Source organism: Lactococcus sp. EKM203L (assembly GCF_011800585.1).
Taxonomy (GTDB): Bacteria; Bacillota; Bacilli; order Lactobacillales; family Streptococcaceae; genus Lactococcus; species Lactococcus lactis.
Genome location: NZ_JAALEQ010000003.1, coordinates 56979 through 172321 on the forward strand (window position 1 = coordinate 56979; position 115343 = coordinate 172321).

A 115343-nucleotide genomic window follows, 5' to 3' on the forward strand; every position below is an offset into this window, starting at 1 on the left:
GTTGCAATCAACATGTTACGAATTGGCTTATTAAAAATTAAGACTAACCCTACTATAAATAGAAGAACAATAAACGTATTTAACAGCCAGTTATATTTTCTTCTTTTAGTTTTTTTACGCTCTGCCATTTTACCCACCTTGTCTTTTTGTGTACTCTTTTTATTCATTGTATCATGCTTTAAGTTCTGAGTCAAAAGTTTTAATTGTTTTACAAAAAAATCTTGCGTATAGCAAGATTTAAACAATTATTTTAAGTTTGTAATATTACCAACTTCAAATGTTTTTTTATCTGAAAGCTGGAATTTGTCTTTCAGTCCAGGTGTGATATAAACCTTATTATCTTTATCAACAAATACAGCCTCAACGTTTTTCAACTTTTCAACGTATTCGTAACCTTTTTTAGTTCCCATAGCGTATATCATTGTTGACAAACCATCACCATTGGTCTTATCTTTTCCTGAAATTAACAAGGTGATACTGGCAATATCATTCTCAAAAGGATAGCCTGTCTTAGGATTTAAAATATGACTGTATTTATGCCCATCAACTTCTAAATATCTCTCGTAAATTCCTGAAGTATTGACGTGCTCATTAGAAGCTTTAATAATCCCCATTTGAGTCCCAGTTGGATCATTTGGATTCTTAATTCCGATTGTCCACGGACTGTCAGCACCTCTCGGTGAATGACCAATCACATAAATCGAACTAGAACCCAAGTTGACAATCCCTGTGGTAACACCATCTTTTTTGAGTGAATCAACCATTTTCATGGCAACAAACCCTTTGACAATGGAACCCAAGTCCAAACGAGCGCCTTTTTGTGTCAGATAAATTGTTTCATTTTTATCATTAAATTTTATGTCATGATAATTAATTAAAGGCAAAACTTGATCAATTTCTGATTGAGCAGGCTTTCTAGCGTTATCCATTCCAATGTTCCAAAGACTTGTCAGTGAACCAATTGTAATATCATAACCTAAATCTTTAGCTGAATAGTTATAACCAGCTTTAACCAATTCATATACATTTGAATTCACCTTGATAGGTTTAATTCCTGCATTTTGGTTAATCTCATCAATTTGTGAACCTGATTGATTAACGGTTGTTAAATTATTGTATTCAACAGGAAGTTTTAGAGCCTTTTCTACTGCAGCTTCTTTTCCTTTGTCATAAACAGTGACTTTAATGTAAGTTCCCATTGTCGTCACGTCTTTATTAATTGGTGACGTTAATAAATTACGATTATCTTTTTGACTAGATTTTCCATTAGCGCAAGCACTTAAGCTGATTAAACTAAGTGTTGCTAGAACCCAAATTATTATTTTTTTCATTTAATTTTTACTGACAGAGCTGTCAGCACCATCTTATTCAGTCAGAAAGTCTGTCAGTAACTGGCAGACTTTCTTTTCAATTATTCTTCGTTATTGTCAGTAGAAATTGTTTCATCAGTAAGTTCTGGCGCATCAACTTCTTCATCTTCAATGACTGGATCTACAAGTGCAAAAGTTACAATTTGTGCTTCATCATCAAGTCGCATTACTTTAACCCCTTGGGCAGCTCGACCAGTTTGAGAAATGTTAGCCACATTTGTACGGATAATAACCCCTGTATCTGTAATAACCATCAAATCTTCGTCACCATTGACAGCAGTTAAACCAGCTAATTTACCAGTTCTTTCTGTGACATTCATGACTTTCATCCCTTTACCACCACGGCCTTTTGTTGGATATTCCGAAGCCTGAGTTCGTTTACCAAGACCATTTTCTGAGATAACAAGGACTTCTTGACTGTCATCAATTCGTGAAGTTCCGACAACATAGTCGCCTTCTCTGAGGTTAACCCCTTTAACACCGGCTGCTGCACGTCCCATATCACGAACAACTGCACCTTTAAAGCGAACTGAGTATCCCAAATGAGTTCCGATAATCACCTCATCTTCACCCGAAGTTCTAAGCACATTAATCAGTTCATCACCATCTCGGAGTTTCAAAGCCTTCAAACCATTTGTCCGAATATTGCTAAATTGACTGGTTGAAGTTCGTTTAACAATTCCGTTACGTGTTGTGAAGAAGAGATATTTCGCCGCTTGGTCACGGTCAACATTGATGATTGTTGCAATTTTTTCACCGTCATCAAGCTTGAGGAGATTGACAATTGGCAATCCTTTTGCTGTCCGACCGTATTCAGGAATTTCATATCCTTTCATTCGGTAAACACGCCCAAGATTTGTAAAGAAGAGTAAATGATCATGTGTTGATGTAGATACCAAATGTTGAACAAAGTCATCACCAGACATTCCCATTCCTTGAACACCACGTCCACCACGATTTTGGGCACGGAATTCGTCATTAGCTAGACGTTTGATATATCCTTTATTTGATAAAGTAATCAATACATCTTCTTCCTCAATCAAATCTTCATCTTCAAGAGTAAGAACTTCACCAACTAACAATTCTGTTCGACGTTTGTCAGCAAATTTACGTTTAACTTCTTCTAATTCTTCACGAATAATTTTCTTAACTCGTTCAGGTTTTGCCAAAATATCGGCTAAGTCAGCAATCAAAGCGACCAAATCTTGATATTCTGCCTCAATTTTATCACGTTCCAATCCGGTCAAACGACGCAAACGCATATCAAGAATAGCTTGCGATTGTTTTTCAGAGAGGAGGAATTCATCCATCATTGTTTTTTGTGCAATGGCATCCGTTTGTGATTCACGGATAATTGTAATGATACGGTCAATATTATCAAGAGCGATACGTAAACCTTCCAAGATATGTGCGCGTGCTTCTGCACGTGCTTTATCAAAGGCTGTACGACGTTCAACAACTTCTATTTGATGTTCAATATAATCAACTAAGATTTCTTTCAAAGAAAGAATTTTAGGAATTCCTTTTTCGATAGCCAACATATTGAAACCAAATGAAGTTTGCAAACTTGTTAGTTTGAACAGATTATTTAAGATAACGTGTGCTGATAAGTCACGACGAACTTCGATAACCACGCGAATTCCTTCACGGTTGGATTCATCACGAACCGCAGTCAATCCTTCAATTCGTTTTTCATGGTTTAAACGAACAATATGTTCAACCAAACGCGCTTTATTGACCATATATGGTAGTTCAGTCACAACAATACGTTCTTTCCCACCAGCCATTTCTTCAATGTGGGTTTTTGCACGTAATGTAATTGAACCTTTACCAGTTTCATAAGCACGGCGAATACCAGATTTACCCATAACCAAAGCCCCTGTTGGGAAGTCAGGTCCAGGAATCACAGACATTAAATCAGTAACTGATGCTTCTGGATTTTCCATGAGCATATCTACTGCATCAATTGTTTCACCCAGATTATGTGGTGGAATGTTTGTTGCCATCCCAACGGCAATCCCTGTGGTTCCATTAACTAAAAGGTTTGGAAAACGAGCAGGTAAAACGAGCGGTTCACGTTCAGTACCATCGAAATTGTCCATGAAATCAACGGTATTTTTGTTGATATCACGCAACATTTCCATGGCAATTTTACTTAAACGAGCTTCGGTATAACGCATCGCTGCGGCACCGTCACCGTCCATTGAACCAAAGTTACCGTGTCCGTCAGCAAGCATATGACGATAAGACCACCATTGAGCCATACGTACCATTGCTTCATAGATTGAACTGTCTCCGTGTGGGTGATATTTACCCATAACTTCACCGACAATACGTGCCGATTTTTTATGTGGTTTATCTGGAGTATTTCCAAGTTCATTCATTCCGTAGAGAATACGACGGTGAACGGGTTTTAAACCATCACGTACATCAGGAAGTGCCCGTGCAACGATAACTGACATTGCATAGTCACGAAATGACGTCTTCATCTCCTCAACTAAATTGACATTGATAACATTTTTGTCTTGCATGTTTGCCTTGTAAAATCTCATTAAAATGAAATTTTACTTTCCTTTCTTGCTTTCGGAAGAGTTTGCCCCAATTGACAAACAGATTAACTATATTATACCAAATTTCACACGAAAAGTCAGCTTTTCTCATAGATATAGACTAGTTTTTACAATTAATCCTTAGATATTTTTAAGAATACTTATCCTTTTGTTTTATTCTAAAAAAAAACATCAAAAAACCCTGAAAAAATCAGGGATAATCTGGCTTTATTCCACATTGAGCGAATTTAAATCAAGACCATTTGTTTTGCGTTGTTCACGACGGGCAATGAAAGGTAAAAGCATACCAAGTAAAATTAAAACAATTGGTGTCAAAATATTCGATGCAAGTTGGAACCACCATGCAGATGGATTAGCAGCATAGTCCAATTTTGGAACCATCCCTAACACGCAGGCGATGAGTGTAAAGAGGAAACACCAAGCACCAGCAATCATGGCTAGACGTTTTTGTTTGATAAATTTATATTCAGATTGAAAATGTTTTACTGCCCGATTTAACATAATGAAGGCAAAGAAGACCCAAAGATAACGCATTGGCATTACAACTGAATTTAAATTAGTCAACCATTTGACCAATTCGTTCATATCTCCGATTCCAAGTAACGGTAAAAGAATAATGATACTAACAAGAATCCCTGTTAATGTATAACCATTTTTAAGCGTTCCTTTGTTCGTTTTTTTACGCAACCATGCTGGAACGAATTCTGGGTCAGCATCAGCAAGTAAAATGCGTAACGGCGCATCAATAGAGAAAGCTAAGGCAGCAATTTGTCCTACACCGTTAGTTAAAGCATAAACAATCATTAAAAAGTTTCCGACACCAAAGTGTTGACCTAAAATTTGGAATGCTGCATATGCACCATTAGCCATCAAGTCATTTGGTAAATTACCGCTTGAGAAGATCATTCCCATGGCAATCGAACCTAAGACGGCACAGATACCAACCATTCCAGCAAGTAAAAACATCCCTCTTGGAAATTCTTTTGCTGGGTTTTTCGTTTGATTAACATAAGGAGAAATTTTTTCAGCACCACCGACAGCAAAAACCAGCATTGAGATAGTTGTGAAATAACTGAAGTCAAATTTAGGGATATAAGTTTTAATATTTCCCATGTCAGGCGTTGCAATGTGGAAATCTTTTGCGATAAAAGGTGCTCCAATCGCCATGACAATGAAAAGTAAACTCATAACAAACATTGCTGTTCCCGCAAGTCCTCCAATCACTTTCAGAGTGTTTAACCCTTTTGTTGACAACCATAAGAAAGCTAAAAAAATTGCTAAGGAAGCCAGAGCAACAGCGGTCATTGACATCTGATTAACCAGATTTCCGTTTCCTTGACCCACCCAACCAAAAGCAATCAAAATCGCTTGTGGTTTTTGAGCCAAATAAGGAATGTGAACTACCCAATAAGTCCATGCGGCATAATAAGCCAAGCGTTTTGTACTGGTATTTTCAACCCATGAACTGACCCCACCTTTACTATCTTTAAAAGTTGAACCCAGTTGACCAACAATAAGTGCATAGGGAATAAAGTACAAAGCCAAAATTAACAGCCATGAGGTAACAACAGTAATTCCTTGTTGGGCAAAGTTATTAACAACATTCCCCATCCCCCAAACCATGTTAAAGGCAATGAATGCGACGGTAAACCATCTAATTTTTTTTGTGTCCATAAAACTCCTTAAATTTTTTTGAATAAATCGCGGACATTGACAATTTATTGTTTAGCGCTTTCTTTTAAGCGTCATTAAAATTATAAAATATTACAGACTCTCCTGTCAATTTTTTACTGTAATCAAAAAAGATACTTAAATTTTTAAGTATCTTTTAAATGTTAAGAAAAGTTTAAAGACTTTCAAGAGCTTCTTTAATCGCCGTTTTTCCATTGTGCATTGAAATGACTTTTCCAATTGAATGATCGGTCATCACTAATTCTTTGATAGTATCTGCCACATCTCCTATCGTGTTACTTGCAGAAACCTCATCATTAATATCAATCAATCCTGTTGCCTCTTCCTCTGTTAATGCTCCAGGTTGAATGATTGTATAATCTAAATTTGTTTCTTTAGTAAGATATAAATCAGCAAAATGTTTAGCAATATAATAATCTTTTAATGCATCAAAGCCGGTACCAATCCATTTTTCTGGTTGAAGAGAAAAAATCGTACTTAGTAAGATAAATCGTTTAACTTCTGCTTTCTCAGCTGCCTGCATGAGTTTGACAGCCCCATATAAGTCAACTTTCAATAAACTTTTTCCACCTGAGCCTGAAACATTAATAATAGCATCCATTCCATGTAATTGTTTGGCCATTTCCTCTGGTGTCCAATCAACATCAAAATGAACCGCTTTTACATTATTATATTGAGGAACTTGCTCAACTTTTCTTGCTCCAGCATAGATTTGATGGTCCGTTGTTGAGAGAGATTTAAGCAAACTTTTACCTACACGTCCGGTACTTCCAACGATAAATATTTTCATTTTCTACCTCTTTTCTACTTCTTTTATTGTAACAAAAAACCACCTTGATGGTGATTTTAAGATATTTTATTCTTCATCCATTGAGAGCACAGATAAGAAAGCCTCTTGAGGGACTTCTACTGAACCAATGGCTTTCATCCGCTTTTTACCGGCTTTCTGTTTTTCAAGGAGTTTTCGTTTACGGGAAATATCTCCACCATAACATTTGGCCAATACATTTTTACGAAGAGCTTTAATATCTGAACGGGCAACAATTTTATTTCCGATAGTCGCTTGAATTGGCACTTCAAATTGTTGACGTGGAATGAGTTTTTTAAGTTTTTCAACAATGACTTTTCCGCGTTCAAAGGCAAAGTCTTTGTGGACAATGAAACTTAAGGCATCGACTTTTTCGGCATTTAAGAGAATGTCCATTTTCACAAGATTTGATGGACGATAATCAGAAATCTCATAATCAAAGCTGGCATAACCTTTAGTTGATGATTTAAGTTTATCAAAGAAATCAAAGACAATTTCACTCAATGGAATATTATATATGATATTGACCCGATTTGCGTCTAAATAATCCATTGTTAGGAAAATTCCACGTTTCCGTTGAGCTAATTCCATAACCGGACCAACGAAATCATTTGGTACCATGATTTGAGCTTTAACAAATGGTTCTTCGATGTTTTCAATGCGCGTAGGATCTGGGAATTCTGATGGATTGGCTACTTCAAGGGTTTCACCGTCCGTTGTATTGATATGATAAACAACGGATGGCGCGGTCATAATCAAATCAATACCAAATTCACGTTCTAAACGCTCTTGAATGACATCCATATGCAAGAGACCGAGGAAACCACAACGGAATCCGAAACCAAGCGCTTGCGATGTTTCAGGTTCAAAACGAAGACTAGCATCGTTTAATTGAAGTTTTTCTAGGGCTTCGCGCAAGTCATTGAATTTATTTGATTCAATTGGATAAATCCCCGCAAATACCATTGGATTCATTTCTTTATAACCCTTTAGGGCCTCAGTTGCTGGATTTGATGCGAGGGTCACGGTATCTCCGACACGTGTGTCCGCAACGGTTTTAATAGATGCTGCTACATAACCAACATCTCCAGCCATCAAGAAATCACGAGAAACAGCTTTTGGCGTGAAAATACCAACTTCTGTGACATCAAATTCTTTACCGTTACTCATCAATTGAATACGGTCCCCAACTTTAAGCGAGCCGTCAATGACCCGAATTTGAAGGATAACGCCTCGATAAGCATCATAAACTGAGTCAAAAATCAAAGCCTTGAGCGGAGCGTCAACTTCACCTTGAGGGGCAGGAACTTTCTCAACAATTTGTTCAAGAATTTCTTCAATACCAATCCCAGCTTTGGCTGAAGCAAGAATGGCTTCAGAGGCATCTAAACCAATCACATCTTCAATTTCTTGACGGACCATTTCTGGGTCAGCAGCTGGTAGGTCAATCTTATTGATGACTGGTAAAATTTCAAGGTCATTATCCAAAGCAAGATAAACATTTGCAAGGGTTTGGGCTTCGATTCCTTGTGCGGCATCAACAACTAATATTGCTCCCTCACAGGCAGCAAGGCTTCGTGAAACTTCATAAGTAAAATCGACGTGACCTGGTGTGTCAATGAGGTGGAAAATATAAGTTTCACCATCTTTGGCTTTATAATTTAACTCGATAGCATTTAATTTAATGGTAATTCCGCGTTCACGTTCAAGGTCCATTGAGTCAAGAAGTTGGGCTTGCATTTCTCGTTTTGAAACAGTTTCAGTTTGCTCGAGAATACGGTCAGCAAGTGTTGATTTTCCGTGGTCAATATGGGCGATAATCGAAAAATTACGAATTTTTTCCTTACGCGCGTTCATTTCTTGTAGATTCATTTTGATTCCTTTATAAGAGTTCTTGTGGACCTAAACTGGTTTGAAATTTACTTTTCATCCACTGAACTTTCTTTTTGCTTTTTTATAACTAAAAATCAGTTAGAATAATTATAGCATATTTTGCAATAAAAAACCGCTCTTATTATGTAGAGAGCGGTTTTGTGAGAGCTATAATTACTTTTATTTTATAGCAAAATATTCTATAAATTACATTTTAATCAAATTACTGGGTTCTCAATTGAATAGTAATGAAATTCGAGAACTCCGTCTTCTATATCAGACAAAATTATTGAAATAAGTGCTGGTCAAAGTTTTCATCATCGTCAGGAAATTCTTGGTCAATTTTGGTTATTTTACCAATTTCAATCTCAAGGTTTTCTGTAATGAAATTTTGGACATGTGCGGTAAAAGTTTTATCATCACTGACAAAATGTAAGTGAAAACCAAGACCAAAAAGGTCAGTCAAATGTTTTGGCGCCCAAACTCCAACCATAGTTCCAGAAATATTTTCTTTTGTAAAATAAGGTTGGTCAGCCATAATTTCGTCATAAGGACGAGTGTTATTGGCTGGTTTGCTACTGACTGTCACTTCTTTGAATTGACCAGTCATAACAATAGTATAAGCGGTATTTGCTGTTGGAAATCGCTTGGTCAGTGCTGACAGAAAATCTTCTGAATTACTGACAGAGCTGTCAGTAAACTTTGCGATTGGCCGATGTTCGACCATTGCCACATAAGGCATTGTCTCATCTTCTTCAACTAATCGGACATGATTTTCTGAGTCCCCGTGATAAGCGATTCCATTGATAATGGTCACTTCTCCATTTGCAGTATCAAGTGTGCCGATACCGACTGATCCGTGTTCTAGTGCTTCTTTGAGGGTAATCGTTCCCTTGTAAAAACCACTAGAAAGTGTCGTAAAAGTATTGTGTTGGAATATTCTGCTATTCATAATGATATTATTTTATCACTTTTTTTTGTTAGTAGTATCAAATATGTTTTATAAATTTTTTTTCAAATTTTATAGAGCAAAAAATCCCTGTATTTGGTATAATATTGCTTATGACAATAAAAACTTCATTTGCAAAGTTTGCTGGTAATTCATCGCGCTTTGTCTTGGAAAAATTTTTCAAGCGCGGTTCAACTTTACCAGGAAAAATTGCTTTAAAATTTGATCCTGAAATTCTTAAATCACTGACAAAAAATTATGAAATCATTGTTGTGACTGGGACAAATGGAAAAACATTGACCACAGCACTGACCGTGGGAATTCTAGAAAAGGCTTTTGGACCGGTTGTGACAAATCCAACTGGGGCTAATATGATAACGGGGATTGTATCCACATTTTTGAAAGCTCCCAAAGCGAAAACTGGCGAAAAGAAATTTGCTGTTCTTGAGATTGATGAAGCGAGTTTGCCAAAAATCACTGAATATATCAAACCTTCGTTATTTGTGTTTACTAATATTTTCCGTGACCAAATGGACCGCTATGGCGAGATTTATACAACTTATGACTTTATTGTCAAGGGTGCGGCAAATAGTCCTAAAGGTACGGTTTTGTTAAATGGCGATAGTCCACTTTTCAACTCAAAAAAATTAGTTAATCCTGTAAAATACTATGGTTTCAACCATGAAAGCCATGAACCTACTCATGCTCATTACAATACTGAGGGGATTGTTTGTCCCGTTTGTCATCATATTTTGGCTTACAAGATGAATACCTATGCTAACTTAGGAAATTATATCTGTGAAAATTGTGGCTTTAGTCGTCCAGAATTAGATTATCAACTGACAGAATTATCAGAGATTACAAATACTTCTTCTAAATTTGTCATTGATGGGACAGATTATAAAATTAATGTTGGCGGACTTTATAATATTTATAATGCTCTTGCTGCTGTATCTGTCGCTGAATATTTCAATGTGCCAAAAGAAACAATTGCGGCTGGTTTTGAACTTTCCAAAGCAGTTTTTGGTCGTCAAGAAACGCTTGAAATTGATGGGAAAAAAGTAACCATTGTCTTGATTAAAAATCCAGTAGGTGCTAATCAAGCCCTTGAAATGATGAAATTAGCCAATTATCCTTTCACTTTAGTTAGCCTTTTAAATGCCAATTATGCTGACGGAATTGACACAAGTTGGATTTGGGATGCTAATTTTGAATTAATTAATGATATGGAAATTGACCAAATTATCACAGGTGGTGTTCGTTCATCTGAAATGGCTAGAAGAATGCGTGTGACAGGTTTTAATGCCGAAAATATTTCTGAACGCAAGGAACTTTCAGAAGTTTTAGAGGCAATTAAAGAGAGTCCAAAAGAGCATGTTTATATTTTGGCAACTTACACTGCCATGTTACAAATGCGTGAATTATTGGCTGAGGGCCATTATCTTGGAAAGGAAATGCGTTAAATGGCTTATATCTCTTTAAAATCAAATCTTGAAAATCCAAAGTATTCCCTCAATGTGGCTCATCTTTATGGTGATTTAATGAATACTTATGGTGATAATGGAAATATTCTCATGCTCAAGTATGTCGGAGAAAAATTAGGGGCAGAAATGACCTTCAATATCGTTTCTTTAGGTGATACTTTTGCAAAAGAAGATTATGACCTTGTTTTCTGGGGTGGTGGTCAAGATTATGAGCAAGAAATTATTGCTGACCAATCATTGCTTGACTTGTCAGCACCTTTAAAAGATTACATTGAATCTGAAAAACCACTTCTTGCAATTTGCGGTGGTTATCAAATGCTCGGTCAGTACTATGTTAATTCCGAAGGGACAAAAATTCAAGGAACGGGAATTCTTGGACATTATACTGAAAATTTACGAACTGACCGTTTTATTGGTGATATTGAAACTCACAATGAAGAATTTGGTGAAACTTATTATGGTTTTGAAAACCATTCAGGAATTACCTATCTGTCTGATGACGAAAAGCCACTAGGAACCGTCGTTTACGGTGGTGGAAATAATCCAGATGACCAAACCGAAGGTTTAATTTACAAAAATACTTTTGGAACTTATTTCCATGGGCCAATTCTTTCAAGAAATGCACGACTAGCTTATCGTTTGGTGACTACTGCTCTTTACCAAAAATATGGAGAAGAAATTCTACTCCCTGCTTTTGAAGAGATTTTAGCTGACGAAGATAAAGGCCAACAAATTGGTGACCTCAAACGTAAAGTTGAAAAATAATAAAAAAATTACTGATGAAATTTCTGTCAGTAATTTTTTTATTTCTTAAAAAGCTGCCAGTAAAATTTTTAATGATTAATCTACTGATTTCAAAGCCCCAAGCATATCCACAGCTTTTAATTTGAAATGAACAACAATAGCTAGCAAAAGAGTAGTCGCAAAAGTAATTGCTGCCGATAATAAAAGATTTGTCCAAAGTAATCCCGGTGCAAACATAATTTGGTCAGCTGACAATTGGTTCATAATAACCTGATGGAAATAATCCCCCAAACCAAAACCAACCAGAATTCCTAAAAAGCTTAATAAAATCGTTTCTCGATAAATATAAAGTGTGACTTCACGGTCATAGAATCCTAAAACTTTGATTGTGGCTAATTCGCGAATTCTCTCGGAAACATTGATATTTGTTAAATTATAGATGACAACAATCGCAAGTAAAATGGCACAAGTAATCAAAACAATCATGACACTATTAATGCCATACATAAAGGATTCAATCACCTTTTTGAGATCACTATTTTGTGAAACTGCTTGAATTCCGTCTTCTTGCATAAATTGAGCTGACATTTTTTGAATATTATTTGTAGACGCATTTTTCAACTTAATCAATTGGGCATTTGCCACAAAATCTTTTTTAAAAACCTTTTGGTAAACCGATTGATTCATGAAAATATAATGGCCCATATACATTTCAGTAATTGCTGCTACTTTTATCTTATGAGGCTGATTTTCACTATCTTTTAGTGTCAGAGAATCACCAACTTTAAGGTCTAAAAGTTCAGCAAATTTTTCTGAAAGGACTGCTCCAGAGTTATTTAATTCAATTTTTTGACTATTTTTACGAGATTTTAAGCTAATGTATTTTGATAAATCATCAGAACGATTTGTCGCAATTAAGTTAACCTCTTGTTTTTCTAATTTGCCACTGGCTTCTTTTGTCAAATTTTCAAAGGCAATCGGCAAATAATTCTCAATTTCTGATGAGGCTAATTCTTTATCTATCTCTTCTTTTTCTTTGTCATTTACTTTATTTTTTTCAATAGTAATCATGTCATAGTGCAAAATTTGACCAAATTGTTTATTTGATAAACCAGAAATGGAATCACGAATTCCAAATCCCATGACAAGTAAAGCGGTACAGCCAGCGACACCAAAGATAGTCATTAACATTCTCTTTTTATAGCGAAATAGATTTCGAGCCGTCACTTTATAAGTAAAACTCATTCTTTTCCAAATAAAATTAATTTTCTCTAAAAGAATCCGTGAGCCTGCTTTTGGTACTTTTGCTAAAAAGAGACTGGCTGGTACTTCTTTTAGTTCCATTCGGACAACCCAATATGCTGGAAAAAGACTACAAGCAATAGCTATCGCAAAAGCAACTATTGTCCATAAAGGAGAGAATGTTAACCGTAAATTGCTAAAGGTAGATGAAGCTGTGTAAGCATTAAATACCGCTATCGGCAAAAAGGTATGTCCAATAATTGTTCCTACTAAAGCTCCTAAACCGCTAGAAACTAATCCATAGACCATAAATTTCTTACGAATATCACGGTTAGAATATCCCAAAGCCTTCAGTAACCCAAGATTTCCTCGCTCTTCTTCCACAAAACGAGTCATTGTTGTCAAACTCACTAATAAAGCAATCGCAAAAAGGACTACTGGAAAAATATTTGAAAGACTGTCAATTCTTGTTGAATCATCTAAAAATGTCTTGTAACCCGGATTTCCTTCTTTACGATTATTAATTTGATAAGTCGGTTTTTCAAGCTGGTTTAGGGCTGTTTCCTGCTTTGCAAGCTCTGCTTTAGCTTTAGCAATCTTTTCTTTTCCATCATTAATTTGATTTTGGCCTGCATTGATTTGCTCAATCGCTTGAGCGGATGCATTTTCCCCAATTTGATTCTTTTGAGCAATTAATTGATTTTCTTGCTGAGTGAGTTGATTTTCTTCCTCAACTATTTGACTTTTCGCTTCATTAATCTGTTTTTCTGGGCCAGTTTTCAGTGCTGCCAAGCGTTTTTCTGGTTGATTCTTAAAAGTATTTTCTAAGGTTTTTTGTTCGGTTTTTAAACGGCTATCATATTTACTATCAAAAATGGAGATATTTTGTAAGTTTTTATAGGATAGGCGAGCAATCATATAAACATCAGAATCAAAGGCCTCCTTGGTAACAAGCGCATACCCATTAAGTTTACCCGTTCCGACTGTCGTTGAGCCAAAATCACTTTTATCGACATATTCACTTGATTTCACAAATCCAACAATTTTAAAGGAATGATTTTTTATCAAATCAGAATCCTTAGATTTGGGAGGGGTAAAATCAATGGTTTGTCCTATTTTATATTGTCCATCATATAAATAATCTAAAGCAATTTCTGAATCTTTTTGAGGCAACTTGCCTGACATTAACTCATAAGTTGACAATTCATCTGGTTTAGAAAATAAACGCAGACTATTTTCTTTTCCTTTGATTACCAAATCTTGAAAATAGCCAAATTCTGCTTTTTTTACACCCTTGGTTTCGTTAATTAATTGCTGGTCAGAATGGTCCAATCCCAAAGTTGAAGTTAGCGTCAAATCTGCTAAATGATGTTGAGCATAAAAATCTTCCGCTGTCCTTCTCATATCGGGTCCAGAAACTTTTAGTCCGACAAAAGCGAAAGTCCCTAACAACATCAAGGAAAAAATAGAAATAAAGCGACCTAATGAACCCGTAATTGACCTGCGAATTTCTTTATTTAAAGTTTTTTTTCGCATAGCTCACCACTCAATTCTATCGATATCTTCTGGTTGGCTATTATTATCAATTTGTTTAATTTTTCCATCATGCATTTGAATGACACGGTTGGCAATTGGAGCAATTGCAGCATTATGGGTGACAATAATAACTGTTTTTCCTTCTTTTCTGGCCATATCTTGAAGAATTTTCAAGATTTGTTTTCCTGTATGATAATCCAAGGCACCGGTTGGTTCATCACAAAGCAAGATTTTTGGATTTTTGGCTATGGCACGCGCAATCGCTACTCTTTGCTGCTCGCCACCAGAAAGTTGCGAAGGAAAATTATGAAGCCGATGTTCCAGACCGACACTCTTCAGCACTTCTTTAGCATCAAGAGCATTTTCGACAATTTCAGAAGCTAATTCAACATTTTCTAGTGCTGTCAAATTATTGACAAGATTATAAAATTGAAAAACGAAACCAACGGCATAACGTCGGTAGGTAATCAATTCTTTGTTTGAAAAATTAGAGATTTTTTCCTCATCAATAATAACCTCTCCCTCATCATTTGTATCCATTCCTCCTAAAATATTTAGGACTGTTGATTTACCTGCCCCAGAGGAACCTAAAATGACAGCCAATTCTCCTTTTTCAATTTCAAAATTTACTTGGTCATTGGCATAAATCTTCTCTTGTCCTGATTGATAGATTTTAGACTCATTAATCACTTCAATAAATGTCATCTTATCCCTCCTTTTTGTTGTAAACGTTTTAATTAATTATATCATAATTACATTTTACTTCTTATTCAAGTCCTCATCATTTTTAATAAAAAAATTACTGACAGAAATCCTGTCAGTAACTTTTTGTTTTTATTTCCAAAAATCATCAAAAACACTAATTGGTAAGTGACGTTTATGTTGTGTTTTATTCCACCATGCTTCGATTTTAGCCTTAGCATCCTCAGAAATCACTTTACCTTCTGTGTAGTCATCAATATCATTGTAAGTCACACCTAATGCAATCTCGTCAGCAAGTCCTGGTTTTCCTTCTTCAAGGTCTGCAGTCGGAACTTTTTCGTAAATGGCTGGGTCAGCGCCAAGTTCAGCCAAGAGTGCTTTTCCTTGGCGTTTATTCAAGCGGAAAAGTGGGAGCAAGTCTGCTCCACCATCACCAAATTTTGTGAAAAATCCAGTAATATTTTCTGCTGCATGGTCTGTTCCAAGAACCGCTCCTTGATATTGACCAGCCACAGCATATTGCGTAATCATACGTTGACGTGCCTTAATATTTCCCTTGTTGAAATCTGATACTTCAATTCCAGCTTCATTGAGGGCTGCCACTTGTCCTTCAACAGCAGCTTTAATATTTACTGTCAAACTGACATCGGGTTGAATGAAAGCAAGCGCACGTTGGGCATCTTCTTCATCAGCTTGAACACCATATGGCAGGCGAATTGCTACAAATTTATAAGTCTCATCAGCAGTTTCTTGACGCATTTCTTCGATAGCAATTTGAGCCAGACGACCTGCTAAACTAGAATCTTGACCACCAGAAATCCCTAATACAAAAGACTTAATGAAAGGATATTTTTTTAGATAATCTTTCAAAAAATCAACTGACACCCTAATTTCTGCTTTAGGATCAATGACTGGTTTCACACCAAGTTCTTTAATAATTTCATCTTGTAATGTCATTTTATCTTCCTTTTACTGACAGTTTCTATATTTTACTGACAGCTCTGTCATTAACTATTTTTAATCTAAAATTTTACTCATATAGAATTCATCAATGTATTTTCCATCAACACACATTGACTCACGGCGAACGCCTTCTATTGTGAATCCATGTTTTTGAAAAAGGGCAATCGCAGCATAGTTATTAATCATTACCGTTAATTCTAAGCGTTTTACTGCTTTTTCTTTTGCCCATCTTTCTAATTCCTCAAAAAGTTGAGAACCAATTCCTTGGTGTTGAAATTCTTCAATAATTCCTACAACAACATAGGCCGTATTTCTAATTCGATTAGCGTTTCCTCTTTTGGCTGACAGAAATCCAACAAATTTTCCATCAACATCAGCACCAACTAAAAAATCAAAACGTGAAATTCGACCAATTGTTCGGCTAAAATCAAATCTTCGCTCCTCTGGTTCAAGCATCATGAACTTACTTTCTGTATCCAATTGCTTTTGGACATCCCAGAAAAGTCTTGCATCACAGAGGTCTATTCGTCTTATTCTCATCATTCATCATCCAATCTCGTCATTGATACTGTTGTACGCACCTGTGAAATTAGGCGCATTTTATGATTCCATAATTCTTGTGACAAATCTACTGGATAAGGTTGAGGATTCAAATCACGTTTATATTCATCCCAAAGTTCCTCAAGGTTTTCACGAGCAAATTCTTTAATTTCTTGCAAGCTTGGCAATTCATAAATCAATTCGCCGTCCACAAAAATATCTTTCAAAAGTGGATTGGCATTGAAGTCTCGCACATTTTTATTGATGTAGGTATAAAGCGGGTGGAACATGTAAATTTCTTCTGCTACATCTGGGCGTTCATCAGAAAATGTAATATAATCCCCCTCTGATTTGCCATCTGCTTTTTTGGTGATTCGCCAAACTTGTTTTTTACCTGGTGTAGAAACTTTTTCAGCATTACTTGAAAGTTTAATGGTATCCTGCATTTGACCACTTTCATCTTCCATAGATACTAATTTATAAACTGCACCAAGCGCTGGCTGATCATAAGCCGTAATTAATTTAGTTCCAACTCCCCAAACATCAATTTTTGCTTTTTGCATTTTTAAACTTAAAATTGTGTTTTCATCTAAATCATTTGAAGCGTAGATTTTTGCATCAGTAAATCCTGCTTCATCAAGTTGCTGACGAACTTTTTTCGAGATATAGGCCATATCTCCAGAATCAATTCGTACACCTTGGAAATTAATTTTATCGCCAAATTCACGCGCCACTTTAATCGCTGAAGGAACTCCAACTCTTAAAGTATCATAAGTATCCACAAGGAAGACACAATCTTTATGTGTCTGTGCGTATGCTTTAAAAGCCTCATAATCATTTCCATAAGATTGAACCAAAGCATGAGCATGTGTTCCACTAGCCTTCAAACCAAAGATTTTAGCTGCACGAACGTTTGATGTCGCATCAGCACCACCAATAATTGCTGCTCGTGTTCCCCAAATGGCTGCATCCATTTCTTGAGCGCGTCTTGTCCCAAATTCCAACAAAGGGTCATCCCCAATTACAGATTTGATACGAGCAGCTTTAGTAGCAATCAAAGTTTGGAAATTTATAATATTAAGAATAGCTGTTTCGACCAACTGACATTCCGCAAGCGAACCTTCAACTTGCACTAAAGGTTCGTTAGCAAAAGCAAGTTGTCCTTCTTGCATCGCTCTAACTGTTCCTGTAAAACGCAATTCTTTTAAATAATTTAGAAAATCTTCTGGATAATCTAATTCGCGCAAATAGGCAATATCTGTTTCCGAGAATTTAAGATTCTTTAAATAATCAACCATTCTTTCTAAACCAGCAAAAACAGCATAACCATTTTTAAAGGGCATCTCACGGAAAAAAACCTCAAAGACCGCCTGACGCTGATGTCGTCCAAGCTCAAAGTAAGTTTGCATCATATTAATTTGATATAAGTCCGTATGTAATGTAAGACTGTCGTCTTGATATAGATGTGGCATAATTTTTTCTCCCATATTCACTTCCGCTAATCATACCGATTTTAACGCAATTCTAATCTTTATTTTATCAAATTTTGCCCTAAATTTGTACTGGGAACCCTTTATAATTATACAATAAATTATAATTTAAATTTCGCCATGTATTTTATATAAAACTAGTCAATTTTTTGCTCCACTTATGTTTTTTGTACTACAATAGAAGTAATGGAGAAAGGAGAGGATTATGATTAGTTATCTAAAGAAACTACTTAAACAAAATGATAGTGTAAAAATCCACTTAATAGACGGAAGTGTCGTCTCTGCCTTACATTTCAAGAAAGGTTACAGCAACGGAAATTGCCTTGTAATTGATGAGGATAACACCGAGCATTATATTAACAGTAGATACATTGTCCAAATCGAATCTTAAATTAAAGAACTCCCTTGAGGAGTTTTTCTTTAGTCTTATAGATTGCGATGAGCTATGGTACAATATAAATTGACTGATTCAAAATATTGGTAGATTAAATAATTTCAAAAATTAAGGAGAAAGCCCCCTTATGGATAAAGGGAACAGAAAAAAAGTAGGTCTATTAGGAGGAAATTTTAATCCAATTCATCATGCTCATTTAATGATGGCTGACCAAGTTGCCCAACAAATGAATTTGGATAAGGTATTACTAATGCCTGAAAATATTCCACCTCATGTCGATGAAAAAGAAACCATTTCTGCAAAACATCGAGTTAAAATGCTTGAGTTAGCAATCAAAGAAAATCCTAGACTCGGTCTTGAGTTGATTGAAATTGAACGTGGTGGAAAATCTTACAGTTATGACACGCTCAAACTCCTGACTGAAGCTAATCCCGATACCGATTATTATTTCATTATTGGTAGCGACATGGTGGAATATCTTCCCAAATGGTACAAAATTGATGAACTCCTAAAACTTGTGACATTCATTGCCTTAAGAAGAACGGATACAATCTCCAAAAGTCCTTATCCTGTTACTTGGCTTGATGCTCCCTTGTTACCAATTTCTAGTACAATGCTAAGGGAAATGTTTGCCAAAAATATTGAACCCACTTACTTCTTACCTCAAAGCGTTATTGATTACATTAAAACTGAAAAATTATATAAAAAAAGATGACCCAGATAGGTCATCTTTTTATTTAAACTTCCAAATTTAGAACTTCTTGCGCATAGATGGATGAATTTCCATTCAAAACGTAGGCAATTGTCATAATTGGTAGGATATATTGAACCGAACCAAAGCCAAAGACCTCCGCAGCAATAAAAATTGGCCCAAAATAAGAGTTTGTTGCGGCTGAAAAAATTGAAACATAACCCGCAGCAGCCACAAATTCGACAGGTAAACCAAAGAGCATAGCCAAAGCTGCACCCAATGTTGAACCAATAGCAAAGAGTGGTGTGACTTCCCCACCTTGGAATCCAGCAGAAATTGATAAAACCGTAAAGATTAATTTTAATATCCAATCATATCCATTGATATGTCCACTATTAAAACTTAAAGAAATCAAATTTGTCCCAAGACCAGCATAACGGTCCAAATGAATAACAAGTAAACCAATTGAGATGACAATTCCCATCAAAATAATTCTATAATAAGGATTAACAATTCTTTTAGCGACGGTTGCTTTCATAAAAGCTAAAGATTCCGCAAAAAATCTTCCTACAAGTCCAAAACAAACGGCAATGACAGCCAATTTTAAAAGAACCAAAGGGTCAATATGAATGTTAGTATTGATTGCGAAAGAAAATTTTTCTAATCCCAAACTGCTTGAAGTCCAACTTGCAACATATGAACCAACCAAAGCTGGGATTAAAGCTCTATACTCAATTTTACCCAACATTAAAATTTCAATAGCAAAGAAACTTGCCGCGATTGGCGTTTGAAAGAGCCCTGCAAAACCAGCAGCCATACCAGTAATCAAAAGTATTTTTTTAGCTTCTTTTGCTGAGAGTTTTTTACCAATCGCATGTCCAATCACACCACCAATTTGAACTGCAACTCCTTCACGACCAACACTGGCACCAAACAAATGAGAAAGCCAAGTCGAGAAAACAATCAGCGGAACAAGACGTTTTGGAATATCTTCTCGCCCATGATTCCCCGCTTCAAAAATTAGGCCCATTCCTTTTTGGCTGTCTTTACCAAAATTCTTATAAATATAAACGATTAAGAGACCGGCTAAGGTTAAAAATGGAATTAAATATAGGGCATGACTGTCTCTAAATTCAGTAATATAGATAAGCCCTCGACCAAATATAGCATCAACAATACCAATTAAGCTCCCAATAATTACAGCTAAGAAGACATATAAAATTGCGCTTCTTGAAATTCCTACTTTAAAAAAATTCATTTTTGAAACTCCTTGTTTGTGAGTTTAACTCACTTTATAATATTTTACAAAACAAAAGGCGCTACAAACAAGACTACTTGGAGATAGCCTTTTGTTTGTAGGCGCCATTAGTTTTAAGATTTTATTCTTAAAGCGGTTTCGGGTGTGCACCATACCCATCATTTATTAATATTTATTTTAACATTTTATGAAATATTTGCAAGAAAAAGCTCAGTCGCGCATCCCATTCTTACGTTGAATTTCTTTAAGTTTATCCGGAGTAACATCTTCTCCTGTTTTTTCATCAATAACTTTGATGGTTTCAACTTGTGAGCGGAAATTTGCTTTAACACTATCGAGATAAGCACGACGTAAAAGGGCTTGTTCTTCAAGCTCAGCTTCTGATAATCCTTCTGCTTTCTTCTTACGCGCTAATTCATTAATACGTTCTACTTGTTCATTTGTAATTGCCATTTCTTAGTTCCTTTCTTCATGAATATTGTTAAAATTACTGACAGAACTCAAATTTTACTGACAGCTTTTTAGAGTCATAAATAAACTTTCTGTCAGTAAATCTATCAATTTTATTTTGTATTAATCAAAGAAAAATCAGCCATAACACTTGTTAATGCAACAACTTCTGACAACAACGCAATACGATTATCACGAACTGATAAATCTTCAGCCATTACCATTACACTTTCAAAGAAAGTTTCAATTGCAGGTGCAAGTGAATGAACAATTGCTCTGAATTTTTCTTCACCAGGCATATAAGTCCATTGATTTTGAAGAGAAATAACAACGTTATAAAGAGCTTCTTCTGCATCTTCTTCAAAAAGTGTTGGATTTATTTCTTTAATATCTTTTGCTTTTTTAACCAAATTAATTGAACGCGAAACATTTTCAATTGCTGGTTTAAAAGGTTCGTGAAGTTTGTGCCCATCAATGACAAAAGCCGATTCCATCATGTTTGTAATATCAAAGCTTGAACTATTAATTGCCGCTTCAACAATATCATGACGATCGAGTTTTTCAAGCAAGAGTTTTTGAATACGTGCTTTGACGAAATCCAAAATTTCAAGATGATTTTCACCTTCAAATTGGTCGATAAATAAAGATAAATCGAAATGCCAATTCATTTTTTCAATAATACGAATCAAGCCTTGTACTGCTCGACGTAGAGCATAAGGGTCATTTGAACCAGAAGGAATTAAACCAACATTAAAGAAAGAGAGGACTGAATCAATTTTGTCAGCTGCTGCAAGCACAGAACCAACTTTTGTTTCAGGCAATTCTCCCTCGGCTGAAGTTGGCATATAATGTTCACGAATTGCTGCAGAAACATTTGCATTTTCACCAGCTAAAAGCGCATATTTTTCACCCATTACCCCTTGTAATTCATCAAATTCTCCAACCATTCCTGTCAAAAGGTCAAATTTATAAATTTCAGCACTACGAGCAACGTCTCTTTTTTCTTCATCTGTCAAACCAGCAATATCAGCTAACTTAGCGGCTATTTCTTTTGTTCGCGCCATGTGTTCAGTAATTGAACCAATTTTAGCATGGAAAGTTACTTTAGCAAGTTTAGCGACCAAATCTTCAATTTTAAGTTTTTGATCTTCTTTCCAGAAAAACTCTGCATCTTCAAGACGAGCAACCAAAACTTTTTCATTTCCAAGCACTACATTTTCAATATTTTCAGCGTTCCCATTACGGACAGAGATAAAGTTTGGTGCGAGTTGACCTTCTTGGTTATAAACTTCAAAATAACGTTGATTATCACGCATTGATGTCACTAAAACTTCTGCTGGAACAGAAAGATATTTAGGATCAAATGAACCAACAAAGGCAGTTGGATATTCAACAATATTATTTACTTCTTCTAATAAATCTTTATGCAAAGTAACTTGCCATTTATTTTCAGACGCAAGAGCCAAAATTTGAGCTGAAATTTCTGCTTTACGATGTTCAGCATCAACTAAAACAAAGTTTTCTGGCATTTTGCTAGCATAATCATTTGCATTTTTGAGTTCAACCTCAACATTTGCCAAGAAACGATGGCCTCGTGAAAAACGATTTGCTGTTACGTCCAATAAATCAAAAGCAACAACTTTATCTTCTAGAAGTGAAACAATCCATTGAATTGGACGAACAAAGAGAAAATCATTATTTCCCCATTTCATATAAGTTGAGAATGTCATTTTTGCGATGACTTCATCGCCAACTTTAGACAGAATTTCTTCTGCTTTTACTCCGTCAATATGTTTTTTAGCATAATAATAATCACCCTTAAGTATTAAATCATCTGGAGTAGCTCCTTGTCCTCTTGAGAAACCTTGAATCGCTTTTGACCAATTCCCTTGCGCATCTTTAGCAATTTTAGCAGATGGGCCTTTAACTTCTTCATCAATCGCTTCTGACGCTTCTGCCAAACCTTCAACAATAATTGCTAAACGACGTGGAGTTGAAAATTTAATAATTTTATCAAATTCTAAACGATTTTCTTTAAGAAAAGTTTCCATTCTTTCGACTAATTGATTGATTGAAGGAGTCACCAAATGTGCTGGAATTTCTTCCAAACCAATTTCAAGTAAGTAATTTGTCATTATTTTTCTTCTCCTTCTACAATCTTAGTATATTTTCCTTTTTTACCAAGGTATTTTTCACGCAAAGCTTCATCTTTTAAGAGCGGGAAACCAAGTTTTGCACGTTCTTCAATAAAAGTTTTTGCTACCTTACGTGCCATTGTACGAACTCTATGCATATAGCCTGCACGCTCAGTTACAGAAACTGCTCCACGTGCATCAAGTAAATTGAAGGTATGCGAAGATTTCAAAATATAATCATAAGCTGGGTGAACCAAGCCTTTATCTAATAAATCAAGCGCTTCTTGTTCATATTCTCCAAAAAGTTTAAGTAAAAGCTCTTGGTTTGATTCTTCAAAGGCAAATTTAGAATGTTCGTATTCAGGTTCTTTGAAAATATCACCGTAAGCTACGCCATTCCCCCATTCAAGGTCATAAACAGAATCAACCTCTTGAATAACTGTCGCAATACGTTCCAAACCATAAGTGATTTCTGAAGTTACGGAATCAACTTCAATTCCTCCGACTTGTTGGAAATAAGTAAATTGAGTACATTCTTGCCCATCAATCCAAACTTCCCATCCAATACCGGCACATCCCATTGAAGGATTTTCCCAGTTATCTTCAACAAAGCGGATATCATGCTCTAAAGCATCAATTCCAAGTTCAGCTAAACTTTGAAGATAAAGTTCTTGGATATTTTTTGGAGATGGTTTTAATACAACTTGGAATTGGTGGTGTTGGAACAACCGATTTGGGTTTTCACCATAACGACCGTCAGCAGGACGACGTGAAGGTTGCACATAGGCGGCTCCCCAAGGTTCAGGTCCGTTTGAACGCAAGAAAGTGTAAGGGCTCATTGTTCCTGCTCCTACTTCATTATCATAAGCTTGCATCAAGTTTGCCCCTTGTTTAGACCAAAAGCCTTGTAGGGTCAAGATAATATCTTGAAATGCTAGTTTTTTATTTGCCATTATTTTCCTCCGAAATTCAAAAAACCGCAATTCACACACTCATCAATCCTCGAAAAAATCCGAAAAGAGACAAAGGGTGCAAATGCACGGTTCCACCTTTATTTTTTACTTTATTTGTGTTCATTACAGTTTTAAGTTAAGCCATTATTGTTCTCGAACTTTCACTATCTTCGAGTCGCTACCTATAAATTCTAGCTCTATTTTCCCATTTTGTCAAGGCAAAATAAACTGATGACCTTACTTCTGTCTTATTTGGTATCAATTTTCTGGTTTATCTATCATATTCAAACATAATTATTTTCTTGAATAAAAAGTAAATTGCCTTCGTCATCAATATTGATTTCAGATTCTATAAGAGAATAGTTATCAGTTTCAGATTGAATAATGAGTGTATTTCCGCATTTTTCAACTTTTTTTCCTGATGTCCCTACGGGTTTATCGATAATAATATCAATTTCTAAAAATTGTTGAGCTAACATTTGGTTCATTTCTTCTCCAAGTTGACTTAATAAAATAATAACATCAACTCCAAGGTTCTTTAATCTTTTAACTATAAAATCTGCCTTATCAAAAGGGTTAGAAAAGATAGTCTCCGCACTCGGATGTGAGCGATAAACAATATCCATTGTTGTCAAACCAAATATTCCTATTTTCTTACCTGATGTTGTATTTTTAAGGAGATAAGGAATAAATTTTCCTTCTTTTACTAAAGGATTTAAAAGTTTATCATCTTCAAAATTAACATTAGCGGCTAAGATTGGAAAATTTATTTTATTTAGATTTTCCACTATTCCTTTTGAACCCTCATCAAATTGATGACTTCCCAATGTCGTCGCATCAAAAGGAAAGGTATTCAGGAGGTCTTGCTCATCATTTTTGTGCTCAATGTTATTAAAAATGCTATTTCCATCTCCTAAAACTAAAGTTTCTATGACTCTTTTTTTATTTTCTTCTTTGATTTTATTAATTAAAGAAAAAACCTTATCAAGGGTGAGATGAGTATTATTTATATGTAAAATGCTAAGTTTCATTATCACAACCAAACCTATATATAGTATTTAATATCTATATTTTATCATAAAAAACACAATATATTGTGTTTTAAACTTTTTTTCTAAAAATAAAAAGATGACTTCCGTCATCTTTTTAATGATTTCGATTATAAATCACACTCGAAATAAAGGAAAGAATAATAAATACAGCTCCTAGAAGTCCTGTAACAACCTCACCAATCTCCCATTTGATACTTGCTAAAATTAAAAATGCAAGCGTGAGAATGGCCCAATGTGCTCCGTGTTCAAGATATACAAGGTCATTCAATGTTCCTTTTTGAACAAGATAAAGCGTAAGACTTCTTACAAACATCGCTCCAATCACACCTAATCCTAAAAGAATAATAATCGGGTCTGCTGTAATTGCAAAGGCACCTATTACCCCATCAAAACTAAATGAAGCATCTATTACTTCCAAATATAAGAATAGAGCAAGTCCAGCCTTACCAGTCGCAACCACACTACTTGTTGTGTTTGCAGCTTTGCTATGACTCATCGTTTCTCCAAAACCGTCAACAAGCATGAAAATTAGGATTCCTAAAATTCCAGCAAATAAAACAGTGTGAGCATCTTTAGCAATAAATTCCGATGTGATTAAAAGCAAAATAATGGAAATAATTGCATTTGCTGCCGGAAAATTTCCAATTTTTTGAAGGATTTTCTCTGGTATTTTAAGCCAAGTATGTGCCCGTTCATCAAAGAAAAATCCTAAGGCTAGCATCAATAGAAACATTCCACCGAAAGCTGCGATTTGTGGATGAGCATGGTGCAAAATATAACCATAGGTTCCTACTGTATTGGGATTTCCCTTTTCTAAAGCTAATTTTAAAGCACTGATAGGGTCAATTTGGGCTGACACTCCAACAATCAAGAGTGGAAAAATCAAACGCATTCCAAGAACGGCAATCAAAACTCCTAAGGTTAAGAAAACTTTTTGCCATGCAGAACTCATTCGTTCGAGAATACGTGCATTCACAATAGCGTTATCCATAGATAAGGAAATTTCTAGAACAGCAAGAATAAGCGTAATAAAAAGTCCATTCCACCCGGCATAAACAAATGCGATAATTAGGGCAATTAAACTAACAATAAATGAGCCTCTGAATATTTTCATAGGTCTCCTCTTCTAAAATAATCTTCTCATCTATTCTAACATACTTTTTACACTCTCACTGTGCCTAGAACTATGCTTTGCCTGATAAAGATTATCGTAAAAATGAGCAAAATCGTAAAAGAAATTGTCAAAATAAGGTCGACTTTTGCTTTTGAAAAGACTTTTATGAGTAAATAATAGAAACTTATTCCAAGTAAGGCTCCAAGTGAGTTAGTGATGAGGTCGGTAATATCCGTTGCACCAATGGCAAGAAGATATTGTAGACTTTCAAATGAAAAACTTAATAAAATGGAAATTGCCAATTTATTTAAAAAGGAGATTTTTGGTGCATTCATAGTCAATAAAATACCAAAAGGAATAAAAGCTAGAATATTAAATAAAACCTCGCGACGACCGCCGGACATGGCTAAAGGTGTCAGATTAAGACTTCTTGTATTCGTCATTTCAAGAAAAGCAAGTGGATGAAAAGAAAGTTTAAATAATACCAGCCAAATCAGTCCTAATATATAAATGAAAAATAAAAGCTGTGCTAATTTTTTTGTCATTTTTCTCCTTTCTTAAGAAAATAGGTTTTCGATTGTTGTTCTTTTAGTATTTTAACTGATTTAACTTAAACAGAAACCTTTATCAGTTATGATATAAATAAAAAGGGAATTCTCCCTTTTTAAAATCAATATTTTATGACAGGAATTCAACTTCTACTTGTTGACTGTCCCCTTTTTTCATGATTATTTTTCCATTAAAAGTTTCTGTCAGTAAATTCATGACTTCGTCAACCTTTTCTTCGTCAATAAAACATTTTACTTTGATATCCGACAAAAACTCACTATCCGAAATTTTGATTTTTTGGTCAATTAAAAAGCGCTGTAAGCTGTCATAGAGGCTGTAATCAAGATTTAAAATAAGCTCACGTTGATTGATAAATTCAACTAAACCAACAGCTTCGATGGCATGATTTACACTGCCCGCATAAGCACGAATTAAACCACCAGCACCTAATTTTATTCCACCAAAATACCGAGTAACAACGGCACAAACATTGATTATTTCTTTTTTCTTTAAAATTTCAAGCATCGGAACACCAGCAGTCCCTGACGGCTCTCCATCATCACTTGTTCGTTGAATTTCTTGACGGTCACCTAATGTATAGGCCGAGCAGTTATGATTGGCTTTCCAGTGTTCTTTTTTGATTTTCGCAATAAAATCACGCGCTTCTTCTTCAGATGAAATTCTTTTCAAATGGCAAATAAATCGTGATTTTTTGATTTCCTCTTCATTGATAAAATCAGTTTTTATAGTGATAGTCATGCTACTGATTTTAACAAATTTTGTTACATTTTAACAGCATTTTCGTATAGAATAGTATGAGCACTAATCAAGAAAAGTTATTTGGCCGTTTATTATTAAAAAATGATATTTTACAACTTATAAAAAGTACTGACAAGATTTCTGTCAGTAAAATTTTTAGTAATTTTTTGTTAGAAGCGAAGGTGAATCCAATTTTGGGAATGACTTCAATTTCTTCCAATAAAATAAAATGTAACCGTTGTGGGACTGTTCATATAAAAAATTCTGTCAAACTTCCAATTGGTGTATTTTACTGTCCAAGTTGTATTCAATTAGGTCGAGTCCGCTCCGATGAATTCTTGTACTTTCTGCCACAAAAGAATTTCCCAAAGAAATCATATATAAACTGGTCGGGAAAACTGACAGAGAATCAAAAATCAATTTCAAATGCCCTCTGTCAGGAAATTAATTCTCATCAGCAAATAATTGTCCAAGCTGTGACTGGAGCTGGAAAAACTGAAATGATTTATCAAGTCATTGAGCAAATTTTAGAAAGCGGTGGAGTGGTTGGTCTAGCTAGTCCAAGAATTGATGTTTGTCTTGAACTTCATCAGCGATTATCACGTGATTTTTCCTGTAAGATTCCACTCTTATATCATGATGGCGACAGCTATTTCCGAGCTCCATTAATAATAATGACCAGTCATCAGCTTTTACGTTTCAAGGAAGCTTTTGATTTGCTGATTATTGATGAAGTTGATGCCTTTCCCTTTAGAGATAATAAAATGCTTTATTTTGCGGCAGAAAAAGCAAGAAAAATAGAAGGAAATTTAATATATTTGACCGCAACTTCTACTGACAAACTTGAAAAAGATATAAAAAAGCAAAAACTCTATCCTTTGTTTCTCCCGCGTCGTTTTCACAATTTTCCTTTAGTCGTGCCTAAATTTTTTTGGAAAAATAAATTTGATAAGAAATTAATTGAGCAAAGAAATAGTGGCTTTCCTCTTCTTATTTTTGCTGCTGAAATTGAATTTGGACAAGAATTTGCAAAACAACTACAATTGAAATTTCCTAAAGAAAAAATTGCTTCCGTTGCTTCAACAACAAAAGATAGATTGGAAATTGTTAAAGCTTTTAGAAATAAAGAAATTACTATTTTAATAGCGACTTCAATTCTTGAACGGGGAGTCACTTTTCCAAATGTTGATGTTTTTGTCATCAACAGTGAGCACCCAAACTTCACTAAATCCGCACTGATACAAATGGCTGGACGTGTGGGTCGTAGTCCTGAACGTCCAACAGGCTTAGTTAGTTTTTTTCATTACGGAAAATCCAAAGCAATGTGTCAGGCAGTTAGAGAAATCAAAAAAATGAACCAACTGGGAGGTTTTTCATGATAAAGTGTTTGCTTTGTTCAAGAAATATTGCTCAAAACTTTCTATTTAGTGAACTTTTCCTACTCAAAAGTCCTCAAAATCTTTTATGTTCTAAATGTCAAAAAAATTTTGAAAAGATCCCTGAAGCTCACTGTCCTCGCTGCTGTAAGCCAAATGTCCATGAGATCTGTACTGATTGTCAAAATTGGGAAAAAAGAGGATACAAAATCAGACATCAGGCAATTTTTCACTACAATCAAGCAATGAAAGATTATTTTAGCCAGTATAAATTTGTTGGAGATTATCGATTATACCAAATTTTTGAGCCCTATTTTAAAAGTATTTCCCCAAAATCTCCTTTGGTTCCAATTCCTATTTCACCAAAAAGATTAGAGGAACGTGGTTTCAATCAAGTGACTGCTTTTCTTCAACAAGATAATTTTATTGAACTTCTTGAAAAAGAGAATTCGGTCAAACAATCTAGCCTTAATCGAAAAGAACGATTGGAAAGTCCAAATCCTTTTCGATTAAAAAAAGGGCTAAAAGTCCCTACAAAAGTTATATTAATTGACGATATTTATACAACAGGTACCACCTTATATCACGCATCACAAATTCTAAAAGAAGCTGGTGTTCATGAAATAAGGAGCTTTTCTCTCTGCCGTTAATCATTAAATCAAATAAAAAAGCCTTTCAGCTTTTTATAAATTCTTTATTTCATCTGACCATTCAATAATCTTTAAATTACTAAATCTTTCTTGCCACCTAGCAACCTTATTTTCATAAAGTATTCGATTATTATCGACATGATAAATTGGCCGAATTGTTTTAGTAAAAATATCTTCTAAGCCGTAGGGAGCAAAAATTTCAATATTGCTTGAATTACCACTTATGCCTACAGCATGAACCGTAGCAATCCAACGCTCAATCGCATTTTCTGTGTTTTTATACGGTACTTTATTTCCATTATGCCAAAGATGCATGTATGCTTCATTATGAATATCAAATTGATAGGGAAATTTTTCAGATAAAACTTTTTCTAACTTTTTATCATTTTTAGCAGAGCTGTCAGCAGAAATCTCTTTATCAAAGTACACAATATCAATATCGTGAATTCCTGTCATTAAATTATTTCCGTCAGAATAATTCCAAACCGTTTGAAAGACACTTCCTGCGGCTAGATAATAATTAGGCAAATTTAAAACAGAAACTTCATCCAAAATGAACATCAATTCGGAGTTCTTTTTCAATATTTTTAGAAAATCATTTTTTCTATCCATTTCCGCTTATCCTCTAAAAGAAAAGATGCCAAATTTTAGGTAAAAATACAATCAGACCAACAATCAATGCAAATCCCGAAATAACTAAAACTGCCCCAGCTGCCATATCTTTGGCTCGTTTTGCACGCATATAAAATTGGTAATCTGATGCTAAATCCACCACATTTTCGATAGCAGAATTAAAAAGTTCTGCCATAAAAACTAGAAAAATTGACAACAACAAAAAGAGCCATTCAAATTCTGAAATTTGAAAAACGAGACCAAAAACAATGGCTAAAAAGGCTGCCAAAGCATGTTTACGCATGTTACGTTCTTCTTTAAAAGCTGTCCAAATTCCAGACAGTGCAAAGTCTAAACTCGAAAGCAAATTAGGATTTTTCCAACGGGCCCTATCCTCTTGAACAGGTCTTTTACCATTATTAAAATCCTTTTTCTTAAAGAGTTTTACATCTTTATCTTGTGAGTCCATAGGCAGTTAAAATCTCCTCTTGCAAACCAAACATTTCTGACTCTTCTTCTGGTGTGTAGTGGTCATAACCATTGATATGCAAAAAGCCATGAACAGCTAACCAACCATATTCACGTTCAATCGAGTGACCATAATCAGCAGCCTGTTCAGCAGCCTTGTCTATTGAAATAAACAATTCACCAATAAATGGATCCATTTCTTCCAACAATTCCTCTGGTAATTCCATATCTTCATCAAAGAAAAATTCTGATTCATCAGGTTTATATTCTAATGAGATAACATCGGTTGGTCGGTCAGTTTCGCGATATTGCAAATTCAACTCATGTGAACGAGCATTATCAACAAAAGTTACTGACATTTCTGTTGATTCTTTCAAGTTCAGTTTTTTAGCAGCAAAAGCTAAAACTTCTTTGGTTTGTTCAATAATCTCACTTGGCACTTGGCCTGTTTCATCAACTAATTCTACGTACATTTTTTTCCTTATTTAATTACTGACAATAATTCATAAAATAGCCCTAAGTAGCTCAATATTCTAGCTATTTCTATTATTCTGTCAGTAAATTTTAATGACAGACAGAACTGTCAGAGAATTTCTCATTCAATCTGTCACTTACAATCAACAATTACTTTCTGTCAGCCTTTTTTGCAACATTTCCTTACAAAAGGACAAAATGGGACCTCTTGTGGCAATTAATATATCTTCTGGCAGATTATCAAAGGCAAACCATTGACAGTCAAGAACCTCTGATTCTTCTAAAAGAATCTCTCCAGAAAAATCATTACAAGTAAAAACAGTATCAACAATATGAACTTCATCCCCATTTGGATAGAAAAAGTGTTGTTCTGTCCCAGAAGCTACAGTATACAATTTTATTTTTCCAGCTTTTAAGCCAACTTCTTCATAGAGTTCACGTTTCGCTGCTTCTTCAACCTTTTCATTCGGTTCAACTGACCCACCATGATAACACCATTTCCCATTATCTGCCCGTTTTTGAAGTAAAATTCCTCGATTTTCATCATAAATAATCAAGCTTGCACATGCAATTACCATTGGGACATGCCCAATTTTTTTGCGCAAATCCATGACATAACCTTCGGCCATTATTGTTTCCTTCTTATCTAGAAATTTGATCAATCTGACATTAACAAAAGTCCCAAACTATTCATCACCATAGGCTTTGATAATTTCAGCAACAACTGGATGTCGAACGACATCTTTTGCCATGAAATAAACAAAATCAATTGATTTCACATGGCTTAATTTATCTTTGGCATCAATCAAACCTGATTTTACTTTATTAGGTAAGTCAATTTGTGAAATATCTCCATTAACAATCATTTTAGAATTAAAACCAAGCCGAGTCAAAAACATTTTCATCTGCATCGTTGTTGTATTCTGTGCTTCATCCAAAATGACGAAGGCATCATCAAGCGTACGACCACGCATGTAAGCAAGCGGAGCAATTTCAATAATTCCTCGTTCCATCATTCGCTCAGTTGCCGTCTTTCCTAAAATTTGGAAAAGGGCATCATAAACTGGTCGTAAATAAGGATCAACCTTTTCTTGCAAATCACCTGGTAAGAACCCAAGACTTTCACCAGCTTCTACAGCTGGTCTTGTCAAAATAATTCGTTTCACCTGACCATTACGTAATGCTTGAACAGCCATCACAACAGCTAAAAACGTTTTCCCTGTTCCAGCTGGTCCAATTCCGAAAACAATATCATGATGTTTGACAGAATCAACATAAGTTTTTTGAATCAGATTTTTTAGTCGAATTGACTTGCCAGCTGCATCTTTCGTCAGTTCAACTTCATAAAGTGCAGTGAAATTTTCAATATCATCATTTAAAACCATTTTTATTGCAATAATGACATCTGACGCATGAACTGGAACTCCTCGCCCTACTAGTACCTGCAGAGCTTGGAGGGCTTTACGAGCTCGCTCTCTTGTCAATTCATCCTCAGAAACGATTTGAACCGTTTCGCCACGATAATTAATCTCAACCCCTAGTTGAGATTCAACTAACTTCAAATATTTATCTTGTACCCCAAAAAGCAGACTTGCATCTTCTGGATTTTCTAGTTTAAATTCAATTGAATTTTTAGTCAAATACACAATCTCCATCAATCATTTTCTTACATTATAGCACATTTCATATTTTAATTTAAATCACACCTTACTGAATATAAAGAAAAACTCTATTTTAAAATAGAGTTAAATCAATTTTAGTAAGCCATCATTTTTTTATTTCCTCGATAAAGTTCTACGATTGTCCAAATTAATAAAAAGAGAACTCCCAAAATAAGAAAAACAGAAATAAGATGAGATAGTCCAAGATTATGAGGTATAAAGTTGGCAATTTGATCTGGCAAACCAATCAAATTAAGATAGGTCAAAGCAATAACTGAAAACCAACCCAAACATTTAATAATCAAATTATTTTTAAAATCACCCATCTCCTTTTTACTATTAGTCAACATCAACAAAGGAATGATTGAAAAAGGTAGAGCAAAGGCTAGAAAAACTTGAGAATTATTCATCAAATTATTAATTGCTTCATGCTGTGCTTTCAAAGTTTGTCCTTTTGTCATAGAAACACATATCAAAACCGGAACAACTGAGAGTAAACGTGTTACTAATCTTCTGGCCCACATTGGCATTCTCATATGGATAAAACCTTCCATAATAACTTGACCAGTTAAAGTCCCTGTAATAGTAGAATTCTGTCCTGAAGCAAGAAGAGCTACGGCAAACAAAGTGGATAAAGCTCCTGTTTTTGCTGCATCGGCAAGCAGTCCATTGCTTAAAACAGTTGGATTAGAGAGGGCATCATATAAACCAAAGAATGATGGATCATCAATCACGCCCGTTTTGAATACGGCAACTCCCATGATTAACAAGAGGGAATTCACAACAAAAGCCACTGTCAATTGAATATTAGAATCCCATGTTGAAAATCTCACCGCTCTAGCAACATCTGCTTTATCCTGATGATTGATTTTTCGGCTTTGTGAAATAGAAGAATGGAGATACAAATTATGAGGCATAACTGTAGCACCAATAATCCCTAAGGCCCCTGTTAAAGGAGACATCCCTGCCACTGTTGGTGAAGAGGCAAACGTCCGGCTATTGGGGATAAATCCCTCAATAATTCCTTTCCAATCTGGATTTGATAAAGCGACTTGATAAGCAAAAATGACCAAAATGACTAAAATCAAACAGATAACAAGGGCTTCAATTTTTCTAAAACCTACTCTCGTCAATAACAAAAGCAAAAAGACATCAAGAACGGTAATAAAAACCGCTAAGATTAATGGGATATTAAATAAAAGATAAAGAGCGATAGCAGCACCAATTACTTCTGCAATATCCGTTGCCATTATGGCAAGCTCAGTTAATATCCATAAAACAATTCCTAGAGATTTACTTGTTCTTGCTCTTATAGCTTGAGCCAAATCCATTTGACTGACAATACCCAATTTTGCCGACATATATTGAAGAAGCATTGCAATTAAACTTGACATCAGAATGACTGAAATCAGTAAGTATTGAAAGTTTTGTCCGCCAGTTATTGAGGTTGACCAATTTCCTGGGTCCATATAACCAACTGCAACTAAGGCACCCGGTCCTGAGTAAGTTAGCAACATTTTGAAAAAGCCAACATTTTTAGGTACTTCTACTGTCCCATTTATTTCCTCTAAGGATTTTCCATTCGTATGATAAATCAATCGATGACGTTGATGTTCTTTATCATTCATTATTTCTCCTAGCTCTAAGTTGAATAAAATTCAACAACCATTATGTTAAGTATATTTTTATAGTAATTAAAATAAATCAATTATCGATTTAAGAAATTATCAAACTTTTTAATCTATAACTGATAATAAAAATATTATAGCACCACCTTATCTTTTTTTCAAATATCTTAGCATATCTTTATAAATATATTTAAAAAGATAAAAAAAAGCCCTCAAGAGGACTTTATTCATTAATATATAATAAAAAAAACCTGTCAAAGACAGGTTTCAAAATTCTTATTTAGCCACTACTGGATAAACTGATACGTGTTTTTTACCACGTTTCATTTCGAATTTAACAGTTCCTTCGATTTTAGCGAAGAGAGTATCGTCGCCACCACGGCCAACGTTAGTACCTGGATGGATATGTGTACCACGTTGACGGAAAAGGATTGAACCGCCGCTTACAAGTTCACCGTCAGATGCTTTAGCACCGAGACGTTTAGCTTGTGAGTCACGTCCATTGGAAGTAGAACCCCCACCTTTTTTGTGGGCGAAGAGTTGCAGATTAAGTTCAAGCATGTTATTGCCCTCCATTTTCAAATTTAAGTGTAATGTACTGACCATAGCTTTTCTCAACTGCTTTCATCGAATTTGCAAAAGCTTCGAGCAAAGTTTGAGCCAATACGCCTTGTTTTTCAGGTATGCTCAAAGGAATTTCAACATACAAGTAACCATCTTCCATCTGAGTCACAGGTTTAATGCGAGCCATCTCGTAGATATTATTTGCAGTTGTAATTGATAGAACGCTGACCGCCGCACAAACCACATCGTGTCCATACTCGCCAGATTCAGCATGTCCTGAGATTTCATAAGAAACAATTTTGTCTCTTTTTGTCCTGATACAAGCTTCAATCATAATTAAGCGTTAACTGATTTGATAACAACTTTAGTGTATGGTTGACGGTGACCTTGTTTACGGTGTGAGTGTTTTTTAGGTTTGTATTGGAAAGTAACAACTTTCTTTTGCTTACCATGTTTTTCGACTTCACCAACAACAGTTGCGCCTTCAACGAGTGGTGCACCAACTTTAGTTGTTTCGCCTCCGACAAAGATAACTTCGTCGAAAGTAACGGTTTGACCAGCTTCAACATTGAGTTTTTCAACGTAGATTACTGAACCTTCTTCAACTTTAACTTGTTTACCACCAGTTTTGATGATTGCATAGTTTGACATTGTGATTCCTCCTTGTTAGATTTCATCGCTTTTAAGTCAAGCGACTGTTAGACTCGCCTTTGTTCGTGGGCGTATGCCACTTAATACGAAACTTCGTGCGGTTGCACTTTATGAGACTTCACAAAGACAACTATATTATTATACTACTTCTTTTTCTACTTTTCAAGTCTTATTTTTCACTTTTTTCTTCTATAGAATTAAGCGAGACTTTATAAATCTTTTTCGTATTCCAAAGCATATTAATCAAAGTATTTACCAGTAAGAGTAACCAAGCAAAAGACAAGCTAAAAGAAAGAATTTCAAAAGCCGTTAATGTCAAATAATGAATAGGATGCCATAAAACATAAGAGATTAAGATAAGACCCACAATAAAATAAGACATACGATATAAATTTGGATCAGCATTTGGTAAAAACCAACGAATTCCTAGTATCGAAATAGCCATAAATAAGACTATTAATTGAGCAACAATGTCATGAGCAATATGCATCCAGCCTGGATCATTGGGAATTAATCCAACTAAAGCAATTGAAATAGCACAAAGTGTCAATAAAACTTGCAAGATATTTTGTCGATAATGACTGCCCGCTTTTTGCCTTAATGAAACAAAAATATAATCAATTAATGCTGCAAATAAGGCTGCCGAAACAATTAACGTCAGATTAAATTGCCAGCTTGAACGTGAAGCCTGAGTTCCAAGCAAACTAAAATTCCTTTGCCACCAGTACTGATTTCCATTGGTGGCCATACTTGAGACGAAACCACCAATAGAAACCACTAAAAGCATTGTTACCATCATATTAATCGAAAAAGTATCTACAACAAAAATCATGACATAATTAATGATTCCAGAAAAAATAGTAAAGATTAGGGTGGAAGTAAAGAGTCCAAAACTTACACCATAAAAAATTTGACCTAAAAACCAAAAAAGGCCCATCGATGCTAAAATGACGATAAGTAAAACAGATAAAGTGACTGTGGCAAATGTCCGCCAGTAACTTCTTTTGGTCATCTGTTTATAAAATTCTTTTCTGCGAGAGAAATAAGCAGAAATAAAAGTCAGCATCCCTATTGCATTAGCAATTGTAATAACCGCCGTTGCCAAAGATTCATTTCCAGAAAGCGCGATAACATGAGGATGCTTTAGGACAAAGGCAAAAATAATAAAGATAAATGCAGAAATAATCGTTGGAATAATAAACCACTTGGGCGCCTTATCTGATTTTCTGGCATTGATTTTTCGAATGGTAAAACTATCAGCCGCTAAATCGACGATTTCAATTTCTTCGTTTTCTTTAAGGTCTAATCGTTCATATATTTCTTTAGGTAGATGAATTTTATCCATTTGTTTCTCCTTCCACACTTTGCTCTCTCCAGTCAATTCTCAAATGATAATCGGCTATTTTTTGGGCACCTTGCGAAAGTTGGTAATTAATTTTAATTGTCCTGCTCTCATGATCAATGCTTAAAGCACTTGTCAGAATTGATAATTCTCCTAAACCTTCATATTCAGTTAAACCTGGAATTTCTGGATGAAAATGCATTTTGATAGGTCGCTTTGCAAAGCGGGTCATTATCACTTCTTTTTCATCAAATTTAAGTAAAACTTTTTCATTTGCAGCATTTTGATACTTGAGTAAGGTCTGATGTTCTCCTTTTTTCAACTCTCCCTGATATATTTCTTTGACCAACTCTTCTTGCTGGTCAATTCTAATTCTATTCCTAATTATAATTTCCATAATCATATTTTACTATAATTCCTTGAATATTAAAAACATAGTCTGTGCTAAAAACATTAAGGTGATGAGGGTCTGCATTTTAGGAGAAAATAGGGTATAATTAGTATAAAATAAGGGAAAATCTGATTTATTTTTAATAGAGAATAGACCTTAAATTCTAGAGGGGGTTTTATTTTGGAAAAAGTCTTTCGTGACCCAGTTCATGACTATATCACAGTGAATCATCCTGTAATTTCAGAATTGATTGATACTGCTGAATTCCAACGTTTAAGACGAATTAAACAACTTGGAACATCAAGCTTTACCTTCCATGGAGCTGAGCATACCCGTTTTTCTCATTGTTTGGGTGTTTACCACATTGCCAAAAGGATTACTGATTATTTTAGTCGGAATTTCCCTTTGGAATGGAATCCTGATGAGAATCTTTTAACTCAGTGTGCAGCCTTATTACACGATGTTGGACATGGTGCTTATTCACACACTTTTGAAGGTTTATTTAATACAGACCACGAGGCGGTCACTCGAGAAATAATTACTTCTCCTGATACAGAAATTAATGGAATTTTACGCAAAGTCTCTCCTGATTTTCCTGAAAAGGTAGCTTCTGTTATTTCTCATGAATATTCTAATCCTCAAGTTGTTCAATTGATTTCAAGTCAAATTGATGCTGACCGCATGGATTATCTCCTTAGAGATGCTTATTTTACTGGTGCTGTCTATGGACAATTTGATTTAACTTGGATTTTAAGAGTGATTGTTCCTACGGAAAATGGAATTGCTTTTAAGTACTCAGGAATGCATGCAGTTGAAGACTATATTGTCAGTCGATACCAAATGTATATGCAGGTTTATTTTCACGCTTCTTCACGCTCAATGGAAGTTTTACTGCAAAAGTTACTCGCACGTGCTAAGTTTTTATATGCCAGTCAGCCAGACTATTTTGCGATATCAAGTCCTTGTCTCGTTCCCTTTTTCGAGCAAAATCATAATTTACAAGATTATTTAAGACTTGATGATGGCGTTATGAACACTTATTTTCAAGTTTGGATGAGTCATGATGATGAAATTCTCGCTGATTTAGCTTCTGCTTATGTCAATCGTCATTTACTCAAATCAATTACTTTTGACCCCAAGACTGTAGAATTAGAAGATTTAGAAATTTTATCTTCTTTGGTTGAAGAAGCAGGCTTTAATCCTGACTATTACACTGGTATTCATAGTAATTATGATTTGCCTTATGATTTCTATCGACCAAGTTCTGAAAAACCGCGGACTGAAATTAATATTTTACAAAAAAATGGTTCGCTTACAGAGCTGTCAGTACTTTCTCCACTTATTAAAAGTTTGACAGGTACAATTCATGGAAATAGCCGATTCTATTTTCCAAAAATTATGCTAGAAAATCCTGAATTTACAAAGTATATTGTTAATGACAGCTTGGTGATTAATCAAAATTTTACTGACAGAAATTCTACTGCCTCTGAAAATACTGACGACTCTGTCAGTAAACAATTATCACTTGATGACAACCTATAATTGCTAAATATTTAATAAATTGAAAGAAATAGAAAGAGAAATTCTTATGATTAAACTTGTTGCTATTGACCTTGACGGAACTTTACTTGACCCTAATCGCCAAATTACTGCCGAAGTAAAAACGGCTGTTAAAAAAGCTAAAGCGGCTGGCGTTAAAATGGTCATTACAACTGGCCGACCTTTACCTGGTGTTGTTGATATTCTAAAAGCACTTGAATTAACTGACCAAAGTGATTATGTTATTACTTATAATGGTGGGTTGGTTCAGCGAGCAACTGGTGAAGAATTTATCAAAGAAACTTTGAGTTCTGAAGATTGGCTTGACTTAGATGCTGCTGCTCGTAAAATCGGACTGCCGATTCACGCAATCACTCGCGAGGGAATCTATACTCCAAATCACGATGTCGGAAGATATACTGTCCAAGAAGCCCAAATGGTTAAAATGCCACTTTATATTCGCCAACCCGAAGATATTGCTGCTTTAGAAATTGCTAAAGTAATGATGGTTGATGAACCGGCGGCTCTTGATGACGGAATTGCATACCTTCCCTTTGAATTCTTTGAACGATATAATGTAGTGAAATCAACACCGTTTTATTTAGAATTCATGAATAAAAAAGCAAGTAAAGGGTCAGCAGTTCAACATTTGGCTGAGAAACTTTCTTTTGACTTGGATGAAGTAATGGCTATTGGAGATGAAGAAAATGACCGTTCAATGCTTGAAGTTGCAGGTTGTCCTGTTGTGATGGAAAACGGAAAATCGGAATTGAAAAAAATTGCTAAATATGTAACTAAATCAAATGCTAAATCAGGCGTTGCTTATGCGATTAATGAATGGGTTTTAAAAGATTACCAAGATTAATTAAAAATTTATGAGCATTATTGTTCCCTACTGAACTTTTTAGCGTTATAATATAAGTGTAAAAAGATAACAAATAGATGAATTTACAAGTCATCACTTGATATATAGTGGAGGTAATAAGATGAAAATTACATTTGATGAAAAAACAGCTGATAAAATTAAAGCATTTGGTGATGTTGATTTAGTTTTTGATTTTGACCATACTTTAAGTGAAGTCAATACTGAAGTTGACGCTTGTGCTGGTGGAATTTCTCGCTATCGTATTGTTGCCGTAGAAAAAGGAAATGTTCCTGAAGTCTTTGATGCAAGTATTGATTCTGAATTTGGACCAATTTATTATAAAGGTTATGGTTCTTACTTCTTCCAAGATGAAATGTCTACCAAAATCAATCCTTCATATAATTTGATTGAATTGCGTAGTACAGCTGAATTGCTCAGCCCTAACCTTTTAATCGTTGACTTCCGTGGTAAACAAAAAGCTAGCTAATTAGTTCCAACCAAAAAGACCCTCCAAGAGGGTCTTTTTTATATGTCATAAAATGGATTTGTCTTTTCTTGGCTTTCATAAATCTTGACACCCATATCAAAAGAACGAAGCTTGTCAGCAACTAATCCAATAAAAGCATGCTCAATATAATGACCAGGGTCTATTCCTAATAAACCAGCTGAAAGCATATCATGACCAACATGATAATAAATATCTCCTGTTATGTAAATATCTGCCTTTTTTTCCAAAGCTTTAGGCCATAATTTTCCACCTGAACCGCCACAAATTGCAAGTCTTCGAATTTTTTGAGTCAAATTATGGTCATAAGTGATAAGACGTAATCTATCTAAGCCAAATGCTGATTTCACTTTTTCTGTCAGCACTGATAATTCTGTCAGTTCAATGTTTCCAACACGGCCCAATCCTTCTTCGCCATCTAGCACTTCAATATCAGTCATTCCAAGTAACTGACTGAAATAATCATTTAAACCACCAGTAACCACATCAATATTTGTATGGCTGGTATAAACAGCAATTCCAGCTCGCGCCAAGTCCAAAACTAATTTTTCCTGATCATTCATTGAAGTCAATGCAGAAAGGGGGCGGAAAATCAAAGGATGTTTAGCAATAATCAGATCCACACCCAGCGCTTTTGCTTCTGCCACTGTTTGCTCACGAATATCCAAGGTTACCAAAACTTTTGTTAGTTCATCGTTTGGGTTCCCAACTTGTAAACCTACAGGATCACCTTCAACAGCTAATTCTTTGGGGCAAAATTTTTCGTATTCAAGCATAAAATCAGAAATTTTCATCGAAGCACTTCCTCAATTCTCGCAATTTGATTTAAAACCTCTTGACGTTTTTCAGCTTGTTCTTCAGGCAAACGAGCAATAATTTTATTCAAAGTATTTAATTCCTTTTGCCATTTTTGTTGAAAAACAGTTGATTTTTCTTTAGATAAAAAAGGGCCAAATGTTAAATCATTTACTGACAACTTTTCTGTCATTAATTTTGAGAGTGGTTCGGCAACAATAATCTCGTAAAACTTACCAGCCTCCAATAAAATCTCTTCTTTTTTAATGACAAATTGATGATTCACTAACCACTGACGGAGGCTTTCCTCATGATTATTAGGCTGCAAAATCAAACGTTTAACATGGCCTAACTTTTCTTTACCTGCCTCTAAAATTTCGGAAATTAATATTCCTCCCATACCAGCAATCACGATTGTATCAATCTTGTCAGTATTTTCAATAGCACCTAAGCCATTGGCCAATCGAACCTCAATCCGATCACTTAAATCAGCTTCTGATACATGATTTTTAGCAATTTCAAAAGGCCCTTTAACTACTTCTCCCGCTACCGCAAAATCAATCACCAATTTTTGCATCAAATAAGTTGGTAAATAAGCATGGTCTGAGCCGATATCAGCAAGTCTTGCTCCATTATCAACATAGTCAGCTACTGCTTTTAAACGTTTTGAAAGTTTAATTTCATTCATTTTTTAAATATTTCTTTCCAAATTTACAATAATCTAAAACAGGACAGTCTGCACATTTCGGCTTTTTGGCTGTACAATGATAACGCCCAAAGAAAATGAGATGGTGATGTGCTTGTACCCATTTTTCTTGCGGAATCAGCTTCATCAACTTTTCTTCAACTTCTAAAACTGTTGCTTTTTGGGGAACGATATCCAAACGTTTAGAAACTCGTTCAACATGTGTATCAACCGCAATCCCCGGAATTCCGTAGGCTTCTGCTAAAACAACGTTTGCTGTTTTTCGACCCACCCCCGGTAAAGTTTGTAAAACCTTTTTATCCTTTGGCAAATCAGGCAAAAGGTCCCCAAAGTCGGTCACTAACATCTGTGATGTCCGTAAAATATTTTTAGCTTTAGTCTTGTAAAGACCAATTGTCCGAATCAGCTTCTCAATTTCTTCCACTTTTGCCTGTGACATTGTTTGTGCATCTGGAAAAGCGGCAAAAAGAGCCGGCGTTGCCTTATTAACTCCTTTGTCAGTTGCTTGGGCAGATAAAATCGTCGCAATCAATAGTTGAAAAGGAGTTTCCCACTCTAATTCTCCGTGAGCTTGCGGGAACATGTCTTCAATAATTTCTAAAGCTTCAAGATATCTTTTTTTACTTAACATCGTGCACGTCCATTATCTCTATTAACTATTCCATGGTCCATCCAAAGGAATATAAAAATCTTCTTGTGGTTTCTTTCTCTTAGCTTCTTCGCGTTCCATTTGTCGACTCTCAATCGCTTGAAGAGAATTCACCCCATCATTTTTCCAATTTCGTAAAATAGCTTTAATGTAATTTAAAGATACCTTACGATTGAGGACTGCTTCACGCAAAGCTTGTTTAATCAACGAAAAGTCATAACCATCTTCAAACAGCCAAGCTCTCAATTCTTCCATTTGTACAGGAGAAATCATGCCCATTTCTGCTTCAAACATGCTAACTAATTCTTTAAGCTGCCCCTCTTCTTGAACTTTTTCATTCTCTGGAGTTGAACTCGCAACAGCACCACCCAAAATTTCATCTAAGTGCTTAAAGGCCGGGCTAATATCAAAGAAAGTTTCCATTTCTCCATCAATTTCAATTAAAGTCACCTTCATTGCTCCAAATTTGGACAGATTATCAATGGCCTGATTGACCTCCGATAATTTTTTACCTGTTTTATCAGCAATTTCACTAGGTGCAATATCTTGATTTTCAAAAAAGTATAGCCAAATCAAAAAATCAAAAGCAGAAGGGAAAAGCTTACTAAAATGTGCTAAAATCACATTTGGTAAGACAAGATGCCCTTTGCTATATTCATCGTAATAATTCATAGAACTATTATAGCATATCGCGTCATTATGGTTCAATGAACTTCACATAAAAACTACTTAAATCAGTTAAACTTTAGAAAATTTTTAATCAATTATTTTATACTATTTAATTTCAGAGCTTAATTTCCTAAAGTAATTATTTTCTTCAATTACATTTTTGTAAGAATTTAGCAAGCAAATCCTTGATATACTATACTTATAAACAAAAGGACATTTGAAAGGAAATAAACAATGAAAACACAAACAGAAAAAATTACTCAAAAAGTAGAAAATGAAAAATCAATCAAAGATAATTTAGAAATTATCCACTCACTTAATGACTTACTCTACAACGGTTCTTTATACTGATGTAAAGTAACACAAAAAAAGGACCTATGAAAATTAATTTCTTATGGTCCTTTTTTTTATTATTTCGCTTGATAGACTATTTTTCCATCACATATTGTATATTTGACTTGCCCTTGAACTTTCTGTTTAATAAATGGAGAATTGGTCGCTTTGGAGTCAAATGTTTCACCGACCTGATAGTCATTTTCAGCGTCAAAAACGACGAGGTCAGCTGGTCCATTTTCTGCGAGGTAACCTGCATCAAAATTATAAAGTTTAGCTGGATTAACGGTCATTTTTGTCAGTAATTCACTGAGTGTCAAATGGCCTTTTGCGACTAAGTTTGTCAAGCCAAGTTGCAATGAAGTTTCTAATCCAATCATTCCTGAAGGCGCCTTATCAAGGCTGACATTTTTCTCTTCATGAGTATGAGGGGCATGGTCTGTGGCGATGACATCAATCGTTCCATCTTTCAATCCCTCAACTATTTTATCGATATCAGCAGTTCTACGCAATGGTGGGTTGAGTTTAGCATTTGTCCCCTGCTCAAAAATCATTTGTTCTGTAATCGAAAAATGTTGTGGAGTCACTTCTGCTGTGATTTTTGCTCCTAAATTTTTGGCAAATCGCACCACTTCAACAGATTCTCCAGCTGATAAATGTTGAATGTGCAAGCGAGCGCCTGTTTCGTAAGCAATCATGGCATCACGCGCCATCATGCTGTATTCTGAAACAGTCGGTGCCCCTGTGAAGCCACATTTATGAGCCACTTCGCCATCATTCACTCCTAAAGTTCCAATCAAATTTGGATCTTCTTCATGAATTGAAATCAGGCTGTCAGTTAATTTCGCTTTTTGCAGAGCTTTACGTAAAACGCCAGCATCTGTCAGTGGAATACCATCATCAGAAAAGCCGATTGCTCCTGCTTTAATGAGTTCATCAAAATCTGTTAAATGCTCTCCATCAAAATCTTGCGTAATTGACCCAACTGCATCAATCTTAATATCTTCTTTGTCAGCAATTTCTAAAGTTTCTGTCAGTACTTTTGGCGTAGATAAAATAGGTTTTGTATTTGCCATCATAACTACTCTTGTAAAACCACCAGCCGCAGCTGATTTTGCACCGCTATGAATCGTTTCTTTATGTGTTTGTCCTGGTTCACGAAAATGAACATGAACATCAATTAAACCAGGGGCAACGACTAATCCCCTTGCATCAACAATTTCTGCATTTTCTACTGACAAATTTAAGCCGATTTTTACTATCTTGTCATTTTCAATCAGAATATCTAACACTTCATCTCGATTTGATTTGGGGTCAACAAGTCGTCCATTTTTAATTAATAAAGTCATTTTCTTCCTTTCATAAATTACTGACAGAACAATCAGCTTTGCTGACTTGTTCATTTATCCTCCGATTCAATGTCTCCTTTTGGTCGCATTGAACTGACAGCTGTTCCAGAACCTAATTATTTACTGACAGGCTCTTTGAATTTCTGTCAGTAAATTAATTTTGCCAAGTTTCTTGATTTTCTTTGAACTTTTTAAGTAATTCTAATTCTTTTTTTGTCACATAACCCGTTTCTTTAGCAATTTCAATCAACTCAGAATAAGTTGTCAATGTGGCTAATTTAACACCAGCATCAGCAAATTTACTGTTCGCTTTTTCTAATTCATAAGTGAAAATTGCAACCACACCAAGAACATCAGCACCTTCACGTTCTGCGGCTGCAACAGCTTCTAAAACAGAACCACCAGTCGAAATCAAATCTTCAACCACAACCATTTTTTGGCCTTTTGCCACACGTCCCTCAACCTGATTTCCTGCTCCATGGTCTTTTGGTTTGCTACGAATATAAGCAAATGGTAATTTAAGATAGTCAGCAATAATTGCACCATGAGGAATTCCTGCTGTAGCAGTTCCTGCAATGACTTCAACTTCTGGAAATTCCGCTTTAATCAATTCTGCAAAAGCACCTTCGATTTGGCTTCTAACTTCCGGATAAGCTAAGGTCACCCGATTATCAGTATATATTGGCGACTTAATTCCTGAAGCCCAAGTAAAAGGTTGACTTGGTGAAAGACTGACCGCTTTAATTTCTAATAAATCTGCAGCAATGGCTTTTGATATTGACATAATTTCTCCTTCTAGTTTACTGACAGAACCATCAGCAAAGCTGACAGTTCATTTTTCTACCGATTCAATAATTCCCTTTGGTCATGAACTACGGTAGCGAGTATAGATAACGTGCAACCCAATCCTGGTAGTTGTCAGCAATAAAAAACACTTGCCAAGAATCCTAGCAAGTGTAAAAAGTATCAAAACAAATTCATTTTTACTGACAGAAAATTCTGTCAGTAAAAATAGAATCAATTTTTCCTGATTTCAACCTTGCTAGCCTCTCTGGACTAGTTTAAAAGTTATATTGTTTATTAGTTTAACAAACTTGAGCCAGATTTGCAAGTCTTATTTTTTCGACTTATGATAATTGGAATCAAAAAACATTGTAATAATATTGAATGCAACCATAGATAAACCAACCCATTTCATTTTATTATCAGCCGAATAGTTTGTATAAAAATACCAAGCCAAAACCATAAAAATAAATCTTAAGATAACATCTGCTAAAAATATAAATTTTTTCATTAAATTCCCTCAATGATTGAAAGCAAATTCTACGTCCATAAGCTCTTTTCTCTTTTCTTTTATTTAGATTTCCTATAAGCTTTAACTGCTTCTGGTATGATAATAAGAAGCAGAACAGCAATATAAAATATTTGTACTAAAATATTTTGATGAAAGAAAAATATACTTATGCTTGCACTTATCACAAGCACTCCTTTAAAAATTGGTAAGATTCTTTTCATAGCTAAACCTCCAAATGCTTATTGGAATCGAACCATTTCTATCACCCCTCAGCCCTAACCCCTATCATTTATTTCTATGAAAAGTTTGCATGATAAGACTTAAAATGCTAAGAATTACTGCAATACTTGCAAAAATATATTTAAGTATGCTATGGCCATTTGGAAAAATAAAAATTAAAACACCGAGTATTACGGCAAATATACTACTCAGATATTGTACGATTCTTATACTCTTTTTAGTAATCATTGCCATTCAAACCCCCAGACTCCTCCACTGAAATCTTAGTTATTTTCTCAAACTCTTATCAAAGAAAGTTGAAACTAAAACAAACAGTGCAATTACAAACCCTAAAATATAACCAATGCTCCATTTCTCGGAATTGTTAATTAGAATAGCACCACCTAAAAATAAAATTGTACGAACGAGAGCTATAGCAACAAATCTTTTCTTGTTATTATTTTTCATCATAAACCTCCTTCATTGCCATCCCCACTTAGTTGGAATAAGTCCCCAGTCAATCCAGATTCCTCCATTAACACTTGACATCCAACCACAAGCTGCAGCGGCTGATGCTGCCAATTTAACCACCCAAGTTGTTGGCATCCAAATCGTCGCAATTGAAACAGATGTAGGACCATACTTCAAAATTTTATTTACATCATTTTTACTTAAAAACAAACGCACACCATACCAGTGAAATTCAACTTTTGTTACTCCTACATGTTTAGTAGCCATAGAAGTAGCAGAATTCTTCAAAGTCGTTGGGTTTTCAGCTAAAATAATGGAATTTCCTTTTTGAACAACCTTAACATCAATATCAGATTTTTCGATTTTTTGAGCTCCAACGATAAGTTGTTGATTTGCAATTTTAACTGATTCATTTAATTTATTTATTTCTTCACCACTTGTATTTTGAGGTAACACATTATGATTTACAACATATTTCCCATTTAAAAGAGATATAGCATTATCAAAACGATTGATAAAGTATTGATTAATTTGACCATTATTCGTCGTTGGCGTAGTTGGTTGGCTTACTGTCAACAAGTCAATATCACCAGAATAGTTTGAAACTTGATTTACATTTTTAGCTTCGAGTTTTTGTGATGAAACCTTATTGTGTGTAGATTGGGCAAGCCCAAGACTTCCACCCGTTACGAGTAAAATTGTTAGACTTGAAAATACTAGATTATTTTTTAAATGTGACATATTTTTTCTCCTTTTTGAGATGCGGTGCAAATCAATAGAGATTTTGCATCACTGCTACGGTGACATTTCTTCTTTCAAGATTTTTAATCTCCTTTTACCATTCTGAGTGAGCGACACTCAAGATTCATGAATCATTTTCTAAAATGATTATATCAAATCAAAATGCCCCAAAAGGCCTTTTCCGAAATCTCGGAAAAATTTTTTATAAAAAATAAAAAGGGAACTCAAATCCCTTTTATATCTCACTAGTTTTTTACAGATTCATCAAATATTTTTTGATAATAAGCCTTCATCTCTGGCAAACCCAATTCATCAAAAAGACGGATAGAACTCTCCATTTTAGCTTTCCCATCGACAGTTTTGCCTGATTGATGAAGCAATAAGCCAAGAGTAAAGCGAGACATATTACGGCAAAATAAATCCTTTTTATAAGGTATTAAAGCAATATTAACATCTTCCAAGAGTTTTTGAGCAATGGAATATTTATTCTCACTAATATACTTTACAGCTGCTCGGCAAACAATTTGGACAATTTTTTCCCGATATTTTTTAACTTTGAGATAATGCAAATTTTCTTTCCAAAAGTCTTTCATCAAAGAGAGAGTCAAACGGGTATTCAAGTGTTCTACAACAAACGAAAGAATACTTAACTCAAAATATGACCAAACTTCGATATTAAACATTAAATCAGTAACTTCAACTTCTTCTCGCTCTGTCAATCCATAAAGCAAATTTTGAGTCGCTAGAAATATCATTCGATTTCCTTGTTCATTATCATATTTTCCAGCTTCACTATTAATCGCTTTTAATTTTACAGTATCTTGCATATAATTCGCATCTTCAATTTCATCACAAATCTCAACAAAATAATCAGAATGGTAATTGTTAAAAAAATATTCAAACTCAGAAACCTCAATATGCATTAATTCTAAAGCTGCATCTAATTTATCAAATCTAAGAATAGACTTTCCACTTTCAAAATCTGACAGTGATGATTTTGACAAACCTACTTTTTCAAAGTCAGTTAATCTAAAGTTTCGTTGTGTTCGTAAATCATAGAAAATTTCTCCCATCAAAGAGATTGTTCTATTGCTTTTTACCATTCCACATTCCAGCATTTCAATTTATTTTGATTAAATTGTACTACTTTTTAACAAAAAAGCAATGATTGTTTCGCTTTATTTAAATATAGGATTTTTAGATTACAAAATAAAAAACGCAAAGCTTTCAAGCTTCGCGTTTTAGCATATTTACACTAAATTCTCTTCACAATACTTACAAATTTTCTAATTCTTCCATCGCTTCTAAAAGAGTCATTTCTATCTCATCTTTTTCATCACTAAAGAGGTCAATTTCAGCTTGTAATTCTCCTAATTTAACAAAATCAGCGGTATTTTCTTGCATTTCCAATAATAGAGCTGCAATTTTTGCTTCCAAATTGGATAAAAACAAAATTGTCACAAAACGGAGTTGCCCTGTCGAAAAGTAATAGATGTCTTAAAAAGAAAATTCACACTCGAAATTTTATCAGAAATCCTTGATGGAAATTTTCTCTCCGGTTCAATTGATGAGCAATTCTTCTAGTGAAATTTTTTGTGAATACCACAAATATATCTTTTCACGGTCAAATATTGTAAGATGAGTATAGGGATTATTCATCATTTCTGCAGTTTTCAATAGTCTAACAAAACTTATTATACTGGATTTTATAAATTATCTTTTTTTGTTGCAGTTAAATTATAAATTCAAGTTATAAAAATCCCTTTCTTATTAATTAGAAAAGGGTATTCTGGATTCAATATTCTTGCCTAAGTGTGCCAACTAACTTCTTTTTGTTTACGCAAGATGTTGTGTAGCTTATTGCGTAAATTCTTGTGTCTCAAAATTCAGGACAGATAAAAAAGCCTGCACATCACAAAGTGCAGGCTTTCTGAGGGTGTTTCATTAAAATATAGATTTGCATTTTTTCTGTTCTTTATTGATTCTTATCGTCTTGAATCATTTGTCTCACCCAAACTACGACTAGCACAATACCCACAAGAACAAGCAGACCCCAAACGAGTACATTGAGATTGAAGACCACTTTTTGTTGCCAGAGGATGAGTAGCGGAAGCCCAAAGATAATAAGACTAATGAAAGTCGTCAAAATGCGTTCTTGTTTTCTGATTGCTCCTGTTAGCAGGCCAAGCACTAAGACGCCGAAAAAGGTGTAGCTCAGGTTAGATGCGGTAATTTCAATCGTATGGCTTCCAGATAAAACTTTTGGAAGTGCAGCCAATCTGGGGACGAAAATCGCCCCAGCAATCCCAAATAGAGATGTAATAAGGTGTTTTTTTCCATATCATTCTGTTTTCCATTCTGTATATGTGATATTTTGAGCGACTAACCCGTTTTTGAAGGAAGTATCCTTTTTTCAACGTTGATACAGGCCAATCCAACCATTATGATTTTTATCTAAGTAGTTTGCAATTCTATCCCCAAAACCTGCCGTATTCAAAGCGAGTCCCGCAATAAAACCGTTGGCTACTTTAGCACTAACTCTAAAAATAGTCGCAAGCTTGCTGACTACGGCTTGAGGGCCTACCCAATCCAGGGTAAAAGCTAATGCACTCTTCCCAATCGCAATATTCGTGTATTTCCATGAGCCATAGGTTACTTTCACTGTTTGGATGTTTGAGTTTCCAACTCCTAAAGGGACTTCCGCAACTTTGGTGTCATACTTTTTGCTTACCGTGTTATAAACGGTCTTGGTTAAAATCAATTTATTGCCTTCATTAACTAAGGTGTTGCTTTCATTAGTATTTGTGTTGGTTGTTTCAACTGCAACAACTACCCCATTATTCTTTTCCGAAACTGTCGTCACTTTTTCGTTGCTTGATTTTTGAACCTGGGTGTCTGTGTCCCTTCGTCCAGCTGCTTAGTCAAAAGCTGATGTAGCTTGCTTTTTGTCAACATTCGCAAGAACTTGAATGTTTTGGTTATCCGACCGATTTAATTCTGAGTAATTTGAAATTGTCAAATTTATTGTCGGTTTACTAGAAACTTGTGGTGTTTTTTCAAATAATCTTCCCGTGCTCCAGCCAATACCGATCAACAGCAGCAAACTGCTCGAAATCAATACCTTTGATTTTAAATTTAACATAAGAATTCTCCTTTCTTGATTTGAGTGAGCGACACTCATTATTCATGAATCATTTTCTAAACTGATTATATCAAATCAAAATGTCCGAAAAGACTTTTTCCGAAATCTCGGAATTTTTTTGATAAAAAAACGCAAAGCTTTCAAGCTTCGCGTTTTAGCTATTTACACTAAATTCTCTTCACAACACTTACAAATTTTCCAATTCTTCCATCGCTTCTAAAAGAGTCATTTCTATCTCATCTTTTTCATCATTAAAGAGGTCAATTTCAGCTTGTAATTCTCCTAATTTAACAAAATCAGCGGTATTTTCTTGCATTTCCAATAATAGAGCTGCAATTTTTGCTTCCAAATCGGCTAGTTTCTCTTCACAAGCCTTGATTTCGCGCTCTACTTTACGTCGATTCTTTTGAGCTTCTTTCTGAGCTGTAAAATCTTGTTGAGCTAAACTTTCTATCGGCTCCCCATTTTCTGAAGAATTACTCTCAGCTTGTACTTCTTCTTTTTTCTCGACATAATAATCATAATCTCCCAAAAATTCTGTACTTCCTTCGGGAGCAATTTCTAAAACTTTGGTAGCTACTCTATTGATGAAATAGCGGTCATGAGAAACAAACAAGATTGTTCCTGGAAAATCAATCAAAGCATTCTCCAAGACCTCACGTGAATCAATATCCAAGTGATTGGTTGGTTCATCTAAAACTAAAAAGTTATCGTGATCCATTGCTAATTTAGCAAGTAAAAGACGGGCTTTTTCACCACCCGAAAGCATCCCAACCGTTTTCTTTACATCATCTCCACTAAAAAGAAAGGCTCCAAGCATATTGCGAATTTCAACTTCATTAAGTAAGCGATGCTCATTCCATAATTCGTCTAAGACAGTATTGGAAGCTGTCAATCTTCCTTGTTCTTGGTCATAATATCCCAAAGTAACATTGGCACCCAATTTTGCTTGACCTGCTAAAAATGGAATCTGTCCAACAATTGACTTAATCAATGTTGTCTTACCTACTCCATTTGGTCCAACAATAGCAAGGGACTCACCTTTACGCTCGTCAATGTTAATCGGACCAGAGAGACGGTTATCTTCATAACCTACCGTTGCTTCTGAAACGGTTAAAACAACATTTCCAGACGTTTTTTCAGGAGTAAAAGTAACATTGGCCGATTTATCATCACTTGTTGGTGCGTCTAAACGCTCCATTTTCTCCAACTTTTTACGACGCGATTGCGCCATTTTAGTCGTCGAAGCCCGAACTAAATTTCTGGCAACATAGTCCTCTAATTTAGCAATTTCTTTTTGTTGTTTTTCAAAATTTTTGAGTTCTAACAAGAGTTTTTGCTCTCTTTGTTCAACATAGCGAGAATAATTTCCAGAAAAACGAGTCAATTCTCCTCTAGATAATTCTAAGACTTCATTAACCACTTTATCCAAAAAGTAGCGGTCATGACTGACAATTAATAAACTACCTTCGTAATTTTTAAGGTAATTTTCAAGCCAAGCTAAAGTTTCAATATCCAAGTGGTTAGTTGGTTCATCCAAAATCAAAAGTTGTGGTCTTTCAAGCAACATCTTAGCAAGAGCCAAACGTGTTTTTTGTCCCCCCGATAAACTTGAAATTTCTCTTTCCCACATTGTTTCATCAAAGCGAAAACCATTTAAGACAGACTTGATTTCCGATTCATAAGTAAATCCATTTTTCATCCGAAATTCTTCTGATAAAGCATCGTAACGTTTCATCAAAGCTGTCAATTCATCCCCAGCAAGTTCTCCCATTTGCAATTCCATCTGGCGCAATTGTTTTTCCATTTGGCGAAGCGAATCAAAAACAGAGAGCATTTCGGCAAATATTGTCCTTGAGGAATTCAGCCCAGTATCTTGCGCTAAATAATTCATTGTCAAATCTTTGGTCTTGGATACAGTTCCGCGACTCGCTTCTTCAACTCCAGCAATAATTTTAAGCAAGGTTGACTTACCAGCTCCATTTCGGCCAACTAGGGCAATTCTTGAATGGTCTTGTAAACTAAAATTGATATTTTCAAATAAAACATCGCCACCAAAAGTGCGTGCAATTCCATTCCCTTGCAGTAAAATCATGATATTTATCCTCTTCGTTAAATCTCAAAGCATATTTTTAATACTTCGTTTTTCCTTTTCATATGATAGAAAAGCAGTCCTTCTATTATAGCATTTAAGGCAAGCTTTTTGTAGTTCTTCCAAATTTTTGAAATTAAAAAGCTTACCAAATCTGATAAGCTAAAATAAAATTAATATTAGACTAAAATTAATCTTTCACGCAATTCAATTCTCCTAACTTCTGGTGGAATAAACGCTCTGATTCCATCCTCGTTAAAACCAATCAATAGACAGTCCTCGTCAAAAATTAATGGTCGTTTTAGAAGACGTGGATTTTCCTGAATTAATTTAAATGCTTTTTCTAGTCCTAATTCATCGAAATTATAATTTAAAGATGCATATGTTTTCCCTCGGGTCGCAATTATATCCTCAAATCCGTTTTCAGTCAAGGATAAAATTTTGATTAAATCATCTTTTTCCATAACATCTTTTGATAAATTAATTTCTTCAAATTCAATGTGATGTTTACGTAACCATTTTTTAGCTTTTCTACAAGATGAACATGAACCACTAAGATAAATTTTAATCATATTTTCTCCCTATCTATTTTTTCATATTTCTATTCTAACATGAAAGCGCCTTAATTCAAAGGGTAAAATAAATATTTTTTTAGAATTATAATCAATTTCTCATTTTGCGTGAATATTCCATTCCTTTTGTTTGATAATTTCACAAATTTTTGATAAAATTATCACAAAGAAACTAAATATTAATTAGTTTTAATAAAATCGAATTAAATTTTTGAGGTATAACAATGACTGATCATAAACCAAGCAAAAGCTTGCCTAAAGCAACTGCTAAACGACTGCCACAGTACTATCGACTGTTCAAAAGTCTTGTCGAAGAAAATGTGACACGCACAAACTCACAACTTATTTCAGAAAAAATTGGAGTAGATGCTGCCACAATTCGCCGAGATTTCTCTTTATTTGGCGAATTAGGCCGACGTGGATACGGCTATGAAACGAAAGTGCTCCGTGATTTCTTTGGAGAACTTCTTGGCCAAGACCAAGAAACGCATATCGCTCTGATTGGTGTCGGAAATCTCGGTCGTGCATTACTTCATTATCAATTCCAAGATAGAAACAAAATGAGAATCACGCAAGCCTATGATATTTCTGGCAATCCCTTAGTTGGAACACAAACGGATGATGGAATTCCAATTTATAATATTTCTGATTTAGAAAAAAATGTTAAAAAATCGGATATCAAAACAGCAATTCTCTCTGTTCGCAAAGAAAATGCCCAAGAAGTTGTTGACACTCTAGTCAAAGCTGGTATCAAAGGTTTCCTAAACTTTGCCCCAATTCGTTTGAAAGTCCCTTCAGATGTGGTTGTTCAATCAATTGACTTAACTAAGGAGCTGCAAACACTACTATTTTTCATGGGAGCTCAAGAAAACTAAATTAGTACAAAATAAAAGAACAGTTTTTATTGACTGTTCTTTTTCTTTTCTTTATAGTTGAGAAGTGATTGTTTGTTATATAATCCTTCATTTTCTGATCTCTTCTTCCCGAAAACTAAAATAATTACCAGCCCCTACAATAATATGGTCAATAAAATTGATCCCCACATCCTCGCAAGATTTTTTTATTTTGGTAGTAAATATTTTATCAGCTTGACTTGGTTTTAAATTTCCTGAGGGATGATTATGTGCAACTAACAGTCCTACTGAGAGATTTTTTATTGCATGATAAAGAATTTCTCTAGGGCTTGCAGTTGCATGATTAACCGCCCCTATAAAAATTGTCTTTTTTTCAATAATTTTATTTTGGCCATCTAAATAAGTCGCCACAAGATGCTCTTGCTCAAAATTTTGCATTTCAAAAGCAAGACTCAAGCCATATTCTTTGGAACTCAAAACTTGACCGTAACGTTTTCTATTAGTGGTCTGTATCCTTTTTCCAAATTCAATCATTGCTCGAATTTCAATGGATTTCGCCAGTCCAATGCCTGAAATTTCTCTGAGTTCATTAATCGAAGCTTTGCGCAAATTATCCAAAGTTTCAAAATGTTGAAGAATTTCCAAGGCCAAATTTAATGATGAGTATTTTTTTGTCCCTGTTCGCAATAATATCGCTAACAGCTCAACATCAGACAAGCACTCTTCTCCTAAAAATTCTAAGCGTTCCCTAGGTTGCATCGGATACGGATTTTCTCTTAGTTCATACATACTATTATATACGGAAAAATCTGGTCTTTGTAACTGACAAAAGATTAATTAACCAAAAAAGTTCTGATGAATCTCAGAACTTTTTATTTTTAGTTATCATTTTACTGACAGAAATTTCTGTCAGTAACTTTTATTCAACTGTTACTGCTTTAGCTAAATTACGTGGTTTATCAACATCAAGTCCACGTTGCATTGACGCATAATAAGCAATTAACTGTGTTGGAATAACCATTGAAATTGCTGACAAATAAGGATGAACTTGGTTGACAACAATTGTATCATCTTCACGAGCCACTCCTTCTTCAACAATTGTGATAGCTGAGGCTCCACGAGCCACTGTTTCCATTACATTTCCACGAGTATGAGCTGCTACTTCTTCATTATTAGAAATTAAAGCAAGTACTGGAGTTCCTTTTTCAATCAATGAAATCGTTCCATGTTTTAATTCTCCAGCAGCAAATCCTTCACATTGAATATAAGAAATTTCTTTTAATTTGAGAGAAGCTTCCATTGCTACATAATAATCTTGTTTTCGACCAATATAGAAGGCATTGCGAGTAGTTGGCAATAAGTCAGCTACAATTGCTGCAATTTCATCCTTTTCAGATAAAGTGGCTTCAATTGATTGAGCAACTAAAGACAATTCTTTACCTAAATCAAATTCTTTTGCTTTAACTTCCCCTTCAGCCTCACCAACTGCCTTTGCAAGAAAAGCCAAAGTTGCAATTTGTCCTGTATATGCTTTGGTTGAAGCAACTGCAATTTCTGGTCCAGCACCGATTAACATTGTATAAGTTGCTTCGCGTGACAAAGTAGAACCGGGAACATTTGTAACTGTTAAGCTTGGAAGTCCTAATTCATTTACTTTTACTAAAACCTGACGGCTGTCAGCCGTTTCACCAGACTGTGAAAGGAAAATAAAGAATGGTTTTTGGCTCAGCAAAGGCATATCATAGCCCCATTCTGAAGCAAGACCAAGTTCAACCGGTGTATTTGTCAAAGACTCAAGCATCATTTTTGCCCCAAAACCTGCATGATAAGACGTTCCGGCGGCAATAATATAAATACGATCAGCCTCTTGAATTCCTTTGATAATGTCTTGATCAACTTTCATTGTTCCATCTTCATTTGCATAAGTCGCAATGAGTTTACGCATAACTGCGGGTTGCTCATCAATTTCTTTGAGCATGTAGAAAGGATAAGTTCCTTTTCCAATGTCAGATAAATCAAGTTCAGCTGTGTATGACTCACGTGAAAGTACATTACCTTCGTAATCCATAACTGTAACATTATCTTTTGTTAACACAACAAGCTCTTTATCGTGAATTTCCATAAATTCAGACGTTTCACGAATCATCGCCATAGCATCTGAGCAGACCATGTTGTAGCCTTCGCCAAGGCCGATTAATAATGGTGATTTATTTTTGGCAACATAAATCACTTCTGCATCTTCGCTATCCATAAGAGCAAAGGCATAAGAACCTTTAATTAAGCTTAGAGCTTTTTTGAATGCTTCAAGTGTTGATAGTCCTTCTTCTTCAGCAAATTTAGCAATTAAATGAACCGCAATTTCAGTATCGGTTTGTCCTTTAAAAGTATCATTCATCAAAAATTCGTTTTTAAGTTCAACAAAATTTTCAATCACACCATTATGTACTAAAATAAAGCGACCTGATGTCGAAGTATGTGGATGAGCATTTTCTTCCGTTGGTTTACCATGAGTAGCCCAACGTGTGTGACCAATGCCGGCTGTTCCTGAAACATCAATCCCTAACTTTCCTCTTAAGTCTGCAATACGTCCGACAGATTTAACTAATTTTGCTGCTGTTTCTTGACCATTTACAAAAATACCTGCTGAATCATAACCACGATATTCAAGTTTTTCTAGTCCTTGCATCAAAATATCAGTTGCATTTTTACTACCTACAACACCAACAATCCCACACATAATAAAGCTCCATTTAACTCACCTTTAAAATTGGTATAGTTAATTATTTTTCTAATATTTATTTATAAATAGCATTATATTACACTTATTTGTCGTTGTCAAGTATAAAACTTCTAATAAAACTCAAAAAGACGATAATTGGTATAATTTATTTTCAACATTAATAAAAACCAATTGATATCAATTGGTTTTTTTAGATTTTTCTTGATACTTAATATATGTGGGGTAAGTAAGTAATAGAATACTAATTCCTTCGAGAAATCCGCCGATTGTATCACTTGGATAATGTACCCCTACAAAAATTCTTGAAAACATTACTAATGCAATTAATATAATACATAAAATGCCTAATAAAATTTTAGAAGAACGATTTTTAAGTTTTCCTAGACAGATAAAGAAAATACTTCCAAAAATAATTGTTGCAAAAATGGAATGTCCGCTTGGAAAACTTTTCCCAGCTTCATTGGCAAAAGCCGCTAACCGATGAATATCAGGACGTTCTCGACCAATAATTACTTTAATAACAGTATTTAAAGCAAGGCTTAAAACAACTGTTGTCGCAAACCAGATTGTCGCTTCTTTCTGTTTAAAGAGAAGATATAAAACCAAAGCAAGTAGAGCTGCGACAATTATTCCACCTTTATCTCCAAAAATATTTGTCATATGAGAGAAAAAGTAAGTGAGTCCTGAAGAGCTTTGTAAATGAAAAGCCCAAGTTTGAATTGGTCGATCAAAAGGAAATGGACCATGAGTAAAATCAATTTTAACAAAGAGCGCTAAAATTAAAAAGGCAAGGGTGGTAATAACACCCGAAATATAATAGATTTTTTTATTCATAATTAATTAGTTTTCTATAGACTCCATTAGGAGATGAAAAGTTGACCCTTTCGGAGAATTATTTGAAACAAAGACTTTGGCATCATTCAATTGTGCATATTCCTTCGCAATTGCCAAACCAAGTCCTGTTCCAGGAATTTCACTTGAACGAGATTTATCAATTCGATAAAATCGTTCAAAAATATTATCTTTTTCTTCTTCTGGAACGCCAATACCTTCGTCAGCAACCTGAAAATCAACTTGATGATTTTCCAAAGTAATATTTATTGTAATTTCTGAGTTGGAAGGTGAATATTTTCCAGCATTTTCAAGAAAGATAATAATAATTTTGTATAGCGCCATTTTATCCATGCTGACAAATAAATCTGTTTGGATATCAAAGTTTATTTTTTGTCTTAGCGCGAGTTGAATTTCACTGACCACTTTGTCAGTAAATTTACTTAAGTTAATTCTTTCTTTTTTTATTTCTAAATTATTTCCTCTAGAAATGGTCAGTAAATTTTCGATTAAAACTTTCATTCTCATTGATTCTTCATCAATATAAGAAAGTGACTCATCAACAATTTCCGGATGTTCATGCCAACGTCTTTTGAGTAAATTCACATGTCCGCGAATTGCAGCAACTGGCGTTCTTAGCTCATGTGAAGCATCCGAGACAAATTGTTGCTCATTTTCAATTTTTTGATTCAGTCGATTGAGCAAACGATTGAAACTTTGACTTAACTGATGAACTTCAAGAGGATTTTTACTGACAGGAACTTGTTTAACATCCTTTCCATCAGTTGCCACCACAATATCTGTCAAAGGCTGACTAATCGTTCTGGCTGCTTTTTGAATTAAAATCAAAGCAAGGAAAAAGAGGAAAATCATGACAGCAATAATAACTAATATAGCTCTAATCATCGATTTAACTACAACATTTATATTCAACCATAATTCGGCTTTGGTTCCATTTTTAGAAGTTTTTGAACTATATAAAAAGATATCATCTCTTAATAGACTAAAATTTCCCCAAGATTTTCGTGATTTTAAAAAATTTGTTGTTCCTTGACTCTCTTCTCTTTGACCTGAAGGACTTGTCAGTCGAACAAATGTAGCTTTTTCGTCTTTTTCACTATCAAGTTTAAATTCATCCCAATTCACTTGCCCATTAGTTGCTGCCGTTTGAACGGAATTTAAAAGTGCCGCTCCCTCACTCTTACGGATTTGTAAACTTGTAAATGCAACAATTCCGGAAACAATGATTGTAATCAACAGACTAAAAATTAAGAAAATACGGACAAAAGTATCGGTAATAATTTTGGCACTTGTTTTTGATTCTATTTCTTTCATTCGCTAATTTACTTTACTATTTTTTAAGGAAGAGTATGAGCCCTCTTTTGAAATATGTGCTTTTAACTTACGGTATTCTAATAAGGTTAAAATAATCATCAATACGTCAACCGCACATAAAACGAGCATTGAAATTGACCCATGATTAAAAAATTCAAAGATTTGATAAAGAATAAAACCAACTAAAAGTAATATTGATAAGGGGTATGACCATAGAATCTTTTTCCAGAGCAGAGCCAACGTCACCAACTTTAGTGCACCATGTAAAAGTAAATATACAATAGCAAATAAAGTAGCATCATTGGTCAGCCTTTCTCCTGCATTTGTAATCATCGTAGAGAACGAGCTTAGAGAAATAGCCAGTGCAAGATGGTGAATAGTTGCTTTAATTAAATCAAGTGGAACAAAGATTAAAAGTAAACCTGATATAAATTCAACAAAAGCAAAAATACTTTTACCCAGAAGCATTGTGTTAAAACTAACATCTAATAATTCTTCTTTATTTTTCACTTTATTCATGGCTACCTCTTTTCCTCTCTCAGTTTTCGTTATTTAAACGATAACCTATACCACGAACGGTTTCAATGAGAGATTTATGATTTGGCAAATCAATTTTAGCACGAAGGTAGCGAACATAAGCATCCACGGTATTTTCCTGACCGTCAAAATCCATGCCCCATACATCATCCAAAATATCTGCTCGACTTACCACTATACCACGATGTTCTAAAAAATAGCTTAACAAAGAAAATTCTCTTTGGGTCAAATTGACTGTTTTACCAGCCACTTCTGTTGTATGAGCACTTAAATCAACTTTTAAGTAATCAAGTTCATAAACCTTGGAAGAAGAATTTGACCATTTCCTAAAAATCAACCTCAGCCGAGCCAATAGCTCCTCAATTTCAAAAGGTTTAGTAATATAATCATCTGCTCCCGCATCAAGACCGGCGACTTTATCCCCAATATAATCACGCGCTGTCAAGAAGATAATTGGTGTATCAGGCTGAATTTTTTTCATTCGACGTAACACTGTCAAGCCATCTAATTTTGGAATCATCCAATCAAGCAAAACAACATCAATAGCAGGCTTAGCAGTTTCAAATATTTCCAAAGCAGAAAGGCCATCAAAAGCGGTTGAAACTTGATAATCTTCAAAAATCAACTCTTTTTTGACATAATCAGATAGACTCGGTTCGTCTTCAACAATCAAAACATGGTAGCTCATTTGGCACCTCGCCTTTCTTTAATTGCAAATGTAATCAAAAATTTTTATTTACTTGCTCATTATAACAAGCTTAAAACAAAAAAACCATACGGTTTTTCTGAATAATTAATGATAATTTATCATTTTTAATCTTCGTTAATGAAGTCTTCAATCAAATAACGAGGACGTTGTTTAACTTCCAAGAAGATTTTTCCGATATATTCACCAATTACACCTAGAGCTAATAGATTAGCCCCACCAAATCCAACAATAGCCAGCATTGTCGAAGCCCAACCTGCAACGTCAGAACCATTAATAAAATGGCGAGCAATAATATAAATTGCTCCTACAATAGCTAGCAAAAACCAAATTAAACCAATCCAAAAAATCAAACGCATCGGTGCAGCTGATGTTGAAGTAATTCCATCCAGCGCAAAACTAATCATTTTTTTCAAAGGATACTTACTTTCACCGGCAAAACGTTCTCCACGTTTATAATAAACGATATCAGATTTATAGCCAACCAAAGGAACCATTCCTCTTAAGAAGAGATTTTGTTCAGGAAATTGAGCTAAACCGTCAAGGGCACGGCGACTCATTAAACGAAAATCAGCATGATTAGGAACACTTTGGCTCCCCAAACCTTGCATTAATTTATAAAAAGCTCCAGCAGTTCTTCTTTTGAAAACTGTATCAGTGTCCCGATTATCCCGTACACCATAAACGATATCACAGTTCTCATTTTCAAATTTTTCAAGCATTTCATCAATTGCATTAATATCATCTTGCAAATCTGCATCCATTGAAATAACGCAATCTGCTAAATTTCTCACGGTCATTAAACCAGCGAGCAAAGCATTTTGATGTCCTCGATTTCTCGAGAGATTAATCCCACTAAACATCGGATTTTCATTATGTTTTTCTTGAATTTTTTCCCAAGTCTTATCTTTTGAGCCATCATTAACATAGACAACTCTACTTTTTGGACTAATAATATTATTTGAAATCAATTGTTCATATTTAGCCTTGAGACGTTCGGAAGTTTCATCAAGTACCAGTTCTTCATTGTAACATGGCACGACCATATAAAGAATCTTAGTCATATTCACTCCTTAATTTTTTTCTTTTTAAACTGCTTATCTATTAAACCTAAACTTGCTAAAGCAATCATAACAGGGGCAAATTGATAAAGGTAACGTGAATTTGTTTCCCATAGAATAAGGAAAAAACTCAATCCAACAAAGGCCAAAGCTGGAATAAACCAGGGATTTGACCAATTTCTCTTGCTGATTAAAATTCGCCAGATTTGACGCCACAGTAAAACAACTAAGCCAATCCAATAAAGGGTTTGAACAGCCTTTAGCATAAACCAACCTGTTATATTACCAGGGCCATCCAAAGAAAATGAGGTTCCTGATAAATAATCAAAGTAACGATTAATAAATTTATTTTCATGATGATAAGTATAAAACGAACTGTTCAAATCACCATATAACCAAGTATAGGCCAGCTTACGTCCAATTTGTCGCACAACTCCGACAGGTCCCATCTTCTTAAGATTGTCTATGAAGAGTTGTTTATCAGCCTCTTTTTTCGCTTCATAAGTTGGGAAAGATTCAGAATAGAGCCTCACTTTCTTATTGAATCCACCCGTTTTATTAGTTGGCGACCAAGACATAGCAATCCAGTGCATCATCGGAAGATTACGACGTTCATTAGCCTCTTGAGAAAAAGCTGGCTCGGTCGCAATAGTTGCTTTAACCATGAAATGTCCCCCAACAAATAAAATAGCAAACATTGGAAGTAAAAGCAAAAGTTGTTTCCATTTTTTATTAAGTCCAAGGAAAATCAAAACAGCAATAAGCACAATTAACACCGTTGGCTTAAATTCATAACCTATAACTGCCAATACTGTTGCCAAAAAATACCATAGAACTTGTTGAGTTATTTTTTGTGATCTAATGGCATATATAAAGAACAACAAACTAAAGGATACAAAAGGAAGTGTAATCGTATCACTATAGAGTTGTGCACCATAAACGTAAAAAGGTAAGAACCCGAGAGCACAAACATTGTATAAGAGCGCATGTCTTTTCCCGCTCAAAGCCTTAACACTTAAGGTTCCAGCTAAAACTCCGAGACTTGTCAACAGTGCAGACACTGCTGTCACAACCCACATTTTTAGTTCAACACTTCCTGCAAATGGAGAGAAAACTTGATTAAATAAAATCCCTAAAAATTGATTATTTGGATAACGAAGAAAATATCCTAAACGCGAAGCAGTTTCAGGTAATAGTCCAAAAGATTGACCATGGAGTTCTGTTGTAGAATTAAATATAACGAAATAGTCCCAAGCATGCTTACTATCAGGCACATGAATCATAAAAAGAAACGGCAAGATAAAAGTTAACAAAGCTACTACCCAAAAGCTTATTCGATAATATTTTGTTACTGACAAGTCTGTCAGTAACTCAATTTTACTGACAGACTTGTCAGTAGTTTTATTTTTATCCTTCAAGTCAAAAAGTTTTTTCGATAATTTATAAATTCCAACAAAATAAAAATAGGCTGCTATTAAAAGAATATTTCCTAACAAAAGCGCAATGATGTGATCTGCGTTCCACACTTGCGTCAAAGAAATAGCAATCCCGTTAATTAAAAGAAAGAGTCCTATCATTAAGGCAAGACAGAATCCTTTTTTATACTTAATAAATACTATATTATTCATATTACCATTTTACCATAGCTTGGCTTTTGTTTCTTACAATAACCTTAATTTTTAGATGATAATTTCTCATTTTTTACTTCGCATTTATAAACTACACTATAGTTAACGCTTACGACTCTGATTGCAACAGAATTTTTTCTTAATTCATTACTAAAGCAACAATTATTCCTAAAATTGTTCCACCCATCACTTGAATTGGTGTATGCCCCAATAATTCTTTTAAATTTTTATCTACTTTGATTCCGGCATTTTCGACATTTTGTAACATTCGATTAATAATTCTGGCTTGATTTCCTGCCTGTCTTCTAATACCTTGGGCATCATATAAAACAACGAAGGCTAAAACAGTAGCAATAGCAAAAAGCGATGAATCAAATCCTTGTCTCAATCCAGTAGCCGTTGCCAAAGCAACAACCAATGAACTATGAGAGCTGGGCATTCCACCTGTTGCAAAAATTAATTGCCAATTAATACGATGTGTCCGAATAAGTTCGATAATTATTTTAATTAACTGAGCCAGAGCCCAACTCACAATGGCTGTCATTAAAATTTGATTATGAAAAATCTGATTAAAAAAGTTCATAATAGTCTCCTTTTACTAATAAAAACCTACTAACTATCAGTAACTCTATTATACATCATCTATCTTTTATTGATGTCTGATTTGCTGACAAATACAGAAAGTCTGTCAGTAAATATAGTTCTTTTTTAAATACAAAAAAAAACAAGTTTAAACTTGTTCTCTAAGCTTTTCTAATTGTTCATTGAATATCTCAGGAGCATCAACTTGGAATTCCATAAACTCACCAGTTGTTGGATGGTCAAAACCTAATGTTTCAGCATGCAAAAATTGCCCTTTATTAGGTGTCAATGTTTTATTTGGCCCATAGAGTGGATCACCAGCCACAGGATGACCAATGTAATTCATATGTACACGAATCTGATGTGTACGCCCAGTTTCCAAGCGCAATGCAATCAAAGTATAGCCATAAAATCGTTCTAAAACCTCAAAATGAGTCACGGCTGGTTTTCCGCCAGAAACTACGGCTTGTTTTTTGCGATCTTTAAGATTACGACCAATTGGCGCTTCAATTGTCCCTTTATCATTAGCAATTTCACCGTGGACAATCGCTAAATAACGACGTTTGCTAGTCTTATCTTTTAATTGTGCTGCCAAACTTTCGTGTGCTTTATCATTTTTGGCAATCATCAAAAGACCACTCGTATCCTTATCAATACGATGCACAATTCCTGGACGAATTACACCATTAATGCTTGAAAGATCTTTGATATGATACATGATTGCATTAACCAATGTCCCTGAAGCATGACCGGCTGCAGGATGAACTACCATTCCTTGAGGTTTATTTACTACTGCAACATCTGAATCTTCATAAATGATTTCTAGTGGCAAATCTTCAGCAACAATATCAAGAACTTCCACTTCTGGAATTTCAAATTCAATCCTGTCCCCTACTTTTACTTTATACTTTGCTTTTTTTGCTTCACTGTTAACAAATACTTTATCATTTTTGATAAGTTCTGTCAGTAAGCTCCGTGAGTATTCTGTTTGATTGGCAAGCGCCTTGTCAAGACGTAAGCCTTTGTTTTCTTCGTTAATTTTTATGATAGGCAAGTTTGTTTTCCTTTTTATAAATGTTAAATAAAACTTTCTGTCAGTGATTTTTTAATCAATTTATTTTGTTTCTTTGTCTGTCAAAATTGCAATGAAAAGAAGAACAAAACCAACAGATAATAAGATATCCGCAATATTAAAAATTGGAAAATTAATAAATTCAGTTTGGAACATATCAACAACAAATCCTTGATGAATTCGGTCAATAAAATTTCCCAAAGCACCCGCAATAATTAAAGTTAATCCAATAAAATACCAGTTTTGTGCCATTTTTTTCCATAAAAACCAAAGGGCTACAACTAAGACGATCGGTGTTAAGACAAGGAAAAACCATTGTTGACCTGAAAATGAAGACCAAGCTGCTCCATCATTTTTGATATAAGTTAAACTAAGAACATTAGGCCAAATTTTTTCTGTATCTCCAAGCTGAATATTAGCAACAATCCAATTTTTAAAAATTTGGTCAGCAACAATTCCGACAACGATAATAACAAGTGACAGTAGTTTTTTCATGCTTTAATTATAGCATATTTCGCAATCTGATAGCTCGCTAGAACAGTTTTTATCCTATTTCAAAATAAAAAGCGCATTTAAATAAATGCACTTATAGATAAATTAGCCAATCTTTCTCATTAAATCAACCATTTCAATTGCTCCAACCGCTACTTCAAAACCTTTATTTCCAGCTTTTGTGCCTGCACGCTCAATGGCTTGTTCTATATTTTCAGTTGTTAGTACACCAAACATGACCGGAATATTAGAGTTTAAGGAAACATGAGCAATCCCCTTAGAAACTTCATTACAAACAAAATCATAATGAGAAGTTGAGCCTCTGATGACAGTTCCTAAACATATAATTGCTTCATATTTATTGGAAGTCGCCATTTTTTGGGCAATAATGGGAATTTCAAATGCACCTGGAACCCATGCTATATCAATTTCTTCTTCCTGGACTCCATGTCTTTTGAGTGCATCTAATGCTCCTGACAAAAGTTTTGCATTGATAAATTCATTAAATCGAGCAACTACAATCCCATATTTTGCATTCTCTGTTCTTAAATTTCCTTCTATAATTGTCATATTTCTATCCATACTTTCTATTTTACTTTAGTCAAACAAATGTCCCATTTTATTTTGTTTTACTTTTAAATAATCACGGTCAAAGGGGTTATCTTTGATTTGGAGAGCTACTCTTTCTTCAACTACTAGACCATATTTTTGAAAATCATTAATCTTTTGCGGATTATTAGTCATTAATTTCAATGATTTCACCCCAATTATTTTTAAAATTTGTGCTCCAATAGAATATTCTCGCTCATCTTCTTCAAACCCCAAAGCTAAATTAGCTTCAACCGTATCAAGTCCTTCATCTTGAAGTGAGTAGGCACGAAGTTTATTAATCAAACCAATTCCACGTCCTTCTTGTCGAAGATATAAAAGCACGCCACGCCCCTCATCATTTATTTTTTTTAATGCCTCTTCTAATTGTTCACCGCAGTCACATTTCAAGGAACCAAAAGCATCACCAGTTAAGCATTCTGAGTGAACGCGGCAAAGAATAGCTTGACCGTCACCAATATCTCCTTTAACTAAAGCAACATGGTGCTCACCATTTATTTTATTGACAAATCCGAAAATATCAAACATACCATATTTCGTTGGTAGCTTAGCTCTAGTCACCTGTTCTACTTGCAGTTCATTTTGCTTAAGATACTCTTGAATAGCTTTAATTGTGATATATTTCAAGCCCCACTCTTGTGCTTTTTCCTTCAGTTTTTCCTTACGCATCATTGTTCCATCTTCGTCCATTATTTCAACACAGACACCTACTTCTTTTAAATCAGCCAGACGCAACAAGTCAACCGTAGCCTCAGTATGACCATTTCGCTCTAAAAGACCATTTTTCTTAGCAATAAGTGGAAATACATGACCTGGTCTACGAAAATCACTTGGTAAACTCTCGGCATCAACAAGTTTTTTTATGGTTAAGGCCCGTTCAAAAGCCGAAATTCCTGTGCTAGTTTCAATATGATCAACCGAAACTGTAAAAGCTGTTCCATGATTATCTGTATTTTTCTCTACCATTGCTTCTAATTGTAAATTCTTAGCATAAGTTTCACTGAGTGGTGCGCAAATCAATCCTTTGGCCTCACTTGCCATAAAATTAATTATTTCTGGACTGATAAATTCGGCCGCACAGATAAGGTCGCCCTCATTTTCTCTATTTTCATCGTCACTAACAATAATCATTTCCCCTGCTTTAAGTGCAGCAAGTGCTTCTTCTACTTTATTATATTGGAACATTTTATCTCCTATAAAAATCCGTTGTTAAATAGTTTTTCTTTAGTTACTGAAGATTCTTTCATCAAAGAACTACTATCGCCCCATAATTTTTCTATATATTTCCCCAAAATATCATTTTCTAAATTAACAGTATCACCCACTTTTTTATCTGCAATTATCGTCTCTTTGAGCGTATGTGGAATAATGGAAACACTAAAAGATTTCGACTTAACCTGAGCAACTGTAAGACTAATCCCATCAATCGTAATTGAGCCTTTTTCGACGATATATCTCATTAAATTTAAGCTCGTTTTGATTTCAAACCAGATGGCATTTTCTTCTTTTTTTACTTCTAAAATCTGGCCAACTCCATCAATATGCCCTGACACAATATGCCCACCAAATCGGCCATTTAATGACATCGCTCGTTCTAAGTTAACTTTGGCACCCACATTTAAGGTGCCAAGATTTGAACGATTTAGACTTTCAGGCATAATATCAGCCGTAAATTCTTTTTGATTAAATTCAGAAACGGTCAGGCATAAACCATTTGTTGAAATAGAATCTCCAAGTTTCATATCCTCTAAAATCAAGGAAGCACGGATACTAATTTTGAAGGATTTTTCTCTTTTTTGCAGGCGACTCACTTCCCCTATTTCTTCAATTATTCCTGTAAACATTAAAGAAGCTCACTTTCTAATAAAATATCTTCTCCTAGATAGGTTATTTGAGGCCTATCTAGGAGATAGGCTTGATTGGGTTGCTCGATTCCATGTCCTTCAACTGGACTTGGTGCTTCTTTTCCACCAAATATTTTAGGGGCCATGTAAGTTTGAACTTTTTGGACTATCCCTGCTTTTAATGCCGAAGCATTTAATGTCCCTCCACCTTCCAAGATGATACTGTCAATCCCCTTTTCTCCTAACTTTTTGGTCAATTCTTTCAAATTCAATCTTCCTTCTAGGCAAGAAACTAAGATAATTTCACAACCCACTTTAAGAAAGGGAGCTTGTTTTTCGGGGTCAGACTCAGCTGTAGCAATAATCGTTGAAATTTCAGTAGCTGTGGAAACAATCTTGGAAGCTAAAGGACTTCTTAAATGAGTATCACAAATGATTCTTATCGGATTTTTTCCATTTTCCAACCTGACAGAGAGTTGTGGATCATCTAAAATAAGCGTTTCAACACCAATCATAATTGCCATAAAACGTGAACGGTCTTGATGTACTTTCTGTCTTGCAATTTCACCTGTAATCCATTTTGATTGACCTGCTGATGTCGCAATTTTTCCGTCTAAAGTCATTGCATACTTCATCATGACATAAGGAAGCCCTTGACTAACATAATAAAAGAAAATTTTATTTAATTCTTCACATTCTTTTTCTAAGACATTGATAGAAACTTCAATTCCAGCTTCTTTCATTGCTTTAATTCCTTTTCCTGAAACCAAGGGATTGGGGTCTAAATGCCCGATAACAACACGCTTAATTCTATTTTTTATAATCGCTTCAAAACAAGGGGGTTGTTTTCCCTGATGCGCACAAGGCTCTAAGGTCACATAAAGCGTGGATCCTTCGGGAGATTCGTTACAATCCTTAAAAGCATTGATTTCCGCATGAGCTTCCCCATATTTTTCATGATAACCTTGACCAATAATTCTCCCTTCTTTGACAATAAGGGCTCCTACTTGAGGGTTAGGGTTGACATTACCACCTCCTTTTTTTGCAAGTACAATTGCTAAATCCATGTAGTATTCGTCTTTTTTCATCTATTCATCCTTTCTAATAAAAAATAAGACCCTAAAATAAAATTTCAGGGTCTTTTGATAAATTTTCTATTTTTTTCGAGCAAAAATGCAGCTCAAAAAACCAAAAATGGAGTGAATTATATAAATTCACTCCAGAGTTTTAGGCTAAATAGACATAATACTGACTAGAGTATTATGGTTTTATTATCTTCTTTCATCCAGACTATACTGTCGGCCTCGGAGTTTCACCGAATCATGCTGCAAGCAGCTCGCGGGCTATACCGCCGGTAGGGAATTACACCCTGCCCTGAAGATTTATTCAATTGTAGCTAAAGTATAGCATTTAAATTTAAAGATTGTCAAGAAATAAAAACGTATTCTTTAAAATAGCAATTTCTCAAGTTAGTTATTAATAGTTTTCGCCTATTTATTTGCTCAAAAATTACAATTTTGCTAAAATGGCTCTATTAGAACATAGGATATCTTATCATGCAAGAAATAAAAATAAACCCTCAACTCACTTGGCTTTCTTTTAATGTCGAAGACCTTAGAAATACTTCTGAACTTGCTACTTATGGTATTGACTTAGAAACGCTTCAATATGCCGAAGATAAAAATGAACGTCCTCACACGGAGTTCATCCCTGATAGTCAAGACTTTGTACTGATTTTCAATAGTCTGGATTTACTCAATTCAGAAGTTCATTATAAGACGGTTCCCATTACTTTTGTAGCACAAAAAAATCGATTAATTACTCTTTATCATCCAGAAAATGAATATTTAATTAATCAAATTAAAAAATATTGTTTTCAAAATGAACCAGAAACGGTTTATCATCTTCTTTTCATCAGTTTATTTTTGATTTCAGAGGCTTTCTTTCCTTACTTAGAACAAATTGATAAATCAAAAGAAGAAATTAATCAAAAGTTGCGTGAAAAAACAACAAAGAAAAATTTGTTGGCCCTTTCTGATATTGAAACGGGAATGCTGTATATTGTATCTAGTGCCAACCAAAATACTTTACTACTTGAACAACTTAAAACTAAAAGTATTTACAGACAGTTCAATGAAACTGAAAAAGAGCAGCTTGAAGATGCAATTATCGAAGCACAGCAGCTTGCCAGTATGACACAACTTAATGCTCAAATTCTTGAACAATTAGCAGGAACTTATAATAATGTCCTCAATAATAATTTGAATGATAATATGACAACTTTGACAATTGTTTCTGTACTTTTGGCAGGATTAGCAGTCATCACCGGGTTTTTTGGAATGAATGTACCACTTCCACTTACTAACCAAAAAGATGCTTGGGTTTGGATTATTGGAGCTTGTATTATTCTTTGGCTACTTTATGCGGCACTCTTTCGTTATATTATTGGTCGAAGACAATAAAAAAATCAGCCAAAGCTGATTTTTTTTATTTTATTTTTACGCTTGCAATTTTTTCAAGATCATCAGCAATTGGATGTCCATTGCTTGTTCGATCTGATAATGATAAATCGCACAAATTGATATCGTATTTCTTGCCAGTCTCACTGATAACTTCTAATACTTGTTCATCAGTTTCTTTTGTCGCTGGTGCTTTAGCTTGACTGAACAAATCTAATTCTTCGGTCAATGCTGATAAATCAGCAGTTGAATTGATTAAGCCGGCTGCAAAGACGGTATGATTATTTGTCTTCAAGGTTCGTAGTACTTGAAGGCCACGGTTAGCACGTGAGGTGGCCGGAATATCATCCGTCTTGACACGTTTGATAAATGCCCGTTGAGTCAAAAGGTACCAACTATTTGAGTTAACAAAGAAGGCGGACTTAATTTTATCGCCATTTTTGAGATTCATGGCCTTGACTCCTGCAGCTCTAGCACCCAAAACTGGAACGTCATCAAGATTAAAGCGAAGGGCATAACCATTTTCAGAAATAAGCATGAGGTCTGCAAATTGAACTGGAGTGATTAGAACAATTTCATCATCTTCTCCTTTAAGTTTAGCACATGGAGTAGATTTTGAACGATAGGTCCGCCAAGGGGAGAAACTTTCACGTTCAATTTGTTTTATTTGTCCATTTCTTGTGACAACCAGTAGATTTTCACCAGCAAATTCGTCCACAATCTGAACAAAAATTACTTTCTCATCAGCTGAGAAATTAGAGAGACTTTGAGATAGATGCTCACCAATATCTTTCCAACGGATATCAGAAAGTTCATGGATTGGGCGATAAATGACATTGCCAAGATTTGTGAAAAGTAAGAGATGTTGAGTTGTTTTAGCATTGGCATAATAAAGGAGCTCGTCATCATCACGTTTACCAATTTCTTCAAGTGCTGAGGAAGCAAATGAACGTGGTGAAGTACGTTTGATGTAACCTGAACGAGTTACTGAAACTACAGTATCCTCTGCCACAATCAATTCGCTCGCTTCAATTTCAATGGTTTGAACTTCATCTTGTAATTCGCTACGGCGTGGTTTGGCAAATTTTTTCTTAACTTCACGAAGTTCGCGTTTCATTAAATTAAACAAGGTACGTTCATCGTTAATAATCGCTTTAAGTTCGAGAATTTTTTGCTCTAATTCAGCTTGTTCATTTTGTAGAGTGACAATATCGGTGTTGGTCAAACGATAAAGTTGTAAAGTAACAATTGCTTCGGCTTGCTCTTCGGTAAAGCCAAATGAAACTTTGATATTTTCTTTGGCATCTGCTTTATTTTCTGAAGCACGAATCGTTGCGACCACTTCATCTAAAATAGAAACCATGCGAATCAGACCTTCAACAATATGAAGTCTTTTTTCTGCTTTATTCAAATCAAACTGCGAACGTTTAACGATGACGTCTTCACGATGTTTGACATAAGAACGGAGCATTTGTAAGACACCGGTTTGAACAGGAGTCATATTATCAATTGCAACCATGTTGAAGTTATAATTCACTTGTAAATCAGTATTTTTAAACAAGTAATTCAAAACAAGCTGGCTATCAGCTTCTTTCTTTAATTCAATTGCAATGCGAAGCCCTTCACGGTCTGACTCATCTCTGACTTCTGCAATTCCTGGTACTTTAGCATTGACACGAACATCATCAATTTTCTTGACTAAGTTTGCTTTATTGAGCTCAAAAGGAATTTCAGTAACAATAAGTTGCTCACGACCGCCTTTCATTGGTTCAATATCGACTTTTGAACGAACAACGATGCGCCCTTTTCCTTTTTCGTAAGCTTTTCTGATTTCGCCTTTTCCTTGAATAATCCCACCAGTAGGAAAATCTGGTCCTGGTAAGAATTCCATGATTTTTTCTACATCAGCTTTAGGATGATCAATCATATGAATGGTTGCATCAATGACTTCCCCCAAATTGTGAGGTGGAATATCTGTCGCATAACCGGCTGAAATTCCGGTTGAGCCATTGACTAAAAGATTTGGGAAAGCTGCTGGTAAAACCGTTGGTTCTTTCTCAGTATCATCAAAGTTCCAAGCTTGACTTACTGTATCTTTCTCAATATCTGCTAAAAGATAGCCTGAAATTTCTGAAAGACGGGCTTCAGTATAACGCATAGCGGCTGGTGGGTCACCATCCATTGAACCATTATTACCATGCATTTCGATTAAAGGTTCGCCCATTTTCCAGTCTTGACTCATCCGAATCATCGCTTCATAGATTGAGCTATCTCCATGTGGGTGGAAATTACCCATGACATTTCCGACTGATTTCGCTGATTTACGATAAGACTTATCAAATGTGTTTCCGTCTTTATTCATTGAATAAAGAATACGGCGCTGTACCGGTTTTAAACCATCACGGATATCGGGAAGGGCCCGCTCCTGAATGATATATTTTGAATATCGACCAAATCGGTCACCCATTATATCTTCTAATGGTAAGGTTTGAATGTTTGACATATTTTAACTTTCTTTTTAGAAAATTTGTTTACTTTTTTAATTAATTATTTGCTAATTTATAAATAAATCTTTGATTTTTTACTGACAGTTCTCTGCTTTTGTCATTCTACAATATAAAATCACTTTTTCTATTCTACCACAAAATCAAAACGAAAAAAACTTACAAATTATTTATTGGTCAAAATTGATAAGATTGTTTATCTCTTTAAAATCTACTGACAGCTTAATTTGAAGTGAAAAAATTACTGACAAAGCTGTCAGTAAATTATTTCATCTTAGAATTTCAAAATCATATTGACATGTTTAATATCATCTTCGTAAAAAGGTTCAGAATTTTCAACAAAACCAAATGAAGCATAAAAATCACGCAAATAATATTGTGCTTCAATTGTTACTGCTTCTTCCCCATCTTCTTTAAGGACTTCTAAGGCTTTTTCAATGAGTCCTCTTCCCAAATTTTGTCCACGAAATTCAGTATTGACAAGGACACGACCAATTGAAGCCTCTGCAAATGAAATCCCTTTGGGAAGTAGGCGACAAAGGGCCATCAGTTGACCATTTTCATTTTCTAACCAGAGGTGTTTGGCTACTTGGTCTTTGCCATCAAGCTCTTGATAAGGGCAGTTTTGCTCCACAACAAAGACAGCAGTACGCAAGCTTAAAAGTTGATACATTTCATCTAATGTAAGTTGATTAAAACTTTTTTCTTTCCAAATTGCTGTCATTTTTCTTCCTCCATAATCGTCACGAAATTGGCTTTTTGCATTTCTTTTAGAAAATCAGAATGAATTTTCACTTTCTCTGAATTATGTAAACGAATATTTAAACTCGAACCTACGGAGTACTCTCGTTCAATCGAAATTCCAAGAACTTCAAATCGTTCCCATTTTCGCTCAAGATTTTGCTGATAATAGACTAAAGCTTTGGTGATTGGTAAATTTAACTTTCTGCGAAGGCTGTCAGTAATTTCATCAGAGCTGTCACCAAATAAATCTAACTGACCGAGTTCGTCAGTAACTTCTGATTCTACTGACAGCTCAACTTCTTCAATTTTCTGTAAATATTGATAAAGTTTTGCCGTGATTAAGCAGTCGTTGAGCGCGTCATGCGAACGTAAATCATTCATTTCTAGTAGGTCTTTAAAATTTTCTAGAGCATAAGAAGACATAGTTAATAACTTTTTACTTTCTGCCAAAGTATCATAGACACGAAAAGCCTCAACATCAGTAATGGCACAATCAATAATGGCCTGATAAAGAAAAGAAATATCAAAAGGAGCATTATGAGCCACTAATAAATGACCTTTGATGAAGTCTAAAAATTCAGGTAAAATTTCTTCAATCGTTGGTTGATTTAACAAATCAGCTGGTTTTATGCCAGTCAATTGAGTGATTTCAGTTGAGACATAAGAGCGTTGATTTTTTACTAACTGATTAAATCTAGCTTGCTCTTGATTATTCTCATCATATTTTACCGCTCCAATTTGAATAATTTCATTTTTTTGTGCAGAAAATCCTGTAGTTTCAAAGTCAAATACAACATATTTCTCAGACATTTTTATTCAGTTCCTCGATAATTTCTCTTGTTTTAATTAATTTCCCAAATTTTGGTATTTCGTCAGTTTTTGTTTTCTGGAAGTTTTTTAACTTTCTGTCAGCACAGGCGTCTTCAATTATCATCGCTTCAAATCCCAAGTCCGCCCCATCTCTGGCTGTTTTTAATACTCCATTACTCATAGACACACCAGAAACATAAATTCTACTGACAGAATTATTTTTCAACTCGTCAGCTAAGCCATAATCAGATTGTTTAAATGCTGACGGCCCATATTTTACTAATTGATGTAATCTTGGATTTTTATCCAATTCATCTTGCAAAATCATCCGAGAAAAAGCTTTTTTAGCTGATTGCCAAAGTATTTTTGGTTCAACAGTCACAATATAAACTGGCTGATTTTTTTGGTCAAATGCAGAAATTAAAGCTCGATTATTTTCAATAATTTTATCCCAGCCATAAGGAACAGCATCTTTCGCTAATTTTTTAATGAATGCTTGCAAATCAATAATAATTAAAGCTGATTTTTGCATTTTTTCTCTTTTCGTTTTTTATCTTCTTTTAGAATTTCTTCCATTATATCATAGCTAACAAAATGAAACAAAGTTTCTCTTGCTAGCTTTGCTGGCTTACGAATAGGCTTGTTGTTACACCTAAAGTGAGCAATAGTGATACTTACATCATAAATTAAAGTAAAAAACCTCGAAAAATCGAGGTTAATTATTAAAGAAAGTAACTTAGAATACTGTTTCTTCTTCCATTGTAAATTTCACATTATTTTCAATCCATTTACGACGAGGTTCAACTTTATCCCCCATCAGTACTGAAACACGTTTCTCTGCTTGAGCTGCATCATCAATGGTCACTTGAATCAATGTCCGAGTTTCTGGGTCCATTGTTGTCTCCCAAAGTTGGTCAGCATTCATTTCTCCAAGTCCTTTATAACGTTGCAAATTAGCATTTTTACCAAATTGCTTGCGAAGTTCTGCTAACTCACCATCTGTCCAAGCATACTCAATTTTTTCTTTTTTGCCTTTTCCTTCACTCATTTTATAAAGTGGTGGAAGGGCAATATAGACATGACCCGCTTCAACCAATGGTTTCATATAGCGATAGAAGAAAGTCAATAAGAGCGTTTGAATGTGTGCTCCATCAGTATCGGCATCGGTCATAATAATGATTTTGTCATAATTACGGTCGGCCAAGGTAAAATCTGCCCCAACGCCTGCACCAATGGTATAAATCATTGTATTGATTTCCTCATTTTTGAGAATATCTTGCATCTTAGCTTTTTCGGTGTTAATGACTTTACCACGCAAAGGCAAAATGGCTTGGAATTTACGATCTCGTCCTTGTTTAGCGGACCCTCCGGCAGAATCTCCTTCGACCAAATAAAGTTCATTTTTATTTGGATTTTTTGTTTGAGCAGGGGTTAATTTACCAGACAAAAGTCCTTTGTCTTTTTTAGATTTCTTTCCATTTCGTGAATCTTCACGCGCTTTACGAGCCGCTTCACGAGCCTCACGGGCTTTGATTGCTTTACGAATCAAATTTTGCGCCAATTCGCCATTTTCCATCAAATAGAAACTTAGTTTCTCAGAAACCAAAGAATCAACAACTGGACGAGCTAAAGGAGAACCCAATTTATCTTTGGTTTGTCCTTCAAATTGGAGATGTTCCTCAGGAATTAAAACTGACAAGACGGCTGTCAAACCTTCACGATAATCCGAACCTTCGAGATTTTTATCTTTCTCTTTGAGTAAATTTACTTTACGAGCATATTCATTCATTGCTTTCGTAATTGCCGTCTTCAAACCTGCTTCGTGCGTTCCGCCATCTTTTGTTCGGACATTATTGACGAATGAAAGAATGTTTTCTGAATAGCCATCATTATATTGAAGGGCAACTTCAACTTCAAAACCATCTTGTTTTCCTTCAAAATAAAGAACTGGAGTCAAACTGTCTTTATCTTCATTAAGATAAGAAACGAAATCTTGAACCCCATTTTCATAATGAAATTCTTCTTTTTCATCTGTTCGTTTATCTTCAAGACTAATCGTCACTTCTTTTAAAAGAAAAGCAGACTCATTTAGTCGTTCTGAAATGATATTATATTTAAATTCTGTTGTCGAAAAAATGCTAGAATCCGGCATGAAGGTAACTTTAGTTCCTGTTTTAGACTTTGGTGCTTTCCCAATTTTTTCTAAAGTTGTCGCTGGATGTCCACCATTTTCAAAACGTTGACGATAAACAGTCCCGTCACGAGTAATTTCAACTTCTAACCAAGTCGAGAGGGCATTTACGACTGAAGATCCAACACCATGGAGTCCACCAGAAGTTTTATAACCCCCTTGACCAAATTTACCACCTGCGTGCAAAATAGTAAAAATTACTTCCACAGTTGGAATACCCATGGCGTGTTTCCCAACTGGCATTCCCCGTCCTTCATCTTCTACTGATAAAGAACCATCAGCATTAATGGTCACTGAAATTCTGTTACCAAAGCCAGATAAAGCTTCATCAACCGCATTATCTACAATTTCCCAAACCAAATGGTGCAAACCAGTTCCGTCAGTTGATCCAATATACATTCCTGGACGTTTTCTGACAGCATCCAATCCTTCAAGAACCTGAATCGCACTGTCATCATAGTTATTAATATCTATTACCATTTATTTTCCTCTCATCGAAAGCCTATATCTTCTATCTAAATCACTATTTTTTTATCCACAATGAGCTAATAAAAAATATTCATCTTGATTATTGTACCTTGTTCAGAAAGCTTTGTCAAAGGACTGCTGACAATTTTTTCATCTAATAGTAAGAATTTTTCCAAAAGTAAGTGAAGATGTTTCAATATTGTCAGTAATCTTTATTAAAAATATGATATAATTGTACAGTTAAAAGAGATTATCGATTTTAAACGAAATAAACTTCGGAGAACTTATGCTTACTATTATTCTTCTCATTGCCAGCTATCTTTTAGGGGCAATTCCATTCGGCTTATGGATTGGCAAGATTTTTTTCAAAAAAAATCTCCATGACTATGGCTCAGGAAATACTGGAACAACCAATACTTTTAGAATTCTAGGTGTAAAGGCAGGAATTTCAGTTTTTGCTTTTGACTTACTAAAGGGGACACTTGCTACTCTTTTACCCCTTTTCTTCCATATCAATGGTGTTTCACCTCTAATTTTCGGTCTTCTTGCTGTCATTGGACATACTTTTTCAATATTCGACCGCTTTAAAGGTGGTAAAGCTGTTGCAACTTCTGCTGGTGTGATTCTTGGATTTAGTCCGCTCTTCTTAATTTACCTTCTTGTTGTCTTTATCATTGTCCTATGGCTTTTTAGCATGATTAGTCTCTCTAGTGTGATAGGTGCTGTATTTGCTTTATTGGGAATTCTTATTTTCCCTAGCATCGGATTTATTCTTACTTCCTACGACCTTTTATTCTCAATTATTATTTTTGTTTTAGCAATTATTATTATTTTACGACATAGAACAAATCTCAAAAGAATCAAAAATCATTGCGAATCCCTTGTCCCATTTGGTTTAAACTTATCAAAACAAAAAGAAAAATAGCACAATATGTTGTGTTATTTTTATAATTTTACATAATTCAACACAATATCTAGTATCTTTAATTTGACTAGATATTTTTTTTACGATAAAATAAGACTATAAAAAGTCGAGAAAAAGTCAAAGACTTTTTACTCTCACTAATAAAATACGTTTGTCCTCAAAGGAGATTTAAAATGGTTACAGTCTATTCTAAAAACAATTGTATGCAATGCAAAATGGTCAAAAAATGGCTCTCAGAACATGAAATTGCCTTCGATGAAATCAATATCGATGAACAACCTGAATTTGTTGAAAAAGTGATTGAAATGGGATTTCGTGCTGCACCTGTCATTACTAAAGATGACTTTGCCTTCTCTGGTTTCCGTCCTAGCGAATTAGCAAAGTTGGCTTAATATGAAACTTGCTTATTTCAGTGTAACTGGGCAAACACGTCGCTTTGTTTCCAAAACAAACTTACCAAATGTCGAAATCAGTCCTGACGATGATATAGAAATGAATGAACCTTTTCTTTTGATAACGCCAAGTTATGCCGAAGAATCTCCAACTGTTTCTAAATCAATAGATGTTATGGACCCTATTTTTGACTTTATGGCTTATAATGATAATTATAAACATTGTCTAGGAATTATTGGTACAGGAAATCGTAATTTCGCAGGTATTTATATTTTTACTGCTAAAGAACTTTCTGCAAAATACCAAATTCCGCTTTTATATGATTTTGAGTTTAATGGTACACCAGCCGATGTTGCTGCTGTCGAAAAACTCGCTACACAGCTTGACAAAGGAGCGAAAGTCACCTTCAAAAATCCGCTGTGATTTTATGGCTTCACCTTAATGAGTGAAGCCTCTTTATTTTTAACTTTTTATTTCTATTAATTAGTTTGAACTTATTATAATATTAGAGTTCATCCCTCTGTTCTTTATGGTTGAACGCTTTAAGAAAGGTCACTTATGTCTCTAAAACAACTTAAAGATGTAACTTATTTCAAGCTTAATAACGAGATTAATATTCCCGTTAATGGTAGCATTCCTCTTGCTAAAGATAAAGAAGCAATTACTGCTTTTTTTAAAGAAAATGTCGAACCTAATCGTTATGAAGCCGATACATATATCGATAAACTCAATTGGCTCGTTAAAGAAGAATATCTAGAAGCTGAGTTTCTTGAAAAATATAAACCCGAATTTATTACCAATCTTCGGAAAGAATTGAGTAAATTTGAATTTCATTTTGATTCATTTATGGCTGCTTACAAATTTTATAATCAATATGCCATGAAAAACAATGACGGTTCTCTCTATCTTGAAGATTTTGAAGACCGTGTGTTAATGAATGCTTTATACATGGCTGACGGCGATGAAAAATTAGCTAATAATCTTGCTTTTGCAATGATTAATCGTCGTTATCAACCTGCGACTCCGACTTTTCTAAATGCTGGACGTAAGCGTCGTGGTGAATTTGTTTCTTGTTTCCTTCTACAATTAACTGATGATATGAATTCAATTGGACGAACAATTAACTCTGCCTTGCAACTTTCTAAAAATGGTGGTGGTGTTGGTCTAAACTTGACTAATTTACGTGCTGCTGGTGCACCTATCAAAGGTTACGATGGAGTGGCAGCTGGTGTCGTTCCTGTCATGAAACTTTTTGAAGACGCCTTTTCTTATGCCAATCAATTGGGGCAACGTCAAGGTGCTGGTGTTGTTTATTTATCACTATTCCATCCAGATATTATGGAATTCTTGTCCACTAAAAAAGAAAATGCGGATGAAAAAATTCGTGTTAAAACACTCTCTCTTGGGGTTACTGTTCCTGATAAATTCTATGAATTGGTTAAAAAGGGAGAAACAATGTATCTCTTTGAGCCGTATTTTGTTGAAAAATATTATGGTAAACCTTTTGCCGAAGTCGATATTACAGCTGAATATGACAAAATGGTAGCCAATCCAGAAATTCGTAAAACACCGATTAATGCCCGTGAACTTGAACAAGAACTTTCAAAACTTCAACAAGAATCTGGTTATCCTTACATCGTAAATGTTGACACAGTCAATCAAGCTAACCCTGTTGATGGTGTAATTTCAATGTCTAACCTTTGTTCTGAAATTTTGCAAGTCCAAACGCCTTCTGTTTTGAACGATGACCAAACTTATAAGGTGGTTGGAACTGACGTCGCTTGTAACTTGGGTTCAACTAATGTTTTGAATATGATGACTTCTAGCAATGAATTTGGAACTTCTATTGAAGCAATGGTTCGCGCTTTAACTTTCATCTCCGAAACTTCAAACCTCGATACTGTTCCAACTGTTCGTAAAGGTAATGATGAAATGCATGCGATTGGGCTTGGAGCAATGGGCTTACATTCTTTCTTAGCACAAAATCAAATTCATTATGACAGCAAAGAAGCCGTTGAATTTACTAGTGTTTATTTCATGTTGTTGAACTATTATACTTTAGTGGCTTCAAATAAATTAGCTGTTGAAAAAGGGTCTAGCTTCAAGAATTTTGAAAAATCTGCCTATGCTGATGGTTCTTATTTTGATAAATATTTAACACATGATTATTTTGCAGCTGTCTCTCCTAAAGTTCAAGAACTTTTCAAAGGGATTGCTGTTCCAACAATCGAGGATTGGACTGCTTTACGTGACACAGTAAAAACTTCTGGACTCTATAATTCATACCGTATGGCAGTGGCTCCAAATGGTTCTATTTCTTATATCAATGACTGTTCTTCTTCTATTCACCCAATTGTCAATCGCATCGAAGAACGTCAAGAAAAGAAAGTTGGGAAAATTTATTATCCAGCTGCTGGACTTGCCACTGAAACAATTCCTTATTACAAATCAGCTTATGATACAGATATGCGTGCAGTAATTGACGTTTATGCAGCTGCTACAGAACATGTTGACCAAGGTTTGTCACTCACTTTATTTATGCGTTCAACTTTACCTGAAGGTCTCTATGAATGGAAAGTGGCAAATAATAAAATGACAACTCGTGACTTGTCTATTTTGCGTAACTATGCTTACAAAAAAGGAATCAAAACAATTTACTACATTCGTACATTTACTGACGACCAAGAAGAAGTCGGTGCTAACCAATGTGAAAGTTGCGTTATTTAATAAATACAACAGAAGCATTGGTGCTAAAGCATCTATTGCTTCTACGGAAGCCGCTAAGACGGACTTTCTATTTTCTTACTTGTTTTCATTCATTAAAGTATCGTCAATGAATGGAAATGGGGTAAGCATTTGCGAAATGTTCTAAAACGATTATTGACATTAACTTTTGATAAATTATCGAAAGTTTTTGGTCTAATGAGTCCCTATTTTTACTGACAGCTTCGTTGGTAAGTGAAAATTTACTGACAGAATTTATGACTAAGCTAAAAATACTGACAGTATTTTCTGTCAGTAAATAAATGAGAGAAAGGAATTGAGTTTGCCCTTTTTAAAGCAGGCTCATATCTTAAAATATGTCTGAAACTGAAAATCTTACTGTCCCCACTTATTACAGTGCCATTGACTGGAATTCTATTGAGGATTCTATTGACAAATATACTTGGGAAAAATTAACAAGTCAATTTTGGTTAGATACTCGTGTTCCTGTATCTAACGATTTAGATGACTGGCGTAAACTTCCTCAATTGGAACGTGATACCTTTGCTAAGGCCTTTGCTGGTTTGACATTGCTTGATACTTTGCAATCTGTTGATGGTGCTGAAGTGCTCAAACATGATGCAAGAACACCTCAAGAAATTGCCTGTTTCAACAATATCCAATTTATGGAATCTGTTCATGCAAAGTCTTATTCAACAATTTTTTCAACTCTAAACACGAAAAAAGAAATTGAAGAACTTTTTAATTGGGTAGATACCAATGTTTATATGCAAACAAAAGCCGAAATCATCAATAAAATTTATGAATCTGGTACTCCTTTGCAAAAGAAAGTGGCTTCTGTTTTCCTTGAAACTTGCCTCTTCTACTCTGGTTTCTATACCCCTTTGCGCTATCTTGGAAATAACAAAATGATTAACTCAGCGGAAATTATTAAATTAATTATTCGTGATGAGTCAGTTCACGGTACTTATATTGGTTACAAATTCCAACTTGGTTTTAATGAGTTATCTGAAGATGAGCAAGGTGAATTCCGTGATTGGATGTATGAATTGCTTTATCAACTTTATGAAAATGAAGAAAAATATTCTCATTTACTTTATGACAAAGTTGGTTGGACTGATGAAGTTTTAACTTTCTTGCGTTATAATGCCAATAAAGCTTTGATGAATCTTGGACAAGATCCACTTTTCCCTGATACCGCAGCAGACGTTAACCCAGTGGTTATGAATGGAATTTCAACTTCGTCATCAAACCACGACTTCTTCTCACAAGTTGGTAATTCATACCTTCTTGGTGAAGTGGAAGCCATGTCTGATGAAGATTATGATATCTAATTAAACAAATTTAAGAGTCTGTCAGTAAATAAGTAAAAACTTATTTACTGACAGCTTTTTTTAGCAAAAAAAAGAGAAGATAAATCTTCTCTTTTATTTTTATTAAATTTTAAGGAAACGACGCATTGATAAGAGGGCTCCAAATGAACCAATCAAAATACCAATCACGGCCATCAATCCAACTATTGCAGGAATGAATTGATTTGTCGCATACATCGAAAGTTTTTGTGACTGAAGACTTGGTGTCAAGCTAACAAAAGCAAGACGATAAGCCCAAGCAACAATAAGTCCTGGAATAATTGAACCTAAAAGTCCAACCCAAGCCCCTTCCAAGAAGAAAGGCCAACGGATATAACCATTTTTAGCCCCAACCAGACGCATAATTTGAATTTCACGTTGTCTTGATAGGATAGTAATTCGAATGGTGTTAGAAATCAAGAAGACAGCAACGAAAATTAACAGAATAGCCGCTGCAGTTCCCCAAGTTTGAACGCCTCGAGCAATCTGGAAGAGTTTTTGAGTGTTGGCACCACCATAAGTGGCTTTTTCAATTCCTGAAAGTTTTGAAATTTTTGAAGTGACTGTTTTTACATTTGCTGGTTTATCAGCTTCAACAATATAGGCATCGTAAAGTGGATTGGCATCACCTTTAAAGAGATTCCAGTTATTACCTAACGCTTTTGTCAATTCTTTTAATTGAGCTTCTTTACTTGAAAAAGTAACAGTTTTTACATTAGGAATTTTTTTGATTGAATCGTAAATCTTCAGGTGATCAGGATTATTGATTGTTTTTTTATTATCTTTTGGATCTTGAATTTTTGTCTCTTGATCATGCACATCTAATTTCATGTAGGCAACAATCCGAACATTGTTTTCAATCCCTTTAGTTAGTTTTTGTGTGTTCAAGATAACTGAAAGGAAAAGTCCAACTAAAACTAAAGTAATTGTTACTGATGAAACAGCCGCAACTGTCATCCAACCATTACGTTTTAAGTTTTTGAGCGACTCCAAAAGGTGTTTGAAGAAATTTCTAATCATCGTAGCCGTAAACTCCTTCCTCTTGGTCGCGGACAATTCGTCCGTTTTCAATTGCGATAACACGATGTTTTAAAGTGTTAACGATTTGGCTATTGTGGGTTGCCATCAAAATGGTTGTCCCTTGAAGATTAATTTTTTCAAGCAGATTCATGATTTCCCAAGAGTTTTCAGGGTCTAAGTTCCCTGTAGGTTCATCAGCAATCAATACTTTTGGTGCATTGGCAATTGAACGAGCAATTGCTACACGCTGCTGTTCCCCACCTGAGAGTTCATTTGGAAATGAACGAATTTTGTGTTTCAGACCAACAAGGTCAAGCACTTCATTCACTCGTTTTTTAATTTCACGAGGACTTTTCCCAATAACTTCCATGGCGTAGGAGATATTTTCAAAAACAGTTTTCTTTGGCAAAAGTTTATAGTCTTGGAAAACAACTCCAACAGAGCGACGAAGCATTGGCACATCACGACGTTTTAATTTAGATAAATCATATTGCGCAACTGTTCCAGAACCACGGTCAATCTTTAATTCACGATAAAGTAGTTTGATAAAGGTCGATTTCCCGGCTCCTGATGGACCAACGATATAGGTAAATTCTCCCGGCTCAATTTCAAGCGAGATATTACGCAAAGCCGTTGTTCCATTAGAATATTTCTTGGAAACGTTGCTTAATTTTATAATACTCATAGTACCTTTCCTATGCTAGATTTTTCTTCCAAGTCCTAACAAACGTTAGGCCTCGTCCATAAAATCCATTTTTTTAATCACTATGGATGTTTTTAAATTCTGCTCTCAAAAAACAAGAAAATGGGCACACACGTACCTTTTCTTTTTTTCTAAAATAACAGAACTTTTAGCCCTACTGACAGCTTCATAGAATGAATCCATCAATTGAACTCTTATAATTATATCAAAATAAAAGTGCTTTAGGTGGCACTTTTATTTTATAACCTTTTCATTAATAACTTTAATGTTTCGTAAACATTTCAAACATACGAAACTTTAATTTATAATCTACAAGTTCCAACGGAGATAGGCATTTATAAACCCGTCCAATTCTCCGTCCATCACATTTGAAATTTGTCCAGTTTCATAACCAGTACGCGTATCTTTAACTAATTGATAAGGCATGAATACGTATGAACGAATTTGACTTCCCCAAGAAATTTCTGATTGGTCGCCACGAAGTTCATCAACTTCAGCTTGCTTTTTATCCATTTCTAATTGATAGAGTTTCGATTTCAGCATAGCCATCGCTTTATCCCGGTTACCATATTGCGTTCTATCCATTGTAGATTGCACAACAATTCCCGTTGGGATGTGAGTCAAACGCACACCAGTAGAGACTTTATTGACATTTTGTCCACCAGCTCCACCTGAACGGAAAGTATCCATTTTAACATCGGCATCACGAACATCTACTTCAATAGAATCGTCCAACTCAGGCATCACATCAACTGAGGTAAATGAAGTATGACGACGATTGGCTGAATCAAAAGGTGAAATACGTACTAAACGATGTACTCCTTTTTCTCCTCGCAAAAAGCCATAAGCATTTCGTCCAACAAATCGAAGGGCAACTGATTTCAATCCGGCAACATCTCCGTCTTGATAGTCGAGAATTTCAACCTTAAATCCATGTGCTTCGCCCCAACGAGTGTACATCCGCATCAACATTGAGCCCCAGTCCTGCGACTCTGTTCCCCCAGAACCTGGGTGAATTTCAAGAACAGCATTCATATGGTCATAAGGTTGATTGAGCATAATTTCAAGCTCATAAGATTCAATTTTTTGACCGAGCGCAATTGTCATTTCCTCTAACTCAGCTTGCATCTCTTCGTCAGCTTCTTCTTGAAGCATCTCAAGCATCGTTTGCGCTTCCTCAAGCATATTATTCATCGCTTGATAATTGTCATACTTGGCTTTCAAAGCATTTGATTCATCAATCACTTTTTGAGCCGCTGCTTGATCATTCCAAAATTCAGGTTGTGCCATATCGTTTTCTAAAAGAGCTATTTCTTCTTCCAAACGCTCAAGATCTAATGATTCCCGAAAGCCATTAATCTTCTCAGCATATCCTTCAAGTAAATTTCTAATTTCTGATAATTCCATAGTAGCATTATACCATATTCACCACTTATAAGCCTAAAGTAAGCTATTCAATAGATAATGATTCATCAAAAATTTATTTATTAGATAGAACTTCTATCACATGCTATAATTTCATTATGACTAAAAAAAGACGCTTGGCTGTGATTTCTGATTTTCATATGGATTCTAATCATTTTTCTCAAGAAGAAATTGATATTTTTCTGTCTCTTTTAAAGGATTTAAAGATTACAGATTTACATTTTGCTGGTGATATTTCAAATGATTTTCACGGAATTTCCGAACCATTTTTCAAGCAAATAGAATTACTGACAGAGCTGTCAGTCACTTACAATCTTGGAAATCACGATATGGTTGGTCTTTCTGAAGAAGAAATTTCTGTCAGTAATTTTCAAGTAAAAAATTTTGCTTCTACTGCTTTTGTCAGTTTCCACGGTTGGTATGATTATTCTTTCATGACTGGAAAAATTGATATAAAAAAAATCATAGCTTTTAAAAATTCATTTTATTTTGATAGAAAAATTCATCGTCAATTTGATGATATCAAGATAACAAATCTTGAATTACAGAAATTAGAAAAGTTACTGACAGAACTATCAGCAAATCCTAAGATTGATAGAATTATTGTCAGTACTCATTTCGTTCCTCATCAGCAATTTATCATTAATACTCGTTATGAAAAATTTGCTCGATTTAATGCCTACTTAGGTTCGCAACATTTTCATGAAACCTTTAAGAAATTTCCCAAAATCAGTGATGTTGTTTTTGGTCATCTTCATCAAAGACGCCTGCCATTAACTTTTGATAAAGTCCTCTATCACGCTCATCCACTAGGCTATCCTTATGAGTGGCAGATGATTAATCACTTTTTAGAAGAATATCCGCAGTATCAAATTGCCGAAAACTGGCATTTGCGCAAAAGATACAATGCGATCCGCAAAAGTTCCGATTGGTTAAAATTTCGTAAAGCCCATTTGCGGGAAGAATTTCAGTCTGCCTTGACAATTTTTGACTTGGATGACTAATATTTCTTGATAGTATAAAAACACAGTTCTACTACATAAAAATAAAAAAATCCGAACAATTATTAGTAATTTATTGCTTAAACTAAACATTTTTACTGTAAATTTCATTTAAAAAATGGTATATTAATAGATGAGAACTTTGAATTGAGAAAGAGAGAATAGCCTTGAAAATTCCGAAAGAAGGCGACTTCATCACGATTCAAAGCTATAAACATGATGGGAATCTTCATCGCACTTGGCGCGATACGATGGTTCTAAAAACAAATGAAAATTCAATTATTGGAGTAAACGATCACACATTAGTGACAGAATCTGACGACCGTCGTTGGGTGACACGCGAACCTGCTATTGTTTACTTCCACAAAAAGTTTTGGTTTAACATCATTGCTATGATTCGTGAGGAAGGCGTTAGCTACTACTGCAATCTAGCGAGCCCCTTCGTCCTCGATAACGAAGCGCTGAAATATATTGATTACGACCTTGACGTGAAGGTCTTCAAAGATGGAGAAAAAAAATTACTCGATGTTGAAGAATATGAACGCCACCGCCGCAAAATGCACTATCCAAAAGAAATTGATCATATTCTAAAAGAAAATGTCAAAATTCTTGTTGACTGGATTAACAATGAAAAAGGACCTTTTTCTAAAGAGTACGTCGAGATTTGGTACAATCGTTATCATCAGTTAAAAAAATAGTTACTGACTTTCTGTCAGTAACTTTTTTTATTTATTCTTGATTTTTAAGTTCTTCTTGTTCTCTAGCCTGTCTACGATACCCTAAACTGTAAAAACCAGCTACAAAAATTGATCCACCTAAGAGATTTCCAAGATAAACAAACAAGAAATTATGAGCAAAATCTAGCCAGCTCGCTCCATTTTCAAAAATTGCTGCAGGAATAACAAAAGCATTTGCAATACTATGTTGAAAACCAATCGCAACAAAAGCCATCACTGGAAACCAAACGGCCAATATCTTCCCTGCCGCATCCTTTGCTCCGTAACACATCCACATAGCTAAACCAACGAACCAATTACAACCAATCCCTGATAGAAATTCTTGTGACCAACTCGCATTAATCTTTGCTTGAGCCAAACTCAAAAGTTCCGTCTTATAATCTCCTGTACCAGTCAATCCTACGAGATGTCCAAAGACGAAAGCGACAAAAATTGCTCCAATCACATTAAACAAAGTAATAAGCAACCAATTTTTAAGCAAATCACTCAAACTTACCTTTTTAGCAAATAATGAAGTTGATACAGCTGTCATATTTGAAGTGATTAACTCACCACCTCCCAATAAGATAACAATTAAGCCAATTGGAAAGACACTTGCTCCGATTAAGCTCGCAAGACTTCCTAATTCCTCAGCAACGGAAGCTACTACTCTAATATAAAGTAAATAACCAAAGGAAATCATTGCTCCGCCAATAAAACCAAGCACAGCTTTTTCTAAAAATGGACGTTTAATTTTTTCCTGACCGTGGTGAATGGTCGCAGATAAAATTTCTGCCGGATTCATCATGATAATTTTTCTCCTGAAAGCGTATTTATAAAATAACTCATTCATTCTATCATAAATTTCTTATTAATGCTAAGAAATACTGTAAAATCAGGCTTATACGACATTTTGTTGTTCATTTTACAATTTAAAAGTCAAGCTATTCGCTATTTACTTCCTAATATATCATTCATAAAATCTGCAACTGAACGGCTAGTATTTTCTAATGCTTCAGTTGAATTATTATATAGAGCGTATAATTCATCCTTATTCAGTTTATTATCTTTCTTATTTAACTCTTCTTCTACCACCTCATCAATCGCCTTCTCTTTATCAGGTGACGATATAATTATATGGGTATTCTTCGCAAAATTATCTAAACTTTTCTCATTTACTTCATTGTTTTTAGGATTCAATATTTTAGGTGTGACTGCTTTAGTGGCCAAGACTCCCAGCTCATTCCCCGGTTTTTTTAGATAATTAAAAGCGCCAAATGTAAATACACTTGCAAGAGCAGCAAAAATAATAATTTTTTTCATAATTCTCCCCTAAATCTTAATTTATATATATTTATTTTACTATACTTAGTAAGTACTATTCTTACACTTTTGAAAGTAATCTATAAAATATCAATTTTCATAAAAAAAAGCTATCAATTATGATAGCTTTTTTATTTATTTTACCCAGTGATTAAATCGCGTCTTCTATAAGCTCCAAAGCCAAGTAAAATTAATAAAACAGATAAAATCAATATGAATAAAACGTTAGAAAGATTCATTTTCTCAACTGGCAATTTAGGAATATAGTTATAAATACTTAAATTTTCAAGCCATTTTGGCAAAGATAATAATTTTCCAAGATAAGTCATAAAAAGTAAGAAAGCAAGATATACCCAAATTAATTCTGCCAAACGAGGCACAAGCCCAAGTAACAGACTAAGTATTGCTAAAACAAATATGACAGCAACAAGCCAAATCATGCCAGATTTCATAATTTCTAAGAAGCTCAAAGCATTTTTATTACCCAACTGTTCAATAAATATTCCAAAAAGCGCTAAAAACTGAGCTAAAATTACTGACAGAATAGCTGTCAGTAAATAAGTGGAATACACTTTTAGTCGTGAAAGTGGTAAAGCATAAAGAGCTTCCAGACGATTTTTTCTTTCCTCGCTCACCATTTTTGTCAGTAAAATTACACCAAACGCTGCGATTAAGATTGACAATATCGAAAACAGAGTGACCATGAAGTTTCCTCTAATCGCACTCGCTGCCGTTTCATTCCCAACAAAAAGCTCCTTAACGATTTTATTACTTGAAATAAATTGGTCCATTTGTCCAAACATTGAACCATAAACTAAGCCCAGAACAAAACTTGCCAAAAGCCAACCGATAATCATCTTTTTTTCAAGATTCAAAACGAGACCCGGAAATCCGAAATGTCCCTTTTTCCCATGAAGTCGCGCCTTTCTTTCGGGAAAATACCCCACTCCCACATCTCTTTTAAGCTCTAGGATATAGGATATTCCTAAAAGTAGAAAAGCTAAGAGAAAAGTCCAAAAGACAGCTAACCAATTTTCATGACCTTTAACATAAGGAAAAGCTAGATAAGACCAAGACAGAGGGTTGAACCAACCTATGGAAAGATTTGTTACATCTGTTAGCATTCGAACAATATATAACAAACCCAGTAAACCGAATGTCATCCCTTTAGTTGTACTTGCTTCAGAGAAAATTTGACCGAAAAGTAAAGCAAACATTCCCCAAAGGAAACCCTGAGCACTTGTTGTGAAAGCAAATAGAAAATTACTTTCTAAATGATTCAAGCCAGCCACGTTTTGGGCCTCTATTGAAAGAGCTAATAAGACAGCCATTATTAAATGTAAGAGCAAAAGTTCCATGACTAAAGCAGTCGTATTTGCCAATTTTCCAATAGAGTAAGACCGAAAAAGTTCTGTAATCCCATCATCTTCTTCTTTTCTGCTTCGATTAACAACATAAATAATCGAAATGATAGCGAAAGTCAGCCCCGTAATTAAAGTCATGGTTTGACCAAAAATCGGCCCCAGACTATAATTAGTTGGATTATTTATTGGAGTTGGTCCAAATAATCCGACCATTGCTGGATTTTTGACAAACATTGTATAAAGAGTACTAGCCGTCGCCGGATTCGAGGCAACTTCCATTTTCCCTGCCCCTGAAGCAGCAAAAGCAAGCATGCCTAAAATCCAGAAAACTAACTTAAACCAATCCCTTTTTATTAAAGTCTTAAATAAAACTCCTGTATTATAAAGCGGTTGTTTCATAATAAGCCTCCTATTGATAATGTCGCATAAACAGATCTTCAAGTGTTGGCGGTGTGGCTTCCAGCTTCTTTACCCCATAAAGTAAGAGTGTTTTTAAAATTTCATCTATTGCATCTGAATCGGCTTGAAATGTCGCTTCATTCTCTTTAATTTGTAAATCATGAACAGAAGATAATTCTTTTAAGCCAACAGCTTCTTGCTCCGTTTCAACTTTATACTGATATCTGGTCAAATGTCGCAAGTCATCAAGTGTGCCTGTTTCAACAATCTCTCCTTTTCGGATCACCGCTACCCTATCAGCTAATTTTTCAACTTCTGATAAAATATGACTTGATAAAATAATTGCTTTGCCAGCAGCTTTTAGTGCTTTTACTTCTTCTTGAAAAACGGCTTCCATAAGTGGATCCAAACCACTCGTTGGCTCATCAAAAATATAGAGCTCAGCCTCAGTTGCTAAAGCAGCAATGAGCGCAATCTTTTGTCGATTTCCTTTAGAATAAGAGCGAACTTTTTTCTTAGGATTTAAATCAAACTTTTTAATTAATTGGTCTCGTTTTTCTTGATTGATTGCTCCATGAAGTTTTAAAAATAAATCAATCGTTTCTCCGCCAGATAAATTTGGCCAAAGGTAAACATCCCCTGGAACATAAGCAATTTTTTTATGAATCTCAATTGAATCTTGCCAGACGTCCTTACCAAAAATTTGAACTTTTCCTTGGGTCGCTCGAATGATTCCAAGCAAAATTCTAATTGTTGTTGATTTCCCAGCACCATTAGGGCCAATATAGCCAAGAACTTCTCCAGCATTTACCTCAAAAGAAACATCTTTTAAGGCTTGAAATTGACCAAAGTTTTTTTGAAGTCCTTTTACCTCAACTAGCTTATCCATCTTTCTTCCTCCTGAATTTTATCCTCTATTATCATAAAATGTACTGAATCATTACTTATAGTTCATATTGTACGCTTACATTTGAAATAGTTCAAGAAAAAAGCTATAATTTTTGATAGTAAATACCCAATCCAATCAAGTTGAAAGGAACTTTTATGAATCAAACAGAAAAAAAGAAAAAAGCGATTCTAGAAACCACTTTTCACTTATTAAACCAAAAAATAATTAGAGAAATTACCGTTGACGAAATTGCCCACAAAGCAGACGTTTCAAAAGTGATACTCTTTAAATATTTTCATAGCAAAAATCAATTGATTAACCAGGTTATTAGGCAAAATCTCAATCAATTGTCTATGGAAATTAAAACTCTTATTGAAAGTAATTTAGATTTTAATCAGACTTATCAAGCAATTCTTCAATTAAAAATCCAGCAACTTGAACATTATCAGCCGATTTTTTCAGAAAACATGATGACTCAATATACAAATAGTCCTGAATTACTAGGTGATGATGCCCTTTCTTTACAGAAGCAGATTTATCTATTACTTTTTCAAAAAGGCCAGGCGGAAGGAAAAATTTCTAGTGATTATAGCCAAGAAGATTTTCTTCTGATTTTAAGTATTTTCAATTCAGGAATGAAAGGTTTATCAATGAATTTACTTATAGAAAAAGCTGAAATCGTTTCTCGTTTTTTCCTCAATGGGTGGAAATAAGACAAAGTATAAAAAACTAGCAAGAATATCTAGCTAGTTTTTTTAATTCTCAATTTTTCTTAACTCATTAGCTTGTTCAACAAGTTTTCTAAGTCGGTGATTTACTCCAGACTTCCCTAAAGGTGGTTCAAGCAACTCTCCCAACTCTTTTATTGTTGCTTCAGGATTTTCTAGACGTACACGAGCAATTTCCTTTAAATTCTCTGGAAGTTGTTCTAATTCTTTTCTCTCATTAAGAAATTGAATAGCATTAATTGCTTCTTGAGCCGCCATAACTGATTTAGCAATATTAGCATTTTCAAAATTGGACTGCCGATTAGCTAAACCACGCATTTCACGCATAATCTTCGCCTCTTCAAATTTCAATCTTGCTTTCATCGCTCCAATTAAAGTCAAGAAATCCATTATTTCTTCAGCTTTTGATAAATAGAGTATCCAGCGATTTTTCCTTTCAATAACGCGCGCATTTAAACCAAAATCTCGAAAAATTTCTTGTAAATCTTCCGCATGTTCCTGATATACACTAGCAATTGATAACTGATACTCACCTTTTTCAGGATTATGGAGAGAGCCTGCCGATAAAAAAGCTCCTCGTAAATAGTCCTTTTTGATAAATTCATCATTTTTAACAAATTCTGGCACACCATTATCCAACATCAACGAATCTGCTAAACTTAATTCATCTAATAATTCACTCGCACCCTCAGTTATAAAAACCGTATAAACCCGATTTTTAGAGAGCGTAGTCTTTTGATGAACACGAATTTCAGCATGAATATCGTAGAGTTCTCTTAACATTTGATAAATATATTTAGCAGTTCCAGCATTTTCAGTCGTAATCGATAAAGTTAATCCATTAAAAATACCCACAGAGCCATTCATTCTGACAAGTGCCAAAAGTGCTCCAGTTGTTGCTAAATTACTTGTTAATTCTTTTTTTACATCACTTGTGAAACTCATAATTCTTTCTATACAGGACAGGATATTTTTTCCCTGCTCTATTCTTTCTGTCAGACTTTTTTCTTATAAAAATTTACTGACAAACACTCTGTCAGTAAATTTTTTAATGTCTAAACTCTTGCCTTTGTGAAATTGCGACAATTTCTTTAGCAACAGCTTCACCATTATGAAAGGCTCCGCCGTCACGAAGTTCAAGGAAGTTATTAGAGATAACGTTGACCTCCTCTGCTTTTAATGCCTCAAAATCATGGTCAACTTGAACCAGATATTCATCAAATTTATTCGTATTCATGTATTCTTCAGGAACTTCTTGAATATTCACCAAGACAGTATCAATCACTTTTGTCCCAATATGTTCATTTAATACTCGAACATGGTCAGCATCTGAAAAACGTTCTGTTTCCCCACGCTGAGTCATGATATTACAAACATAGACAATTTTAGCCGAGGTTTTCCAAAGGGCCTCGCAGATTTCTGGAATAACGATATTAGGTAAAATCGAAGTAAAAAGTGAGCCAGGTCCCAAGACAATGGTATCTGCTTCCATAATTGATTTCACTACATTTTTGGACGCAACTGGACTATCACCACTAGCTGTTTGAGTTAAATAAACATGGTCAATCAATCCCTTATAGCTAGCAATATGACTTTCACCTAAGACCTCATGACCATCCTTAAAAACAGCATGTAAGGTCAACGCGGCATCAGACGAAGGATAAATTTTCCCTTCCACATGAAAAAATTGAGCTAATGTTTGAATTGCACGATAAGTTGAACCCTGCATTTCAGAAACTGCTGCAATAATTAGATTACCCAGAGGATGACCAGCTAATTCACCATCAGATTTATCAAAACGATATTGTAAAATATCAGCATAAAACTTGGGCATATCTGACATGGCAATCAATACATTACGCAAATCACCTGGCGGTGCAATATTCACCGCTGAACGAATTCGCCCAGAAGACCCACCATCGTCTGCCACAGTTACAATAGCCGTTAAATCAATTTTTTCTTTACGAAGTGCTTTTAAGACAACTGGAATTCCAGTTCCTCCACCAATAACTACAACTTTTGGATTGCTCATGAACGATTTACCGTTTCCTTTCTACGGTCTTTATCTCTATGACTGACATTGAGATGCCATTTATCCTTCAAAGCCGCAGAGACTCTTTCAGCAAAAGCAACCGACCGGTGTTGACCACCCGTACAACCAAAAGCGATTGTTAAAACTGATTTACCTTCTTTTTTATAAGCTGGAAGAATTGGAACTAACATTTTCATCAAATTTTCATAAAATTCTTCCGACTGTGGATGTTCCATAACATAGTCATAAACTTCTTTATCTGTTCCGTTTTTATCACGTAATTCAGCAATATAATGCGGATTTGGCAAGAAACGGACGTCAAAGACTAAATCGGCATCTAAAGGCAAGCCATACTTAAATCCAAATGACATAACTTCAATTCTAAATGTAGATTCCGTACTAGAAGCAAATTTTTGTAAAATTCTTGCTCGAAGATTTCTTGGAGTCAATTCGCTTGTATCAATAACCACTTCTGAAAGATTTTTTAAATCAGCTAAAATTTCACGTTCTTTAGTAATTCCATCAAGCGTTCTACCATCAATAGCAAGAGGATGACTTCTTCTAGTTTCCTTATATCTTGAAACCAATTCAGTATCATTTGCATCTAAAAATAAAAGTTTGAAATTAACAGACCCGTTATCAGTCAATTCAGTCACAATACTTTGAATATCTTCAAAGAAAGCGCGTGAACGCATATCGACAACCAAGGCAACTTTATCAATCTTATTATCTGGTGTATTCAAAAGGCCCACAAATTTTTCAATTAAATTTGGTGGCATATTATCTACCGTGAAATAACCCATGTCCTCAAAGGATTGAATGGCAACCGTTTTACCTGCCCCAGACATCCCTGTAATAATCACAATATTGAGTTTATTCTCCATTTCTCTCCTCCATTTTCATCTTACTCTTTTAAATTTTTTCTTCAATAAATCTTACTACTTCAATTTTTAATAATAGGTATCAGAGCATTGGTGCAATTAAACGAGCTAAACCTTCTTTAAAACGAACTAACTTAGAACGTTCTTCATAACGCTCTAAAGTTAATGGACGACTCAATTTCAAATCCTTCATAAAATCATTTCGTAATTTTTGAGAAATGTCATAATCATAGATAACAACATTAGCTTCAAAACATAATTGCAAACTTCGATAATCTAAATTAGCTGACCCAACTGAGGCATACTCTCCATCAATAATTAATGTTTTAGAGTGAACAAATCCATTTTCGTAAGTATAAACTTTCGCGCCATATTTAACTAAATCAGCAGCATGGAAATAAGTCGCCCAATAAACCAGTGGATGGTCCGGCTTATTTGGAATCAATAATTTAACCTGTACACCCGATAACAATGCTAATTTTATAGATTCATGTAAAGCATCAGACGGAATATAATAAGGGGTTTGAATGATAATTTCTCGCTCTGCACCCGAAATCATCTTCATGTAAGTTAATTTGATTTGCTCCTTGTCCTCATCTGGTCCCGAAGTCACAAGTTGAGTCGCTACATGACCTTCAACAATCGAATCTGGGAAATAAGGCTCTCCCTCGGTCACTTCAAAATGATGTTGAGAATTCCAGTCTAAAATAAAACGATGTTGTAGGCTATAAACAATATCACCAGTCAAACGTAAATGATTGTCACGCCAATAGCCAAATTTCTTTGTAATTGAAGCATATTCATCACCAACATTAAATCCACCCGTGTATCCAATAATTCCATCAATAACTACAATTTTACGGTGTAAACGATAGTTTGTTCGTGGATTAACTAAAGGCATAATTAATGGAAAAAATTGCGCTACATGCCCACCAGCCTCCTGAAGTTCTTTAAAATTAGACATTTTTGTTTTATTTGAACCCCAAGCGTCAATTAAAAGTTTAACTTCGACTCCTCGTTTTGCAGCTGCAAGTAAAGCATCATAGATTTCATGACCCATTCGATCCATCCGAAAAATATAATATTCCATATGAACATGATGTTTTGCTTTATTAATATCCTCAATCAGAGCATTAAATTTCTGACGTCCATCATTGAAGATTTTCACACCAGTATTTGTTGAAATAATTGATTTTTCTTCAACATAAAGCATATGAATCAACTGACCAATTACATGATTTTGTCTCATTTTTTTAATAAATAATCGATCTGTGTAAGATTTTTCAGCATGTTCTAATTGTTTTTCAAAACCCAACTGAAACCTTTTTCGGTCTTTAAAAATACGATAATGCGAAATGCCACGTCCAATGAGTAAATATAAAATAAAGCCTATGATAGGCAGTAAATTAACTACAAAGAGCCATGACCAAGTTGCCGCTGTTGATTTTCTTTCCCTAAAAATAATGACAAAGGATAATATAACATTAAGGAAAAAAAGCGCCAGCTCAAAAAGTGCAATAAAACTCAAAATAATCTCTCCCAATCCCCCAGTTTACTTCCTCTATTATATCAAAAAAAGCGGTATTAAACCGCTCTTATTATTCTCATTCATTTTTATTTTGCTTTTTTCAATGCACCAAATAATAGGCCTGAAACAATTGCGCCAATCAAGATGAACAAGAGATAAAGTAAAGGATTGTTTGTCAAAGCGAGAACGAAGACTCCACCATGTGGTGCCATCAATTTAATGTTTGCCATACCAGTCAAACCACCGGCTACTGCTGCTCCAATCATAAATGATGGAATTGCGCGTGCGGGGTCAGATGCACCAAACGGAATTGACCCTTCAGTGATGAATGAAAGTCCCATAACGATATTTGTCAAACCAGCATTGCGTTCTTCTTTAGTAAATTTATTTTTAAACAAGATAACAGCGACTGTAGTTGCGAGTGGTGGAACCATCCCACCAGCCATAACGGCAGCCATTGTTACTGAACCACCAGTTGAAACTGTTGCTGCTAAAGTACCAGTTGCAAAGATATAAGCAGCTTTGTTAATTGGACCCCCAAGGTCAATAGCCATCATTCCACCAACAACTAAACCAAGTACAAGGGCAGATGCTCCTGATAGACTCGCTAAGAAGTTAGAGAGACCGGTATTAATTGCTGCCATTGGGATATTGACAAAGAGCATTAGGAAACCTGTAATAAATGTTCCAACTAATGGATAAATCAAGATAGCTTTAATTCCATCAAGTGAACGAGGAAGTTTTGCAAAAGCTTTACGTAAAAGGATAATGACACCACCGGCAAGGAAACCACCAACTAGGGCTCCTAAGAAACCAGACGGAATCATTTTAGCAGGATCTAAATGACCAAATGCAAGACCAGAAGATGCCATAGAACCAGCGACAAAACCAGCAACTAAACCAGGTTTATCAGCAATAGAGTTGGCAATGAAACCAGCTAGAACAGGTAACATAAAGGCAAAAGCTGCACCACCAACATTTTTAAAGTAAGCTGCTAAAGGATGATAAACTCCTAGATTAGCCAATTGACTTTGAGGAACTCCCATTGCTTGGTCAATCAAGAAAGCAAGAGCAATAAGTATCCCACCACCAACAACGAATGGAAGCATTGCAGAAACCCCACCCATTAAGTGTTTATAAAATGCTTTTCCTAATCCACCAGATGATTCTTCTTTTACTTCATCAGATCCGTCTGCTTCATAGATTGGTGCTTTACCTGAAAGTGCACGATTAATTAATTCTTCAGTATCTCGGATGGCATGTGCAACTGGAACTTGAACCATTTCTTTACCAGCAAAACGATTCATTTCAACTTTCTTATCCGCAGCCACAATAACAGCATCTGCTTTTTGGATATCAGCTGCACTTAATTTATTATCAATTCCACGCGCACCATTGGTTTCAACTTTAATTCCAACGCCCATTTCCAAGGCTTGTTTTTTAAGCGCTTCTTCAGCCATATAAGTATGAGCAATACCCGTTGTACAAGCCGTTACAGCTACAATATAATGTTCAGCATTTTCAACAGTCTTAATTTCTTCTTGTTTTTCAGAAAAAAGCTGAATGACCTCTCTTGGATACTCAACTTTTCTCAAACGATCTTGGAAACCGTCTTTAAGAAGATAAGTTGAAAGTTGTGCTAAAGCTTCCAAGTGAGTATCATTAGCACCATCTGGTGCTGCTATCATGAAGAAAAGATTGACAGGTTGTCCATCTAATGCGGCATAGTCAACACCAACTTTTGATTTTGCGAAAAGAACGACTGGCTCATTTACCGCTGTATTTTTACTGTGAGGCATTGCAATTCCGTCGCCAAGTCCGGTTGAAGTCTGTGCCTCACGGGCCATAATTCCTGCTTTAAAAGTTGCGAAATCATTGACATAACCTTCAGAAACTAATTTATTGACCATTTCATCAATAACGGCTTCTTTGCTAGTTGCTTGGAGGTCAAGAATCATAACCTCTGTTTTAAGTAAATCTTTTATTTCCATCATTTCACCTCTGAAATATTAACTTTTTTATAAATTTCTTCCAAAAATGCTCGGCTTGGCATATCATCTGAGAATGCCTTTGAAGTTCCACAAGCGATTGCTTGTCTAAATGCTAATAGCGGGTCTTTAGACTGGCTATATTCAGCTAAAAATCCTGCAACGGTCGAATCACCAGCACCAATAGAATTTTTTAACTCTCCTTTAATCCCTTGAGCAAAATAAACTTTCTCATTTGTAAAGAGGAGTGCTCCATCACCAGCCATTGATACGATAACATTTTGAGCACCCATTTCTAAAAGTTTTTGACCATAAGGAATGATTTGCTCATTATTTTTGAAGCTTGTTTCAAAGATTGCTTCTAGTTCTTCTCGGTTTGGTTTAATGAGTAGGGGATGAGCAGGAAGCGAATCAAGTAATTTTTGACCATCAACATCCATGACAAAAGTTGCTTTTTGCTTTTGGACTTTAGCAATCAAACGCTCATAGAAATCTTCACCAAGACTTTTAGGGATTGTACCTGCAAAGACAACGATATCATCTTCTTTCAAATGATCAAATTTTTCAATAAAATGATTAATTTCACTTTCTTGAAGTTTTGGTCCAGCCGCATCAAGACTTGTTTCGTTTTCCTGACTTTTCAGCTTGACATTAATTCTTGTCAAATCTTCTATTTCTGTGAAATCCGAATCAATCTGATTCTCATTTAAGAAATCTTTAATATATTGACCAGAAAATCCACCTAGAAAGCCTAGTGCCTTGCTTTTGGCACCTACAAGACTTAGCATGCGACTTTCCATAATTCCTTTACCACCTGCTGAAATCTGTGTTTTCCCTGTTCGGTTCACCTCACCAAGTGCTAACTCTTCATAATTCATGAAGTAGTCAAGTGCTGGGTTGAGTGTTACTGTATAAATCATAATTCTCCTTTATGTAAGACGTAGGTTTGCAAATACTAACTTTTAGTGAAATTTTTTTCACACGATTCATTTAAAAACAAACGCTAATTGTTCTCGGTAATTAATTCAACTTCTTCAGAATTAGCAAATTTGACAAAACTCATTTGTCCTAATTTAGAAGAATCGGCTAATATGAAAGCATTCTGGCTTTGTTTGACTGCTAGTCCTTTTATTGCTGCTTCTTCATGGTCTGGCGTCATTGCTCCGTGTTCATTGTCAAAGCCGTTAGCTCCAACAAAAGCACTATTGAATTGATAAGCAGAAAGTTGTTCTAAAGCCTGACTCCCAATTATTGCATCTGTTACCTTTTTCACTCGTCCACCGAGCAGATAGACGATTAATCGGTCATCTGTTAATTTTGCCAAATGACTGACAGAGTTGGTTACAATCGTTAAATAAAGATGAGATTGATTGATAAGTTCAGCTAAGATACCAGTTGTAGTCCCAGCATCTAAAAAAATAATATCCCCATCTTTAATTTTCGATAATGCTTTTTGAGCGATTTCTTCTTTTTCTTGAATGTTTTTGGAAGTTTTTTCGGAAATACTTAATTCTTCCGATAAGTCTTGTGTAAGTTCTGCACCACCATGAACTCGTCTTAAAGATTTTTCTTTTTCCAATTCATTCAAATCTCGCCTAAGCGTCGATATAGAGCAATCCATTAACGTAAGAAGTTCTTCAATCGTTGCTCTTCTTTTTAATTTTAGATAGTCAACAATCCGTCTTTTTCTTTCATTTGCTAACATTTCCATCTCCTGAATTCGTTTACAAAAATCATTATAACACCTTTATCTTTCAAAATCAATCATTAACTATCATTTTCTTCCAAAAAAACTCAAAAATAAAAAACTATCTAATAATAGTTTTTATTTAAAATGTTCAAGTAATTGATGAGCGCTTTCCAAATAGTAGTCAACAGCAACTTTTAGAGTTTCATCTTGAACGACCATATCAGCAAAATGAAGTCCAGAGGCCCCTTGTTCATTTGAACCTATAAAAGCAAAGACACTTGGAGCTTGCTTTTGATAATTAGCAAAGTCTTCCCCCGCACTTGATGGCTCTGGATATACCACTTTATCATGCCATTGCTCGGTTCTTTTCCTGATAACATCTGTCAACTCGAAATCGTTGAACGTGAGGTCCGCTTCCATTAACCATTTAATCTCTAGTTCAACATCATAAGCTTTTGCAGTGGCCTCGATAATTTGACTGAATCTTCTCTTTGTTAAGGAACGTACTTCGTTGTCAAAAGTTCTTATTGTCCCTTCTAAGCGGGCATTGTTTGGTAAAACATTCCAAGTATTTCCGGCTTCAATGTGTGTGACAGATACAACAGCAGCTCTCAGTGGTGAAATATTTCTAGAAACAATTTGTTGTAGATTTTGAACGATCGCAGCACTAGCTAAAATCAAATCTTGACCTTCTTGCGGATATGCCGCATGACTTCCTTGACCTCTTATTAAAATTTCAAAACGTTCAACGGCTGCCATTACTCCACCCTCACGTAAGCCAATTACTCCAGCTGACAAAGTAGGCATATTATGGTAGCCAATAAAAGCTTGAACATCTGAAACTAATCCTGTTTTTAGAACTTCTTTGGCTCCTTCGCCAATTTCTTCGGCAGGTTGAAATATAAGTTTGATTGTCCCACTAAACTGACTTTCCTTCTCTTTTAGAATTTTAGCAGCTCCTAAAAGACTAGTCATATGTAAGTCATGACCACAAGCATGCATTGCTCCTTTGTTTACAGAGGAAAATTCTAATCCTGTTTCTTCTAGAATAGGTAAGGCGTCAATATCTGCTCTTAGCGCAATAATCGGTTTTCCTGAGCCAATTTTTGCAACAAGTCCTGTTTTAAGCTGACTATCTATTATTTCAATTTGCCAATCTGCTAATTTTTGACGAATGAATTTTGTCGTTTCAACTTCTTTTTCTGATATTTCGGGATGGGCATGAAGATAATGTCTAATTTCAACAAGCTCTTGGTATAAATTTTCTTCAATCATAAGAATAATTGTATCAAAAATAGCGAAGGTTGCTCCTTCGCTATTTCTTGTGACTTCATTTAATTTTTAAATCAGACCCGCATCTTCTAGAAGTTCTTCAATATATGTTCCTTTGATTTTCTTAAGTCCAACTTTGAGCGCTTGTTTTTTAATAAATGAGAGCTCTAAATCTTCTAATTTTTGCTTATCTGATAGATAGTAGGCTGAACTTGCTAAAGTTCGTAAATCATAAGCCGAAGCATAGACTTCCGGAACACCGCGATCAACATTTAATAATTGATAAACAGCTTCCATCGCAGTTCTGACTGAATACTCGGTTGTAAAGACTGTATCACGCTCAGTTTCCGCAAAATTTCCTAAAAACGCTAAATTGATTGATTGTTCAGGTACTACAAGAGGGCGATCCCCTGGTTCACGAAGCATGAAATAAGAAGTAATGAAGGGCATATATACTGGGATTGTATTAGTATTTTCTTTAACAAATACTTCAATTTCTTCTTCTGGCATTCCTAAATGATAAAGTAATTCTTGAGTGATTTCTTCACCTGTACAATCTTCAATTGGTTTTTTGATATAGTTCCCAGGTGTATTTGAAAGAAGACCATAAACCCAAGTTACTGTTTCTTGGTCATTTTGTTCTTTAAAATGAGGTTGGCGGTGAGTTGTAAATGAAAGGAGCCAATTTGAATCTTTAACAGTAATAATTCCTCCTGTGACAACTTTTCCTGAACGCAATTGACGATGTGTTAATTTTTCAAAATAAGGTTGAATCTTTAAATTTTTCCAAGTGACAGTTGCTGATACAACCCAAGCTTCTTTTGGAATGTCCTTACAAAAAACATCTGGATGTCCAAATTCTTCTGATTGTTTAGCTAAATTTTGCCAAAGTTTCCAAGAGCCACCAAGTTCACTAGTTTTCGGAGCGGCTTGTGTTGGTGAACCTTGAGTTGAACTTTCTGTAATTGAACCATTTGTGACAAAAACTAAGTCATTTTCTGTCAGTTCTTTTATTTTTTTGTCAGCAAATACAATAGCTTTTGCTACCTTTTTGCCATTTGAAAAGTCAACTTCAACATTTTCAACCTGTGCTCCATATTTAAAATCAACTCCATGATCTTTTAAGTATGAAATTAATGGTTTTACTAGCGATTCATATTGATTATATTTTGTAAATTTTAGGGCAGAAAAATCAGGTAACCCCTCAATATGGTGGATGAAACGCATAATGTAACGACGCATTTCAATAGCTGAATGCCATTTTTCAAAAGCAAACATTGAACACCAATAAAGCCAAAAATTTGATTCGAAGAACTCATCAGTAAAGCAATCTTCTATTGTTTTACCTACAAGTAGTTCTTCTTTAGTCATGAATAATTTGATTATTTCTTCTTGAGCTTTTGGACTTAGGGTAAATTTTCCATCATCATCAACCCGTTCACCACGATTATGGATAATACGACAGTTAGATGAATTTGGGTCATCCCGGTCAATTCGATAAAATTCATCTAAAACAGATGCATTGTCCACTTCTAATGACGGAATTGTTCGGAATAAGTCCCAAAGACATTCAAAATGGTTTTCCATTTCACGTCCACCACGAACAACGAAACCATCATGTGGAATAAAGGAACCGTCAAGAGAACCTCCTGACAACGGTAACTCTTCTAAAATATGAATACGGTCCCCTGACATTTGACCGTCACGAATTAAAAATACTGCTGTTGCAAGCCCTGCAAGGCCTGCCCCAATAATATAAGCTGATTTTTGATCAACATTTTCTGGTTTTCTTGGGTGAACGAAAGCTTCATAATTTCCATTTGTATAACGCATAATAATTAACCTCCTCTAATCTAAACAACATCAGTTTGACTAAATTTTTTAGTCTCTTTACTTCTAATTCTCCTCCAATCTCTTACTAATTTCATCATAGTACAAGAAGAAAATGATTGCAAGAATCTGAAATAGTTTTTAGACAACATGTCTATTTTGTCCAATTTTTATAAAAAAAAGCACTGAAAAAAGAATCAGTGCTTTTATAAATTATTATTTGCTTTCTTCAAAGTCACCATCAAATGTATTATCATCTTTTGGAGCTTCTTGAGCATCAGTTGCTTGTCCAGCTTCACCTTGAGCTGCATTTGCTTGTTCATAAAGTTTTACAGCGAGGTTTTGAGCGATTTCAGAAAGTGCTTCTGATTTAGCTTTGATATCATCAATATCTTCACCTTCAAGCGCTTTTTTGAGTTCTTCTTTAGCTTCTTCAGCTTTTTTAACTTCAGCTTCTTCTACTTTTCCTTCAAGGTCTTTCAAAGTTTTTTCAGTTTGGAAAACTAAAGCATCAGCTTCATTACGTGTATCAACTTCTTCTTTACGTTTTGCATCAGCGTCAGCATTTGCTTCAGCATCTTTCATCATTTTATCAATTTCTTCATCAGAAAGACCTGAGTTTGATTTGATAACGATTGTTTGTTCTTTTTGTGTACCAAGGTCTTTAGCTTTAACAGAAACAATACCATTTTTATCAATATCAAATGTTACTTCGATTTGTGGAATACCACGTGGTGCTGCAGGGATATCTGTTAATTGGAAACGACCCAAAGTTTTGTTATCAGCTGCCATTGGACGTTCACCTTGAAGTACATGAATATCTACAGCGGGTTGATTATCAGCAGCAGTTGAGAAGACTTGTGATTTAGAAGTTGGGATAGTTGTGTTACGGTCAATCAATTTTGTGAAGACACCACCCATTGTTTCAATACCAAGTGAAAGTGGAGTAACGTCAAGGAGAACAACATCTTTAACGTCACCAGTAATCACACCACCCTGAATTGCTGCACCCATAGCAACAACTTCATCAGGGTTTACTGATTTATTTGGTTCTTTGTTTGTTTCGTGACGAACAAGTTCAACAACAGCAGGGATACGAGTTGAACCACCAACCAAGAGAACTTCGTCAATATCAGAAGTTGACAAGCCAGCATCAGAAAGGGCTTGGCGAACTGGTTGACGTGTCGCTTCAACAAGATCATGTGTCAATTCATCAAATTTAGCACGAGTCAAAGCCATTTCCAAGTGAAGAGGGCCAGCAGCACCAGCTGTGATGAATGGCAAGCTGATTTGAGTAGTTGTTACACCTGAAAGGTCTTTTTTCGCTTTTTCAGCGGCATCTTTCAAACGTTGCAAAGCCATTTTATCTTGGGCAAGGTCAATTCCGTTTTCTTTCTTGAATTCGGCAACCATCCAATCAATGATTTTTTGGTCAAAATCATCACCACCGAGTTTGTTGTTACCAGCAGTTGCAAGAACATCAAAGACACCATCACCTAGTTCAAGAATTGAAACGTCGAATGTACCACCACCAAGGTCAAATACAAGAATCTTTTCATCTTTATCTGTTTTATCAAGACCATAAGCAAGAGCTGCTGCTGTTGGTTCGTTAACGATACGTTCTACTTCAAGACCAGCAATTTTACCAGCATCTTTAGTTGCTTGACGTTGAGCGTCATTAAAGTATGCAGGTACAGTGATAACTGCTTTTTCTACTTTTTCTCCAAGATAAGCTTCTGCTGTAGCTTTCAAGTTTTGAAGAATCATTGCTGAAATTTCTTGTGGTGTATATTCTTTACCATTTGCAGAAACTTTTTCAGATGTTCCCATTTTTGATTTAATAGAAATAATTGTTTCTGGGTTAGTTACCGCTTGACGTTTTGCAGCGTCACCGACAATGATTTCACCATTTTTGAAAGCTACAACTGAAGGTGTTGTACGATTTCCTTCTGGATTTGGAATAATTTTTGATTCAGTTCCTTCAAGAACTGCTACTGCTGAGTTTGTTGTACCAAGGTCAATACCGATAATTTTAGACATATTATTAAATCTCCTTTATTTCTTATTACTTATGAATAGTTTAAAGACTTTGCGGTCAATTTATTTTTTAATTTACTGTGCTACGACAACCATTGCTGGACGAAGTAAACGTTCGTGAAGTTGGTAACCTTTTTGGAAAACTTGCACGATGCTGTCAGCTGGATGTTCATCATCAGCTGGAACAGTTTGAACAGCCATATGAAGATTATGGTCGAAACTTTCATAAGAAACTTCTTCAACGCCTTCTTCTTTAAGCGCTGAAATCAAGCTTTCTTGGACCATTTCAAGGCCTTTTTTTACATCATCCGTTAATCCTTCAACAGCAAGTGCACGTTCAAGATTATCTAGTGAAGATAAGATTTTTTTTGCTAAATCTTGTGAACGATATTTGATAAGTTGCAAACGTTCTTCATTTCCACGACGTTGTACGTTTTGCATTTCTGCAGAAACGCGAAGGAATTTATTTTCCCACTCAGTCGCTAACTTTTGTGCTTCATCAAGTTCGTTGATTTCTTCTTCAACAATATCCTCAAGTGCTTCCTCTGTTAACTCCTCAGTCACTTCTTCATCAACTTTTTCATTTTTGATTTCTTCTTTAGTTTCTTCGGACATAGGCCCTCCTTTTTTAAATAACTTTTTTATCATTTACTAATTTCATAATGGTTACCATCAAGATAACGATAATAGTCACTCAGCTTCATAGTTAAAACTTTAGCAACTAAGTCAAGAACTGATAACGTCCTTTGATAATCCATTTCTACAGGTCCAACGACTGTTAGAGTACCAAAACCGCGATATGGAATAACAAATTTTTGCGAAATAATCGTTAAATTTTTCATGTATTTTTCGTCATTGTCAAATTTAACGGCACGCATTTCATCGTTATTAGTGATCTCGCGAATTTCATGAAGCATCCGTTCATCATCGCTAAAGAGTTTATATAATTCTGCAAGATTGTCAGTTGCATAATCAAAGATATTTTTACGCCCAGCGACGGTCAGCCGTTCTTTGAACAAATCATCAAAAATTGATTCAAAGAGTTGGAGAACTTCACTCGTAACTTTGAAATAACGTTGAACAATCTGTGGAATCTCTGTTCGTAAAGTATAGTGAATATCAATCACTTTTTTACCAACCAGACGTTCTTTAACTAGATTACTAAAGACTGCTAAATCAGCTTCGGTCATCGATTTTGGAAGAATAAATTGATTTGTTCTTACTTCACCAGTCCCTAATGTTATAACTGAAAGTACTGAATGACTATCCAGCATGACCATTTCAAATGAAACTAATTGTTGGTCACGTTGGGGAGCATTAAGAACAAAGCTTGTCAAACCAGTGAGTCCTGATAAACTTTTAGCTGCTGTTTTAAACAGGTCAGATAGGCGATAAAAATCACCATCAAAAGCTTTCATCACTTTAAATAAGTCATTTTGACTAAATTCATCTAACTGGATGACATTTTCTACAAAATACTTATAACCTGAAACACTTGGAACACGTCCACTTGAGGTGTGTTCTTTTTGAATCAAGCCTAGTTTTTCCAAAACTTTCATGTCGTTTCGGATTGTAGCGCTAGAAGCTTGAATACTATCAAGGAGCGACTTTGAACCGATTGGCGTATGCTCTTTGGCATAAAGAGAAACAATCAAATTTAAAATTTGTCTTTGACGTTCTGTAATCATGACTACTCCTTTCTCCACAGATAAGAAGTTCGGCAAAACTTCTTTCGCAAGCTCAAAAATTTCTTGAGCCTTTGACTTCTGTTTAGTATCTACAAGCTTTTTTCTGTTTTAGCACTCTTCATCTCTAAGTGCTAACAAATTTATTATAACCCTTTGTTTATACCTTGTCAAGCAAAAAGACATAAAAATTAGCACTCTTTTTATTAGAGTGCTAATTTCATTTATAAAAGATTGGAATCTTTGGATGTTTGCCAAATATTCATGACTGTAATTACCATTACAGCAATGACAAAGAGGCTTTCATACTTTACTTCATGTTGAATGAAAAGTATGGCATAATCTATAATCAAAAGTGCCGAAATAATTTCTAAAAGTATAAAAGTAAAACGCCAAAATTTCAATAATAGAAAGATTAATAAAGCAAAAATCAATAAATAGATTAAACTTTGCCAACTCGTAATTGTTGACGAAATTTTAGTCGTTAATGTTTTTATATTTGTCGATAAGTTATTAAAAAATTGACTAAAGAAATTATTATGAACAAGGAGAACTTTAATCATTTCCGAGACACTGTAAATAAATAGAGCAACATTAACATAGAGTAGAAGTCTGGTTCGGTTTAGCATGATTTCATTTCCTTTATGCTGGTAATAGTTTTAGATATTCTTCTAAAGTAAGATTGTGTTCGGTCATATATTTAGCATTTTCTAAACCAACATATCTACAATGCCAGTCTTCATAACCAATTCCTGTCTCTGCCTTTTTCCCTTCTGGAAAACGAAGAACAAATCCATATTTGGGAGCAATTTCTGCAACTTGTTTTGCATATTGACTCTCATTTAGGCTATCAATATTACTCATATCAATCGCTAATCCTGTTTGATGTTCTGAACTTCTTGGCGGCTGAGAATAAGTTTGTACATTTTTTATCGCTTCTTCTTCTGAAATTGGATTTCCACTTGAATTTACTGTTCCTTGACCATTCATTTCTGCTTGGACATAAGATTGATAAAGCCCTTCTTGATATGAGACTGACCGATAACCTGAGATTAAATGTTCAGCTGGTGATATTTGTTGGGCTGCTGCTAAAAATTGTTGAACCGCTGATGCTATCCTTTGATCAACTTGAATCCCATTTACGGTTGCCAGTGTTGGGTTCATTTCATCTTTAGGTGATTTTCGACTCACCAATACTAAATCCCAATCTGATTGTTTAGCGTCAGGTAAATCCTTTTTCTTTGCCGCCTCTTTAGATGACGAAATACTTGTTTTTTTAGATGATTCGTTTGTTGAATTTGACTTATCATTGGTGATAAAAATAAATCCCAAAGCACAAACGATCAAAAGAACAAGCACGATTAAACTAAATGTTATTCTTCTTTTCATTTTTTAGCTAACTTTTCACTCCCTATTTCTCGATAAGACATGTCTCCAACTTTTCCAATGGTAAATTTTCCATCCTCAAAACTTAAATGAGTGACAGAACCATTATCAAGACCATGTGGACGAGGGAGTTCTGGGTGAGCGAGTTTTACAAAAGTTCCAATGGTCATTCCATGGCTGACAATAACAATATTTTTAGCCCCTTTTGCTTCAGATTCCTTGGCAATATCTGTAAAACCATCCATGATACGTCCTGAAAGTTTTTCCCATGGTTCAGCCCAGCCAGCAGTATCAACTTCAAAAATCGCATTAGCAATTACTTCATCTGGAGGAAATTCGTCGGTATGATGATTTCCAGTTTCGGTAAATATTCTTGGTAAAACGCCATCAAAAAGTTCTCCGTCATAGCCACCATCAAATGAACCAAAACACCACTCACGGATTCTTTTATCATAAGTGTATGGAATTCCTTCATTATCAGAATTAGCCAAGATAAAACCCATTGTCTGGATTGTACGTCCAGAATCAGATGAATAAGCTCGGTCAAATTTAATGCCTTTTTCTTTGAAGCCTAGACCAAGTTCAATAATTCCTTGTTCTCCTGCCGCAGTTAAAGGTGTATCAGACCAACCTTGCGCTCTGCCAATTGTATTAAACATTGTCTTCCCATGTCGAACTAAATAAATATTTACCATTTCTACTCCCTTTTTATTGATTCTAACAAAAAAATTACGATAGGATATTTCTATCTATATAGAAAATTACAGCCATTCCTGTTTAATTGTAAAGTAGGAACCTCTTATCTCACCTGCGAGTTTTGAACGTTGGCGTGCAAATTTGAATTTTCCCTCAAGTTCTTTGGGGATTTCCATACCCACTGACAACTTTATTCCAACTGCCCGTTTTGGTTTCTTGCCCTCTTGTCCAACTTTTTCATAGAGCAGATTTAAAACCATACCGTCTTCGTAATAGAATTCAGGCCAATAGAGTTCATCATTTTCATAGATAGCAACTTCGAGTATTTTTGCTGAAAATTTTAAATTACGTTCTTCAAGTAAAATTTTCTCAAACAAAGCGACTTCGTCGGCTTTTTCATGAGCTGGATATGAGAGATACTCAAATTTATACTTATTCCAAAAATAACGTGCTTCATTAGCTCGTAAACCTGCTAAAGAATCGGCTACCGGCGAAGTTTCCAAGCCAACTGTTTCTAAATCTTTAAAATTCACTTTGTAAGCCATAAAATAACCTCCGTATTTTTTCACTTCTTCCATTATATCATTTTTGGGAGCGCTCATCATTTTTTAGAAATGTTTAGGAGCTAAATTTTAAAAGTATTTTTAGTTTTTAAATGAATGAATTGGTGCTGGAATTTGACCGCCACGAGCAATAAAATCTGCTGATGATGCTTTGTTTACTCTCATAACTGGTGCTACACCGAAAAGTCCACCAAATTCAATTTGTTCGCCTTCTTTGCCCATTGGAATAATCCGTACTGCTGTCGTTTTTTGATTAATGACCCCGATAGCGGCTTCGTCAGCAATCATTGCTGCAATGGTAGATGCCGGTGTTTCTTCAGGAATTGCAATCATATCCAAGCCAACTGAACAAACACAAGTCATGGCCTCTAATTTTTCAATATTCAATGCCCCAGAATTGACAGCGGCAATCATTCCTTCATCTTCTGAAACTGGGATAAAGGCGCCTGAAAGTCCACCAACACGTTCAGCTGCCATAACTCCGCCTTTTTTCACAGCGTCATTAAGCATGGCTAGGGCGGCTGTTGTTCCATGAGTCCCAACAGTTTCAAGTCCCATTTCTTCCAAAACGCGTGCAACCGAATCGCCAATTGCTGGTGTAGGTGCAAGTGATAAATCAACTATTCCAAATTCAACATTAAGTCTTTCTGAAGCCATTTGACCAACAAGTTGACCAATTCTTGTAATTTTAAAAGCTGTCTTTTTAATGGTTTCGGCTAAAATATCAAAAGATTCTCCGCGGACTTTTTCAAGAGCACGTTTAACTACACCAGGCCCTGAAACTCCGACGTTAATAATCGTATCTGCTTCCCCAACTCCATGAAAAGCTCCTGCCATAAATGGATTGTCTTCAACGGCATTAGCAAAGACAACAAGTTTGGCATTGAGCCATTTATCACCTTTAGACATGATTTTGATGGTTTCACCCATATCTCGAACTGCTGTCATATTAATACCTGTTTTAGTTGAACCAACATTTACCGAAGCACATACGCGCTCAGTTGCTGCTAGTGCTTTAGGCATTGATTTAATCAAAATTTCATCACCTTTTTGATAGCCTTTTTGCACAAGAGCAGAATAGCCACCAATAAAGTCAATGCCAATCTCTTTTGCTGCACGATCCATCGCAAGAGCAAGTGGTGTGTAATCATCAGCAGCTGTTGCTGCTCCAATAATTGCAATGGGTGTTACAGAAACACGTTTATTAACAATTTTAATACCGAGTTCATGTCCAATCTCGTTACCTACTTCAACAAGTTTTCCTGCTTTTTTGACAATTTTTTGATAGATTTTTTCAGCTGCTTTATCAATATCAGCATCGATACAATCAAGAAGACTGATTCCCATTGTTATTGTGCGAATGTCGAAATTTTGTTCTTCAATCATCGCAATTGTTTCTTTGATATTTTGAATATCCATTATTTAATTTCCTTAGTTTTGATTAAAATTTTACTGACAGAAATTTTTTTCGTGCTGTCAGTAAAAATACTTTTAAATAAAAGTCATTTATTGGCTAATTTTTTTCTGTCAGTAAATTATAATTTGTGCATGGCGTTAAAAATTGCTTCATTTTGAACATGAATATTGACACCCAAGGCTTCACCTTTTCTTGAAAGTTCTGCTTGAAAGGCTGAAAAATCACTATTTTGTGTTTCAACTACCATCATCATGGTAAAAGCTCCACTCATCAAGGTTTGTGAAATTTCAATGATATTTGCTTCAAGTTCTGCCAATGTTGCTGTGACTCCAGCAACAATCCCAATTTTATCTGCTCCTACTACTGTTACAACTGCGCGCATTTTGTTTCTCCATTCAAATTTTTATCCTATTATAACATTTTTATTTAAATTTTCAGTCAATTTTCTTGTCAGTAAAATAAACTTTTGCTGACAGCTCTGTCAGTCAAAATCATTCATGATTTATTGGCTAGTTTTTGCTATAATCAGCTTATCATGACTTTAAAAACTTTTTTTAATTTTACACGTATTCAAACCTTGCCCGCAGCATTATTATCACCGATTGCTGGCTGTCTTTTTGCCTTTTGGTACTTTGGAAGTTTTCATTTTTGGCCTACGCTTCTATTTTTTATTGGTTTAGCAAGCATTAATCTTTTTGTTTCGGCTTGGAATAATCTGATGGATTATCAAAAAGCACTTGATCCTGAGTATAAGAAATGGAATATTATCGTTGCTAAATCGATTAATCCTAAACTTGCTTTAAACATTTGTTTGGCACTTTTAGCGATTGATGTAGTCGTTGGACTAATTGTTCTTTTCTTGACTAATCTTGCGATTTTACCAATTGGTGGACTTTGTTTCTTAATTGCTATTTTCTATACTTATGGTCCTTTTGCTTTTTCTCGTTTTCCTTTGGGCGAAATTTTAGCGGGTCTTTGCGAAGGGTTCTTTGGTTTTTTCCTTGCTGTCTATATTAATTCTTATGATAAAGGCTATTTTTTCATTAATTTTGACAGGAATTGGTTCATGACATGGACTTGGGACTTTAAAATTCTTTTACCAATCCTTCTAGTCGGTCTAATGTGTTTTGTTCAAAATTTTAATATTATGTTTTCTGATAATATTTGCGATTTAGAACAGGACATTCGCAATGAGCGTTATACTTTACCTTATTATCTAAAGATTCCACTCAGTTTAAAAGTATTTACTGGACTATATTTATTTGCTGGACTTTGTATTTTAATTGCCATTGCTTTGGGAATTTTACCAATTTGGTCATTATTAATGAGCATCATTGCCCTGAAAGTTATTCCTAATATTAAAAAATTTAGAGCAAAACAAAGTAAATCAGAGACTTTCCACCTTCAAATTGACAATCTGATGTTATTTAATGCTTCTCTTGCCCTTACGTTGTTACTGGGAATTATTTTTAAGTAAAATAAAAAAGCGCTTAGCGCTTTTTTTACTTTTCCAAAGAGAAATCCATGACGACCGGCTGGTGGTCCGATGATTTGAACTGATTATCAATGGTTTGTATTTTTAAGTCTTTTATATTATTTGAAACAAGAAATCCGTCAATAATTCCAAATGTATTTTTGGGATTTTTCTTATCATAGGCATAATCAAGTGAACGAACAGTTGGGGCATTGGTTGGTGCGACCACTCGCATTCCTTTTGTCAAATTTTCCGTGGGAAATTCCTTCATCCATGTTAATTCTGGATGAGCTTTACCAGCTAGGGCATGGTTATAATCAGCCCCACAAATGACATAATCTCCTTTAGAAACATACTTTTTCATCTCATCAAATAAAGTCAATAATTGTTGTTTTTGAATTTTTTGGTCAGTGATAAATGCTGACAGATGTGTATTAAAGATGACGAATTTTTTATCTGAATTCTTAATTGGCAAAATACTGACAGAAAAAGCTCGGTCTAAATCAAAAAATTTATTAAAATTAGTTTCGATAGGCAACTTATATCTTGTTGAACTTTCAATTTCATATTTAGAATAAGTCATAATTCCAGATTTAGCTTTTCCAATTGGCTTGGTCACCGGATAAAAAAGAAAGGCTGAATCGTAATTCTGTGTCAGAACACTGGTATAATCGGGAAGGCCAGCACGAACCATTTGAGGTTGATTTACTTGTTGGCTGCGATCTCCTTGCCAATCAATTTCTTGAATATTTCCAAAGTCTGGCTTCTCTTTATTAATAAGTCTGATATCTTCTTGAATTGCAGATTTGACAGCAGATTTACTATAAGCTCGCACATCATCCCCACCATCCATGAAAAAATTGAAAGAAGGAGGGTAAGACCCATAACCGATATTAAAAGTCATCATTTTATAGGTTTGCCCCAGCTCAACTTGCTGAGTTTGAGGATTTTTAATTGTCTGCTTCATATCATTAGGAAGGCGATGATATTGTGCATAAACATAGATGATATAAGACCCAATAATCAGAGCAAATACTAAAATAATGCTGACAAGGATTTTTCCAATTAACTTTAAGCGATTTTTCATATTATTCACTAAATAATTCTAGGAAAATTTACTGACAGCCACTCCTAAACAGTCTGTCAGTAAAATATTTGTCCCAAACTTATTTACTTTCTTCAATCATTTTTAAAACTTCTTGTGTTGAGCGAACTCGTCCAAGGCGTGGGAAAATTCCCTCAACAATTCCTTGATGGAGTTGCCCATTAAAATCTGTCATTGCATCTTCAATAGCAATAACTTGATAACCATGCTGGAAAGCTTCACGGGCCGTAGTATCACAACCGATCGTTGTAGCAATTCCAGTCAAGAGGATTTCATCAATTCCACGACGACGTAATTGGACATCTAAATCCGTGCCGTAAAATGCGCCCCAGTTATGTTTAGCGACATGAATGACATTATTATATTCTTTATCATAAGCTTCAGGCATGACAAAATCAGCAAAATCTGTCGGAATTTGTCCTTGTGCAACAGCTGGATTGTCAGTTTTTGGTTTTAAAGTTTCGCCACCGTAGTTTTTGACGTGAACAAAAACAATTAAAGCGCCTGTATTTTTTAAACTTGTTACAAGTTCTTTATTTTTAGCTAAAACCTCTTGTGCAGAATAAGGAGCAAATCCCTCACGCCCTGCAATTCCTTTTTGTAGGTCAATAATAACCAAGGCTGTTTTTTCTAAATTCAAAGTTGTCATATTTTTTTCTCTCAAATTTTAGCCTCTTTTATGTGGCTTTTTTCTTCCGTCAGTAAATTTTTTGCCATTATCTTTTTTGTCAGTAAATTTGCCCTTAGCAGCTTTACTGTAAAATGGTTTCTTGGCAGATTTCTTTTTCTTTTTATCAAATTCAGATTTCTCGTCAGCTCTTCTGCTATTTTTTGATTTATTAGCAGATTTGTCAGTAGATTTTGGCGCTACTGATTTAACCTTAAGAGATTGATTTGATTTTTTGCGACCTTTATGTTCAGGTTTTTTCTTCGCTTTTGCTGCTTTATCAATCAAATCTAATTCTGAAGGTAGATATTCAAAATCAATCTCCCCAGTCATTCTATCAGCTTTGACAACTTTTATTTTAATAGGCTGACCAATTTTAAAGGTAAGTCCACTTCGTTCGCCAATAAGCGCCAACATTCTTTCTTGATAATTAAAATAATCACCTTTAAGGGTTGAAATATGAACTAAACCTTCAATCGTATTTTCAAGTTCAATAAACATTCCAAAACGGGTAACTGAAGCAATAATCCCTTCAAACTCTTCACCCACATGTTCTTCCATGAATTCGGCTTTTTTCATTTTTTCAACTTCACGTTCAGCATCAACCGCCCGGCGTTCACGATGACTAGAATGTTCTGCAATTTCAGGGATTTTATCTTCCCATTTTTGTAAAATATTAGCTGGTGTTTTTCCCTCACCAATTTCACGAATCAATCGATGAACCAACAAATCGGGATAACGACGAATTGGTGAAGTAAAGTGCGTATAATTTTCCGCAGCTAAACCAAAGTGCCCCTCATTGTTTTCTGAATAACGAGCTTGTTGCATACTCCGTAACAACATAGTTGACAAGACCATTTCTCCAGGCTGACCTTTAATTTTCTTCATGAAAGCTTGTAAAACCTTCTGATCAATACCATTTGAAGTTCCTTCAATCTGCATTCCAAAAGTTGCTGCAAAATCAATAAAACGTTGCAATCTATCAGCTTTTGGTTGTTCATGAATCCGATAGATAAAAGGCAGACCATGCGCTTCAAAATGTGTCGCGACTGTTTCATTCGCTTCAAGCATGAATGATTCAATCATTCGCTCAGCAATGCCACGTGTTCGTTTTCTAATTTCAATTGGCAGTCCTTTTTCATTGACAATGATTTTAGCTTCTACTGTATCAAAATCAATGGCCCCGCGTCTTTTACGCATGGCTTCTAAAATATGGTGAAGTTCAACCATTATTTTTACAGAATCTGCAATTTTAGCATATTTTTCAATTGCTGCCTCATCTCCTGCAATCATTTGATTAACGGCATCATAAGTCATTCTTTCTGTCGTTTTAATAATTGATTGAGAAATTTGATAGTTGATCACTCGACCTTCAGGACTAATTTCCATGACACAAGACTGTGTTAGACGATTGATTCGAGGATTCAATGAACAAATTCCATTAGAGAGACGTTCGGGCAGCATTGGAACTACTCGATCCGTCACATAAACAGAAGTTCCACGTTCGTAAGCTTCTTTATCTAATGGAGAATTTTCAGTGACGTAGTGTGAAACGTCCGCAATATGTACTCCTAATTCATAGTTTCCA

Annotated in this window: 115 protein-coding genes, 2 riboswitches and 1 other annotated feature (2 of these 118 cut by a window edge); of the genes, 19 read left to right on the forward strand and 96 right to left on the reverse strand. The window is 35.0% G+C overall.

Going from position 1 to position 115343, the window contains the following annotated elements:
* The 7 genes from HFD15_RS06060 to HFD15_RS06090 all read right to left on the reverse strand — a co-directional run.
* Positions 1-128 carry the 5' portion of a class A sortase gene (locus tag HFD15_RS06060; RefSeq protein WP_167593435.1) on the reverse strand. 619 nt of this gene lie to the left of the window's left edge, so 128 of the gene's 747 nt are visible here — the first part of the coding sequence; its start codon is at positions 126-128; its stop codon lies off the left edge, out of view.
* A 117-nt stretch (positions 129-245) separates the two neighbouring features.
* A complete protein-coding gene (locus tag HFD15_RS06065; RefSeq protein WP_058208423.1) occupies positions 246-1331 on the reverse strand; it encodes an FAD:protein FMN transferase in 1086 nt (361 codons plus the stop codon).
* Positions 1332-1411: 80 nt separating this feature from the next.
* Positions 1412-3901: a DNA gyrase subunit A gene (gene gyrA, locus HFD15_RS06070; protein WP_058208422.1), complete on the reverse strand. Its 2490-nt coding sequence runs from the start codon at positions 3899-3901 to the stop codon at positions 1412-1414.
* A gap of 246 nt (positions 3902-4147) precedes the next feature.
* Positions 4148-5614: an APC family permease gene (locus HFD15_RS06075; protein WP_012897722.1), complete on the reverse strand. Its 1467-nt coding sequence runs from the start codon at positions 5612-5614 to the stop codon at positions 4148-4150.
* A 172-nt stretch (positions 5615-5786) separates the two neighbouring features.
* Positions 5787-6422, reverse strand: coding sequence for an SDR family oxidoreductase (locus tag HFD15_RS06080; protein ID WP_021722504.1), 636 nt, complete (start codon positions 6420-6422; stop codon positions 5787-5789).
* A gap of 66 nt (positions 6423-6488) precedes the next feature.
* Positions 6489-8312, reverse strand: coding sequence for a translation elongation factor 4 (gene lepA / locus HFD15_RS06085; RefSeq protein WP_003132048.1), 1824 nt, complete (start codon positions 8310-8312; stop codon positions 6489-6491).
* A 286-nt stretch (positions 8313-8598) separates the two neighbouring features.
* Positions 8599-9264: an acetolactate decarboxylase gene (locus tag HFD15_RS06090; RefSeq protein ID WP_058208420.1), complete on the reverse strand. Its 666-nt coding sequence runs from the start codon at positions 9262-9264 to the stop codon at positions 8599-8601.
* A gap of 110 nt (positions 9265-9374) precedes the next feature.
* On the opposite strand from HFD15_RS06090, the gene murT reads away from it, so the two are divergent.
* Together murT and gatD are read left to right on the forward strand one after the other, a co-directional pair.
* Complete coding sequence (gene murT, locus HFD15_RS06095; RefSeq protein WP_003132046.1) at positions 9375-10724, forward strand: lipid II isoglutaminyl synthase subunit MurT; 1350 nt, start codon at positions 9375-9377, stop codon at positions 10722-10724.
* The gene (gatD, locus tag HFD15_RS06100; RefSeq protein ID WP_058208419.1) at positions 10725-11510 is read left to right on the forward strand and encodes a lipid II isoglutaminyl synthase subunit GatD; all 786 of its coding nucleotides are present in this window, start codon (positions 10725-10727) and stop codon (positions 11508-11510) included.
* Positions 11511-11585: 75 nt separating this feature from the next.
* On the opposite strand, the gene HFD15_RS06105 is transcribed toward gatD, so the two are convergent.
* The 5 genes from HFD15_RS06105 to HFD15_RS06125 form a co-directional block, all read right to left on the reverse strand.
* Positions 11586-14267: an FtsX-like permease family protein gene (locus tag HFD15_RS06105; RefSeq protein WP_058208418.1), complete on the reverse strand. Its 2682-nt coding sequence runs from the start codon at positions 14265-14267 to the stop codon at positions 11586-11588.
* Positions 14268-14270: 3 nt separating this feature from the next.
* Positions 14271-14972 (reverse strand): ABC transporter ATP-binding protein, encoded by a 702-nt coding sequence (locus HFD15_RS06110; RefSeq protein WP_010905758.1) that lies wholly within the window; start codon positions 14970-14972, stop codon positions 14271-14273.
* A gap of 129 nt (positions 14973-15101) precedes the next feature.
* A complete protein-coding gene (gene nadE, locus HFD15_RS06115) occupies positions 15102-15926 on the reverse strand; it encodes an ammonia-dependent NAD(+) synthetase (protein WP_012897716.1) in 825 nt (274 codons plus the stop codon).
* A gap of 60 nt (positions 15927-15986) precedes the next feature.
* The gene (locus tag HFD15_RS06120) at positions 15987-16475 is read right to left on the reverse strand and encodes a GNAT family N-acetyltransferase (protein ID WP_081042659.1); all 489 of its coding nucleotides are present in this window, start codon (positions 16473-16475) and stop codon (positions 15987-15989) included.
* Positions 16472-17944, reverse strand: coding sequence for a nicotinate phosphoribosyltransferase (locus HFD15_RS06125; protein ID WP_021722509.1), 1473 nt, complete (start codon positions 17942-17944; stop codon positions 16472-16474). The genes HFD15_RS06120 and HFD15_RS06125 overlap by 4 nt, the downstream gene beginning before the upstream one ends.
* Positions 17945-18483: 539 nt before the next feature.
* On the opposite strand from HFD15_RS06125, the gene HFD15_RS06130 reads away from it, so the two are divergent.
* Positions 18484-19071 carry a nicotinate-nucleotide adenylyltransferase gene (locus HFD15_RS06130; RefSeq protein ID WP_047206255.1) on the forward strand — a complete coding sequence of 196 codons (588 nt, stop codon included), beginning with the start codon at positions 18484-18486 and terminating at the stop codon, positions 19069-19071.
* Between the two features lie 22 nt (positions 19072-19093).
* On the opposite strand, the gene HFD15_RS06135 is transcribed toward HFD15_RS06130, so the two are convergent.
* From HFD15_RS06135 to HFD15_RS06170, 8 genes are all read right to left on the reverse strand, one after another.
* Complete coding sequence (locus tag HFD15_RS06135) at positions 19094-20305, reverse strand: voltage-gated chloride channel family protein (protein WP_058208417.1); 1212 nt, start codon at positions 20303-20305, stop codon at positions 19094-19096.
* A gap of 91 nt (positions 20306-20396) precedes the next feature.
* Positions 20397-20471, reverse strand: a riboswitch (Fluoride riboswitch).
* Between the two features lie 44 nt (positions 20472-20515).
* Positions 20516-20758, reverse strand: coding sequence for a DUF896 domain-containing protein (locus HFD15_RS06140; RefSeq protein WP_004255340.1), 243 nt, complete (start codon positions 20756-20758; stop codon positions 20516-20518).
* A 110-nt stretch (positions 20759-20868) separates the two neighbouring features.
* Positions 20869-22890 carry a glycine--tRNA ligase subunit beta gene (gene glyS / locus HFD15_RS06145; protein ID WP_058208416.1) on the reverse strand — a complete coding sequence of 674 codons (2022 nt, stop codon included), beginning with the start codon at positions 22888-22890 and terminating at the stop codon, positions 20869-20871.
* Entirely contained in the window at positions 22890-23843 is a 954-nt protein-coding gene (glyQ, locus tag HFD15_RS06150) for a glycine--tRNA ligase subunit alpha (protein ID WP_003130667.1), read from the reverse strand. The genes glyS and glyQ overlap by 1 nt, the downstream gene beginning before the upstream one ends.
* Before the next feature lie 284 nt (positions 23844-24127).
* Positions 24128-24874, reverse strand: coding sequence for a bifunctional metallophosphatase/5'-nucleotidase (locus HFD15_RS06155; RefSeq protein ID WP_058208415.1), 747 nt, complete (start codon positions 24872-24874; stop codon positions 24128-24130).
* Between the two features lie 115 nt (positions 24875-24989).
* Complete coding sequence (locus tag HFD15_RS06160; protein WP_058208414.1) at positions 24990-26009, reverse strand: DUF475 domain-containing protein; 1020 nt, start codon at positions 26007-26009, stop codon at positions 24990-24992.
* 47 nt (positions 26010-26056) lie between these two features.
* Positions 26057-26554: a VanZ family protein gene (locus HFD15_RS06165; protein WP_058208413.1), complete on the reverse strand. Its 498-nt coding sequence runs from the start codon at positions 26552-26554 to the stop codon at positions 26057-26059.
* Between the two features lie 133 nt (positions 26555-26687).
* The gene (locus HFD15_RS06170; protein WP_003130660.1) at positions 26688-27317 is read right to left on the reverse strand and encodes a YigZ family protein; all 630 of its coding nucleotides are present in this window, start codon (positions 27315-27317) and stop codon (positions 26688-26690) included.
* A gap of 56 nt (positions 27318-27373) precedes the next feature.
* Between HFD15_RS06170 and HFD15_RS06175 the strand changes: the two genes are divergently transcribed.
* Both HFD15_RS06175 and HFD15_RS14260 read left to right on the forward strand, forming a co-directional pair.
* Complete coding sequence (locus HFD15_RS06175) at positions 27374-28696, forward strand: DEAD/DEAH box helicase (RefSeq protein WP_058208412.1); 1323 nt, start codon at positions 27374-27376, stop codon at positions 28694-28696.
* A 242-nt stretch (positions 28697-28938) separates the two neighbouring features.
* Complete coding sequence (locus tag HFD15_RS14260) at positions 28939-29343, forward strand: ComF family protein (RefSeq protein WP_021722514.1); 405 nt, start codon at positions 28939-28941, stop codon at positions 29341-29343.
* 33 nt (positions 29344-29376) lie between these two features.
* Here HFD15_RS14260 and HFD15_RS06185 read toward each other — a convergent pair whose 3' ends face one another.
* From HFD15_RS06185 to HFD15_RS06235, 11 genes are all read right to left on the reverse strand, one after another.
* On the reverse strand, positions 29377-29955 hold the full coding sequence (locus tag HFD15_RS06185; protein ID WP_003130655.1) for a nucleotidyltransferase family protein: 579 nt from the start codon (positions 29953-29955) through the stop codon (positions 29377-29379).
* A gap of 13 nt (positions 29956-29968) precedes the next feature.
* Positions 29969-30424: a diacylglycerol kinase family protein gene (locus HFD15_RS06190; protein ID WP_003130653.1), complete on the reverse strand. Its 456-nt coding sequence runs from the start codon at positions 30422-30424 to the stop codon at positions 29969-29971.
* Entirely contained in the window at positions 30408-30896 is a 489-nt protein-coding gene (ybeY, locus tag HFD15_RS06195; RefSeq protein WP_003130652.1) for an rRNA maturation RNase YbeY, read from the reverse strand. Before ybeY ends, HFD15_RS06190 begins: the two co-directional genes overlap by 17 nt.
* 144 nt (positions 30897-31040) lie before the next feature.
* Positions 31041-31526 (reverse strand): NUDIX hydrolase, encoded by a 486-nt coding sequence (locus HFD15_RS06200; protein ID WP_058208410.1) that lies wholly within the window; start codon positions 31524-31526, stop codon positions 31041-31043.
* A 57-nt stretch (positions 31527-31583) separates the two neighbouring features.
* The gene (locus tag HFD15_RS06205) at positions 31584-32552 is read right to left on the reverse strand and encodes a PhoH family protein (protein WP_003130649.1); all 969 of its coding nucleotides are present in this window, start codon (positions 32550-32552) and stop codon (positions 31584-31586) included.
* Positions 32553-32653: 101 nt separating this feature from the next.
* Complete coding sequence (locus tag HFD15_RS06210; protein ID WP_058208409.1) at positions 32654-34186, reverse strand: Nramp family divalent metal transporter; 1533 nt, start codon at positions 34184-34186, stop codon at positions 32654-32656.
* Between the two features lie 276 nt (positions 34187-34462).
* A complete protein-coding gene (gene rpmA / locus HFD15_RS06215) occupies positions 34463-34747 on the reverse strand; it encodes a 50S ribosomal protein L27 (protein WP_003130646.1) in 285 nt (94 codons plus the stop codon).
* A gap of 1 nt (position 34748) precedes the next feature.
* On the reverse strand, positions 34749-35084 hold the full coding sequence (locus HFD15_RS06220; RefSeq protein ID WP_012897702.1) for a ribosomal-processing cysteine protease Prp: 336 nt from the start codon (positions 35082-35084) through the stop codon (positions 34749-34751).
* 2 nt (positions 35085-35086) lie between these two features.
* The gene (rplU, locus tag HFD15_RS06225; protein ID WP_003130644.1) at positions 35087-35401 is read right to left on the reverse strand and encodes a 50S ribosomal protein L21; all 315 of its coding nucleotides are present in this window, start codon (positions 35399-35401) and stop codon (positions 35087-35089) included.
* 39 nt (positions 35402-35440) lie between these two features.
* Positions 35441-35514: a sequence feature (ribosomal protein L21 leader region), on the reverse strand.
* 56 nt (positions 35515-35570) lie between these two features.
* On the reverse strand, positions 35571-36746 hold the full coding sequence (locus tag HFD15_RS06230) for a DUF998 domain-containing protein (RefSeq protein WP_017864425.1): 1176 nt from the start codon (positions 36744-36746) through the stop codon (positions 35571-35573).
* Complete coding sequence (locus HFD15_RS06235; RefSeq protein ID WP_081042657.1) at positions 36739-37146, reverse strand: DUF1934 domain-containing protein; 408 nt, start codon at positions 37144-37146, stop codon at positions 36739-36741. Before HFD15_RS06235 ends, HFD15_RS06230 begins: the two co-directional genes overlap by 8 nt.
* A 168-nt stretch (positions 37147-37314) precedes the next feature.
* Here HFD15_RS06235 and HFD15_RS06240 point away from each other — a divergent pair, with 168 nt between their 5' ends.
* The 3 genes from HFD15_RS06240 to HFD15_RS06250 all read left to right on the forward strand — a co-directional run bounded on the left by HFD15_RS06240 (position 37315) and on the right by HFD15_RS06250 (position 40025).
* Positions 37315-38676 carry an HD domain-containing protein gene (locus tag HFD15_RS06240; protein ID WP_023189347.1) on the forward strand — a complete coding sequence of 454 codons (1362 nt, stop codon included), beginning with the start codon at positions 37315-37317 and terminating at the stop codon, positions 38674-38676.
* Positions 38677-38722: 46 nt separating this feature from the next.
* A complete protein-coding gene (gene yidA, locus HFD15_RS06245; protein WP_167593437.1) occupies positions 38723-39538 on the forward strand; it encodes a sugar-phosphatase in 816 nt (271 codons plus the stop codon).
* A gap of 121 nt (positions 39539-39659) precedes the next feature.
* On the forward strand, positions 39660-40025 hold the full coding sequence (locus HFD15_RS06250) for an iron-sulfur cluster biosynthesis family protein (protein ID WP_003130630.1): 366 nt from the start codon (positions 39660-39662) through the stop codon (positions 40023-40025).
* 38 nt (positions 40026-40063) lie between these two features.
* On the opposite strand, the gene HFD15_RS06255 is transcribed toward HFD15_RS06250, so the two are convergent.
* The 17 genes from HFD15_RS06255 to HFD15_RS06335 all read right to left on the reverse strand — a co-directional run bounded on the left by HFD15_RS06255 (position 40064) and on the right by HFD15_RS06335 (position 53075).
* The gene (locus tag HFD15_RS06255; RefSeq protein WP_058208408.1) at positions 40064-40837 is read right to left on the reverse strand and encodes a Nif3-like dinuclear metal center hexameric protein; all 774 of its coding nucleotides are present in this window, start codon (positions 40835-40837) and stop codon (positions 40064-40066) included.
* Complete coding sequence (locus HFD15_RS06260) at positions 40834-41526, reverse strand: tRNA (adenine(22)-N(1))-methyltransferase TrmK (RefSeq protein ID WP_021722524.1); 693 nt, start codon at positions 41524-41526, stop codon at positions 40834-40836. The genes HFD15_RS06255 and HFD15_RS06260 overlap by 4 nt, the downstream gene beginning before the upstream one ends.
* The gene (nth, locus tag HFD15_RS06265; RefSeq protein WP_012897695.1) at positions 41519-42175 is read right to left on the reverse strand and encodes an endonuclease III; all 657 of its coding nucleotides are present in this window, start codon (positions 42173-42175) and stop codon (positions 41519-41521) included. The genes HFD15_RS06260 and nth overlap by 8 nt, the downstream gene beginning before the upstream one ends.
* Positions 42176-42196: 21 nt before the next feature.
* Positions 42197-42865, reverse strand: a complete 669-nt coding sequence (locus HFD15_RS06270) for a DnaD domain-containing protein (protein WP_058208407.1) — start codon at positions 42863-42865, stop codon at positions 42197-42199.
* A gap of 407 nt (positions 42866-43272) precedes the next feature.
* Positions 43273-44544 (reverse strand): dihydroorotase, encoded by a 1272-nt coding sequence (locus HFD15_RS06275; RefSeq protein WP_058208438.1) that lies wholly within the window; start codon positions 44542-44544, stop codon positions 43273-43275.
* A gap of 154 nt (positions 44545-44698) precedes the next feature.
* A complete protein-coding gene (pyrE, locus tag HFD15_RS06280; protein ID WP_023189351.1) occupies positions 44699-45328 on the reverse strand; it encodes an orotate phosphoribosyltransferase in 630 nt (209 codons plus the stop codon).
* Between the two features lie 569 nt (positions 45329-45897).
* Complete coding sequence (locus HFD15_RS06290) at positions 45898-46059, reverse strand: hypothetical protein (protein WP_161934618.1); 162 nt, start codon at positions 46057-46059, stop codon at positions 45898-45900.
* 64 nt (positions 46060-46123) lie between these two features.
* Positions 46124-46312, reverse strand: a complete 189-nt coding sequence (locus HFD15_RS06295) for a hypothetical protein (RefSeq protein ID WP_025017230.1) — start codon at positions 46310-46312, stop codon at positions 46124-46126.
* Positions 46313-46345: 33 nt separating this feature from the next.
* Positions 46346-46525 (reverse strand): hypothetical protein, encoded by a 180-nt coding sequence (locus HFD15_RS06300; RefSeq protein ID WP_012897690.1) that lies wholly within the window; start codon positions 46523-46525, stop codon positions 46346-46348.
* 12 nt (positions 46526-46537) lie between these two features.
* Positions 46538-47269, reverse strand: coding sequence for a hypothetical protein (locus tag HFD15_RS06305; RefSeq protein WP_058208405.1), 732 nt, complete (start codon positions 47267-47269; stop codon positions 46538-46540).
* Between the two features lie 245 nt (positions 47270-47514).
* On the reverse strand, positions 47515-48372 hold the full coding sequence (locus HFD15_RS06310) for an XRE/MutR family transcriptional regulator (protein ID WP_039115325.1): 858 nt from the start codon (positions 48370-48372) through the stop codon (positions 47515-47517).
* 172 nt (positions 48373-48544) lie between these two features.
* The gene (locus HFD15_RS06315; protein ID WP_058208404.1) at positions 48545-48730 is read right to left on the reverse strand and encodes a hypothetical protein; all 186 of its coding nucleotides are present in this window, start codon (positions 48728-48730) and stop codon (positions 48545-48547) included.
* Positions 48731-49244: 514 nt separating this feature from the next.
* Positions 49245-49547 (reverse strand): hypothetical protein, encoded by a 303-nt coding sequence (locus HFD15_RS06320; protein WP_225210391.1) that lies wholly within the window; start codon positions 49545-49547, stop codon positions 49245-49247.
* Between the two features lie 135 nt (positions 49548-49682).
* Positions 49683-50132, reverse strand: a complete 450-nt coding sequence (locus HFD15_RS14265) for a hypothetical protein (RefSeq protein WP_238785298.1) — start codon at positions 50130-50132, stop codon at positions 49683-49685.
* Positions 50133-50186: 54 nt separating this feature from the next.
* Positions 50187-50411: a hypothetical protein gene (locus tag HFD15_RS14270; protein ID WP_238785300.1), complete on the reverse strand. Its 225-nt coding sequence runs from the start codon at positions 50409-50411 to the stop codon at positions 50187-50189.
* Between the two features lie 187 nt (positions 50412-50598).
* The gene (locus tag HFD15_RS06330; RefSeq protein ID WP_038601273.1) at positions 50599-52506 is read right to left on the reverse strand and encodes an ABC-F family ATP-binding cassette domain-containing protein; all 1908 of its coding nucleotides are present in this window, start codon (positions 52504-52506) and stop codon (positions 50599-50601) included.
* A gap of 176 nt (positions 52507-52682) precedes the next feature.
* Positions 52683-53075 (reverse strand): Spx/MgsR family RNA polymerase-binding regulatory protein, encoded by a 393-nt coding sequence (locus tag HFD15_RS06335; protein ID WP_012897687.1) that lies wholly within the window; start codon positions 53073-53075, stop codon positions 52683-52685.
* Positions 53076-53299: 224 nt separating this feature from the next.
* Between HFD15_RS06335 and HFD15_RS06340 the strand changes: the two genes are divergently transcribed.
* Positions 53300-53950 carry a redox-sensing transcriptional repressor Rex gene (locus HFD15_RS06340; protein WP_021464703.1) on the forward strand — a complete coding sequence of 217 codons (651 nt, stop codon included), beginning with the start codon at positions 53300-53302 and terminating at the stop codon, positions 53948-53950.
* 87 nt (positions 53951-54037) lie between these two features.
* On the opposite strand, the gene radC is transcribed toward HFD15_RS06340, so the two are convergent.
* The 15 genes from radC to ribD all read right to left on the reverse strand — a co-directional run bounded on the left by radC (position 54038) and on the right by ribD (position 68454).
* Positions 54038-54718 (reverse strand): DNA repair protein RadC, encoded by a 681-nt coding sequence (radC, locus tag HFD15_RS06345; RefSeq protein WP_058208402.1) that lies wholly within the window; start codon positions 54716-54718, stop codon positions 54038-54040.
* A 130-nt stretch (positions 54719-54848) separates the two neighbouring features.
* A complete protein-coding gene (gene glmS, locus HFD15_RS06350; RefSeq protein ID WP_167593439.1) occupies positions 54849-56666 on the reverse strand; it encodes a glutamine--fructose-6-phosphate transaminase (isomerizing) in 1818 nt (605 codons plus the stop codon).
* A 180-nt stretch (positions 56667-56846) separates the two neighbouring features.
* Positions 56847-57503 (reverse strand): phosphatase PAP2 family protein, encoded by a 657-nt coding sequence (locus tag HFD15_RS06355; protein WP_058208401.1) that lies wholly within the window; start codon positions 57501-57503, stop codon positions 56847-56849.
* Positions 57504-57509: 6 nt separating this feature from the next.
* Positions 57510-58835: a cell wall metabolism sensor histidine kinase WalK gene (locus HFD15_RS06360; protein ID WP_058208400.1), complete on the reverse strand. Its 1326-nt coding sequence runs from the start codon at positions 58833-58835 to the stop codon at positions 57510-57512.
* Positions 58836-58838: 3 nt separating this feature from the next.
* Positions 58839-59354: a DUF2127 domain-containing protein gene (locus HFD15_RS06365; protein WP_023189363.1), complete on the reverse strand. Its 516-nt coding sequence runs from the start codon at positions 59352-59354 to the stop codon at positions 58839-58841.
* A gap of 19 nt (positions 59355-59373) precedes the next feature.
* Positions 59374-60060, reverse strand: coding sequence for a response regulator transcription factor (locus tag HFD15_RS06370; RefSeq protein WP_023164051.1), 687 nt, complete (start codon positions 60058-60060; stop codon positions 59374-59376).
* 125 nt (positions 60061-60185) lie between these two features.
* Positions 60186-61142 (reverse strand): glycosyltransferase family 2 protein, encoded by a 957-nt coding sequence (locus HFD15_RS06375; RefSeq protein ID WP_015426264.1) that lies wholly within the window; start codon positions 61140-61142, stop codon positions 60186-60188.
* 2 nt (positions 61143-61144) lie between these two features.
* The gene (locus tag HFD15_RS06380) at positions 61145-62767 is read right to left on the reverse strand and encodes a glycosyltransferase family 39 protein (protein WP_058208399.1); all 1623 of its coding nucleotides are present in this window, start codon (positions 62765-62767) and stop codon (positions 61145-61147) included.
* A 139-nt stretch (positions 62768-62906) separates the two neighbouring features.
* Entirely contained in the window at positions 62907-63350 is a 444-nt protein-coding gene (locus HFD15_RS06385; protein WP_003130996.1) for a divergent PAP2 family protein, read from the reverse strand.
* A 147-nt stretch (positions 63351-63497) separates the two neighbouring features.
* A complete protein-coding gene (locus HFD15_RS06390) occupies positions 63498-64403 on the reverse strand; it encodes an RluA family pseudouridine synthase (RefSeq protein WP_167593441.1) in 906 nt (301 codons plus the stop codon).
* A gap of 60 nt (positions 64404-64463) precedes the next feature.
* Positions 64464-64916: a signal peptidase II gene (gene lspA, locus HFD15_RS06395; protein ID WP_058208397.1), complete on the reverse strand. Its 453-nt coding sequence runs from the start codon at positions 64914-64916 to the stop codon at positions 64464-64466.
* A gap of 102 nt (positions 64917-65018) precedes the next feature.
* Positions 65019-65483: a 6,7-dimethyl-8-ribityllumazine synthase gene (gene ribE, locus HFD15_RS06400; RefSeq protein ID WP_003130993.1), complete on the reverse strand. Its 465-nt coding sequence runs from the start codon at positions 65481-65483 to the stop codon at positions 65019-65021.
* A gap of 27 nt (positions 65484-65510) precedes the next feature.
* On the reverse strand, positions 65511-66707 hold the full coding sequence (locus HFD15_RS06405) for a bifunctional 3,4-dihydroxy-2-butanone-4-phosphate synthase/GTP cyclohydrolase II (RefSeq protein ID WP_058203691.1): 1197 nt from the start codon (positions 66705-66707) through the stop codon (positions 65511-65513).
* Between the two features lie 8 nt (positions 66708-66715).
* Positions 66716-67366: a riboflavin synthase gene (locus tag HFD15_RS06410; protein WP_058208396.1), complete on the reverse strand. Its 651-nt coding sequence runs from the start codon at positions 67364-67366 to the stop codon at positions 66716-66718.
* Complete coding sequence (gene ribD / locus HFD15_RS06415; RefSeq protein WP_058208395.1) at positions 67366-68454, reverse strand: bifunctional diaminohydroxyphosphoribosylaminopyrimidine deaminase/5-amino-6-(5-phosphoribosylamino)uracil reductase RibD; 1089 nt, start codon at positions 68452-68454, stop codon at positions 67366-67368. Before ribD ends, HFD15_RS06410 begins: the two co-directional genes overlap by 1 nt.
* A 181-nt stretch (positions 68455-68635) precedes the next feature.
* Positions 68636-68752: riboswitch (FMN riboswitch) on the reverse strand.
* 170 nt (positions 68753-68922) lie between these two features.
* Here ribD and HFD15_RS06420 point away from each other — a divergent pair.
* Positions 68923-69828, forward strand: coding sequence for a magnesium transporter CorA family protein (locus tag HFD15_RS06420; RefSeq protein WP_167593443.1), 906 nt, complete (start codon positions 68923-68925; stop codon positions 69826-69828).
* A gap of 25 nt (positions 69829-69853) precedes the next feature.
* On the opposite strand, the gene parC is transcribed toward HFD15_RS06420, so the two are convergent.
* From parC to parE, 5 genes are all read right to left on the reverse strand, one after another.
* Complete coding sequence (gene parC / locus HFD15_RS06425) at positions 69854-72328, reverse strand: DNA topoisomerase IV subunit A (RefSeq protein WP_029343801.1); 2475 nt, start codon at positions 72326-72328, stop codon at positions 69854-69856.
* A 275-nt stretch (positions 72329-72603) separates the two neighbouring features.
* Positions 72604-73053, reverse strand: coding sequence for a GNAT family N-acetyltransferase (locus HFD15_RS06430; protein ID WP_058208393.1), 450 nt, complete (start codon positions 73051-73053; stop codon positions 72604-72606).
* Positions 73050-73883, reverse strand: coding sequence for a PolC-type DNA polymerase III (locus HFD15_RS06435; protein ID WP_003130976.1), 834 nt, complete (start codon positions 73881-73883; stop codon positions 73050-73052). The genes HFD15_RS06430 and HFD15_RS06435 overlap by 4 nt, the downstream gene beginning before the upstream one ends.
* Positions 73876-74415 (reverse strand): isochorismatase family cysteine hydrolase, encoded by a 540-nt coding sequence (locus HFD15_RS06440; RefSeq protein ID WP_058204530.1) that lies wholly within the window; start codon positions 74413-74415, stop codon positions 73876-73878. Before HFD15_RS06440 ends, HFD15_RS06435 begins: the two co-directional genes overlap by 8 nt.
* A 204-nt stretch (positions 74416-74619) precedes the next feature.
* The gene (gene parE, locus HFD15_RS06445; RefSeq protein ID WP_012897614.1) at positions 74620-76554 is read right to left on the reverse strand and encodes a DNA topoisomerase IV subunit B; all 1935 of its coding nucleotides are present in this window, start codon (positions 76552-76554) and stop codon (positions 74620-74622) included.
* A 274-nt stretch (positions 76555-76828) separates the two neighbouring features.
* Between parE and plsY the strand changes: the two genes are divergently transcribed.
* The 5 genes from plsY (at position 76829) to nrdF (ending at position 81918) form a co-directional block, all read left to right on the forward strand.
* Positions 76829-77467, forward strand: a complete 639-nt coding sequence (gene plsY / locus HFD15_RS06450) for a glycerol-3-phosphate 1-O-acyltransferase PlsY (RefSeq protein ID WP_012897613.1) — start codon at positions 76829-76831, stop codon at positions 77465-77467.
* 173 nt (positions 77468-77640) lie between these two features.
* On the forward strand, positions 77641-77859 hold the full coding sequence (locus HFD15_RS06455) for a redoxin NrdH (RefSeq protein WP_012897612.1): 219 nt from the start codon (positions 77641-77643) through the stop codon (positions 77857-77859).
* Between the two features lies 1 nt (position 77860).
* Positions 77861-78283, forward strand: a complete 423-nt coding sequence (gene nrdI, locus HFD15_RS06460) for a class Ib ribonucleoside-diphosphate reductase assembly flavoprotein NrdI (protein ID WP_058208392.1) — start codon at positions 77861-77863, stop codon at positions 78281-78283.
* A gap of 135 nt (positions 78284-78418) precedes the next feature.
* A complete protein-coding gene (gene nrdE / locus HFD15_RS06465; protein ID WP_025016627.1) occupies positions 78419-80587 on the forward strand; it encodes a class 1b ribonucleoside-diphosphate reductase subunit alpha in 2169 nt (722 codons plus the stop codon).
* A gap of 353 nt (positions 80588-80940) precedes the next feature.
* The gene (gene nrdF, locus HFD15_RS06470; protein WP_012897610.1) at positions 80941-81918 is read left to right on the forward strand and encodes a class 1b ribonucleoside-diphosphate reductase subunit beta; all 978 of its coding nucleotides are present in this window, start codon (positions 80941-80943) and stop codon (positions 81916-81918) included.
* Positions 81919-82020: 102 nt separating this feature from the next.
* Here nrdF and ftsX read toward each other — a convergent pair whose 3' ends face one another.
* The 3 genes from ftsX to prfB form a co-directional block, all read right to left on the reverse strand.
* Positions 82021-82956: a permease-like cell division protein FtsX gene (gene ftsX, locus HFD15_RS06475; protein ID WP_058208391.1), complete on the reverse strand. Its 936-nt coding sequence runs from the start codon at positions 82954-82956 to the stop codon at positions 82021-82023.
* Positions 82949-83641 (reverse strand): cell division ATP-binding protein FtsE, encoded by a 693-nt coding sequence (gene ftsE / locus HFD15_RS06480; protein WP_003130964.1) that lies wholly within the window; start codon positions 83639-83641, stop codon positions 82949-82951. Before ftsE ends, ftsX begins: the two co-directional genes overlap by 8 nt.
* 327 nt (positions 83642-83968) lie before the next feature.
* Positions 83969-85066 carry a peptide chain release factor 2 gene (gene prfB / locus HFD15_RS06485; RefSeq protein WP_003130963.1) on the reverse strand — a complete coding sequence of 366 codons (1098 nt, stop codon included), beginning with the start codon at positions 85064-85066 and terminating at the stop codon, positions 83969-83971.
* Positions 85067-85182: 116 nt separating this feature from the next.
* Between prfB and HFD15_RS06490 the strand changes: the two genes are divergently transcribed.
* Together HFD15_RS06490 and HFD15_RS06495 are read left to right on the forward strand one after the other, a co-directional pair.
* Positions 85183-86088, forward strand: coding sequence for a metallophosphoesterase (locus HFD15_RS06490; protein WP_023189386.1), 906 nt, complete (start codon positions 85183-85185; stop codon positions 86086-86088).
* A 164-nt stretch (positions 86089-86252) separates the two neighbouring features.
* On the forward strand, positions 86253-86783 hold the full coding sequence (locus HFD15_RS06495) for a DUF402 domain-containing protein (RefSeq protein ID WP_003130958.1): 531 nt from the start codon (positions 86253-86255) through the stop codon (positions 86781-86783).
* 31 nt (positions 86784-86814) lie between these two features.
* Here HFD15_RS06495 and HFD15_RS06500 read toward each other — a convergent pair whose 3' ends face one another.
* From HFD15_RS06500 to HFD15_RS06515, 4 genes are all read right to left on the reverse strand, one after another.
* Positions 86815-87609: a formate/nitrite transporter family protein gene (locus HFD15_RS06500; RefSeq protein WP_033900036.1), complete on the reverse strand. Its 795-nt coding sequence runs from the start codon at positions 87607-87609 to the stop codon at positions 86815-86817.
* A 143-nt stretch (positions 87610-87752) separates the two neighbouring features.
* Entirely contained in the window at positions 87753-88124 is a 372-nt protein-coding gene (locus HFD15_RS06505) for a hypothetical protein (protein ID WP_058208390.1), read from the reverse strand.
* 140 nt (positions 88125-88264) lie between these two features.
* Entirely contained in the window at positions 88265-89887 is a 1623-nt protein-coding gene (locus HFD15_RS06510; RefSeq protein WP_058208389.1) for an ABC transporter permease, read from the reverse strand.
* Between the two features lie 10 nt (positions 89888-89897).
* Positions 89898-90776: an ABC transporter ATP-binding protein gene (locus HFD15_RS06515; RefSeq protein WP_047206327.1), complete on the reverse strand. Its 879-nt coding sequence runs from the start codon at positions 90774-90776 to the stop codon at positions 89898-89900.
* Positions 90777-90931: 155 nt separating this feature from the next.
* On the opposite strand from HFD15_RS06515, the gene HFD15_RS06520 reads away from it, so the two are divergent.
* Complete coding sequence (locus tag HFD15_RS06520; protein ID WP_167593445.1) at positions 90932-91489, forward strand: TetR/AcrR family transcriptional regulator; 558 nt, start codon at positions 90932-90934, stop codon at positions 91487-91489.
* Positions 91490-91531: 42 nt separating this feature from the next.
* On the opposite strand, the gene whiA is transcribed toward HFD15_RS06520, so the two are convergent.
* From whiA to HFD15_RS06610, 18 genes are all read right to left on the reverse strand, one after another.
* A complete protein-coding gene (gene whiA / locus HFD15_RS06525) occupies positions 91532-92449 on the reverse strand; it encodes a DNA-binding protein WhiA (protein ID WP_058208387.1) in 918 nt (305 codons plus the stop codon).
* A gap of 103 nt (positions 92450-92552) precedes the next feature.
* Positions 92553-93536, reverse strand: a complete 984-nt coding sequence (gene yvcK / locus HFD15_RS06530; RefSeq protein ID WP_033900040.1) for a YvcK family protein — start codon at positions 93534-93536, stop codon at positions 92553-92555.
* The gene (gene rapZ, locus HFD15_RS06535; RefSeq protein ID WP_012897599.1) at positions 93533-94420 is read right to left on the reverse strand and encodes an RNase adapter RapZ; all 888 of its coding nucleotides are present in this window, start codon (positions 94418-94420) and stop codon (positions 93533-93535) included. The genes yvcK and rapZ overlap by 4 nt, the downstream gene beginning before the upstream one ends.
* Positions 94421-94499: 79 nt before the next feature.
* Positions 94500-95945, reverse strand: coding sequence for a cardiolipin synthase (cls, locus tag HFD15_RS06540; protein ID WP_012897598.1), 1446 nt, complete (start codon positions 95943-95945; stop codon positions 94500-94502).
* An 86-nt stretch (positions 95946-96031) separates the two neighbouring features.
* The gene (locus HFD15_RS06545) at positions 96032-97936 is read right to left on the reverse strand and encodes a fructose-specific PTS transporter subunit EIIC (protein WP_023189394.1); all 1905 of its coding nucleotides are present in this window, start codon (positions 97934-97936) and stop codon (positions 96032-96034) included.
* Positions 97936-98853, reverse strand: a complete 918-nt coding sequence (gene pfkB, locus HFD15_RS06550; protein WP_058208386.1) for a 1-phosphofructokinase — start codon at positions 98851-98853, stop codon at positions 97936-97938. The genes HFD15_RS06545 and pfkB overlap by 1 nt, the downstream gene beginning before the upstream one ends.
* 83 nt (positions 98854-98936) lie before the next feature.
* Entirely contained in the window at positions 98937-99638 is a 702-nt protein-coding gene (locus HFD15_RS06555; RefSeq protein WP_010905655.1) for a DeoR/GlpR family DNA-binding transcription regulator, read from the reverse strand.
* A 120-nt stretch (positions 99639-99758) separates the two neighbouring features.
* On the reverse strand, positions 99759-100898 hold the full coding sequence (locus HFD15_RS06560; protein WP_039115203.1) for a M20 peptidase aminoacylase family protein: 1140 nt from the start codon (positions 100896-100898) through the stop codon (positions 99759-99761).
* A gap of 66 nt (positions 100899-100964) precedes the next feature.
* Positions 100965-102728, reverse strand: a complete 1764-nt coding sequence (locus HFD15_RS06565) for an oleate hydratase (RefSeq protein ID WP_039115202.1) — start codon at positions 102726-102728, stop codon at positions 100965-100967.
* Positions 102729-102941: 213 nt separating this feature from the next.
* Positions 102942-104765, reverse strand: coding sequence for a molecular chaperone DnaK (gene dnaK, locus HFD15_RS06570; RefSeq protein ID WP_010905652.1), 1824 nt, complete (start codon positions 104763-104765; stop codon positions 102942-102944).
* A gap of 72 nt (positions 104766-104837) precedes the next feature.
* Positions 104838-105377: a nucleotide exchange factor GrpE gene (gene grpE / locus HFD15_RS06575; RefSeq protein ID WP_012897593.1), complete on the reverse strand. Its 540-nt coding sequence runs from the start codon at positions 105375-105377 to the stop codon at positions 104838-104840.
* Between the two features lie 29 nt (positions 105378-105406).
* Positions 105407-106450, reverse strand: a complete 1044-nt coding sequence (hrcA, locus tag HFD15_RS06580) for a heat-inducible transcriptional repressor HrcA (RefSeq protein WP_010905650.1) — start codon at positions 106448-106450, stop codon at positions 105407-105409.
* Positions 106451-106671: 221 nt separating this feature from the next.
* The gene (locus HFD15_RS06585; RefSeq protein WP_017864407.1) at positions 106672-107076 is read right to left on the reverse strand and encodes a hypothetical protein; all 405 of its coding nucleotides are present in this window, start codon (positions 107074-107076) and stop codon (positions 106672-106674) included.
* A 13-nt stretch (positions 107077-107089) separates the two neighbouring features.
* Positions 107090-107836, reverse strand: coding sequence for a M15 family metallopeptidase (locus HFD15_RS06590; protein ID WP_058208385.1), 747 nt, complete (start codon positions 107834-107836; stop codon positions 107090-107092).
* Positions 107833-108528 (reverse strand): histidine phosphatase family protein, encoded by a 696-nt coding sequence (locus HFD15_RS06595; protein ID WP_003130927.1) that lies wholly within the window; start codon positions 108526-108528, stop codon positions 107833-107835. The genes HFD15_RS06590 and HFD15_RS06595 overlap by 4 nt, the downstream gene beginning before the upstream one ends.
* A gap of 66 nt (positions 108529-108594) precedes the next feature.
* The gene (locus tag HFD15_RS06600) at positions 108595-109074 is read right to left on the reverse strand and encodes a phage tail protein (RefSeq protein WP_167593463.1); all 480 of its coding nucleotides are present in this window, start codon (positions 109072-109074) and stop codon (positions 108595-108597) included.
* A 99-nt stretch (positions 109075-109173) separates the two neighbouring features.
* Positions 109174-110511: a PFL family protein gene (locus HFD15_RS06605; RefSeq protein WP_003130925.1), complete on the reverse strand. Its 1338-nt coding sequence runs from the start codon at positions 110509-110511 to the stop codon at positions 109174-109176.
* Positions 110512-110627: 116 nt separating this feature from the next.
* On the reverse strand, positions 110628-110891 hold the full coding sequence (locus HFD15_RS06610) for an ACT domain-containing protein (protein ID WP_003130922.1): 264 nt from the start codon (positions 110889-110891) through the stop codon (positions 110628-110630).
* Positions 110892-111044: 153 nt separating this feature from the next.
* Here HFD15_RS06610 and HFD15_RS06615 point away from each other — a divergent pair, with 153 nt between their 5' ends.
* Entirely contained in the window at positions 111045-111986 is a 942-nt protein-coding gene (locus tag HFD15_RS06615) for a UbiA family prenyltransferase (protein WP_010905646.1), read from the forward strand.
* Positions 111987-112011: 25 nt separating this feature from the next.
* Here the strand turns inward: HFD15_RS06615 and HFD15_RS06620 are convergent, their stop codons facing one another.
* From HFD15_RS06620 to rnr, 3 genes are all read right to left on the reverse strand, one after another.
* Positions 112012-113070: an endonuclease/exonuclease/phosphatase family protein gene (locus tag HFD15_RS06620; protein ID WP_167593465.1), complete on the reverse strand. Its 1059-nt coding sequence runs from the start codon at positions 113068-113070 to the stop codon at positions 112012-112014.
* Between the two features lie 79 nt (positions 113071-113149).
* The gene (locus HFD15_RS06625) at positions 113150-113737 is read right to left on the reverse strand and encodes an isochorismatase family protein (RefSeq protein ID WP_058208434.1); all 588 of its coding nucleotides are present in this window, start codon (positions 113735-113737) and stop codon (positions 113150-113152) included.
* Positions 113738-113755: 18 nt separating this feature from the next.
* Positions 113756-115343 carry the 3' portion of a ribonuclease R gene (rnr, locus tag HFD15_RS06630; RefSeq protein WP_167593447.1) on the reverse strand. It continues 866 nt past the right edge of the window, so 1588 of the gene's 2454 nt are visible here — the last part of the coding sequence; its start codon lies off the right edge, out of view; the stop codon is at positions 113756-113758.

What these genes read in the sequence shown, in the direction of transcription:
- HFD15_RS06065 (WP_058208423.1), bottom strand. Translation starts at nt 1,331, where the DNA reads ATGAAAAAAATAATAATTTGGGTTCTAGCAACACTTAGTTTAATCAGC.
- gyrA (WP_058208422.1), bottom strand. Translation starts at nt 3,901, where the DNA reads ATGCAAGACAAAAATGTTATCAATGTCAATTTAGTTGAGGAGATGAAG.
- HFD15_RS06075 (WP_012897722.1), bottom strand. Translation starts at nt 5,614, where the DNA reads ATGGACACAAAAAAAATTAGATGGTTTACCGTCGCATTCATTGCCTTT.
- HFD15_RS06080 (WP_021722504.1), bottom strand. Translation starts at nt 6,422, where the DNA reads ATGAAAATATTTATCGTTGGAAGTACCGGACGTGTAGGTAAAAGTTTG.
- lepA (WP_003132048.1), bottom strand. Translation starts at nt 8,312, where the DNA reads ATGAATCTACAAGAAATGAACGCGCGTAAGGAAAAAATTCGTAATTTT.
- HFD15_RS06090 (WP_058208420.1), bottom strand. Translation starts at nt 9,264, where the DNA reads ATGAATAGCAGAATATTCCAACACAATACTTTTACGACACTTTCTAGT.
- murT (WP_003132046.1), top strand. Translation starts at nt 9,375, where the DNA reads ATGACAATAAAAACTTCATTTGCAAAGTTTGCTGGTAATTCATCGCGC.
- gatD (WP_058208419.1), top strand. Translation starts at nt 10,725, where the DNA reads ATGGCTTATATCTCTTTAAAATCAAATCTTGAAAATCCAAAGTATTCC.
- HFD15_RS06105 (WP_058208418.1), bottom strand. Translation starts at nt 14,267, where the DNA reads ATGCGAAAAAAAACTTTAAATAAAGAAATTCGCAGGTCAATTACGGGT.
- HFD15_RS06110 (WP_010905758.1), bottom strand. Translation starts at nt 14,972, where the DNA reads ATGACATTTATTGAAGTGATTAATGAGTCTAAAATCTATCAATCAGGA.
- nadE (WP_012897716.1), bottom strand. Translation starts at nt 15,926, where the DNA reads ATGACATTACAAGATGAAATTATTAAAGAACTTGGTGTGAAACCAGTC.
- HFD15_RS06120 (WP_081042659.1), bottom strand. Translation starts at nt 16,475, where the DNA reads ATGATGAGAATAAGACGAATAGACCTCTGTGATGCAAGACTTTTCTGG.
- HFD15_RS06125 (WP_021722509.1), bottom strand. Translation starts at nt 17,944, where the DNA reads ATGCCACATCTATATCAAGACGACAGTCTTACATTACATACGGACTTA.
- HFD15_RS06130 (WP_047206255.1), top strand. Translation starts at nt 18,484, where the DNA reads ATGGATAAAGGGAACAGAAAAAAAGTAGGTCTATTAGGAGGAAATTTT.
- HFD15_RS06135 (WP_058208417.1), bottom strand. Translation starts at nt 20,305, where the DNA reads ATGAATTTTTTTAAAGTAGGAATTTCAAGAAGCGCAATTTTATATGTC.
- HFD15_RS06140 (WP_004255340.1), bottom strand. Translation starts at nt 20,758, where the DNA reads ATGGCAATTACAAATGAACAAGTAGAACGTATTAATGAATTAGCGCGT.
- glyS (WP_058208416.1), bottom strand. Translation starts at nt 22,890, where the DNA reads ATGACAAATTACTTACTTGAAATTGGTTTGGAAGAAATTCCAGCACAT.
- glyQ (WP_003130667.1), bottom strand. Translation starts at nt 23,843, where the DNA reads ATGGCAAATAAAAAACTAGCATTTCAAGATATTATCTTGACCCTACAA.
- HFD15_RS06155 (WP_058208415.1), bottom strand. Translation starts at nt 24,874, where the DNA reads ATGAAACTTAGCATTTTACATATAAATAATACTCATCTCACCCTTGAT.
- HFD15_RS06160 (WP_058208414.1), bottom strand. Translation starts at nt 26,009, where the DNA reads ATGAAAATATTCAGAGGCTCATTTATTGTTAGTTTAATTGCCCTAATT.
- HFD15_RS06165 (WP_058208413.1), bottom strand. Translation starts at nt 26,554, where the DNA reads ATGACAAAAAAATTAGCACAGCTTTTATTTTTCATTTATATATTAGGA.
- HFD15_RS06170 (WP_003130660.1), bottom strand. Translation starts at nt 27,317, where the DNA reads ATGACTATCACTATAAAAACTGATTTTATCAATGAAGAGGAAATCAAA.
- HFD15_RS06175 (WP_058208412.1), top strand. Translation starts at nt 27,374, where the DNA reads ATGAGCACTAATCAAGAAAAGTTATTTGGCCGTTTATTATTAAAAAAT.
- HFD15_RS14260 (WP_021722514.1), top strand. Translation starts at nt 28,939, where the DNA reads ATGAAAGATTATTTTAGCCAGTATAAATTTGTTGGAGATTATCGATTA.
- HFD15_RS06185 (WP_003130655.1), bottom strand. Translation starts at nt 29,955, where the DNA reads ATGGATAGAAAAAATGATTTTCTAAAAATATTGAAAAAGAACTCCGAA.
- HFD15_RS06190 (WP_003130653.1), bottom strand. Translation starts at nt 30,424, where the DNA reads ATGGACTCACAAGATAAAGATGTAAAACTCTTTAAGAAAAAGGATTTT.
- ybeY (WP_003130652.1), bottom strand. Translation starts at nt 30,896, where the DNA reads ATGTACGTAGAATTAGTTGATGAAACAGGCCAAGTGCCAAGTGAGATT.
- HFD15_RS06200 (WP_058208410.1), bottom strand. Translation starts at nt 31,526, where the DNA reads ATGGCCGAAGGTTATGTCATGGATTTGCGCAAAAAAATTGGGCATGTC.
- HFD15_RS06205 (WP_003130649.1), bottom strand. Translation starts at nt 32,552, where the DNA reads ATGGAGATTGTGTATTTGACTAAAAATTCAATTGAATTTAAACTAGAA.
- HFD15_RS06210 (WP_058208409.1), bottom strand. Translation starts at nt 34,186, where the DNA reads ATGAATGATAAAGAACATCAACGTCATCGATTGATTTATCATACGAAT.
- rpmA (WP_003130646.1), bottom strand. Translation starts at nt 34,747, where the DNA reads ATGCTTGAACTTAATCTGCAACTCTTCGCCCACAAAAAAGGTGGGGGT.
- HFD15_RS06220 (WP_012897702.1), bottom strand. Translation starts at nt 35,084, where the DNA reads ATGATTGAAGCTTGTATCAGGACAAAAAGAGACAAAATTGTTTCTTAT.
- rplU (WP_003130644.1), bottom strand. Translation starts at nt 35,401, where the DNA reads ATGTCAAACTATGCAATCATCAAAACTGGTGGTAAACAAGTTAAAGTT.
- HFD15_RS06230 (WP_017864425.1), bottom strand. Translation starts at nt 36,746, where the DNA reads ATGGATAAAATTCATCTACCTAAAGAAATATATGAACGATTAGACCTT.
- HFD15_RS06235 (WP_081042657.1), bottom strand. Translation starts at nt 37,146, where the DNA reads ATGATTATGGAAATTATAATTAGGAATAGAATTAGAATTGACCAGCAA.
- yidA (WP_167593437.1), top strand. Translation starts at nt 38,723, where the DNA reads ATGATTAAACTTGTTGCTATTGACCTTGACGGAACTTTACTTGACCCT.
- HFD15_RS06250 (WP_003130630.1), top strand. Translation starts at nt 39,660, where the DNA reads ATGAAAATTACATTTGATGAAAAAACAGCTGATAAAATTAAAGCATTT.
- HFD15_RS06255 (WP_058208408.1), bottom strand. Translation starts at nt 40,837, where the DNA reads ATGAAAATTTCTGATTTTATGCTTGAATACGAAAAATTTTGCCCCAAA.
- HFD15_RS06260 (WP_021722524.1), bottom strand. Translation starts at nt 41,526, where the DNA reads ATGAATGAAATTAAACTTTCAAAACGTTTAAAAGCAGTAGCTGACTAT.
- nth (WP_012897695.1), bottom strand. Translation starts at nt 42,175, where the DNA reads ATGTTAAGTAAAAAAAGATATCTTGAAGCTTTAGAAATTATTGAAGAC.
- HFD15_RS06270 (WP_058208407.1), bottom strand. Translation starts at nt 42,865, where the DNA reads ATGAATTATTACGATGAATATAGCAAAGGGCATCTTGTCTTACCAAAT.
- HFD15_RS06275 (WP_058208438.1), bottom strand. Translation starts at nt 44,544, where the DNA reads ATGACTTTATTAATTAAAAATGGACGACTTGTTGACCCCAAATCAAAT.
- pyrE (WP_023189351.1), bottom strand. Translation starts at nt 45,328, where the DNA reads ATGTCAATATCAAAAGCCATTGCTGCAGATTTATTAGAAATTAAAGCG.
- HFD15_RS06290 (WP_161934618.1), bottom strand. Translation starts at nt 46,059, where the DNA reads ATGAAAAGAATCTTACCAATTTTTAAAGGAGTGCTTGTGATAAGTGCA.
- HFD15_RS06295 (WP_025017230.1), bottom strand. Translation starts at nt 46,312, where the DNA reads ATGGCAATGATTACTAAAAAGAGTATAAGAATCGTACAATATCTGAGT.
- HFD15_RS06300 (WP_012897690.1), bottom strand. Translation starts at nt 46,525, where the DNA reads ATGAAAAATAATAACAAGAAAAGATTTGTTGCTATAGCTCTCGTTCGT.
- HFD15_RS06305 (WP_058208405.1), bottom strand. Translation starts at nt 47,269, where the DNA reads ATGTCACATTTAAAAAATAATCTAGTATTTTCAAGTCTAACAATTTTA.
- HFD15_RS06310 (WP_039115325.1), bottom strand. Translation starts at nt 48,372, where the DNA reads ATGGTAAAAAGCAATAGAACAATCTCTTTGATGGGAGAAATTTTCTAT.
- HFD15_RS14270 (WP_238785300.1), bottom strand. Translation starts at nt 50,411, where the DNA reads ATGTTAAATTTAAAATCAAAGGTATTGATTTCGAGCAGTTTGCTGCTG.
- HFD15_RS06330 (WP_038601273.1), bottom strand. Translation starts at nt 52,506, where the DNA reads ATGATTTTACTGCAAGGGAATGGAATTGCACGCACTTTTGGTGGCGAT.
- HFD15_RS06335 (WP_012897687.1), bottom strand. Translation starts at nt 53,075, where the DNA reads ATGATTAAAATTTATCTTAGTGGTTCATGTTCATCTTGTAGAAAAGCT.
- HFD15_RS06340 (WP_021464703.1), top strand. Translation starts at nt 53,300, where the DNA reads ATGACTGATCATAAACCAAGCAAAAGCTTGCCTAAAGCAACTGCTAAA.
- radC (WP_058208402.1), bottom strand. Translation starts at nt 54,718, where the DNA reads ATGTATGAACTAAGAGAAAATCCGTATCCGATGCAACCTAGGGAACGC.
- glmS (WP_167593439.1), bottom strand. Translation starts at nt 56,666, where the DNA reads ATGTGTGGGATTGTTGGTGTTGTAGGTAGTAAAAATGCAACTGATATT.
- HFD15_RS06355 (WP_058208401.1), bottom strand. Translation starts at nt 57,503, where the DNA reads ATGAATAAAAAAATCTATTATATTTCGGGTGTTATTACCACCCTTGCC.
- HFD15_RS06360 (WP_058208400.1), bottom strand. Translation starts at nt 58,835, where the DNA reads ATGAAAGAAATAGAATCAAAAACAAGTGCCAAAATTATTACCGATACT.
- HFD15_RS06365 (WP_023189363.1), bottom strand. Translation starts at nt 59,354, where the DNA reads ATGAATAAAGTGAAAAATAAAGAAGAATTATTAGATGTTAGTTTTAAC.
- HFD15_RS06370 (WP_023164051.1), bottom strand. Translation starts at nt 60,060, where the DNA reads ATGAGCTACCATGTTTTGATTGTTGAAGACGAACCGAGTCTATCTGAT.
- HFD15_RS06375 (WP_015426264.1), bottom strand. Translation starts at nt 61,142, where the DNA reads ATGACTAAGATTCTTTATATGGTCGTGCCATGTTACAATGAAGAACTG.
- HFD15_RS06380 (WP_058208399.1), bottom strand. Translation starts at nt 62,767, where the DNA reads ATGAATAATATAGTATTTATTAAGTATAAAAAAGGATTCTGTCTTGCC.
- HFD15_RS06385 (WP_003130996.1), bottom strand. Translation starts at nt 63,350, where the DNA reads ATGAACTTTTTTAATCAGATTTTTCATAATCAAATTTTAATGACAGCC.
- lspA (WP_058208397.1), bottom strand. Translation starts at nt 64,916, where the DNA reads ATGAAAAAACTACTGTCACTTGTTATTATCGTTGTCGGAATTGTTGCT.
- ribE (WP_003130993.1), bottom strand. Translation starts at nt 65,483, where the DNA reads ATGACAATTATAGAAGGAAATTTAAGAACAGAGAATGCAAAATATGGG.
- HFD15_RS06405 (WP_058203691.1), bottom strand. Translation starts at nt 66,707, where the DNA reads ATGTTCCAATATAATAAAGTAGAAGAAGCACTTGCTGCACTTAAAGCA.
- HFD15_RS06410 (WP_058208396.1), bottom strand. Translation starts at nt 67,366, where the DNA reads ATGTTTACAGGAATAATTGAAGAAATAGGGGAAGTGAGTCGCCTGCAA.
- ribD (WP_058208395.1), bottom strand. Translation starts at nt 68,454, where the DNA reads ATGAAAAAAGACGAATACTACATGGATTTAGCAATTGTACTTGCAAAA.
- HFD15_RS06420 (WP_167593443.1), top strand. Translation starts at nt 68,923, where the DNA reads ATGCAAGAAATAAAAATAAACCCTCAACTCACTTGGCTTTCTTTTAAT.
- parC (WP_029343801.1), bottom strand. Translation starts at nt 72,328, where the DNA reads ATGTCAAACATTCAAACCTTACCATTAGAAGATATAATGGGTGACCGA.
- HFD15_RS06430 (WP_058208393.1), bottom strand. Translation starts at nt 73,053, where the DNA reads ATGACAGCAATTTGGAAAGAAAAAAGTTTTAATCAACTTACATTAGAT.
- HFD15_RS06435 (WP_003130976.1), bottom strand. Translation starts at nt 73,883, where the DNA reads ATGTCTGAGAAATATGTTGTATTTGACTTTGAAACTACAGGATTTTCT.
- HFD15_RS06440 (WP_058204530.1), bottom strand. Translation starts at nt 74,415, where the DNA reads ATGCAAAAATCAGCTTTAATTATTATTGATTTGCAAGCATTCATTAAA.
- parE (WP_012897614.1), bottom strand. Translation starts at nt 76,554, where the DNA reads ATGGTAATAGATATTAATAACTATGATGACAGTGCGATTCAGGTTCTT.
- plsY (WP_012897613.1), top strand. Translation starts at nt 76,829, where the DNA reads ATGCTTACTATTATTCTTCTCATTGCCAGCTATCTTTTAGGGGCAATT.
- HFD15_RS06455 (WP_012897612.1), top strand. Translation starts at nt 77,641, where the DNA reads ATGGTTACAGTCTATTCTAAAAACAATTGTATGCAATGCAAAATGGTC.
- nrdI (WP_058208392.1), top strand. Translation starts at nt 77,861, where the DNA reads ATGAAACTTGCTTATTTCAGTGTAACTGGGCAAACACGTCGCTTTGTT.
- nrdE (WP_025016627.1), top strand. Translation starts at nt 78,419, where the DNA reads ATGTCTCTAAAACAACTTAAAGATGTAACTTATTTCAAGCTTAATAAC.
- nrdF (WP_012897610.1), top strand. Translation starts at nt 80,941, where the DNA reads ATGTCTGAAACTGAAAATCTTACTGTCCCCACTTATTACAGTGCCATT.
- ftsX (WP_058208391.1), bottom strand. Translation starts at nt 82,956, where the DNA reads ATGATTAGAAATTTCTTCAAACACCTTTTGGAGTCGCTCAAAAACTTA.
- ftsE (WP_003130964.1), bottom strand. Translation starts at nt 83,641, where the DNA reads ATGAGTATTATAAAATTAAGCAACGTTTCCAAGAAATATTCTAATGGA.
- prfB (WP_003130963.1), bottom strand. Translation starts at nt 85,066, where the DNA reads ATGGAATTATCAGAAATTAGAAATTTACTTGAAGGATATGCTGAGAAG.
- HFD15_RS06490 (WP_023189386.1), top strand. Translation starts at nt 85,183, where the DNA reads ATGACTAAAAAAAGACGCTTGGCTGTGATTTCTGATTTTCATATGGAT.
- HFD15_RS06500 (WP_033900036.1), bottom strand. Translation starts at nt 87,609, where the DNA reads ATGATGAATCCGGCAGAAATTTTATCTGCGACCATTCACCACGGTCAG.
- HFD15_RS06505 (WP_058208390.1), bottom strand. Translation starts at nt 88,124, where the DNA reads ATGAAAAAAATTATTATTTTTGCTGCTCTTGCAAGTGTATTTACATTT.
- HFD15_RS06510 (WP_058208389.1), bottom strand. Translation starts at nt 89,887, where the DNA reads ATGAAACAACCGCTTTATAATACAGGAGTTTTATTTAAGACTTTAATA.
- HFD15_RS06515 (WP_047206327.1), bottom strand. Translation starts at nt 90,776, where the DNA reads ATGGATAAGCTAGTTGAGGTAAAAGGACTTCAAAAAAACTTTGGTCAA.
- HFD15_RS06520 (WP_167593445.1), top strand. Translation starts at nt 90,932, where the DNA reads ATGAATCAAACAGAAAAAAAGAAAAAAGCGATTCTAGAAACCACTTTT.
- whiA (WP_058208387.1), bottom strand. Translation starts at nt 92,449, where the DNA reads ATGAGTTTCACAAGTGATGTAAAAAAAGAATTAACAAGTAATTTAGCA.
- yvcK (WP_033900040.1), bottom strand. Translation starts at nt 93,536, where the DNA reads ATGAGCAATCCAAAAGTTGTAGTTATTGGTGGAGGAACTGGAATTCCA.
- rapZ (WP_012897599.1), bottom strand. Translation starts at nt 94,420, where the DNA reads ATGGAGAATAAACTCAATATTGTGATTATTACAGGGATGTCTGGGGCA.
- HFD15_RS06545 (WP_023189394.1), bottom strand. Translation starts at nt 97,936, where the DNA reads ATGGAAATAAAAGATTTACTTAAAACAGAGGTTATGATTCTTGACCTC.
- pfkB (WP_058208386.1), bottom strand. Translation starts at nt 98,853, where the DNA reads ATGATTTATACAGTAACACTCAACCCAGCACTTGACTACTTCATGAAT.
- HFD15_RS06555 (WP_010905655.1), bottom strand. Translation starts at nt 99,638, where the DNA reads ATGTTAGCAAATGAAAGAAAAAGACGGATTGTTGACTATCTAAAATTA.
- HFD15_RS06560 (WP_039115203.1), bottom strand. Translation starts at nt 100,898, where the DNA reads ATGATTGAAGAAAATTTATACCAAGAGCTTGTTGAAATTAGACATTAT.
- HFD15_RS06565 (WP_039115202.1), bottom strand. Translation starts at nt 102,728, where the DNA reads ATGCGTTATACAAATGGAAATTATGAAGCTTTCGTTCACCCAAGAAAA.
- dnaK (WP_010905652.1), bottom strand. Translation starts at nt 104,765, where the DNA reads ATGTCTAAAATTATCGGTATTGACCTTGGTACAACAAACTCAGCAGTA.
- grpE (WP_012897593.1), bottom strand. Translation starts at nt 105,377, where the DNA reads ATGTCCGAAGAAACTAAAGAAGAAATCAAAAATGAAAAAGTTGATGAA.
- hrcA (WP_010905650.1), bottom strand. Translation starts at nt 106,450, where the DNA reads ATGATTACAGAACGTCAAAGACAAATTTTAAATTTGATTGTTTCTCTT.
- HFD15_RS06585 (WP_017864407.1), bottom strand. Translation starts at nt 107,076, where the DNA reads ATGCTAAACCGAACCAGACTTCTACTCTATGTTAATGTTGCTCTATTT.
- HFD15_RS06590 (WP_058208385.1), bottom strand. Translation starts at nt 107,836, where the DNA reads ATGAAAAGAAGAATAACATTTAGTTTAATCGTGCTTGTTCTTTTGATC.
- HFD15_RS06595 (WP_003130927.1), bottom strand. Translation starts at nt 108,528, where the DNA reads ATGGTAAATATTTATTTAGTTCGACATGGGAAGACAATGTTTAATACA.
- HFD15_RS06600 (WP_167593463.1), bottom strand. Translation starts at nt 109,074, where the DNA reads ATGGCTTACAAAGTGAATTTTAAAGATTTAGAAACAGTTGGCTTGGAA.
- HFD15_RS06605 (WP_003130925.1), bottom strand. Translation starts at nt 110,511, where the DNA reads ATGGATATTCAAAATATCAAAGAAACAATTGCGATGATTGAAGAACAA.
- HFD15_RS06610 (WP_003130922.1), bottom strand. Translation starts at nt 110,891, where the DNA reads ATGCGCGCAGTTGTAACAGTAGTAGGAGCAGATAAAATTGGGATTGTT.
- HFD15_RS06615 (WP_010905646.1), top strand. Translation starts at nt 111,045, where the DNA reads ATGACTTTAAAAACTTTTTTTAATTTTACACGTATTCAAACCTTGCCC.
- HFD15_RS06620 (WP_167593465.1), bottom strand. Translation starts at nt 113,070, where the DNA reads ATGAAAAATCGCTTAAAGTTAATTGGAAAAATCCTTGTCAGCATTATT.
- HFD15_RS06625 (WP_058208434.1), bottom strand. Translation starts at nt 113,737, where the DNA reads ATGACAACTTTGAATTTAGAAAAAACAGCCTTGGTTATTATTGACCTA.